Source organism: Haloferula rosea (assembly GCF_016595525.1).
In the GTDB taxonomy this organism is placed as follows: Bacteria; Verrucomicrobiota; Verrucomicrobiia; order Verrucomicrobiales; family Akkermansiaceae; genus Haloferula; species Haloferula rosea.
Window position 1 is genome coordinate 344,157 of sequence record NZ_JAENII010000002.1, and the last position, 112,971, is coordinate 457,127.

Sequence of the window (112,971 nt, forward strand, 5' to 3'; positions counted from 1 at the left end):
ATGGGGGACGTGCACCTGATGGGCGTGGTTGGCGCGTTTTTCGGGTGGTTCGGCGTGTTCTTCGCGCTGCTGGCCGGTTCGCTCTATGCGATCCTGGCCGCCGTGCTTGGACGAATCGGCTTCGGCATGCGCCTGCCGTTCGGCCCCTTCATCGTTCTTGGCGCCCTGACCTGGTTGTTCGGCGGCTGGAAGCTGGCGGTTTGGTATCTGGATAGTCTGTTCTGACGGGAATTTGCCCCGGCGGAGGTGTCTCGAATGGCTTGATCCGCGGGCCTTGGCATGCCTAGACCGGGGCCGCCATGAAAGACGTCGTATTGCTGTTCTCCGGTCAGGGTGCTCAGAAGGTGGGCATGGGTCAGGATTTTTTCGAGTCGTCCGAGACGGCTCGCTCCATGTTTGCCGCGGCCGATGAGAGCCTCGGGATGAAGCTCAGCGAAGTGATGTTCGAAGGGCCCGCTGACGAACTCACGAGGACTTCCCGCTGCCAGCCAGCGCTCTATTTGCATGGACTCGTGGCCCTTGAGCTGTTGCGGGAGAAGGTGCCGGGGCTGAATCCTGTGGCTGCTGCCGGCCTTTCGCTCGGAGAATTCACCGCTCACGCCGCTGCCGGGAGTTTCTCGCTTGCCGACGGACTCGATCTTGTCGCCAAGCGAGGTGGATTCATGGAAGAGGCCTGCGAGGCGACGACCGGCGCGATGGCGGCCATGATCGGGGGTGACGAGGATGCGGTCAAAGCGCTTGCTGAAGCGTGCGGCGTGGATGTGGCGAACTTCAATGCACCGGGGCAGATCGTATTGTCGGGTGCGGTGGAAGGCATCGACCAGGCCGTCGCTGCGGCGAAAGAAAAGGGGATCCGCAAGGCGGTGAAACTGAAGGTCGCTGGGGCTTACCACAGTCGTTTGATGCAGTCCGCGCAAGACCAACTGTCCTCCGAGTTGGCCAAGGTCGATATTTCCAAACCCGGCATTCCCGTGGTGTGCAACTTCGGAGCTTCGGTCGCGGATGACCCTGCCGTCATTCGTGAGATGCTTGAGAAGCAGGTGACCGGATCGGTTCGCTGGACGGAGTCGATCGAGTTGCTGGTCGAGCAGGGGCACACGACATTCATCGAACTCGGGCCGGGCAAGGTGCTTGCCGGGTTGGTCGGCAAGATCGCCAAGGGTGTGACCCTTCTCAGTGTCGAGGATCTCCCTTCATTGGAGGCTGCCGCCGAGTCCTTGAGCTGAGGCGTTTGGCACCGTGCGGTGCCGACTAGCGGTTTCGATACTTGGGCACGAAGCGGGTCTCCACCTGGGTGGCGACGTCTTCCAACAGGACATCCACGGCTTTCTCAAGCTGGGTGTCCTTGCCTTGGATCAAATCGTTCGGGTCGGGCCAGACGACGATATCGGGCACGGCACCGTTCATTTCCATGTCTTCGCCGGTGTCGGGGAGGAACCAGCCACGGAAGGGAACACGCAGGGTGCCGGCATCGAGGATGCGGTCCTTGGCTGCGGAGATGACGCCGCCTGCAGTGGGGACGCCAACCAGTTTGCCACGCTTCAAGGTTTTGATGGCGTGCGCGAAAATTTCGGCGTTTGAGTAGGAGTTCTCGTTGCAGAGGACGACGAGTGGCTTGTGCCAGGATGCATAGACCTTCCGGTCCTGCGGATAGCCCGGGTTGCCATTGCGGGGGATCGTCACCGCATGGCGCGGCTGACAAAGAACGGTCAGCAGGTGGTCGGTGATGAATCCGCCACCATTGTCCCGAATGTCGATGATGAGTCCGCTCTTACCGTGACCGGCAGCATAGATCTGACGCTCGAATTGCTCGAACTCGTCCCAGAACATTCGGGCGATGTGGACGTAGCCCAATTGTCCGTTGGAGAGTTCCTCGACCTTGCGCCGGTTTTCCGCGACGACTTCGGCTTCGGCGAGGAGGGTGGCCTTTTCGTATGAGATCGGCTCGATTTCGTGGACGTGCTCCACCCCATCGGCGTCGCGGACGGCGAGCTCGATGCGTCGATCCATCCTCCCATTCATGAAGCGGTGGACGGGGACGCTGCTGTCGACGCGGTGGCCGTTGACGCGAAGGATGGTGTCCCCGACCTCGATACGGGGACTGCAGTTGGCCGCCGGGCTGTCGGCGATCACGTGACCGACGGTCATGGGTGATCCGGCACTGTGACGCTGGAAGCGGATGCCGATGTGTCGGGTGGTCTGGAACTCGGCACCTTCGTTTTCCCATGGCTCAGGCCAATCTTCGGAGATGAAGGTCAGGTGTGAGGCATTCAGCTCGCCGAGCAGCTGGGCAACGACGCGGTCGAAGGTCCGGGAGTCCGGGGCGTCTGCGGCAGCCTGCTCGTATTTCAGGCGGGTGGCATCCCAGTCGAGCCCGTTCATTTCCGGGTCGTAGAAGCGGTCGCGCAGAGTACGCCAGATGGTACGGAAGCACAGTCGTTGATGGGCAGTCCGGTCGCGGACCATCCTCGATGAAATGGGGTAGCGCTTGAGCTTGCCCTTCTTCAGCACCGCGGGGGCGCGATCGACGATCCAATACAACGCTTCGTCGGTGTCACGAATCGGCAAGCCACGGTGGTCATCGTAGCTCTCCATTTTCGCGGACGGGGTGGCTTCCATCCGGTAGAGGGTGTCATTGGTGCTGTTCTTCGACTGGAAAAGGAGGTGCTCCGAGTCGTGGGACCAGAGGACGCGCTCGGGTTCAATGCCGCGGGTGTTCAAGCGGACGACACGGTCGCTCAGCCCCTCGAAGTCAATTCGAAGTCGGTTCTTGGTCACCTGATCCTCTTCGGGGCGCCTTTTCGTCCGAGGATCGTCCATGACTTCGGCTGCTGGCTCATCGTCTTCCGATTCGCTGTCCTGCTGTTGGTAGGACGGGTCCTCGCGCATGATTTCCTCCGCTTCGAGTTCCTTCCGAACCCGGGTGCTGCGGACGGCCTCATCAAGTCGGAGGTCGACGTAGAACAAGCCCATCTCGTTGTTGAGGCGACGACCGGTAAAGGCGATCTTCCGACCGTCCGGTGACCAGCGCGGGGAACCTTCGAAGTCGGGGTGGCGGGAGACATTGAAGGGCTCCTCGGAACCGTCCGTGGGAACGATGTAGATGTCCCTGTTGAAGTTCTGGTCCTGGGCTGCGAAGGCGATCCACTGGCCATCAGGCGACCATGAGAAGGTCGGGGGATCCCAGCATGAGAAGAGGACACGGGGGTCGGAACCGTCCGCCTTGGCAATGACGAGATCCCCACTACCGGCGATCCATGCGAGTTGCTTGCCGTCGGGGCTGAGAGAGAATCGGCGCTTTTGTCGCGGACCGTGGGTGATCTGCTCGGTCTTGAAGGACTCGGCACGCCACCAGAATTCGTCCGGATCGCTGCGGGAAAGGCGCCACAGATTGGCGTCGATTCCGTCGTCGTACTGGTAGTAGATGAATTCTCCGTCGGGCGAGAAGAGGGGGTCGTCCTCAACGCCGGGTGTGCGGGTAATTCGGTTCGGCTCACGGAGCACGGTATCCATCGCCCAGAGCTCGCCCTCGGCCTTGTAAACAATCTCCAGCCCACTGGGTGAGAAGTCGGCGTCAACGGTCCCGGTGATCTTGCGGACCTCGCTGGTCGTGTCGGGAAGGTCTTCCGACTGCCAGACGTCGAGACGGGTGGGCTCCTTGTCCTTGCCGGGTCTGAAGGTCCAGAGGTCGAATCCGCGCCTGAAGACGATGGTCGAACCGTCCCCGGACAGGGATGGAAGCATGATGCCGTCGTCCTTGAAGTGGGTGAGTTGCTCGTCGTTGCCACCATCCATCGTCCGACTGAACAGGTTGAAGCAGCCATCGCGCTCGGACAGATAGTAAAAGCCTTTGGAGTCCGGCCAAGGCATCGGCGAACGGGCTTCGAACTCTTCCTTGATCAGTTGGGTGAATCTTCCGCTTTCGATGTGGTAGTGCCAGATCGATGAAGCGCGTGGGCCGCGGTAGCCCTTGCGGTAGAGTTGCTCGCCTTCGCGGCAGAACAGGACACCGGACCCGTCCGGGAGCCAGCGTGCGGAGGTTCCCTTCTCGTTGAAAAGGTAGCGTTCGGGGGCGTCCTTACGGAGGTTGACCTGAATGAGTCGGGTCGGGCGGAAACCGGGTTCGTCGCGCAGACCTCGGAGAAGGGCGGTGCGTCCATCCGGGGCGACGCTCTCGAGCGTTCCGCCTTCGGAGTGATAGGTGTGCTGCGTCGCGGGCCCACCCTCGGCGGGCATCGAGAAAAGCTGGAGGGCTCCTGAGCGAGATGAGCAGAAAAAGAGCGTTTCGCCGTCCGGGGAATACTGCGGGTAACTGTCTCTTGCGGGGTGCGCTGTAAGTCGCACGGCACGTCCGCCTCCGACCGCGACTTCCCAGATGTCATCGCGCCACTCGAACACAATTTTGTCGGCCCCAGGCGACAGGCACGGCCAGCTTGGCATTTGAACGGAACCCGCTCCATCCGGGCGCTCTGATCCGGCTGCGATGCAGCTACCGAACAAAAGGAGGGTGAGGGGTAACCGGACGAGGCCGTGGATCATAGGATGGCGGGGATACGCACGGGACCCGGAAGTCTTACGCTAGAAACTTAAGATTTCCAAACCAAAAATGTGCGGAGAGCTGGCGTGGGTCACGCAGCGCTTCCACTCGGGGAAACCGAGTCGGTGGTCAAACGTGAAATGCGCTTGGCCATCCGCAATTTCCGACCACGGAGTGGCCGGAGATCCGAGGCGGTCGATTCAGGCGCTGACGAATTGCTCCTTCAGCATCGCCACTCCGTAGTCGCGATTCAGGCGGGCAATGTGATCGACGCTGATTTCCTTCGGGCATGCGGCTTCGCACTCGTATTGATTGGTGCATCCGCCAAACCCTTCTTCATCCATTTGCCTGACCATGGCCAGAGCTCTCTTTTCGCGCTCCGGCTGACCTTGTGGCAGGTGACCGAGGTGGGAGGCCTTGGCGGCGACGAACAGCATGGCGGAAGCATTCTTGCAGGCGGCGACACAGGCGCCGCAGCCGATGCACGCCGCTGCGGAGAACGCGGCATCCGCGGCTGCTTTGGCGATGGGTGCGGCATGGGCATCCGGAGCACCACCGGTCCGAACGGAGATGAATCCTCCGGCTTGCTGGATGCGGTCGAATGCCTCGCGGTCGGTCACCAAGTCCTTGATGACCGGGAACGCCCGGGAGCGGAATGGCTCGATCCAGATGGTATCGCCATCCTTGAATTTCCGCATGTGCACCTGGCAGGTGGTGATTCCCCGGTCCTTGCCGTGGGGAATGCCATTGATGGTGAGCGAACAGGTGCCGCAAATGCCTTCGCGGCAGTCGTGATCGAAGTGAATCGGCTCAGTGCCTTCGTCGATCAATCGTTCGTTGACGATGTCGAGCATCTCGAGAAACGAAGCTTCCTCGGGGATGTCTTTGGCTTCGTAGGTTTCCAGTCGACCTTGGTCGTTCGGACCTGACTGGCGCCAGACTTTGAGAGTGAGTTGCAGCTTGGACATTGGAACTTGGGGCCAATGTATCCTTCGGGCCCGTTGCCGCTAGTAAAAATCGCTCAGGAACAACGCATGAATTGTGATCGGCGGAAATCGTCGGGGCTGCATGCGGCGTCATGGCTCGAGTGCGTCCAGCATGAACGCGCAGATGGCGGGGTAGAGATTCACCGAGTCCTTTGCGAGAACCCGTCCGTGGTTGCCGCCGGCCACGGTGTAGAATTGCTTCTTTTCGGACGGGATCCGTTCAAAGATGGCGAGCCCCTGTTCGAGCGGGATGTAGTGGTCTGAGTCACCATGGACGATCATCGAGGGGAGTGTGAGACGTGAGGCGGCGTTCACCGGGCGGATCGCTGCTGGGTTCAGTCCGACGCGAAGGCGGGAGACGGTGGCGACCGAGTGGTAGAGCAGGGGGCTCAGTTGATCCGCGACCGGGTGCAGGGAGCGCGCGGAATCCAGCACGACACGATCGAGTGAGGAGAATGCGGCCACGCTGACAACGCCTGCCCAGCGGTCCGGGTCGCGGGCTGCGGTGAGAATGGCGATTGCACCGCCTTGGGAGATGCCGAACAGGAACATGGGGGAATGGGGTTCATTTCTTTGAACTTCTTCAGTGAGTTCCTCGATGAGTCCGACTTCCCGAGCACCGAAGGTGGCGGACGCGAGCGGGCTTTCTCCATGGCCGGGGAGGTCCGGAAGGATGCAGCGAAAGCCAGCGGCGCAGAAGCGTTCAGAGATGGGAAGGTGATCCTCCTTTCTGCTTCCGTGACCATGCAGGAGGATCACCGTGCCGAAGGTTTGACCCCATGGGGGAAGTGAGATGGACGAGTGTGACAAGGCGGTGCGCAGCGCTCGGGATTTCCGCGCGCGGCCGGGATGGCTTGCGGGCATGACCTCGAGGTAGGGGGTGCCTGACCGGGCTGCGTGCCGGGTGACCTCGACACCGAAATCCGCCGGGGCACCCAGGATTTCCTCGTGGTAGTCCTGAAGCTGGCGACGCTCCGGCGTGAGGAGACGACTGGAGCCGATCCATCCGACCAGTCCGATGGCGAGCAGGGAGACGATGGCCAGAGTGACGAGGCCGCGTTTGATGAAGAGGAGAGCAAGCTTCATGGGTGAGTGCCCACATGGATGGTCGGTTCGGAGGATCCTCGTGCGAAGCGTTGATGAATTCCGCGTGCAGCGTCGGGTCGGATGCCTGGCGGGCGTGGGAATGAGGGGAATGAGTGGAATCGGGTTTGCATTGGTGAGTCCGGGGTCTTAGGGGAAGGGCATGTCGATGCTCGCAGATGACTCCGCCGTAATGACCAAAGCCCGCGAATTGTGCGCGGAAATCGCCAATGACAGCCGCTTTGCCGAACTTCAGAAGGACGTCGAAGCCTTCATGAATAACGATGAAGCGAAGCTGATGTATCAGAGCGTTCACGAACGGGGCAGTGAGCTGCACCAGAAGCAACACGCCGGTGTGGAGCTTGGTGCTGCGGAAATCCGTGAGTTCGAGGAGGCTCGCGACGAGCTGATGAACAATGGAGTGGCCAAGTCTTTCATGGATGCCCAGGGCGAACTTGAAACCCTGCAGAAGGCGATCGGCCAGTATGTCGGACTGACGCTCGAGCTGGGTCGCGTTCCTACTGCCGACGATCTCGCCGAGGCTCAAGGCGGTGGTTGTTGCGGTGGCGGAGGTGGCGGTGGCTGCGGCTGCTGATCGCTATTCACAAACTCTCTCTCAGACGCTCCGTCCGGCATGGGTGGAGCGTCTTTCTTTTCCATGGAAGCCGTCATTCAGATCGTGATCGCCGCAGTGATCGTCTTCGGCTCGATCCTGCTCTACGCGAACCGCAACTAGGGGTCGCGTGGATCGGCTTCACTGCGGGACGAGTTCGGCGCTCAGTCCCTCGGGTGTGTGCTCGAGGAGGAAGGTCGAGCGCACGATTTGCTCGTCCGCATCCTCGTATTCCACTTCGGCCCGCAGCATCCCACGACGGTTCTCCAGCTTCGTCAGGCGGAAGACCGGTTTCTGGCGGAGCCGGAAGAAGCAGTGCAATGGCACGTCGGCATGGAGCGCCTGCCAGAGGAAGCGTGCCGGCTCGAAGCCGGGAACGCGGGCCAGCGCGGCGAGCACGTGCCGGATGCGCCAGATCCCGTGGCGGCTGGCCCAACGGTCTGCCGTGCGTTTCGCGAGCATGGTATCCCACCAGGCGGCGATGGGGTTCTCGTGGACTTCGATGATTTCCTCGACCAACTCACGGGCGTGCCACTGGAGTCCCGCATGGAGCTGTGCCCGGGTGATATTTCCGGATTCGAATTCGTCGAAGAGCTGGGGCGGTGTCGGTTGCACGGGCATGGAACTTCCTCAACCCACTCAAGCCCAAATGGAGGTCGACGCACGCGAAATCCTCGCGTCAGGCGTCGGCCTTGATCGCTTCGAGGGTCGTCCGGATGTGCTCGTTGACCTTGTGATCCACGCTTTCGACGCCGGCGCGGATCGCATTCTGGATCGCAAGTGCGGAGGACCCGCCATGGGCAATGATGACGACGCCGTTGACGCCCAGCAGTGGGCTTCCTCCGTAGGCTTCAGCGCTGCTGCGTGCCTTGAGCTCGGCGAAGGCACCCTTCGATAGGGCGGCGCCAAGTTTGCGGACCGGAGAGGCCATGAGGCTTTCCTTGAGCCATTTTCCCATGGCCTTGGCCGTGGCCTCGCAGGACTTGAGCACAATGTTCCCGGTGAAGCCGTCGCAGAGACACACATCGAGCGGGCTGTCGAACAGGTCGTGACCTTCGACATTGCCGACGAATTCGAATGGGGCCTTGCCGGTGTCGACAAGCGCGGAGACGAGCGTGAAGACTTCCTTGGTGAAAGCGGTGCCCTTCTCGTCCTCTTCGCCATTGGACATGATACCGATCTTGGGCCGTTGGACGCCGTAAACGCCGGTCGCGTAGGCTGCGCCCATGATGGCGTAGCCAAGGAGATGGGAAGGTTTGGCTTCAGGGTTGGCGCCCGCGTCGAGCAGGTGGCAGGGGCCATGCTCGTTGGGCAGGCCGGATGCGATGCCCGGGCGTTCGACTCCGGGAATGAGACGAAGCTTCAGCTGGCCAGCGGCCACGCAGGCCCCCGTGTTGCCAGCGGAGACGAAAGCGTCGGCATCCCCGGATTTCACCAGATCCATGGCCACTGCCACGGATGACTGCTTTTTCCGTCGGACCGCCTTGGCGCCGGGTTCGCACATGCCGATGACCTCGGGTGCATGGACGATCTCGATGCGCGGGTCACCGAGGTCGAGATGGCACTCCGGAGCAAGGGCTTCGATGGCGCCTCGATCCCCGACGAGGATCAACTTCTTGAGGGTGGGGTAGTTGGCAAGGGCTCCAGCGGCTCCCTCGAGATTGACGCGAGGGGCCTTGTCGCCCCCCATGGCATCCAGTGCTACTTTCATCGTTCTGCGTGCGCGATACCCGGATATAAGAAATCACCGTTCCGGAACATCCAGAACGGCGACAGAATCAAGTGGGAGATGGGACGGCTCAGAGAGCGTCCACCTCAAGAACCTTGCGGTCGCGATAGTATCCGCAGGATGGGCAAGCGATGTGCGAGGGCACACGGCTGTCACATTCGGGACAAGTCTTGAAGATCGGTGCGCGCCAGCGATTTGCGCCACGGCGCATTTTCTGACGGCTCTTGGATTGACGACGCTTTGGTACTGCCATGACGAAAAAGGGTTATCGGTCTGAATCGGTGTTCTTGAGGGCGTCGAGGGCAGACCAGCGGTCGTCCCCTTCGGCGTGGGGCGGGGTCTCTACCGCATCCTCACCCGGTTTGTCCACCGCCAAATAGCGAGGATCGATTTCACATTGCTGTGGTTCGTCCGCATCGTCGCATCTGGGATCGGTCGGAAAGTGAATCAGAACCTCTTCGCGGACGGCGTCCGTGGCGTCAATTGATCCGGATTCCTTGATTTCTAGGGAGATTGCGGCGCTCGGGACCTCGATGGTCTGAACGAAGGGATGGAGGGTCCGGACGCAGGTGAACTCAAAGGGGGCGGAGAGTGATCCGGTAAAAAGTAATTCGGATCCAAATCGCTGAACGTGCAATTCGAAGCTCAAGGGACCGGCGGGTTGGGCGTCGTCCTTGGGCAAATCGAAGATTTCCGGTGGTAGTTCTCCTTCGATCTGCTTGCCCTCATCCGGCAGGTTGGCCAGATCAATCGTGAGTCGTTTCATGAGGGGATTCTAGTGTTCGTTCCATGGGTTGGCCACCGAGAATGGGGGTGTCGCGTGAATCTTGTCGGGAGGAAGGTTCTCGCTGATCTCAGGCGGTGCTTGTGGTTTCGAAAGCGTTCACCATGGTGGCACCTGATGTCTGCTGTCCGTCTCATTCATCGGATCGTCTCCGCGCTGTTCGCGGTCATGGCTGTGGTGCTGGTTCTGTTCTTCGCTTCCAAGGCTTTCCGCTCCGTTCCCGAGGTCGAAGGTGTGAACTATGGCTGGGGCGATGTGGTAGAATCCGTCCCTGAGGCAACCGAGCCTGCGGAGTATGCCGATGTGGACTACACCGAAGCTGGGGAGGAGATGCTCGGCGAATTCGTCGCCGACAATGGATTCGTGGCCAGCACCGGCGTGCAGATGCTCGTCGGCCTGTTGGGGCTCGGCTTGATGTATACCGCGCTTGCCCGGAGAGAAAGTGGGCGATGGGCCCTGCTGCATCTTTTGGCGATGTCAGGAGTGGTGATCTTCGCGTTCTGGCTGTTTGGCTTCAATGTCGCCTACCCGGGGGACTTCATGTTTGGTGGATTGCTTCCAGCGGGCCCTGTGGGTCCCCTGATGGATGACCTGGCTGAGGATCCGTTCAGCTATGGCATGAGCTTCACCATCTGGACCGACTTTTTTTATCAGAGCCTCTATGCCGTGTTGGCCGGAGCACTGGTGCTGAGCCTGTGTGCAGGTCGCTACCGGACGCCCACCATCATGCTGGCCTCCATCGTGGTGGCGGCATTCGGCTTTCCCCTGACGACTTCGTGGTTGTGGGGTGGCGGATGGCTTTCCTCGATCGACGCGCGGGACTTCGCGGGCAGCGCGATGGTGCATCTCCTCGCCGGCGGGGCGGCCTTTGCCCTCGTTGTGCTCGCGAGGGTGTGCCCTCCTGCAGGCCCCGGATTCCACCCTCTACCTGGATCACGAAGGGCGATCACCGGAGTCTGGAAGTTTTCAAACATGGAGTTGGCGCTCTACCTCGTCGGTGCCTTGCTCTTCCTCGTCCTGATCGTCGGCGTGAATGCCGGGTCGGTCTTGTCGAACGATGCGCCGGTGGTGGCGGCGGTGCTGAATTCCACGGTCTGTGCGGTCGGGGGTGGTGCGCTTACTGCTGGACTGGTGTCGCTGGTGCTGGCGGCGCGCCCACGGGTCGTGATTCTGGTGATCGGCGCTCTGTCGGGCTGGGCGGCGGTTTGTGCGCCTGCGGATTCGATCGACGCCGGACAAGCCCTCCTTCTTGGGGCGGTGGCCGGCGGGTTGGGTGCCTCTCTTTTGTATGCGATGGATCGCCTTGGAATGGATGATCCGTTTGGCGTGGTCGCAATCTCCTTCGTGGGTGGAGGCGTCGGCATGATCTCCCTCGGAGTCTTCGCTGACGATGCGACGGTCATCGCCCAACTGCTCGCGGCTGGTAGTATCAGCTCGATGGGGGTTGCACTGGGGGGCAGCATCGGGTTGATCGCTTGGCTTGCCCGTGTGCTGTGTGAGCCGCCCGAGATGGAACTGCCCGACGTGACCGTGCCATCGGGTCAGCCGAGCGGTGAGGCGGGCAGCATTTGAAGGACTTCCGGCGCCGTCATGCCTTGGGCTCGCAACTCTTGAATCGAGCGCGGTTGGTCGCGTTTGGCCAAGCGCTTGCCGTCCGGGCCAAGGACCAAGGGGTGGTGGAGGTAGGCCGGGGCGGGCAGGTCGAGCAGGACTTGGAGAGTCCGGTGGATGTGTGTGGCCTGGAGGAGGTCCTCGCCGCGGGTGACGTGAGTGATTTCGTCACGGGCGTCGTCGAGCGTCACCGCGAGGTGATAGGAAGTGCCGATGTCCTTCCGTGCGAGGATGACATCGCCGTGGAGCAGCGGGTCGACGTGAAATGAACCATGGATGAAGTCATCGAAGTGGGCCGCGCCTACAAGCTCTGCCGCCTTTTCGCAATCGAGTCGCCACGCGGGGGTGGCTCCGGAGGCAAGTCTTTCGTTCCGCTGAGCTTCGCTCAAGCCTTTGCAAGTGCCGGGGTAAAGCGCTCCATCCGGCCCGTGGGGCGCCGAAGTGAGTTGGGCAAGTTCGGCTTCGATTTCCCGCCTGGTGCAGAAGCACGGATAGATCAGGTGGCGTGACTCGAGCTCCTCGAGTGCCCGGCGGTAGGCTGGGGTACGTTCCAGCTGCGCGGGCAATTCTCCGGCTGGAAGCAGCCCGAGGAAGCGGAGGTCATCCCGGCAGGCATCGTAATAGTGAGGTCGGACGCGGGTATGATCGATGTCCTCGAATCGGAGGAGAAAGTCGCCGGAATGGCGCTTCGCCAGATCGAAAGCGACTTTTGCGGCGTAGGCGTGGCCGAGGTGGAGGTAACCGGTCGGGCTGGGTGCGAAGCGGGTGCGAATCACTGTGATTGTTCGGGAATCGCAAATTTTGTTTAGCGCTACAAGCGACTTGGTCTAAGAATGAGGCAAAGGAACAGCATGAAATCGAAACGAGTGGTGATTGTAGGGGCTGGGCCCGGTGGTTTAACGGCGGGAATGATTCTCGCCAGTCGGGGTCTGGACGTGACGATCGTCGAGAAGCAGGACCGCGTCGGAGGACGGAACGCAGAACTCAAGGTTGGCGACTTCTCGTTTGATACGGGACCGACCTTTCTGCACCAGAAATTCACCCTCGACGAGGTGTTTGCGGAGGCCGGCCGCAAGCCCGAGGACTACATGGAACTCGTCCAGCTTGATCCGATGACTCGGCTCACCTGGGGGGATGTGTCGATGGAGACCACGTGCGACCTCGAAAAGATGGCGTCCAACATGGAGGCCGCGTTCCCGGGCAGCAGCGAGGGTTACAGGCGCTTCATGGACGACCACGCGTCGAAGCTGAAGGCGATCTTCCCGTGCCTGCAGCGGCCCTATCACAAGCTCGGTTCCTTCCTCAGCAGCAGCCTCGTGAAGGCCGTGCCGTATGTGGCGACCGCCAAGTCCGTCGTGGACGTGCTGGAGGACTATTTTCCGGATGATCGGCTCAAGCTGGCATTCACCTTCCAAGCGAAATATCTCGGCATGTCCCCGTGGAAGTGCCCGGCTCTCTTCAGCATTCTGTCTTACTTGGAGTATCGCTACGGCATCTACCACGTGCAGGGTGGTCTGTGCAAAATCTCCGACGGCATGGCCGAGGTCTTCAAGGAGCATGGCGGAACGCTGAGGTTGAATTGCCCGGTGAAGGAACTGCGCTTCGACGGCTCGCGGGTCTCCGGCGTCCTGTTGGAAGATGGCGAGTTGCTTGAGTGCGACGATGCGATCGTGAATGCCGACTATGCCCATGCCATGAGCAACATGATGAATGGCAGGTCCCAACCCGCCGCCCAGTTGGGCAAGAAGAAGTATTCCTGCTCCACCTTCATGCTCTACCTCGGTCTGGACAAGATCTACGAGGACGAGGCGCACCACCACATCATCTTCGCGGATGACTACCACCAGAATGTGGCCGACATCCAGGGTGAGCGGGTGGTTTCCGACGACATGTCGGTTTACATCCGGAACTCAAGCATCACGGATCCGCTGGTGGCCCCGGAGGGCCAATCCGGCCTCTACATTCTGGTTCCCACCATCAATTGTCGCCATGGACACGACTGGGAGGAAACCAAGCAGATTTACCGCGACAAGGTCCTGGACCGGATCGAGGCGCGGACCGGGATGAAGGATCTGCGCGAGCACATCATCGAAGAGCGGATCATCACGCCGGATGGGTGGAGGGATCAACTCGATGTCTTCATGGGAGCGACCTTCAACCTCGCCCACACGCTCGATCAGATGCTCTACCTGCGCCCTCACAACCGGATGAAGGGCTACGAGAACCTTTACCTTGTGGGTGGTGGCACGCATCCGGGAAGTGGCCTCCCAACGATCTACGAGAGTGGTCGTATTTCTTCCAATCTCCTGTGTGACAGCCGTAGAGTTGCCTACGACCGGGTGGATCTGGCGTCCGAATACCTTTAATGGGTTCGGCGCCGTCCTACTTCAGGAATTTTCTCAGAGTATTGAGGATATCTCCGTAGGGAGGTCGGGCCTCAAACGGGTCAGGAAATGAGAATCGGCGGGTTACCGGGCGTTCCGCGGTGAATGTCTCGAAGCTGGCTCGTCCGCGGTATCGACCGTGCCCGCTGGCGCCCACGCCACCGAATGGGAGGTCCAGATTGATGGCCTGTTTCATGACGTCATTGACGCACACCGATCCGGATGGGATCCGATCAATCGCCTCCTGAATGAACTTTTCACTGTCGGAGAACAAATAGAGAGCGAGTGGGGAGGGCAATTGGCGGAGCTGCTCGAGGCATGCCGACCGGTCCGGGTAGGGAACGATGGGGAGGAGCGGGCCGAAGACTTCCTCCTTCATGCAGGGTGCTTCCCAATCGACGACTGCCCAACGGGGAGCCATCCGAAGTTGGTCGGGGTCATCCTCGCCAATCTGTCTGGCGTCATGGGGAATGAGCCCCTGGAGGCGGTCCCAATGCGAGGCATTCGGCAGGTTGGCCAACTCGGGTGGACCGCTGCCATAGGATTGGTCGATCGCACTCTCGAGCTTCGATGAGAATTCGTGGAGAAGGAAGTCCGGGACCATGACGAAGTCGGGGGCCACACAGGTCTGGCCGGCATTGAAAAACTTGGCCGCCACGATGCGCTTCACCGCCAGATCGAGGTCGCAACTCCAGTCGATGAAAGCCGGGCATTTCCCGCCGAGCTCGAGGACGCAGGGAGCGAGTTCGCGGGCTGCCGCTTGTGCCACCAAGCGCCCGACCTTCTCGCCGCCGGTGTAGAAGTAGTGGTCGAATTTCTGTTCGAGCAGGGCCTGCCCGGTATCCGCGCCCCCGGTCACCACCGTGGCCAAGCTGGGGCTGACCGCCTCGGCGATCAGTTCGGCGAGGAGCTTGGAGGTGGCAGGTGAGGCCTCGGCAGGTTTAATGACGACACAGTTGCCTGCCGCGATAGCACCAATGGCCGGACTGAGGGCGAGTTGGAGCGGGTAGTTCCATGGCGCGACGACCAGGACCACGCCCAAGGGATCCCGCCGGACTTCGCTTCGGGCGGGGAGCAGGAAGATGGGGTGTTTGGCCCGCCGGGGTTTCATCCAGCCGGAGAGCTTGCGAAGCAACAGTCGGAGTTCCTGCTTCACGAAATAGATTTCAGACAACCACCCTTCGACGTGCGGTTTCCCGAGGTCCTCGGCCAAGGCCGCGATAAATTCGTCCTCCCGTCGCTCCAGACCGCTCAAAATCGCCTTCAGGGCATCCTTTCTTGCGGCGAGTGGATTGGTTTCTCCTTTCTCAAAGTGCCGACGCTGTGCATGAATGATTTCCTGAATTTGCGACGTCGAGAAAGGGTCGGTGATCTCATCTCCTCGTTTGCAAAGTTCGGACATGGGTCGACTCTAGCACATCAATGATTTTTGGCACCACCAGGTGCCCCCATATTATGGACACTTCGAAAGGCAAGGTAGTGGTGGTTGGCAGCGGACTGGGAGGATTGTCGGCAGCGATTTCGCTCCGGGCCGAAGGCTACGAAGTCGAAATCCTCGAGAAAAACGAGCGGATCGGGGGAAAGCTCAACGTTCGGGAGATGGAAGGATTCTCGTTCGATCTTGGACCCTCGATCTTCACGCTTCCCCAGATTTTCCGGGATTTGTTCGAGAGGGCTGGCAAGAGGATGGAGGACTACCTTGAGCTCCAACCCGTCACGCCCCATTGGCGGAACGTGTTCGAGGACGGCAAGGTGATCGATCTCTATCAGGAGCCGGACCGGATGCGGGCAGAGCTCGACAAGTTGGATGGAGATGCCGAGGACCATTGGAAGGACTTCCAAGGGTTTCTGGACTACGCCCGTGGCCAGTATGAAATGGTCGACCGGGGCTACTTTGCCGAGGGTCTCGACAACACCTGGGAGATGATCCGGTTCTATGGGTTCTTCGGTCTCGGCCGCGGGATGGACTGGAAGAATACGATGTCCGGGTCGATCGAGCAGCATTTCCGGAGTGAGCACATGCGGCGGATCTTCGAGTATTTCATCAAGTATGTGGGGTCATCGGCGCTCGATGCGCCGGGCTACATGAACATGATGCCGATCATCCAGTTCGACTACGGACTGTGGTATGTGAGAGACGGCATGTACAACCTGGCGAAAGGCCTCGGAAAGCTTCTCGATGACCTTGGAATCCCGGTGCGTCTCGACACCCACGTCCGTGAGATCTCCAAAGAAGGAAGCAAGGTGACCGGCGTGGTTCTGGATGGAGGTGTCCGGGTTCCTGCGGATTTCGTGGTTTGCAACATGGAGGTGATTCCCGCTTATAAGCATCTGCTGAACGAGTCACCGCGTTTTCTGAAGAAGCTCGAGCGCTTCAAGCCTGCCTGCTCGGGTCTGGTCATTCACCTTGGAACTGACCGGGTGTATCCGGAATTGGCCCACCACAATTTCTTCTTCTCGAAGGATCAGAAGAAGCACTTCAACACCGTGTTCCAGAAAGGACAGCTGCCTGATGATCCGACGATCTACCTCGTGGCCCCGACCCGGACGGATCCCTCCAAGGCTCCCGAGGGATGCGACAACATCAAGATCCTGCCCCACATCCCGCCGATCGATCCCGAGAACCCCCTGACTCACGAGGACTATCTGGGTCTCCGGGAGCGGGTTCTCGACAAGTTGGAGCGGATGGGGCTCACCGATTTGCGCAAGCATACCGTGGTGGAGGACATGCTCACCCCGCTCGACATCGAGAGCATGTATCTCTCCAACCAAGGGTCGATCTACGGGGTGGTCAGCGACTGGAAGCGGAACCGCGCCTTCAAGGCACCCAAGCAGAGCAAGAAGTACCGCAACCTGTTCTTCACTGGAGGGAGCGTGAATCCCGGCGGTGGAATGCCGATGGCGGTGCTTTGCGGTCAGAAGGTGAGTGACCGGCTGGTCAAATACGCGGGTAGTGTGCGGTGACGGACGCAACGGGCATTGTGGCATGGATCGGGGCGGCGCTCGCAGTCGTTTCGATGGCCTTGCTTTTCGCCAGATTGCGTCGTTTGCCGCGGCAAGACACAGCGTCGGGTGAACTGCCGCGTGTCTCGATTGTCATTCCCGCACGGGACGAGGAGCAGAACCTGTCCCGGCTTCTGCCATCCCTCGGGCGGCAGACGGTGCCGCCCCATGAGGTGATCGTGGTGGATGACCAGTCCTCGGACGGGACGGCCGAAATGGTCCAGACTCATGGCGCGCGATTGATCCGGGGGCGAGAGCTGCGATCAGGGTGGTATGGGAAGCCCTGGGCTTGTCATCAGGGGGTCGAAGCTTCGACCGGGGACTGGCTGTTGTTCCTCGACGCGGATGTGGAACTGGAGGCCGACGCCCTCGAGCGGCTTCTTTCGGCCGCAGCAGCAGAGCCCGGTGCGGTATTTTCGGTCTGCCCGTGGCATCGTATCGAGCGTGCTTATGAAGAGCTGTCGGTATTCTTCAATCTTCTCATGGTTGGTGGGATCGGTGCCTTCACGTGGCGTGGTGATCAGGCGACGGGGATCGGTCTGTTTGGTCAGACATTTCTGGTTTCAAGGAAACGCTATGGTGAACTGGGTGGCCATGAGGCGGTGAAGCAGACGGTTCTGGAGAACCTGAAGTTGGCCAAGAAGTGTGAGGAACTGGGTATTCCCCGGAGATGTTTCGTCGGACGCGGGAGCATCTCGATGCGGATGTTTCCCGGCGGATACCGTGAAATGGTGGAGAGCTGGGCGAAGGGCTTCAGTTCCGGCGCGGCTCTGGCATCGCCTGCAGCCCTGCTGCTGGCCTCCCTGTGGTTGACGGGATTGATGATGGTGACCGTGTGCGTGTTCCTTCTGGTGGTCTGGGACGCTCGCGTGATGGTGGGGGCGGCCTATCTCGCGGTGGCCATCCCAACGGCCATTCTCTTCCGGCAGGTCGGACGTTTCTCGGTCGTGAACGCGTTGTTGTTCCCGGTCAGTCTGCTGTTCTATCAGGGCCTGTTTGCCGTTGCTGTGATGAGGAAACGCAAGAAGGTGTCAACTTCGTGGAAGGGCCGCCATGTGGATTGATCTCCCCATGCTCTGGATCGGGCTGCTGAACGGCTTGGGAATCCCTGCTGCCCATCTCGGAGTGTCATGGATCTTCACGCGCATGCCCTTGGCGTGGTTCCATCCCTCATGGTTTCCCTTCGCGGCTTTTCCCGGAGAGACTCGGGGACTCTATGATCGTCTTTTCCGGGTCAAATCGTGGAAAGGCGCCATCCCGGATGCTGGTCCATGGTTCGGGGGATTTGCGAAGAAGCGGCTGCGCAGCTCGGACCGGGAATTTACCGAGCGATTTGTTGCGGAGACTTGCCGCAGTGAAGCTGCCCACTGGGTCCAGTGCCTGGTGATCATTGGGTTTGTCGTGTGGACACCGATGCCATGGGCATGGGTGATCCTTGCCTATGCGCCACTGTCCAACCTCCCGTGCATTGTCCTTCAGCGGCAGAATCGGCTCCGGCTCGCCGGGATTCTGAGGCGGCTGGAAGGGGACAAAGCATCCTCTTGATCAATTCGAGATTCATGGGAAGCTTGGCTGTGATTTTCAAGTGGATGGTCATTTTCCTGCTCGCTGCAGGTGGATTGCGGGCCGACGACGTGTCGGACTACCGCGAGTGGCATGAGAAGTGTCTGGCCACCGATGATGCGAAGGTCATCGACGGCTACATCGGGAGATTTCAGGCCAGATTCGATGCTGACCCGTCAGACCAGCTGGCCAAAGTCTATCTGGGGTCGGCCTATACCCTGCGATCAGCGGCCAGCGGTTGGGGACCGAAGAAGCTGGAGTATCTGAAGAAGGGCGGACGCCTGATGGATGAGGCCGCCGGTGCCGCCTGGCACAACCCGAGGGTGAGGTTCCTTCGCGGTGCGAATGGCTACAAGGTGCCGAAGCGCTTCAACCGTCGGCCGGTCGCGGTCGAGGACTTCACCTACCTGATGCCCATCGCCATCAAGGGGGGGCATGGCTTGAAGCTCCGTGAGCGACAGGCGATGCTCTATTACGCATGGAGGACTTTTGATGAAGAAGGGCACAAGGAAATGGCGACTCAAGCCCGGACTCATTGCCACCAGCTCGATCCTTCATCGTGGTATGGGAAAGAGGCAGGCAAGTAGTTGATGCTGAATTCCCACACGAGCCCAGTCGTCCTGAATCACCATGAGTGAGACCACCAAGCGGCGTGGCCTTTCCCAGTGGCTCGGCATCGTGGTGGTGCTGGGCCTGCTTGCCCTGCTATTGCGGCATGTGGAGTGGGATGCTGTCCGGGCCAGCTTCTCCAAGGTCGATCTGAGGTTCATCCCGGTTCTGGTTTTCCTGGTGGCCCTCAATTTTCTGATCAGGAGCTGGCGTTGGAGGTATCTGCTCGTCGGAGGTGAATCGATGTCGTTCCGGTCTCTGGTGGATGCCACCACGGCGGGTTTCATGGCGTCCTTTCTTCTACCGTTTCGTGCCGGGGAAGTCGCCCGTCCGTGGGTGCTCACCCGCTGGGAGTCGATCAGTTTTGGCTCGGCGGCCGCAAGCATCGTGGTTGAGCGGGTCATCGATGCCCTCGTCATCATCGGGGTCCTGTCGATTGCGGCTGAGTGGATCGTCGATGCCCCCGACTGGCTTGGTGCCGGGACCAGGGTTCTGGGTCTGATTGCCTTGGTCGGTTTGGCGATGATGCTGATGGCCTACTTCTTCAGTCGGACCTTTTCGAAGCTGGGGCGGAGGATGATTCGGGTGTTCTTGTTTCCCCGGTTCCTGTCGGGACTGCGGAATGCGCTCTATCAACTGATGGATGGGTTCCTCGACGGGCTGAAGGCCATCTCAAGCGGTCGGCAGTTGTGGATCGTGATGATCACCTCGCTGGCCTTGTGGCTGGAAATGGCCGTTTTCTATCAGGTGTGTCTGTGGACCCTCGGCCTCCAGCTCAGCCCGCTGGCGGGTATCATGGTGATGGTGTTGGTTGCCCTTGCGATTGCGGCCCCAGGACCGCCGGGTTTCCTCGGGACGTTTCAGATCGGGTGTCTGGCTGCCCTCGGACTGTTTGGGGTAAACCGTGAGATGGGCCTTTCGTATGCCGTGGTTGCCCACGTGGTCCAAGCCGCCTGCATCATTCCTGCAGGTCTATGGATTCTGCATGCCCGTGGCCTGAAGCTTCGCGACTCGGTTCGATCGGCCCGTATGGCTCAGTCGGATCCTGGAGATGCTTGAAGAGCCAGGGCCTCAATCAGAATGCGGCGATTCACTCATTGCCCGACCTCGGACCAGGCCCTGATTCCTGCGGCATCCTCGACGTAAAGGGAATCGGGCTGATCGTTGCCCAGTTCCCGAATCTGTTCGGGAGTCATCAGCATGATCGCGGTTGACCAGGCGTCGGCAGCCGTCGCCGATGGGTCGATCAGCCAAACACGGGTGAACGGCCACGCTTCATCGGTGCGGAGGTCTCCGTCGGGGTGGACGATGTGGCTTCCCTGAATCCCGATGCCTGACGCACTCAGGGCGGCTTGTTTCAATCCGATCCGGATCGATGCGTGGTCACCGGTGAGATCGACAGGCCAAGCGACCGGTCCGTGTGCGAGTTGGGTGCTGGCACCTGCCGAGATCAATGCCGATTCGATTTCCCAGTCGATCAGGATCCGATGAAGGCGATCGAGTGCGAATCCCTTTCCGATCCCTCCAAAGTCGATCTGTCGCCCCGGTGACTGGCATTCGATGAAGGGTCGATCGGGCGCGATGATCAGGCTTCCTTCGATCGGCGGTGCGGCTCCTTCTTCACCCGACTTCACGTGCTCGATCTGAGCTCCGAGTGTGATGTCGAAAAGGCCGCCCGTCTGCTGGTGGAGTTCGAGAGATCGGCGCAGACATTCGTAGCAGGCTTCCGAAACAAAGAGCGAGTCACCGGACCTCATCGAGTTGATGCGCGAGACATCGCTATCTTCGACGAATCGGCTCAGCTGCGATTCCAGCCGATCGAGTTCCTCGAAACAGAAGCGAGAGACGTCGTGAAGATGTTTCGCGTCCTGCCCGGGGAAACGAAGGTGGTAGGTCGTGTTCATCGCCTCATGGGAGAAGTGAACACACTTGGGAAGAGGAGGGAGTTCGCTCATGCTCAATCGGTCGATAGGGCCGCTTCCCAGAAGTCCTCACGGACCCAGACCGTCATCGGGGTGTCCGTGCGCAGTCCCCTGGGGATCGGGACATGGCTTTCGCTCAAGTCGGCGGTCAGATCACCGGTTGAAAAGACAAGCGGAAGCCGTTCCAGACTCGGGGGAGCTTCCGCCCAGTATCCGACTTTTTCATACCGACGCAGATACCACGGCAGAGGCCAGTATTCCGAGCCGATCACCCCGACAGGCTCCAGAGTCAATTCGGGGACGGCGGCGTCGAGTGAATCCAACCATGGCTTGAGGGTTTCGATGTCGTCGCTGGTGGGAACGTAGGCGTATGGATTCCGCTCGTCGGATGCGAGACGGCCGGTGGCTTGTCGGGATTGGATGAACTGGATGCTCATGACCGTCGCGAGCACGACGAGGATGATGGCTTTCTGTCGCTTCGACCGGGTGGCGAGCGTCGTGCCGAGAAAGCCTGCCAGAAGACAAACATGCACCCATGGAACGACCATGAGCCACGGTGTCTTGTAAGCGATGAGGCTGTAGATCAGGAAGTGGAAGAGCGCCGAGAGGGCAAGGAACTGGATCGCAAGCCGGCTTGGTCGGTTCAGGGTCGTAGAGATGCAGCTCACAACGAGGGCGGCCCCGGCGAGAAGCAGCAGTGAGGTTTCAAACCACCATGTTCCCGCCAGCTCGCGGGGTTGAAGCATGAGCTGGAAGTAGTAGGCGAATGGCTTGTCGTGCCCTTCCACCACTTCGTAGATGAAGTAGGTGCGTACCGAATCCACAGCACCCTTCCAGTAGGTGAACCCGTTGGTGTAGAAAATGAGTGCGACGAGGATGCCCAGACCCATCGCGATCAGGGCCGGGCGCGCTTGCTGCTTGATCATCTCGAGAGGGAGGATGCGGTCAGCCCGGCGCAAGCTGAGAAGGTAGAGAAGTCCTCCGACTGCGCCCCAGGCAAGGAGGCTGATCACGAAGGTCTCCTTGGTCGCGAACATCAGGCCGATCCAGATTCCCGCCGGCCACCACCGTTTCGCGGAGGCGACCTGGAACAAGGCAAGTGCTCCGAAGAGGGCGAGGATCATCTCATGGATGAACATCCGGCTGTAGTAGACGAGAAGCGGCGAGCTTGCCAAAGCCAGTCCTGCCAACAGCATGGCGGGATCTCCGAAGCGTTTTCGGCCAAGAATGGGAATGAGGACGAGAAGACAGCCGGCCAAGGCGGGGACGAGTCGCAGCGCGGCTTTTTCCAATTCCGCCCAGCGTGACATGCCATGGAGTCTGGCGCTCACCATCGCGGCCCCGCTGAGTGTCGGACCATGATAGTGAACGGGGTCGAATACGTAGTTGTTGGACTCTAGACGCTGTGCGGTGATGCGTGCGCCCGTGGCTTCGTCCGCGTGGAATGGGCGGGACCCGAGGTCGTCGAAACGCAGGAAGACGCCGGTGAGAAGAACCCCCAGCCAGCAGATGATCAGGATTGATCTTTTCATCGGTGGAATCCCTGTTTGGTTGAAAGCCTCAATTGATGGCGCACGTTCGAGCAACCATGGGCAATGAGCTGGAGGAGGCAACCACGATTCTGGTCACTCCAGTTTGGAAGGACTCGGCGCGGTTGGCGCGCTTCGGTCGTGAACTTGCCGAAGCGCTTGCGGAGCGTCGGTCGGATGTGGCGTGGATCATCGCCGACGATGGTTCGGGAGATGCGGAAGTCGCGAGGCTGGGGGAATTGCGGGATGAGTTCGCCAGGGTTTACCCGGCGGTGACGGTCCACGCTGCTGCGGCGCATTACGGAAAAGGTTCGGTGGTCAAGGAGGCGTGGGGGCTGAAGAATGAAGCGGATTGGCTCGCCTTCGTCGATGCCGACGGGAGTGTCGGGGCGGATGACATGCTGGACTTGATTGAAAAGGCGCGTCGATCCGGTCGCTCGACGATTGCGATTCGAAAGAATACCGAAGAGACGCGCGTGGAGGAGGATGTCTTGCGGTGGATCCGGCACCATGGCTTCCTGCTGGCTTGTCGATTGATTCTGGGCGTTCGTTCGGAGGATACCCAGTGTGGAGCGAAGGTTCTGCGGGGGGAAGACTTTCGGGAGATCCGTGATCGACTGGTCGAGCCGGGCTTGGCGTTTGATGCCGAACTCCTGGCTGAGATGACGGCAGCGGGGCTGTCGTGGGATGAATGCCCGGTGAACTGGGTGCGGAAAGGAGGCAGTCGGGTCACCGCATTTGCTGATGCGTGGCAGATGCTTCGGGCCCTATTCAGGATCCGGTCGCGATTGGGCCTGCCGGGATAGTGGTGTGCATGGCAGTCGGGGGGGCCTTTCGGCGGTGTTGGAACGAAAAAGGCCGAATCCCGTTGGGGATCCGGCCAGATGGATGGATTCGGTGACCGGGAAGGATCAGCCGGCCTTTCCGTAGACTTCCACTTCGATGTAGTGGTTCATGTCGTTGGAGGTGTTGCCGTTGCTGTAGAGGCGAACGTAGCGGCCCTTGGCGGACTTGCCATCGATGATCTTACCGTAGCGGGTCTCGACGTAGGGCTGGTCGGAACCTTTGCCCATCTTGGCGGAGTCATCGTAATCGTTGTTGAAGACGGTGGTGACCCCTTCCTTGAATTCAGCGTCGTCCGAAATCTGGATGATCACGTCGTGGTAGGCACGCTTTTGGGAGTGGAAGTGCCACAGCCAGATGGCATTGATCTCAGCACTCTTTTCCAGGTCGATCTGCACCCACTGGAGTCCGTCGAGAAGCTCGACGAAGTAGCCTTCACCGGCTTCCTTGTCACCGTCGGTAAGGAGGGTGAGGTCGCCGATGATCGGGTAGTCGTCCGAGCTGGTGGCCGGCTTGCCGGCAGACAGCAGCTCGGTGCCTTCAGGAACGAGGAACTCGGGGGCCTTCTTCGGCTCGGGTTCGAGGTTCGGCACTTTCATGGGCTTCGGAGTTCCCTCAATGAGTTCAGGAGGCAGCTCACTCATGAGCGGAACACCGCCAGGAGTGCCGCCCGAAGCAGGCGCGGTGGAGGTGGTTCCTTCTTCTTTCTTCCCGCAACTGGCGAGTGCCAGAGACAGGCCGAGCAGGCTGAGCATGGTTGTGTTCTTCATACGGAGAGTTGTTCTTTGGTGAATTCGATTCTTTCTTTCTGCAAGGCAGAGGGGTTGACGTAGAAAATCGGGGCTTCGCTTTCGAAGGCGTGACGTGCGTCGCAGTTCAAGCTCGCTTCGCCACGGACCGCGGCGAAGAAGTTCTCGAGGTGCGGCTGGTGGGCCGGCTTGTTGAATCCGCCTGGAAGGTCGTATTCCTCCGGTGCAGCCGATTCATAGGCTGCCACGGCATCGGCGGAGGGAGCGGGCTTCGGTGGGGCCGGCTTGCGCTTGAGGTAGCCCTTGTCGACGAGTCCGTCCCATGATGGGGCTCCATCTTCCCGATAGATGGCGGAAGTCGATGCGATTTCCGAGGTTTTGATGGTGGCCTCGGTTCCCATGAAGCTTTCCCAGAATCCGCCGCCGCTGCTGGTGGTGGTGAGCACCTGATAGAAGGCCCGGACTCCACCTTGCGGGGTGTCGTAGTCGAAGATGGCCATCACGTTGTCGAAGTGCTCGCGCTCGGTGAAGTAGTCATTGCCCCCCGACGCGAAGACCGAGGTGGGCTGGACGCCGAGGAACCAGTTGAAGATGTCGATCTGGTGGGCACCGAGGTCGGAGATGGGCCCGCCGGAGAGATCACGGTAGAGGCGCCAGTTGAGATACTCGTGCATGTCCTTGAAGCCATAGCGGTTCAAGGTTTCGTCCGGGACGATGATGCTCTTTGCGAGTTTCTTGCCACCGATGTCCTGGGAAGCACCCAGTGAGCGGTTCCACTGGGCGTTGGCGTTGACGATCTGACCGCAGATCTTCTTGCCATTGATGAGTTGCTCATAGGTGTAGCGGTAGCGCGGGTTGCTACGACGCTGGTGGCCGATCTGGCAAAGCTTGCCGGATTTCTCTGCCGCCACGACCATGGCGCGGGCGCCTTCGATCGTGTTCGACATCATTTTCTCGCAGTAGACGTGGAGGCCGGCTTCGAGACACTTCACGGTGTGGGGTGAGTGCCAGAAATCCGGGGTGGCGATGACGGCGGCATCGAGGCCCTTTTCCGTGGCAAGCATTTCGTCGATGTCCTCGTAGCCTTTCGGCAACTCGCCCTGCACGGCACGGACCTGGCCCATGCCCTTCTTGCGGCTGTAGTTCGAGATGTCGCAGACGGCCTGGAAATGGAGGCCGGGAATGTTCTTGAGGCAGTTGAAGAGGACTTCGCCTTGCTTGCCGAAACCGACGAGGGCGATGTGGATGGCGTCCCTCTTGTCGGCATTGTTCGCCGAGAGAATGCTGGGCGCGCCGAGAACCAGTCCTGCGCCGGCGGCACCGGTCGTCCGCGTGAGGAAGCTCCGACGATTGAGGGGTGTGGGTAAATCGCTCATGACAGAATCAATTTGGTATGGATTACCATTTTTTCAACAGGCAGAGCTTGTTGTGGCGGGAAAGCTGCAGGGCGAACACGATGAGGATCATGTGGGCTGCGAGCCAAGCGACGCCGGCGTTTCCGGGCTCACCCAGCAGGATGAGACCCCAGGTGAGGCTGACGTAAAGGGCACCAAGGAGGAAGAGTGCGGTGCGGCTGGCGATACCCAGAAGGATGGCGAAGCCGAGGATCAGCAGGGCGGGGCCGAGGATCATGTCGTAGAACTTGAGGAAGAACCCTGGAATCAGTGGTTCGCCTGCGAACTTCTCGTAGAGGGCGGCGGGGACTCCGTGGTAGTTGCTCAGCGAGTAGGCCTTCTCGGCGGAGCTGGCAGTGAGATCGTAGTCGTTGGGAGCTCCGTCGATATTGACGACCTGTTCTGAGCTGACTTTCCCGGCGAACTTCTCGACACCGGTCTGGATGGCCCGGACGGCAAGCCAGAGACGGGTCAACCAGGCAGCGTAGGTGAGGGCGAGGGTGTCAGGTTTTGAGTCGGTGTCTGAGTTCATGGAAGTGGCGTTCTAGTGAAGCAAGATGGCCCGAATGACAAGGGATTCCGCGTTCGTCCCGGTCATGGAACCTTCGCTGAATCTCGTCAGATCGTGGCAATTTGAAGTGCGGGGGAGCTACGCCTGACAAGGCAGACGACTTTCACTGGTGTCGAAGCGTATTTGCGTGACACATGAACGTGCCGATGAAACCCAAGGCATTCATGGCGAATGACTTGGGTGGATTTCGGAAATCAGGCGGGCTTGAGCAATGATGATTTTCGCCAAGCCTGTGAGAGCAAAAGCGAAGAAATCACCGGGCTCCGGGCCACTGGGACCACCAGTCTCGGAACAAGCGCCACTGGCTGTGGAGGTGCGATTTCTGGCTCGGAGAGAGTGTGTCAGTCGAGTTGATCTGGTGCTCGTACCCCGGCTTCCCTTCGAGGGTCATGAGTTCCTTGTAGTAGAGCACGAGGTCCGGGCCTTCGTCGAACGTCGAGAGGGTGGAAAGGGCTTCTTCCAACTGTGCCGCATAGATGCGCGCCTGTGGGTCGCCTGCCGCAGCGGCCTGGCAAAGCTCGACGTAGCGGAGGATCTCGGTGGGCAGGGCGTTGCCGACGCCGGTGATGGCACCGCCTGCGCCACAGAAGAGGAAGCCGTGATACACCTGGGTATCCACGCCGACCATGAGGGTCAGGTCCGGGTCGCCACTGGTGATGTGCTCGGCGGCGTAGCTGAGTGAGTCCGCGCCACCGAATTCCTTGAATCCGATCAGGGATGGGAACTCCGAGCGCAGGTCGAAGAACAGGTCGGCCTTGGTTTCGAAACCGTAGTAAGGGCTGTTGTAAATCACGGCAGGGAGATCGCCTCCGGCTTCGAGAATGGCGGCGAAGTGGTTGCGCTGGGCCGCCGGGGATGATCCGCGGGAGAGGACGCGGGGGATGACCATGAGGCCATCGGCTCCGACTTCCTTGGCGTGGGCGGCGTGGGCCGCGGCGATCTTGGTATTCTGGGCACCGGTGCCGACTACGACGGGCACTCCGGCCTCGACCAAGCGACGGACGCCTTCCATGCGCTGTTCGTCGGTCAGGAGCGGCCAGTCTCCCATGGATCCGCAATAGACGACGGCACGCATGCCGGCCTCGATGAGTTCCTTGCCGGTGGCGACGAGGGTGTCGTAGTCGATTTCGCCGTCGGCGCTGCAGGGCGTCATGAGGGCGGGGATGCACCCTTGGAAGATGTTGTCGGCTTTGGATGGAGCGGTCATATGGAGAAGTCGATGAAGATGGGTCAGGGGGTTCGGGCCGAGGATGCGACCCGAACGTGAGTCTCGGGGAGTCTACACAGCTTGGGGTCGGCGTATTGCCGAATCCGAAAGCGCAGGGTTTCGGATTCGCACACCCAGGAAAGCTCTAAACCGTGGCGGCCGGAGTGCCATTGTCTAACCAGAATGACCCGAATTATGGCTGCCGGAATGCGTGACGGTGTGCCATGCTGCGTGGTCCATCACTGAGAACCCATGAATCAAAAACCGCAGCTTTCGTTTTGGCAGATATGGAACATGTCGTTCGGATTCCTCGGGATCCAGTTCGGGATGGGCCTGCAGATGGCGAACATGTCCGCCATTTTTTCGTTTCTCGACGCCAAGGAGGAGGACTTGTCCCTGCTGTGGATCGCCGCTCCACTGACGGGGCTGATCGTCCAGCCGATCGTCGGCTACATGAGTGACCGGACGTGGACGGGGCTCGGGCGGCGGCGACCGTATTTCCTCGTCGGGGCGATTCTCGCCAGTCTGGCCCTGGTGGCGATGCCGCATTCATCCGCGTTGTGGATGGCGGTCGGATTGCTTTGGGTGCTGGATGCGTCGCTGAATATCACGATGGAGCCGTTTCGCGCTTTCGTGGCTGACAAGCTTCCTGAATCCCAAAGGTCCACCGGATTCTCGGTGCAGAGTCTGCTGATCGGGCTTGGTGCGGTGGTTGCCTCGGCGCTGCCATGGATGCTCACGAACTGGTTCGGCGTGGCAGGAGGAAGCACGGATGGCGGAGCCATCCCCCAGGCGGTGATGATTTCCTTCCACGTCGGAGCGGTGGCTCTGTTCGTGGCGGTGGTCTACACGATCCTGACGACCAAGGAGTATCCGCCGGAGGACATGGAGGAGTTCCGCAGGATGAAGCAGGAGAGCCGGGGAATCGGTGGCTTTTTTGTCGAATTGGTCAGCGGTTTGAAATCCATGCCTCCGACGATGAAGCAGCTGGCTCTGGTGCAGTTCTTCAGCTGGATCGCGCTCTTCTGCATGTGGGTGTTCTGGGCGCCGGCGATTGGACGTCACGTCTTTGGGGGTGATCCTTCCGATGAAGGGGCATGGAAAGTCGTCATGGAGGAGGCCGGCGCGTGGACCGGTGTGTGTTTCGCGGTCTACAATCTCGTCTGCGTGGTGTTTTCATTCGTGCTGCTCGGGCTCTCGCGAAAGGTTTCGCCGCGGATGATCCACCTTGGCTGTCTGTTGGTGGGGGCGGTCGGCTTGTTTGCCGCGAAGATCATCGACGACCAGAACATGCTGCTTCTGAGCATGGTGGGTGTCGGGATCGCCTGGGCTTCGATCCTATCCATGCCCTACGCGATCCTTTCCTCGGCCCTGCCAGCCGGCAAAATGGGCTTCTACATGGGGGTGTTCAATTTCTTCATCGTCATCCCTCAGGTGCTGGTTTCGCTGACGATGGGAAAGCTGGTCGGCACCTTGTTCGGTGGAGATTCGATGATGGCGATCATGGTGGCCGGAGCGTGCTGGGTGCTGGCGGCTCTCGCGATGCTGCGCGTCGACAAACCCGGGGCCATCGCAGCTCCCATCGCTCCCGGCGGCCACTGAGCCATCTGCTGATGAAAAAGATGAATTGGCAATTCCCGCTCGTGGCCGCATGGATGGCCGCAATGAGTCTAGCTGAGACAGTTGCTGCGGCACCAAGACCCGTCGTCTATCAGGTCCTTCCTCGCTTGTTCGGGAATGCCAATGAGACGCGGAAGCTCAATGGCTCGATCGAGGAGAATGGCTGCGGCAAGTTCTCCGATTTCAACGAACGGTCTCTGAAGGAGATCGGAGCGATGGGCTTCACGCACCTCTGGTTGACCGGAGTGCTGGAGCAGGCCAGTGCGACGGCGTATCCGGGACGCCCGGCCGACCCCGCGGACATCCTGAAGGGCAAGGCGGGAAGCCCTTACGCAATCCGGGATTACTTCGATGTGTGTCCCGATTACGCGGATGATCCAGCGAAACGTCTCGAGGAGTTCCAGACGCTGCTCAAGCGGTGTAAGGAGCACGGCATCAAGGTGGTGATCGATTTCGTGCCCAATCACGTGGCGCGCAGCTACGCGTCGGATGTGCGGCCGGAGATGAGCTTCGGGAATGACGACCGGACCGACGTGTTCTTCGCGCCGGACAACAACTTCTTCTACGTCCAGTCGGGGCAGGCGGCGGGATCTCGTCCTCTCACGCTGCCCACCGCGGGGATGCCGGGGTGCACCGGCCGCTTCGCCCCCGAGACGGATTTCGTCCGTGTGACAGGGAACAACGCGATCACATTCTCGCCGGGCTTGGGGGACTGGTATGAGACAGTGAAGCTGAACTACGGCCACGATTTCACCCAAGGAAGGGACACGAGCCACTTGCCGGGCATCGAGGCCCGGGCGGAGGAGGTTCCGGATACCTGGCGGAAGATGGATGCGGTTTTCGCCCATTGGCAAGGGATGGGCGTGGCGGGGTTCCGGGTGGACATGGCGCACATGGTGCCGATGGAATTCTGGAAGTGGATGATCTCCCGGGCTCGTGAGCGTGATGAGGGTGTCTTCATCTTCGGTGAGGCCTACGACAATGACCCGGCGAAGCTGACCGACGGCAATGTGCTCGATGCCCTGCTTGATGCCGGGTTCGACGCGGTTTACGACGATCCGGTCTACGACATCTGCATGGGCCTCTACGACGATTTCGCCGGTGGCTACAAGTGGGCGAACGATCTGGATGAACTGACGTTCACCGGCCGTCGTTTCCACCAATCGCTGCGCTACGCGGAGAATCACGATGAAGTCCGGCTGGCGACGACCCATGAATGGGGCGGACTGGGGATGGATGTCGGTCGCCCGGTCACCGCGGTGATGTTTGGCATGGGGCGCGGACCGCTGATGATCTACCACGGGCAGGAAGTCGGTGAACCCGCGCTCGGGCCGGAAGGGTTCGGAGGCGACGATGGCCGGACTTCGATCTTCGACTACTGGAGCATGCCGGAGTTCCAGAAATGGACGAATGATGGGCGCTACGACGGAGGTGGATTGTCTGCCGAGCAAAAAGCATTACGGGCCTGGTATGCCCGCTTGCTGCGCGTGGTGCAGGAGCCAGCCTTCACCAAGGGCGAGTTCTACGGCTTGAATCATGCGAACAAGGAGAACCCGGATTTCGGACGCATGGATGGCGAGGAGGTCAGCGGCCACTGGTTGTATGCCTTCATGAGGCGGGACGAGGCCTCCGGTCAGGCTTTCCTGGTGGTCGCGAATTTCCATGCGCAAGCCACTCTCGACGGGGTGGGCATTCGTTTGCCCAAGCATGCGCAGGAGTGGCTGGGCGGAGGTTCAACCGAGCTTCATTTCCGCGACCAGCTGGGTTCCGGCTGGCAGGGGAAGGCCGTGTGCAAGGACCTTCACGAAGAAGGAATCAAGCTGCCGCCGATGGCGCCACTGAGTGCACTGATGCTTGAGATCCGCTGACCTGTGCCCGGAGTGGGCCGATCACTTCAGCACGAAGAGCAGGGCTCGGTGGTCGCTTCCGGTCAGGGTTTCGGGATCATCCAGCACGCGGCAGGAATCCCAATCCACCAGATCAAGGACCGGCTGGCTGAAGAAGACGTAGTCAAAGCGCGAGTAGACGTCCTGATACTCCCAGTTGTGGGTCCAGGTTTCACCGCGTGAGTCGCGCAGGAACGCCATGCCGAGCGAAAGCGGGGTCTTTCTCGGCCCGCGGATGGTGCGGATGGAGGAGGACTGCCGGGTGTCGTTGAAGTCCCCGTAGACAATGAGCTGGGTGGCCGGATCCTCCTCGAGGATGGAGGTGGCGTGTTCACGGAGGAGGTGGGCCTCGGAACGTCGCATCATCTCCTGGTCCGCCTCGGGAACCTCGCGCTTGGACTTGAGATGGACGCCGAGAAGGCGCACCGGACCGACGGGGGTCTTCACGGTGGCATCGAGGATGCCCCGGCTCATGCCCATGGTCTTCCCTTCGAGCTCATACTCGAGTTCCTCGCGGAGTTCGGTGGAGACGATGGGGAGGCGAGAAAGGATGGCCAGACGCCTGACCGGATCAAACCCGCCGGTGTGATGGGAATGGGGAAGGTCGAGGCCGGCCTCCTTCAGACGGGATTGCAGATCGGCGAGGTCTTCCGTGCTGCCGATTTCACACAGACCGATGACATCGGGTTGGTGGCGGACGAGAATTGCGACGATGGCCTCCTTCTCCTCGTCGGGCTTGGCCTTCGACTTCTGCCGCTTGCCGTCGATGTAGCGGTCCATGGTCAGCCAATTCTCCACGTTGTAGGCGATGAAGCGGAGACTGCTTGGTGACGGTTCCTGTGAATCGCCAGTTGCCGCCGGAGCTTGAGGCTTCGGTTGGGAAGATGGGGGCGGGGTGGAATTTTCGCCGGATTGATGAGCGGCGGTTTCCTCCGCAACACCTTCACCGGGGAAGGCGGCTTGCTCGGTCTTCTCGCAGCTACCGAGAGTCAGCAGCAAAAGAAACGCCCCGAGAACTCTCGAGGCGCACTTGGAAAGGGGGTTGAAAAACATCGTTCAGATCTCGCGGGGTTCCTTGCCGGCGACTTCCTTCACCTTGACCTCATCTTCCTCTCGGGAGGCGTCAGCTTCAGCGGATTTGATCTCGCGCTCGAAATCCTCACGGGCCTTCTTGAATTCGCCCATGCTCTTGCCGAGTCCACGTGCGAGTTCGGGGATCTTCTTGGCACCGAAGAGCAGGAGCACGACGACGAAGATGATGATCCATTCAGGGCCTTGCGGCAGACCAAAGGCGAGCGGTGAGTTCATGACGGCAGGTTACGGGTGATGCGATGGCTTAGCAAGGGGGATAACGGCCCGAATGTGACCAGACTTTCGGCGAATTCGAGGATACTTGGAATCCCCTTGCCGTTGCTTGGGTGCCGTGGGATTGGATGGGCGTGCGGTTGCCGGTGCATGAGATCGAGGAGGGGCTGAAAAGTGCCATGAGGACCGACGAGGGGGCTCGGGTGTTGCTTAAGGCCCCCACGGGGTCGGGCAAATCAACGGCCGTTCCGGGGATGCTCGCCGATCTGGAACTTGGAGGCAGGATTCTGGTGATCGAGCCCCGGAGGATGGCCGCCCGCATGCTGGCCCGTTGGGTTGCCAAGTTGCGGGGGACCCGGGTCGGTGGTGAGGTGGGGCACGCCGTGCGTTTCGACACCCAGTATGGGCGGGACACGAAGATCATTTACCTGACGGATGGGGTTTTCCAGCGATGGCTCCAGGACGACCCGGAACTCCGTGGGGTGTCGGCCGTGGTATTTGACGAGTTCCATGAGCGGCGGCTGGCAGTCGATGTGGCCCTCGGGCGATGCCTGGATCTGCAGGAAGGTCCGCGGGCCGACCTGCGCTTGTTGGTGATGTCAGCCACTCTGGAGACCGCGGGGCTTGCGGAGTTCCTTGAGCCGGTCATTCGGTTGGAGGCGGGGGGTAGGACGTTTCCGGTGGAGATTCACTACCGCGGAGCTGCCACGGCGGCGACTCGCGGGGGGAACCGGCGCGGAGGCCCGGTCAGGGAGATTCCGGTGTGGGATCGAGTGGCGAAGGCGTGTCAGGAAGCACTGGATGATGCAGAGTGCGGCGACATCCTGTGTTTCCTGCCTGGGATGTACGAGATTCGTCGTACTGTGGAGCTGTTGTCGCAGGTGGCGTGGGCGAGGGGATGTGCGGTGTTGCCATTGCACGGCGGGCTGAAGCCTGAAGCCCAGGAGGAAGCAGTGGGCCCGAACCCCAGAAGGAAGATCATCGTTTCCACCAATGTGGCCGAGACCTCGCTGACCATCGATGGAGTGAGGACCGTGATCGACGCGGGCCTGGCGCGGGTCGCCAGTTTCGACCCGCGACGGGGCATTGCGACGTTGCTGGTGCAGAAGATTTCGCGGGCTGCGGCGGAGCAGCGGGCGGGGCGTGCCGGGCGCACCGCTCCAGGGCGGTGTTTCAGGCTGTGGAGTGAGGTGGATCACGGTCGAAGAGATGCTTTCGAGATTCCGGAGGTGCATCGGGTCGATCTCGCGGAGGCGGCTTTGCTTCTGATGGCTTCGGGGGTCGAGGACGTCGGCGGCTTTCGCTGGTTGGAATCGCCCCAACCGGAGGGTTTGGCGAAGGCGATGTCGCTGTTGCATGACCTGGGGGCGACGGATGTGGAGGGCCGATTGACGGATGAGGGCCACGCGATGGCGGCCCTTCCCTTGGAGCCTCGCTTTGCGAGGTTGATGCTGGCCGGGGTCGAGGAGGGGTGCGTGGCGGAGATGGCCTTCGTCAGTGCGGCGGTGCAGGGCGAGGGGGTGTGGTTCGGAAAGAAATCTGGGATGGACGACTTCGTCATGGCGGAGGATTACTCGGACTTTCAAGCGGAGTGGCGCGGCTTTGAATCGGCGGTTGCGATGCGGTTCGATCCCCAGCGCGTGTCGCAGATCGGGGTGAGTGGTCGTGGCTGCCGCGAGATCCAGCAGAGTTTCGAACGTCTCAAACGTCTGGCTCAGCAGCGCGGGTGGCCGTGGGAAGGGATCGACTTTGAGGGGCGACAAGCGGCGGTTTCACGGGCGATGCTTGCGGGATTCAGCGATCAGCTCGGCGTGCAGCGTGCGGGCTCGACCTTGGCTTGTCGGCTGGTCGGGAAACGCAAGGGTCGCCTGGACGAGAAGAGCGCGGCGAGGCAAGCCGTGGCCTTCGTCGCGGCGGAGATCACGGAGGTGCAGGGAAAGGAACTGGTGGTGCATCTTCGACGCGCGACCAAGGTGGATTTGGAGTCGTTGCGCAGCCTGTTTCCGGAGGACTTGAATGAAGGAGAGGGAGCGGTCTGGGATGAGACGAGAAGGCGGGTCGTCGCCCGACAAGAACGTCGTTTCCGGGACTTGGTGCTGGAGTCCAAGGACAGCGATCAGGGGGCCGATCTCGATGCGGCGGCCGGGTTGCTGGCCGAGCGGGTGATCAGCGGGGAGTTGGTGTTGAAGCGGTGGGATGATGCGGTCGAGCAATGGTGTGCCCGCCTTGCCGGGCTGAGTGCCTGGATGCCTGAGCTGGAGTTGCCCGGTTGGTCGGAGGAGGATCGTGAGATGGCCGTGGCGCAGATTTGCCATGGCGCGGTGAGCTACAAGGAGATCAAGGATGCGCCGGTGTGGCCGGTGTTGAAAGACTGGCTGAGTGCGGCGCAGCGTGCCGCCTTGGATGCCTATGCTCCGGAGAGGATCAAGCTGCCCACGGGGCGCGAGGCAAAGGTGCGTTACGGATTCGGCAAGGAGCCGGTGATTGGTTTGATGGTGCGCGATTTGTTCGGCGTCTGGCAGACCCCGACGATTGCCGGCGGGAAGGTTCTGGTTCTCGTCGAGGTGCAGGCACCCAACCGGCGGGCGTGGCAGGTGACCAAGGATTTGGAGAGCTTTTGGGAAAGTGGATACCGCCAGATGAGAAAGGATCTCGCCGGCAGGTATCCGAAGCATCCCTGGCCCGAAGATCCGAAGGCCGGGTAGAGGATCTCGCCTTGCGAAGGCAGCCGCCATGGTGTGGTTTGGGGCGTGGGTCCGGTCTTTCGCCTCGTTATCATTCTCTCTGGCCTCCTGATCATCGCGGTCTGCATCGCCCGCTGGTGGTTCTGGGGGCGGGTTCAGATGCGCGGTCGTCGGATCGAGTGCTCGATGAGTGTCGCCGAAATGTATGAGAGGCTCGGGGTGACCAAGGGGAAGCCCAGCGAGTTGAGGGACGCGACGGCACTGGGTATCACCTTGAGGGATGCCGGCCTCCATCTGCTGGAGGCGGACGGAAACATCATCGCGCGGAAGCGTCGTCGTGGCTGGTGGAACCTACGGGTGCTCCCGGCGCTCATCCTGGTCATCCTCGTGTTTTCGTTCTTCAACCGCAGCTTCTCCTCGATGTGGGTGGTCGCGATCGGATGCCTGCTGATCGCCGCCCAGGTGGCCATCCGGGTGGCGGGCATCAGTGTCGAACTGATGGCGGTGAAGCGGGGATGGAAAGAGTTGGAAAAGAAGGGGGGCTTCCGCCGGATGGATGAGGAAGAGGCGGTCCTTCGCTGCGCCCGCGCCAGCGTGTGGGATACGGTGCTGCCGTGGTAAGGAGATATTGAGCAGCAGGCTGGTCGCCGGTTGGTGGATGCTAGCGTGAGCCTCCATTGATGCTCATCCGCGGGGTTGCCAGACTGAGGAGCTTCAAGTATTCCATCGGGCGTGCTGCTCGGGTTGGAGATCGCGGCGACAATTTTCGGCCTGCTTTGCGTTTGGCTGACGGTGCGCCAAAACATCTGGTGCTGGCCTACGGGCTTGGTGCAGGTGTTGCTGTTCATCGTCATCTTCTTTCAGGTGAAGCTGTACTCGGATCTCATTCTTCATGTCGTTTACATTGGTATGCAGATCTTCGGGTGGTGGTTCTGGCTTCACGGAGGAAAGGATCGCCAAGAGGCTGAGATCACGACCCAGCGGGAGACTGTGAGGATCGCTTGGCTGCTTGCCACAATCGTCGGGGCAGCTTTGTGGGGGGCGGGGATGGCTCACTGGACGGATGCAGCGGCGCCTTACGGCGATGCATTTACAACGGTTGCGAGCCTTTGTGCCCAGTGGATGTTGGCTCGGAAACAACTGGAGTCGTGGTACTATTGGATTGCTGTCGATATCGCAGCGATCGGGATCTACTTTTCCAAAGGGCTCTACGTCACCACTGGTCTCTATGCGGTGTTTCTGGTGCTTGCAATCTGTGGGCTGCATGCTTGGAAACGAATCAGGAGCGAAACGATGCAGGAAACCAGGTCCGAAGGATGAGTGTTGGGCTGACGTTGGGCAAGTTCGCGCCATTGCATCGCGGTCATCAACTGCTGATCGAAAGGGCGCTTTTGGAGAACGAGAAAGTGATTGTGATGATCTATGATTGCCCGGAGATCACCCCGATTCCTCTGCAAATTCGTGCTAAGTGGATTAGGGAACTCTATCCACAGGTTGAGGTTCTCGAGGCGTGGGATGGTCCGCAGGAGGTCGGTGATTCTCCCGAGATCATGCGGCAGCATGAAGACTATCTTCTCCAAATGCTGGCAGGGCGGAAGGTGGATGCCTTCTACTCAAGCGAGTTCTATGGCGATCATGTCAGTCGTGCCCTTGGTGCAGAGGATCGACAGGTAGATGTCGGGCGCATTGCTTTCCCGGTCTCGGGGACCGCGGTCCGGGAGGATCCCTACGCTCACCGCCACTTCGTCGATCCGTTGGTTTACCGGGATCTGATCGTCAAAGTGTTGTTTCTCGGCGCTCCCTCGACGGGGAAAACTACCCTCGCAGATCGAATGGCAGAGGAGTTGTCGACGGTCTGGATGCCGGAGTATGGACGAGAATATTGGGAGGCGTACCAAGTCGAGAGGCGACTCACTCAGGAGCAGTTGGTCGAGATCGCCGAAGGGCACATTGAGCGCGAAGACGTCCTGATGCTGCAGGCGGATCGGTTTCTGTTCGTTGACACTGACGCAAGAACGACCCGAATCTTCTCACGGTACTACCATCAGAGCGTCCACCCTCGTCTTGAGGATCTGGCCGGCAAGGCGACGGAACGCTACGATTTGGTCTTCCTCTGTGGAGACGATATCCCATACCGTGACAGTTGGGATCGATCGGGGGAAATAAACCGGAAGTGGATGCAGGAGCAGATCCGTGAGGATCTGATCATGCGGGGTAACGCGTTCATTGAGCTACGAGGGGATCTGGATGAACGTGTAGCGCGAGTTCGCCAGGAGCTGTCATTGATGAGCTAGACTGCAGGGTTGGCTTAGATGCAGGGGAGGGATTTTTGCGAGGGTCGGTATGGTGTCGTTCTGGGTGGCAGTTCTTGAGGTCTGTATTGGATAGATCGAGTTGGGGAGGCTTCGGTCGGATCACCAAGATCCGAATCCGCACCGGCCATGCGATCAATTCCAATTTCAACATCCACGGGCTGACTCCATCGAAGAGGTTTGTATAGGGTTTTTGATGGCGGCTCCAATCACCACACTATCAACGCAATGCGCTCCAAACAGATGTCTCGTGTGGATGCCCATTGATGGGTGTGGCAGGAATCGGGTACCACCCGCCCAGCGAGAAGCAGCGCAGTTTGACAGGGAAATGTCTTATTGCTTAAAGCCCAATCTGCCTTATATGGCCCCCAGTGAAAGCTCTTCTTGTTCTAGCTCTTGTCTCGCTTCCGGGCGTCTCACTTTCCGCCGTCACTTTCTCGGTAGACTCGACGAGTTCTTTGATCGGTAGTTTTACCTTTGATCTCGTCAACGACGGTGGGGGAGTAGGGCAAACCATTGCTAACTTCCCTCACTTCTACGCGGACTTCTCCAACAATGGTTTTTACCCCAGCGGTCAGTCGGAGTTCGAGGTGAACGATATTGCTGCGCCAACCATTGTCCTGCGTGGCGAAGACATCGAGTTTGGAGGCATCTTTACCGCCAGCGCTTCCCTTGACTCCACCGGGTTGCCCGCGAGTTACCCGGATGTGACTTCGACCTTCACTTCGCCTTTCGACGGGCAAACCATCGAATACACTTATTCGAATCTGGGCTTCACCGGGCCCGTTCTGAGTGGGGATTTCTCCTTCAATGTCGTGCCGGAACCAAGCGCCGCTCTTTTGTCGGCACTCGCCTTGTCGGTTAGTTTGAGGAGAAAGCGGTCCTAGGCATTACTCCCATTCGGCGCTTGGTCTTCGTATCCCTCTTCAACCAAGTCCGGAGGTGAGGTTCCTCTATTCTGTGGTCATTGTAAACTGGAGGATCTGGCTCGGGACGAACGAATCGAGACCATGATGAAGCGCAAACTCACAGAGAGCCGGATGGTGGCGGTTTTCTCGGGAAACGACGCCGGATGGATGAGGAAGAGGCGGTCCTTCGCTGCGCCCGCGCCAGCGTGTGGGATACGGTGCTGCCGTGGTAGGGAGATAGTGTGCAGCAGGCTGGTCGCCAGCTGGGGGATGGGACAGTGCGTGGGTTCTTCGGGCAGGCGGAGTGATGGGAGGGAACGGGGGGTGTCCGTTGTTCTGCGGGCAGGATTGCCCGCACTCCCTACCCATCCGGTTAGGGGGCGTCCCGAGGTGAGTTCTCGGGTGTGCGCTTGCAGATGGATTGGGAGGCTGTTGGGGCTTGCTGTCGGGCGTCCTAACGGCTGGACTTGGGGAGTGCGAGGAAGGCTTCGACCTCCTCGAGGTTCATCGTGTTGATGACGTCCTGTTTCCGCAGCCAGCCCTTGCGGGCGACGTCGGCGCCGAAGCGAAGATACTGAAATTGTTCGGTTCGGTGGGCATCCGGATTGATGGAGCAACGAACGCCTTTGTCGCGGGCCTTCTTCCACCATCTCCAGTCCATGTCGAGGCGACGTGGATTGCAGTTGAGTTCGACGATGGTCCGGGTTTCCGCGGCACAGTCGATGATCTTGTCGTGATTGACGGCGTATTCGTCCCGTTTCAAGAGGAGCCTTCCGGTCAGGTGGCCGAGCATCGTGACATGCTCGTTCTCCATCGCACGGATGATGCGCTGGGTCATCGTTTTCTCGTCGAGGGTGAAGGCATTGTGGACGGAGGCCACGCAGTAGTCGAGCTGGGCGAGCAGGGAGTCATCAAAGTCGAGGGATCCATCCTTGAGGATGTCGACCTCCGAGCCGGCGAAGATCCGAAGGCTCTCACCATGTTCGGAATTCCAAGCGGAGATCTCTTCGATCTGCGTGAGCAGGCGCTCTTCATCAAGTCCTCGGGCCTGAAAGGACGACTTCGAGTGGTCGGCGATGCCGAGGTAGGTCAGCCCGAGGTCGATGGCGGCCTCGGCCATCTCATGGAGGGTGTCACGCCCGTCCGAGGCGGTCGTGTGGTTGTGGAAGGTTCCGCAGAGTTGCTCCCATGAGACAAGCTCGGGGAGTGTGCCGGCCTCGGCGGCTTCGATCTCGCCGCGATTCTCACGGAGGGCGGGGTCAACGTAGTCGAGGCCAAGGGCGCTGTAGATGTCGCGCTCTTCGTGGACCTCGGGAATCTCGCTGCTGCCGCTGAATCCGTATTCGTTGAGGGAGAGCCCTTGCTTGAGAGCCCTCGAACGCAGGGCGACGTTGTGCTCCTTGGACCCGGTGAAGTATTGAAGGGCGAAGGGATACTCGTCGTTCGAGACGGCGCGCAGGTCGCACTGCAAACCGTTCTCGAGGTGGATGGAGCATTTCGTGTCGCCGTGGACGATGACGTGGTCGGTCAGGTCCATCTCGGCGAAATACCTGGTGAGTTCCGCGGGTTTCGAGGTGGCGACGATGAAGTCGAGGTCGCCGACCGTTTCCTTCGAGCGGCGCAGGGATCCCGCATACTGCGCACGTAGTACGTCCGGGTGTTCCTTCAGTCGGGCAAGAATCACGCTCGCCGCGTGGGCGGCGGCATCGAGGTGAAATCGATCCGCGAACTGCTCGCGGCGGGCGATGGCTTCGAGGATCTTCTGTTCGGTCTTCTTGCCGAATCCGGACAGGGCGGCGAGTTCACTGGCTTCGCAGGCCTTGCGCAGGCCGTCGATGGAGTCGATGCCGAGTTTCTTGTGCACCGCCGCGACCTTCTTGGGGCCGAGTCCGTCGATTTCAAACAACTCGAAGAAGGTCTCGGGGTAGTTGCCTCTCAGGTTCTGGTGAAACCCTAGCGTGCCGGTGGTGGCCAGTTCATGGAGCTTGTCCTGCAGGGCCTTGCCGATGCCCTTGATGCCCTCGAGTTCCCCTTCGCGCGCCATGGCGACGATGTCACCATCGTAGGAGCGTACGGTTTCGGCTCCCTGGCGGTAGGCTCGGATCTTGAAGGGATTCTCGCCCTCGATTTCGAGCAGGAGCGCGATCTCGTCGAGGACGGAGGCGAGGGTTTCGCGGGAGACGTTGGAAGACATGATGAAGGACGGTGTTCAGTCGAGAAGGAGGTCGGCAACCACCATGCGGTGGTCGGAGTGGCGAGTGGTCACGGCACGGCAACGAACGGGGGTGAAATGCCGTGTCGTGTGGATCTGGTCGATACGTAGCACGGGAATGCGGCGCTGGTAGGTATTTCCCCATCCGGTGCCAGCGACGGTGAAGGCGTCGTCGAAATCGCGGTGGAGCTGGCGCTGGATCGGATCGGTCGCGGGCGCATTGAAATCACCCCCGAGAATAATGGGCTGGGCTCCGGGGAAGGCGCAGGTGTCCTCGAGAATGCGGAGTGCCACGGCCGTCTCGACCTGACGTTGACGCCGGTTGTTGCGATGGTCCCGCCAGCAGGAGGGCTTCCAGAGGCTCATGTTGGTGGCTGCCTCCGAGAGGTGCAGGTTGGCGACCTCGATGGCTCCATGCTCCGGGGATTCGACGGTGACGTTGTGATTGAAGAAGCGGAACTTGGGATTCGGGTTCCGGACTTCCCGGGTGATCTTCCACCGGGATGCCACGCCATTCAGCGCGTAGCCGCGGAAGTCGCCGCTCCCTTGATAGAGTCGGTCTGCGATCGTCTTGACCTGATTGGTGCGGACTTCCTGAAGGAGCACGATGTCCGGTTCCCATGCGGCGATGTCCTCGGTGGGGTCGCCGTAGCGGAACTGGGCGACGTTCAGGGTCAGCACCCGGATCGGGCGCTTGCCATCGACGGGGACGGGGATGCCCTTTTCGGGGGCTTCCGCGCCGATGTTGGCGATGACTTTGGCCTCATCCGCGCCGAGTAGCACGGTGAACACCCAGACTCCCGTGATGACGAGGGAGAGCGGGGCACGAAGGAAATAGAAGGCGAAGCTCGAGCAGAGGATGCCGATGCCACCCCAGACCCAGATGGGCAGGACGGTGAAGGCCGCCAACAGGTCGGGCTGCCTGGCGTAGGCGACGACCGTGATGAAATGGAGCACCAAGGATGCGCCGACGAGGAGCCAGCCGGAGCGACGGGTCAGGTTTGAGGTCGGGCGCATGGGATGGAGCGGGGCGAGTGGGCCCGGCTCACATGCCAGGGATGCCGAGGCCGCCGGTCAGCTTCTTCATCTCAGCAGCTGTGGCTTCCTTGCCTTTGGTGATGGCTTCCTGCACGCCCTTGAGGACGAGTTCCTGGAGGAATTCCACGTCGTCCGGGTCGACCACGGCGGGATCGATGGTGATGGACTTCACGTCGCCGCCGCCGTTGGCGACCACGGTGACCTTGCCGCCACCCACGCTCGCTTCAAAATCCATGGCGGCGAGTTCTTCCTGCTTGGCCAGCATGCCGGATTGCATCTGCTGGGCCTGCTTCATCATTTTCGCAATATTCATCGTTCTGGTGGGGTTCTAACTTTTGATCTTTGCCTCAAACATGCTGAGGGCTTTCTGAATCAGGGGGTCCTGATAGAAATCGTCCTTGGCGGTTTCCGCCGCGGCGGGTTCTTCCTTGGCTGGCTCCGGGGCCGAGGGTTCCGGCTGGGGTTGGGGAGCAGGTGGTGGGTCGTCCGGACGGGAGTCGGGGGCGGTTTCCGCCATGGCGCTCAATGCTTCAAGCGGGTCGACCTTGGCCGATGATGGTGCGGGTGCCGGTTTGGGCGGCTCCACGGGCTGTGGTTCGGGCGCTGGCTCCGGTTTGGCTTCAGGTGTCGGGTCGGAGCTCGGAGCGGGTTTCGCGGGTGCGGCTGGCGTGGCCACTGCGCTGACGGGCGACGGGGCGGGTCCGGCAGGGAGTTGATCGGCGGCACCGGCAACGACGCGGATGACGTCGCTGATGCGGACTTCCCCGAGCCGTTGGATGGCCTTGATGAGGCCGAGTTCGAGATGAAGCCGCTTGTTACTCGACCACCGCATCCGCCCTTCCGTTTCGGCGAACACATCGATGGTCGAGAGCATGCGCTCCGGTGGGAACTGCTTGGCGGTGTCGACCAGCTTCGCCCAGATGTCGGCGTGGATTCCCTCGCTGGCATCGCCGGCATCGAGGCAGGAAATGAGGAGTGCGCGCAGGCCGCCAATCAGCTCGCCGAGAAGCTGGGTCAGCTCGCGTCCGGCGTCGGATTCACGTTGCACGATCGCCAGCGCCGAAGGGGTGTCCTGATTGAACAGGGCGAAGGCCAACTCGGCGAGGGTTTCGCGGGAGGTGAACCCGAAGACGTCGAGGACGTCGGCCTCATGGATGGTGTCACCACAGAATGCGACGAGCTGGTCGAGCATGGATTGGGCGTCCCGCATGCCTCCATCGGCGCCCTTGGCAATTGCCCATGCGGCAGCTTCGTCGAGCGCGATTTTCTCCTCACCTGCAATGTGTAGCAGGTGTTTGGCGATGGTTTCCGTCGGGATCGGGCGCAGGTCGAAGCGCTGGCAGCGCGACAGGATGGTCGCGAGAATCTTGTGCGGCTCGGTCGTCGCGAAGATGAATTTCACATGCGGAGGTGGCTCCTCAAGCGTCTTCAACAGGGCGTTGAAGGCGTTGGTGGTGAGCATGTGCACTTCGTCGATGTAGTAGATCTTGAACTGGCCGGATGCGGGGGCGAATCGCACCGTGTCGCGGAGTTGGCGGACTTCTTCGACTCCGTTGTTCGAGGCACCGTCGATTTCGAGCACGTCGAGCGATCGTCCCTCCGCGATTTCGACGCAGATCTCGTCATCCGGGTCGAAGTCGGCCTTGGGGCCGCCCGGGCAGTTCAGCGCCTTGGCGAGGATGCGGGCGGTGGAGGTCTTGCCGGTTCCGCGTGGACCCACGAACAGGTAGGCGTGGGCGAGGCGGTCCTGCTCGATGGCATTCCGCAGCGTCTGGACGACATGGTCCTGACCAAGGACATCCTCGAAGGTTCTTGGACGATATTTGCGGGCGAATACCTGGTAGCTCACGCGGCGGACGGTAGCAGGCCGGGGAATCGATCCGCAATGACGGGAGTCGATTTTTTCCGGATTCCGTCATCGGGGCTTCAAAGGGGTGGTCGACAGGTCTATGCATCGGCCGTGATTCCGACGCGGGACGAGAAAGAGAAGCTCTACGCGGATGCGGCCATGCGCATCCAGGGTCTGTTGTCAGGGGAGACGGATCTGGTGGCCAGGATGGCGGGCATGGTTTCGATCCTCCACGGGGCGATGCCGCATTTCTTCTGGACGGGCTTTTACCGGGTGGTGGGAGATGAGCTGGTGATCGGTCCCTATCAGGGGACGCCCGGGTGTTCCCGGATCGCACGGGGCCGTGGTGTCTGTGGCACGGCGTGGGAGCAGGGGGCGATCCAGGTCGTGGCGGACGTGCATGCCTTTCCCGGGCACATCGCCTGTGATCCGCGCTCCGAGAGTGAGATCGTGGTGCCGGTTCGCGACTGTCGAGGTGAGGTGATCGCGGTTCTTGACGTGGATTCCGCCGAGAAGGCTGCCTTCGACGAGACCGACCAGCGCTGGTTGGAGCAAATTCTCTGCTTCTAGGGAAACGACGAATCATTCCGCCCGGCGGGATGTGTTTTCTGCCTCCGGGATGAAGTAAGCTCGCGTTGCTCGCCAGTGAGAGGGACTGCAGCCAAAATAGCGCTGGTTGCGGATCACTGGTGGTCGATGCTTTGCCGTCGGTCGAAGGCTGTGCTAGGACCATGAGCATGAGCAGCAGTGATCCTCATCAGATCGATGGCCTTTCCCGGCCCGCCGGTGGAAGACGTGGCTTCCCTTGGTTTCGTGCGACCCTCTTTGTGGTGGTCGTGGCCGGGGTGGTGGCTCCTTTCACCGACCCGGGAAGGAAGATCCTGCGAGAGGGGAAGCGGTGGCTTGAGGCAAGGAACGCGACTCCGGCTTCGTCCGAAGCCGATGACATCCTGCGTCAGGCCGAAGCTCAATTGCGTGAGGAATATGAGACCAAGCTGGAAGCGCTGCGTCGCGAAGCCGAAGAGGCGAAGAAGGCGAGGATGACGGCCGAACAGGCTGCGAAGAATGCGACGCCCGCCGAGCCTGAGGCCCTGCCTCCGATTCGGGCGCATACGGCGTCGACCGGCGGGGATGTGCGTAAATTGCGGTCCGAGATCACGCTCGAAACGAAGGTGGAGGTCGAGGAGGGAGGATTGGCCTCGGTCGAAAGGAAGGACGACTCTGCCTATGCCGCAAAATACACGCTCAGCGTGCGTGTGCCGAAGCCCTCGAAGACGCTTGCCGAACTTCAGACGGTGAACCCGCACCTTGGCAAGCTGCTGCCGGGACTGGAACCGATGTTGGAGGATGCGGAGGTCTCGCGGTGGTTCTACAAGCTGTATGAAAACAAGACGAAGCGGTTGAAGGCGAATGCCACCAACCTGAGTGAGTTGCTGACGCGTCACAATTTCTATGACTGCGAGACCATCCTGAACCTGCGGCATCCAGAGACGAAGCGGCGGGTCTTCCTGATGCAGGCGGAGATGGATGTGGTGTCCGATGGTTCGGACGGTGACCGGTTGGCGACGATGCCCGACGAGATCGTCAATTCCACCCACTACCAGCCGTTTACCAGCTATGGCTGGCCGAAGCAGACGAAGACGCCGAATCCCATGGTCGCAGGGTGGGAGAAGCGGATCGGGAATGCCAAGGCCGAGCTCGCGGACCCGAAGACCACCGCGGCACGCAAGGCGTGGTTGAAGGATCGCATGGCCTACCTGAAGCGGGGAATCGAGGACATGAAGTACCGGAGTTTCCTGATCGCCGAGTATGACCCCTTCATTGTGATTTCGGTGGACTTGCTCACTGCCAGTGGCGACCCCTTTGCGCCGCGGGCCGGTGACTACGCGGTCGTGGTTCACGAGGATGTGCTCTATCCGGCGATTGTCGGTGATGGTGGTCCCACCTTCAAGGTCGGGGAAGCCTCACTGCGCATGGCAAAGCAGCTGAACGAGCGGGCGTCGCCCTACAGCCGCCCGGTATCGGACCTCACGGTGACCTACGTGGTGTTCCCGAACAGTCGGGAAAAGAAGAAACAGCCTCCGAACTACGAGGCCTGGCGTAGCAAGTGCCGGGAACTGCTCGGGGAAGTCGGAGGAATCGGAGAGGGAGCCGAGCTCTTCGAATGGGAGAACCTGCTTCCCGACAAGGCGCCTGAAATGGCCGAGCCCGAGTCGGACGACTCCGAGTGACTCGCCGGACTACTCGGCGAGTTGTTTCCCCAGCTTTTCCAACAGGGAGTTGAGTGCCTTGTCGGTGGTGATCCGAGCGGGTTCGTCGTATCCGATCCAGATCGCGGTGGCGCCGGAAGGCCCAATGCGAAGGAGCCAGGCATCGCGGTCGGAGCCAGTGGTGCCGTAGTAGTAGCGGGAGCTGCCGACGTTGGTGAACAACTCGCATGCCTTGCGTGCCGCGTTGGCACTAATGGCTTGGGAGGGTTCGCCGTTGCGGGAATAAAGGACCTCACCCTTGGAATTGGTCAGTTTGGTGATCAGGTGGGGATTCGGACGTTTGCCGTCGCTGGCCAGGGTCGCGAGGGCGGTCGCGCACTCCTCGGGTGTGGTGGCGGCGCTACCCCTGAACAGGTCTTCGGTTTCGAGGAACGGACCTCCGAGGCCACATCGTTTTGCCAACCTCGCGGTTTCGAGTGGGCCAAGCTGTCGACCGGTCATGACGGCCTTGCCGGGGAGAATCCGTTTTCCCCGTTCCGCGGCGGCGGCAGCGATGAAGGGCTCGAAGGTGGTGCCGAGGTCACGGCGTGCTCCGGTGGCGCGGTCGTAGCGGGAGTCGAGGAAGTCCCGTCCGCCGATCCAGGCGAGCGCCTGACCGGTGCGGGAGTCCAGCGTGACGGCGGCGCACTGGAGGTAGGCCGGGATCTCGCCGGCCTGGTGATCGAGATGTTTCGGGGCCTTCCAGCCACTCGACGATTCGAGTGCGTTGAGCGCGTTGGTGATGTCGGTTTCGAGACGAAGCTGCCAATCGGTATCCAGCGTGGTGTGGACGATCAGGCCATCCAGTCGGATGTCGCCCGCTTCAAGGATGGTCGCCAGCTCGCTGCGTACGGCCTGCAGGGCGAAGGATCGTTCCGAGCTCCGTTGTTCCTCGGGCACGAGGGTGATGGGGATGTTCCGGATGCGGTTCTTCCCGGCCTCGGTGAGCCATCCCATGCTGATCATCCGGTCGAGCACTTCGTTCTGCTGGTCCTTGGCCCCATCGAAATTCCGGATGGGTGAGAAGATGTGGGGGCCCCGGATGATGCCGATGAGCATGGAGGACTCGGCTTCGTTGAGCTCGGAAACGGACTTGCCGAAGTAGGTGCGGCTGGCCTCTTCGATGCCGTGGCATCCGGCTCCGAAGTAGATTCGATTCAGGTAGTGGGTGAGGATTTCGTCTTTCGTGTATCGATGCTCGATCCGGAGGGTGAGCGCGATCTCCAACAGCTTGCGGTGGATCGACTTCGCCCGCATGTCGTAGGTGTTCCGCGCGAGCTGCATGGTCAGGGTGGACGCCCCTTGTGTGAAATCTCCGTCCTTCACATTCCTCAACGTCGCCCGGAGCAAGCCACGGAAGTCGACTCCCGGGTGGCTGTAAAAGCGGGCGTCCTCGCGGGCCTGAATGCACTGGATCAGGAACTCCGGAAGGTCCTTTCGCTGAGCGAGGTGACGGGAGGTGCCCCAGCTGACGTCAATCGGATGGCCATCGCGATCGAGAAGCGTGGTTTGAGCGGGGAGTTGGGAGACCTTGTCGAGGTCGAAGCTGGAAGCCTTGACGAGGTAGAAGGTGGCAATTGCAGCCAGCAGGATGAGGCCGACGAGCAGCCCACGAAGCGACCACCGGATGGGGGCGTGGGCCCAGTCGGGCAGCCACGCGAGCCAGCGGGGGAGTCTCGAAACCGGACGCCAGGTCGACATGTGCGGGCAGTCTTGAGGTTCGGGGTGGTTGGCTCAAGCCTTACGCTCAATTACTCAACCGGGATGGCTCGTGGTGCGGGCTCACCTACCGGAAGCGCTCGTGGGGCCGGTTCGTCCAAAGGGACCGCCCGTGGGATGCCTTCATCCACCGGGGTCGCTCGCGGGACGGTGTTGCCCACCGGGATGGCTCTCGGGGCTTGCTCAATGGGGATGTCTTCCTCGACCGGTTTGGCTTTCGGAGGGTTACGCGGTGCTCCGGAAGGCATGCCCATGTGCTGCGGACAGAGTTCATCCGGAGCCGGCACGAGGTCAGGCGGGACGCTGTCCGTGTAGGCACTTCCTGCGGCTTCACAAGCATCGGTCGCTCGCTTGCCCGTCGCGCGGCACAGGCGGCATTCGGTGAACGATTGGGTCGACCGCAATCCGTCGGCTCGGTAGCCGAGACGTTCCGAGGTCTTCATCACCTGAGCCCACACCGGCAGGGCAAGAACGGAACCGTAGCCGCGGTTGATGATGGTCTTGGGTTGGTCGAAGCCCACCCAGACCGAGCAGGTCAGGCTGGAGGTGAATCCAACGAACCAGGCGTCCTTGTAGTCATTGGTGGTGCCCGTTTTCCCTCCGCAGGGTTTGGTGAATCCCTGGCGTTTGACGGAAGCTCCGGTGCCGCGTTCCACGACTTCGTGGAGGATCTTGGATGTGGTCCATGCGGCACCCGACCTCACGGCTTGGTAGGAGATTTGCGGGTTGCTGTATTTGATTTCGCCATTGCGGTCTCGGATCTCGGTGATGATCCGGGGCGGCAGGCGTTTCCCTCCATTCGGGAACACGGTGAAGGCGGAGGTGAGTTCTTCGGGGGATGCCTCGAGGGTTCCAAGGTAGGCGGATGGATCCTTGCGCATGGGTTGGCTGAAGCCGACCTGGGTGGCGACTTCGCCGACGTGGTCGATCCCCGCGATGTTTCCAACTCGGACAGACATCGTATTTCGCGAGCGGATCAGGCCGTAGGAGACCGGTTGGAATCCGTTGAACTTGCCGTCCGAGTTCTGGGGCGACCAGCGGCCGGCTCCCTGGACTTCGCCGCGATTGAGCGGGTCGTCACTGATCATGGTGTCGGGTCGTAGGCCCTTCTCGAAGGCAGCGAGGTAGACGAAGGGCTTGAAGGTGGATCCGAGTTGGCGACGGGCTTGCGTGGCACGGTTGTATTTTGATTCGTCCGCGCTACGACCCCCGACGGTGGCAATAATGGCTCCGGTGAGGTTCTCGATGACCACCACACTACCTTGAAGGTATTTGGGGTTTGGCCGGGGTTCCGGGAGGGCCTGCCATTGCGATCGGGTCTGGTGCGGGTAACCGCTGGCGCGTTCGAAACTGCGCAGGTGGCTGTTGAGGGCTTCCTCGGCCTTTTTCTGAACGAGGTGATCGATCGTCGTGGTGATCTGCAGGCCGCCGAACTCGATGTCTTCTTCTTCGAGAACCCGTTCGAGCTCACGGCGCACGGCGTCCATGGCCCAACTGTCGTGGAAGACGCGTCGCCATTCGGGGCGGACCTTGATTTCCTCGCTCTTGGCGGCGTCGGCCTCGGCCTGGTCAATCAGGCCCGCCTTGACCATCCGGTCCAGTGTCGTGTCGCGCTCGCGTTGGGCATCGGCCAGGTCGCGGAAGGGGGAGAACGCATTGGGCCCCCGAACGATGCCGGCAAGCAGCGCCGACTCCGAGAGGGTGAGATCCTTGGCGCTTTTCTCGAAATAAGTGCGGGATGCTTCTTCGATCCCGCGGATGGTGTGTCCCCAGAAAATCCGGTTCACGTAGTGCTGCAGGATCTCGTCCTTCGAGTAGTTGCCTTCGATGCGGTAGGAGACGGCGATCTCAAGGAACTTGCGGTCGAGTTCCTGGATGGTTCGATTGAAGGACAACCAGTTGGCGTGGAGATCGTAACTGTTGCGGGCGAGCTGCATGGTCAGCGTCGATGCTCCCTGCGTCATCGAGCCATCGGTGACATTTCGAAGGGTGGCTCGTCCGAAGCCGATCCAGTCGACTCCGCCATGGCGGTAAAACCGTTCATCCTCCCGGGCGAGGATGGCTTGAAGGAAGGTCGTCGCGATCTGGTCGGTAGTGATGATGTCGCGCTTCTCGCCGTGGATGCGCCCGAGTTCCTCGCCGCGTCGGTCGAGCACGATCGTGCGTTCCGGCATCTCCTGGACCTTTCCCATGTCGAAGGTTTTCGCCCGGGCATAGTAGAACAGCGCGGCCGGGATGAAGCAGTAGAGCGCCAACAGGGCCGGGTGGCCGATGATGCGGGCGAGCCAGCGCGCCGCGCCAGGGAGGGGGGACGTGAGGCTCTGCAGAAGCAGGAAGGGCCAAAACAGCAGGATGGTGCCGAGGCCGCGGCGCTTCCGCTTGGGTTTCTGACGACGGCGATTCGATGACGAGGATTTCTCGTTGGAGTGGCCCTTCGGTTTGCTTTTCGGCATGGGTGGTGCGAGAGGTTAGCGGCGTGGCGCGGGGATGGCCACGGCAACTTTGGATGAAGACAAATTCAGGAAAATGCGTCGCTATGACGTGTGACTAAGCGATGAAGATCTCAGGAATTTTGCAGACGATCGGAATTTTCGCCGTTCTGGGGACCGTCGTGGTTTCCGGACAGGCGGTGGATTCCCTTGCCGACTTGAAGGCCATCGAGACCAAGACCGCGGCATTGGGAGAGAAGGTGATGCCGTGCACCGTGGCCTTGATTTCCGCACGGACCGGTGCTTCTGGCTCTGGAGTCATCGTGACGAAGGAGGGATTGATTCTGACCGCGGCTCACGTGACTGACGGAGCGGAGGAAGTCGAGGTGGTATTCCCGAATGGGCGTCAGGAAAAGGCCAAGGTGCTGGGATCAAACTATTCGAAGGACATTGGGATGGCTCAGATGCAGGGTGAGGGGCCCTGGCCATTCACGGGTCTGGGGACCTCTGAGGATCTTAAGGCCGGCGACTGGGTCGTGGCCATGGGGCACAGCGAGGGATACGATCCGGCGCGGACGCCTCCGATGCGATTCGGCAGGGTGGTATCCACGGGGCCCGGCAATTTCCTGACCACTGACTGCACCCTGATCGGGGGGGACTCCGGCGGGCCGTTGTTTGACCTGGACGGGAAGGTGATCGGCATCAACTCGTCGATCGGCGAGAGCCTGGACAACAACAATCATGCGGGTATCGACGGCTTCCGGGAGGATTGGGAGCGGTTGATGGCAGGGGAAAGCTGGGGAGAACTTCAGCTCAACCCCTTGGCGAATCCCGAGCGTCCGGTGATCGGAATCATGATGGGGTATGAGCTCCGGGACGGTGGGGTTCCTGTCGAGCAGGTGACACCGAGGTCACCCGCGGCGAAGGCGGGCATCCGGCCGGGCGACGTTGTTCGTTCTGTCGACGGGGTCCGGGTCCGTGGTGGACGGAGCCTCGGCATGCTGCTGGCGAAATACAAGGCAGGGGACGAAGTGAAGATCGGGCTCCAGCGTGGCCGACAGATGCTCGAAATGAGACTCGTGCTCGCCCGTCAGGATCAACTTTTCAAGGAACTGGGACGATGAGGTTTTACACGATTTGGATGGCATTGACGGTCGCCGTATTGGCTCAGGATGTGCCGCTGCAGCGGCCCGAGGAGCGCATGGTGACGAGGAAACAGTCGGAGTCCGTCTACGATGCGATCCGGCCGGTGGCGAGGCAGGCCTCGGGCTCGACGGTCTGGGTCTGGGCGAACCGCAAGCAGGTGGCCATGGGGACGGTCGTCGGGGATGGAAGCCAGATCCTGACGAAGTGGAGCGAGATCGCATTCTCCCGCGTGCCGGTCCAGGTGGTCGGTGGGGACGGTCGAACTGCGACAGCCACCGTACTTGGGATCTATCAGGAGGAAGACCTTGCCCTGCTGCAACTCGACGGTGCGAGGTTCACGCCCATCAAGTGGAGTGAGGAACCCACGCCGTCGGTGGGAAGGTTTCTTGTTGCCTCTGGTCCGGACGACAACCCGCTGAGTGTGGGTGTGGTGGCGGTGGCTGAGAGGACGCTGCGGGAATCGGACCAGGCATTCATCGGGATCAGCCTGGATCCCGCTTTCGAGGGCGAAGGCGTGCGGGTTCGTGAGGTTGATGAGCGTGGCGGGGCTGATGAGGCGGGTGTTCAGCCCGGCGATGTGCTGATTGCGATCAATGGAGAAGGCGTGGCGAGCGCCTTTGAGCTCCGCAATGCCCTGTTGGAGTTTTCGCCGGGGGATACGATCAAGGCTTCGATCTCGCGGGATGGGCAGGCGCTTGAGATCGACATCAACCTGGGTGGTCGCCCCGAATTCCAAGGAGTCCCAGAAGGGCGGCTGAGAACGATGAGGCAGATGGGTGGGCCGCTGAGTCTGGTCAGCAACAACTTTCCTGTGGTGATTCAGACCGACATGCAGCTCAAGCCCCAGCAGTGCGGTGGACCCGTGCTTGATCTGGATGGTCGTGCGATCGGCCTGTCGATTTCGCGCACCGACAGGACGCGCAGCTTCATTATCCCGGCTTCCCGGGTGATGGAGGTCTTGGGCAAGAAACCGGTCGACCCGGCCTTGGCGACCTTGCCCCAGCAAGCGGGCCCTCAGGCGCGCCAACGTGTGGTTCGGCCTCAGCAGGCTCCGCGGCCGCGTGCCGTGCCCATGAATCCCGGTTCCGTGGATCGCCTGCGCCGCCATCTCGAGGAGATGGGCGAGTTGCTTGAGCGGCTTGACCGTGAGGTCGAGGAACTCCGGGAGTAGTGGGCGGGCGTCGGGGTTGAGTCACAGACAGACCCGCTCGAACAATTGGTCGAGTGGCAGCTGCATGCCGATGTAGAAGTCCCCGAATTCGGCGTATCGCGCCGAAACCTCGTCGAAGCGCATTTCGTAGACAATGGCCTTGATGTCGATGGTGTCCTTGGCAAGCAGGGTGACTCCCCATTCATGCTCATCGAAGCCCGTCGAGCCGGTGATGAGCTGGAGGATTCGCCCTGAGTAGCTGCGTCCGGTGCGGGCGTGGCCCCCCATGAGTTTTTTGCGCTCCTCGAAGGTCAGCGAGTACCAGTTGTCCTCGCCCATCCGACGTTTGGACATCGGGTAGAAGCACATCACCGGCCAGTCCGGAAGGACCGGATAGAGACGATGATGCAGGTAGTGCTTCATGCGTTCTTCGAACTCCTTCATGGCGGCCTCAAACTCCGGGGTCCCTTCGCTGAGCCCTTTTTCGCCCTTCAAGGTGTTCTCGGCATACTGCTCGGAAGTGGTCGTGTATTCCGAACTCTCGGTCTGAGACAGGTAGGAGTAAACCGGGCTCAGCACGTCCGGGCCGAGTGAAAGCGTCAGTCGCTTTTCCCACGCGTTGGCTTGCTGAAGATCGGGTGTCAGGAGCATGAAGCCGACATCTGCCTTCGGTGTCGCGACGGCAAAGGTCAGCAAGTGGGTATCCTCTTGGCTGCGGATTTCCTGCACCAGCGTGCTCAGCCGTGTTTTCGCGGCGCGCTGTTCGTCGGCGCTGAGCATCGACCACTGGGAGTGGTCGAGGTGATAGAAGAGATGCATGACGTGCCACCCTTCGCGGGGCACGAGTGGAGTTACGGAAGTCTCGTCGGACATGGAATCAACGTCTTAGGGATGAGATCGGGGCTTTGAACAGAAGTTTGAATTCGCTGCCCGGGGCGTTGTCGGACGGTCCTTCAAAGACCTCAACAGTCCATCGGTTGCCGCCCACACGATACGCATTGAATGCCGCATCCTCAGTGAACCCTGAAGTCGCGGGGAACTGCGCGGTGGGGGACCCGGTCAAATCGAAATGCCCCGAAGTGAAGGAGCGCGTGATGCTGTCACCGACGAACTCGCCCTGATCATCACGAAAGATGGCACGCAGCACGCCGTTGCCTTGGCCTTCCAAGGTGACTTCGGCGACGGGGATCTGGACGACGTCGGCACGCGCCACATCGGCGTTTTCACCTCCACGGATCGGCTTGCGCCAGAAGCTATCGGCGGTTCGGACCTGGATGAGCCCACCTTTCACGGGGAAATCCGGTTCATCGTCGCCCATCCGGGTGGTGGTGATGCTGGAGAAGAGGCCGGCGATCCACCAAATGGCGACACCGAGGCAGACCACACCGAGCAGGGCCAGGCCGATCCACTCCTTGCGGTCCGGCTGGATGGCGGGTGCGGATTTCCGTGAAGGTTCGGACGGGGGTTCAGGCGTGTTCTTGGCCTCCTCGGCCGGTGCCGGTGCCGGTGCCGAAACCGGTTCAGTCTCGGGCTCGGATGGGATTTCCAGATCGCTTTCGGTCGTGGGCTCTGCCTTCGGCGCGGGCCGGGGCTCAAGGGGCGGCTTGGTCGACTTCGGCACCTCGAGCGTGGGTTCGACCCTATCGGTCTGCTCCGGGGATTCTTCGTCATCTTCCTCCTTCGCCGGGCGGCGGGGCTCCACGATCGGCTTTTGAGTGATCTGAGCCGGCGTTTCCACAGGCTCGTCATCATCCAGCACCCACAGATCGTCCTCGGTGGTCTCTTTGGCGAGCTCGGTGAGGCGTGGACGGTGTCGACGCGGTGTGTTCGAAGGGGGTTTTGAGTCCTCGGGCATGGGTGGAGGCGGATGTCATAGGAATCCGCCGTTGTCTTGACCAGTGGAATCCGTGGTCAGATGGTGGCGGAAAAGGGTTGCATGCCGGGCCTGTCGGCGCGATTCAGACGAGGAACACCTGAACGACCATGGCTGACCCTGAAGATAAGAACGAAGAGAACGTTGATGGCAAATTCTACGTCGATAGCCAGTGCATCGACTGTGACCTCTGTCGCGAGACGGCGCCCAACAATTTCACCCGCTCCGATGACGAGGGCTACTCCTACCTGTTCAAGCAGCCGGAGAACGAGGAGGAGACCGCCCAGTGTCTCGAGGCCATGGAGGGCTGCCCGGTCGAAGCCATTGGCGACGACGGCGATACCTGACGCCAGACAAGCCCGCTTTCAGGGGCTTCAACCCGCCTTTCATCATGGCTCGCAAGAATCGGATCGAATGGATTCGCCGAGCCGTGCTCAGGGAGTGGCGGGGTGGTGATGAACCGATGGCCGACAACGCATCGATTCATCGCCCTGACCGTTTCATCCAGGCGGCTCTGAAGAGCGCGGGCGCCGCGGACGGGATGGACGAGGAGCGCCTGAAAGAGGCGTGGAGGGAAATCGCGGGGGATCTCGTGGCACGACATGCATCTCCGGACTCCCTGAAAAAGGGGTGTCTGACCCTCAAGGTCCTGCAGCCGGCAATGCGCTTCCAACTGGAGCAGATGAAACCACGTTTGCTCGCCAATCTGAAAAAAGAACTCGGGAGCGGGGTGGTGAAGAGCGTTCGGTTCACCTTGGGATAACGATCATGTTCCGCAATTTGATTTTCGACTGGTCAGGGACCTTGGTGGATGACCTTCCGCCCGTCCTGGATGCGACCAACCATGTGCTTGCCAACTATGGGAAGCCGACGATGGACCGGGAGGAATTCCGTCGCCGCTTCAGGCTGCCTTACCGCGAATTCTACGAGGAACTCCTGCCGGGCGTACCGCTGGAGGAACTGGAGGATCACTTCCGCTTGGGCTTCGCTGAGTCATCCGGGAAGGTGACGCCCCTGCCGCATTCGCGCGAGAAGCTCGAGTGGTGTCGGGCCCACGGTATCCGCGCGTTCGTCCTCACCAGCATGGATGCACCCTCCTTTTACTCGCAACTGAAGGAATTCGGGTTCGAGCCATTCTTCGAGGAGACCTACGCCGGCGTGCTCGACAAACGAGAGTTGATTCTGAACCTCGTCTCCGATCACGGACTGGATCCCGGTGAGACCGCATTCGTGGGGGACATGACGCATGATATCGACACAGCCCACCATGCCGGTTTGACCTCGGTGGCCGTGTTGAGTGGCTACACCCATGCCGGACCCTTGTCCGAGGCCCGGCCTCACATCACCGTGCAGGATCTGGAAGGGCTCCGCCGGGTGATGGAGCGCCCCTTGAGGTCGGTGCGACCGATTGCCACGGTCGGTGCGTTGATCGAGAATGAAGAAGGCGAGGTGCTGATGGTCCGCACCCACAAGTGGGGGCATCGCTGGGGGATTCCGGGCGGGAAGATCGAGCGGGGTGAGCCATCGGAAGAGGCGCTGAGGCGGGAGATTCGTGAGGAAACGGGACTGGAGGTGGGCGAAGTTCGATTCGTGATGGTGCAGGATTGCATCGACTCCGCGGAGTTCCACCAACCGCAGCACTTTCTCCTGCTCAACTACGTCGCCCGACGTATTTCAGGCGACGTCGTGCTGAATGACGAGGCTCAGGAGTTCAACTGGGTCTCCCTGGAGGATGCGCTTGCGATGAACTTGAATGAGCCCACGCGTCAATTGATCGAAACCCAACTGAAGGATCCACGGTGAACGACTCCCTGATCAAGATCCGCGGCCTCCGTCTTCAGACACGGATCGGAGTTCCCGACGAGGAACGAGCCGACGAGCAGGAATTGCGGGTGAATGTCGACATGGTGCCGTCGACCACCTTTTCGGAGATGGGTGACCGAATTGATGCCACCATTGACTACCACGCCGTCTGTCTGGAGCTCGCGGAGCTGGCGCGCCGCGGCGAACGTCGGCTGATTGAAACTCTGGCTGACGAGATGGCCGACCACGTGATGACGAACCACGACGCGGTGGAAGTCCGCGTGGAGATCGAAAAGTTCATCCTCCCGCAAACCGACTGGGTCGGAGTGCAGGTGGTGAAGCGGAAGTGATCGGGCGGTCAGCCCGCGGTGTTAGCCAAGGGCTTGATCGAGGTCGGCGAGGATGTCGTCGATGTGTTCGATGCCGATGGACAGCCGCACCATCTCGGGTGGGATTCCGGCGGAGACCTGCTGTTCCGAGTTGAGCTGGCTGTGGGTGGTGGTGGCGGGGTGGATCGCGAGTGTCTTGGCATCGCCGACGTTGGCGAGGTGAGAGACGAGTTGAAGCGAATCGATGAATGCCGACCCAGCCTCGGCTCCGCCCTTGATGCCGAAGACGACCATGCCGCCGCCCTTGCCATCGAGGTATTTCTGGTTCTTGGCAAACTCAGGGTCGTCCTCGAGGCCGGGGAAGCGGACCCACTCGACTTTCGGATGCTGTTTGAGGTGCTTGGCGACCGCGAGGGCGTTCTCGCAATGGCGCTCCATGCGAAGCGGCAGGGTTTCGATGCCTTGGAGGAACATCCATGAGTGATCCGGCGAGATGCAGGCGCCGAGATTGCGAAGGGGCACGGTGCGCATGCGCAGGATGAAGGCAAGGGAGGCGAGGGGGGCGGGCAGGTCGTGACCCCAGCGCAAGCCGTGGTAGGAGTGATCGGGCTGATCGTACAGGGGGTGTTTGCCACCCGCCCAGTTGAACTTGCCGGAGTCCACCACGATGCCTCCGATTCCGGTGCCGTGTCCGCCAAACCATTTCGTGAGCGAGTGGATGACGATGTCTGCGCCGTGTTCGAGTGGGCGGGTCAGGAAGGGGGTGGAGAAGGTGGAGTCGACGATCAGCGGAAGGCCGTGCGCATGAGCGACATCGGCGACGGTCTGGAGGTCGGTCACCTCGAGTGCCGGGTTCGATACGCTTTCGCAGAAGTATCCGCGGGTGTTCTCGTCGGTGGCCTTCGCGAAGTTGTCCGGATCGTTGGAATCGACGAAGCGGACCTCGATCCCGAGAGCGGGAAGGATGTCATTGAATTGCGTGTAGGAACCGCCGTAGAGGTTTCGGGCGGACACGATGTTGTCGCCTTTGGAGGCGATGTTGATGATCGTATTGAAGATCGCGGCAGTGCCGGACGCATGACCGAGACCCCCCATTTCCGGGGCTCCCTCGAGCAGGCAAACGCGCTTCTCGAGGATGTCGGTCGTGGGGTTCATCAGGCGGGAGTAGATGTTCCCGAGTTCCTTGAGTGCGAAAAGGTTGGCGGCGTGCTCCGTATTGTCGAAGACGAAGGAAGCCGTCCGATAAATCGGCACGGCTCGCGAGTGGGTTTCGGCGTCAGGAGTATGACCGCCGTGAAGGCAGAGGGTTTCCAGTTTCATGGTGAGGATGACCAAACCCGGAGGGCGCATCCGGGGGAAGCCAAAAGGTCGTCAGAGAGGCGGTTTTGAACGGTCGGGTCGCGCAAGGGATCATCGATCTGCTGCGTCGGGGCCCGGAGACGTGACAAGTGGGATTGCAGGGCACAAGGTGGAGACTCCGATGCGAAATCATCTCCTGCTCAGCCTGGCTCCCGTTGTGCTTCTCTTGGCTTCATGTCATACCAAACCGGTCGCTCAGTGGCTCCTGCCGACGCCGGTGATGTATCTGGAAGGGCAGGTCCGGCCCTTCGATCATTTGCCGGCCAGCCAGCAATCTCCCGAGACCGAGGTCTTCTATGCCACGAATCGAAAGCGTGCCGGGCTCAGCTATGGGGCCGGCATGACCGAGGAGATGCGACTCGGTGTTGCTCGGATGCGCTTGGGAAACGAGGATGAAACCTGGTCCACTCTCGTCGATGCTTCAACCGAGCATCCGCGGCCCGAACCCTTGTCGGTCAAGGTGGATACCGCCACCGAGGTGGCCACCGAATCGGGGCCTGGCGTCAGTGAATGGGTTCGTCGGGTCGACCGGGCGGTGATGAAGAGTTCGACGAGGGATCTCGTCGTTTACGTCCACGGTGCCAAGGTTGGATTCGAGCACTCGTGTGCCTTTGCCGCCGAGTTGCAGCATTTCAGCGGTCGTGATGTCGTCGCGGTGGCGTTCGACTGGCCGACCCATCGTGAACTGGTCTCTTACGTGGATGGGGTGGATCTGGGACATGCGCGGAAATCCTCGGAGAAGTTGGCAGTGCTGCTCCAGTTGCTTTCCACGGGCACCCGCGCGCGGAAAATCCACATCGTTTCCTGGAGTGCGGGTGCGCGGGTGCTGTCGCGGGCACTCGACGAACTTGGCCGTGATCGGTCCGCTGGGAAGGGAAAGAAGCTACGAATCGGGGCGGCGGTTTTTGCGGCGGGGGACGTGCCGGAGCGGGATTTTGAAGCACGGCTTGGCGCCATGGAGCGAGTGGCCGAGCGGGTCATTGTGTATGTGTCGGACGATGACTTCGCGCTGAAGTGGAGTTCGCGGTTGATGGGTGGTGGGCGTCGACTAGGAATGGAATGGGATGACTTCGGCCCCGAGCGCATGGCGTTTCTCAACAGCCATCCGAGCCTGGAGATTGTCGATACGTCCTATGGAAAGGAAGTAAGGGGCTTCGATATCCGGGGGCACCGGTACTGGTTCCAGAATCCGTGGGTGAACAGCGACTTGATTCTGGCCTTGAGGACCGATCAACCGGCGGCGAAGCGCGGCCTGAGCCGGGGTGAGATCGATGGGCTTTATTACTTTGCTTCCGACTACGACAAGAAGATCGGCGGGGTGGCGAAGTCACTCACCGGAGGGTCATGGTGAAAGTTTCACGCACTGGGTGGACAAGGTCGGTTTTCCTGCTCCAATAGGAACCCATGAAGGACATGAAGATTGGCGTGGTCGGGTTGGGGCGCATGGGGGCCAATATGGCGCGAAGGTTGAAGGATTGCGGATACCAGGTATCGGTGGTGTTCGATGTGGCCGAGACTCTGACCAAGGAACTGGCCGCAGAGCTTGGAGCCATCCCGGCGGAGAAGCTCGCAACGGTCACGGAGCGGGCCGACGTGATCCTCACCGTGGTGACCGATGATGCGGCCATGCTCGAAGTGTTCTCGCCGGACGGACTGCTCGCTGGTGCGGAAGGCCGTGTCTTCGTGAATTGCGCAACCGTCCGACCCGAGACCCACGAGTTGGTCGATGAGCTGTGCCGGGCGGCGGGTGCAAGTGCCTTGGAGGCGTGCATGGCGTCGAGTATCCCGCAGGCGCGCGAAGGCACACTGTATCTCATGACGGCCGGGGATGAGTCGGTTTTCAAGAAATTGGAGCCGATGTTGAAGGATCTTTCGAAATCGCTTCGCTATGTCGGCACCACGGGCCAGGCGGCCAAGGTGAAGGCCCTTGTCAACATGGTGATGAACGTCAATACGGCGGCACTGGCGGAGGGCTTGGGCCTGGGGCAGGCACTTGGCCTCGATCTCGCGATGCTCAAGGAGGTCTTTTCCCAGACCGGGGCGAATTCCCGCGTGTTGGAAACGGATGCCGACGACATGATCGACCGCGACCACGACTGCTACTTCTCCGCGGCCCACGCCGCCAAGGACAGCGGGATCGCCAACGAACTTGCGGCGGCTTCCGGAGTCGAGGTGCCACTCTCCCAGGCGACCGAGGCCCAATACCGGCGATTGATTGAATTGGGGCGGGGAGAGCTGGACAAGTCGGCGGTGGCTGAGTTGACATTCCAAGGAAGAATCGATGAGTGAGCTACCAACCGAATTTCGAAATCGCTGCGGCGAGATGCTGGATGTCGCTTTCCATCCGGGGACACGCGAAAAGCGTCTGCTGGTCCTTGGTCACGGCGTCACCGGAGACATGGATCGTCCGCTGATGGTGGCGGTGGCTGAGGCGCTCTCGGCGCGCGGATGGCCGTGCCTGCGCATGTCATTTTCCGGCAATGGTAGCTCGGACGGGGATTTCGAGGAGGCGACCATCACCAAGGAGAGCGAGGACCTTCAGGATCTGATCGAGGAAATTCCGGCGGACGTCCGGATTGCCTACTGTGGGCATAGTATGGGCGGAGCCGTCGGGCTCACCGCGGCATCCCTTGATCAACGGATCGAGGTGCTGATCACTTTGGCGGGAATGGTCTTCACCGAGGAGTTCCTCGAGCGTGAGTTCGGAGATGTGGTTCCCGACAAGGGGCTGATGTGGGATGAGGACGATTGCCCGCTTTCGCAGAACTTCGTGGATGACATGGAGTCGATCGGGGATCTCCTCGATGAAGCCGGCGAGTTGGGTCGTCCCTATCTGCTGATTCACGGAACCGATGACGATGTCGTGCCGCCCGAGGACAGCGAGCAGGCGTTCGAGCATGCGGCCGAACCCAAGAAACTCGTGATGGTCGATGGAGCCGGGCACTCGTTCGAGGAGACGGGGTACGGCGACGTGAACGACGCCATCGGGTCGTGGCTTGAGGAGCACTTGTCTTGATCTGGAAGCTGCCGCACCGAGAGGTTCGATTTCCCCGCCGCGCTCTGGTGATGGGGATCGTGAACGTGAATGATGACTCTTTCTCCGGCGATGGAACGCTGGATGTGGAAGAGGCGATTCACCTGGCGCTGCATCAGGCGCAGAGTGGGGCCGATGTGATCGACGTGGGCGCCGAGAGTGCCCGCACGAATCGCGCTGCGATCTGCATCGATGAGGAAGTGAAGCGCTTCCAAGGGTTTCTTGAGCGGTGGCGTGTCGAGGTTCAATCCGCCGAACCGCGGGATTCGGCGCAGGTGTGGCCACCGGTGCTTTCCGCCAACTCATGGCGACCGGAGGTGGTGGAGGCGGTGCTGGAGATGGGGGTGGAACTGGTCAACGACATGGGTGGCTTGCCCGACCATCGGAATGCACGGGCCTGTGCCGGAGCCGGAGCTTCGCTGCTGATCATGCACTCGGTGGGCGAACCCAAGGTGCCCCATCTTCATCAGCAGTGGGATGATGTGATGGGGGAAATGGAGCGGTTTTTCGCCGAGAAGATCCAGATGGCGATCGAAGCAGGTTTGAATCGAAATTCGCTCATCCTTGATCCAGGGATCGATTTTGCGAAGCAACGTGATGACAACCTGCTTGTGTTCCGCGAGATGGAGCGGTTGGTTGCTTTCGGTCGACCGGTGCTCGTGCCGGTCAGCCGGAAAACGGTGATCGGTGATGTCTTGCAATTGGAGGTTCCGGCCGAGCGGGATGCCGGGACGATCGCTTGCATGGCCTCTACCTTGCGGCGTGGTGCCCATATGCTGCGGGTCCATGATGTGGATGCGGCATGGCAGGCGCTGCGTGTGTTGGATCCCTTGGTCGGTCAATAGGCTGGGCTGGCGCTGGACGTGGATTCTGCAATGAACACGTTCACCAGGATTTTGAATTCGCTGTCTCCGTGTTGTCATCCGGGTTCGGGAGTAGCTGGTCCATGGATTCGGCCCAGTGTTGGAGGAAGAACTTCTTCTCGTCGGTGAGGAACCGTTCGGAGCGGCCGAGGATGGGACGCAAGGATGTGGTGAGTTGCAGGCTCACCAGAAGAAAGATGGTGCACCAGATCAGGATGGGGCCCGTTTGTCTCGCGCCGTGGGCTTTGAGTGATGTGATTACGAAGCGGAACCCGAAGAACAGGGCGATCAACCAAGATCCGATTGCCAGGGCTCCCATGAAACCGAAGGAGAGGGTTCCCTGAGTGAAGATCCAAACAGCGGGTGCGAAGCCGAGGAGAAGCAACCCAGCGAGGGCGAGCATGCCGCCGAGGGTGGCGGCGAGATGATTCGCTGAGGCATCGGACCCGGACAGGCAGGAGAAGATGTAGAAGCTGGGGAAGCAGATCAGGCCGGCGAAGATCAGGCCGCCTCCGAGCTTCAGTGGCGCTGCCCAGAGTTGTTCGTGATAGGCGAAAGTCCCGAGAACCAAGCCGAAGACAAACATCGACGTGGCGGCAATGATGCCGAAGTTGCGGAGTGCTGCGGCCCCATTTCCGCCTTCGTGCCTTGCGAGGTCGGTCGGTCGACGCAAGAGCGCCTCGAAGAAGTCCCTGAGGCTGAGGGCATCAGGAAGAGAAGTCGGGTGGTCGGTTTCAGGGAGTGCGGGTGGAGTGCTGGTCGGGTCGGTCATGGTGTCTTGTGTTTGATGGATTGAGTCTGGAGCTGACGAATGAGGATGAAGGCGGTGAGGCTGAGGCCAAGGATGCCCACGGCGATGGCGATCCTGTCGGTCCCGCCAAGCGTATGTCGTAGGGACCGGAAGACCGCTTCGTAGAAGCTCCCCTTCATGGGATCGTCACGGAGGAATGCGACATCGAGTCGGGGCGAACCGAAGAATGGGCGCAGAATCCATGAGAACTGGGCTCCAAGAAATGCATTGCCCGCCACCCAAGCCGTCACGGTGGAGCGAGCGATCACGCGCGATCTGCAATGCCTCCGAAGCAACTCGCCGAGTCGGAGCACGCCGATCAATCCGGCGATTGCGATCAGGGCGGTGTGGGTCAGAAGGTAGGCAGCGTGGGCCGATGCTGCTTGAGGCGAGTCAGGCGGCGGTGCGTTCCATGCAAGGAAGAAGGTCACGGGAGCCAGTGACCCAAGAATCAACGCGGAAATGGCAAAGGCGCTGAGTAGTGCATGAAGTGACTGGCGAAAGCCGAGATTACTTCCGAGCAGCATCCCGAGCAATCCGTTGAGCACGCCGTTGCATCCCAGCGTGCACGCGATCAGCAGTGGCATCTTCAGGGCGACGTAGGCACCCATGACGGGAGATCTCCAGTAGCCAACGGTGAAGCCGTAGACCGCGAAGCCGACGGTCGTGGTCAGGGCCGCACGTCCGAGCCCTCCGGAACCCGGCAAGCTCAGGGAGTCGGGTCGTGGGTGGATCTGAGTTCGGAACATGTGGTTCCAGAAGCGCCGGATGGATCCGTGGGGCGGGAAGTTCAGCGGCGTGGTGACTAGAGACCTAGTTCTTCCCGGAGGTCATCGAACAAGGTGTCCGAGGTCGGGCGGGGCGGTGGAGTAGGCCGGGGTGATTCACGTTTCATGAGTTGGATCACAACGTGGTTTTGTGAACCCCTGATCCCGGTCGTCTGAGAAACGTGTGAATTGTCAGCTTTCTAGACGGGGAGCGTCAGCGTCGCCACCGTTCCGGAAGGTTCCGCAGCATCGAGGGTGATGCTGCCGTGGTGAAGATCCACGGCCTCCTTCACGAGGGTGAGTCCGAGTCCGGTGCCCTTGCGGCCGGCTTCGAGATGTCGCAGGGAGAAGAACCTCTCGAAGATGCGAGACTTTGCATAGTCGGGGACTCCGGGCCCTCGGTCTTCGATGGTGAGGATCAGGTCGTCTACCTCGGTTCGCAGTTCGACGAGGATCGAGTCGCCGGCGGGTGAGAAGTCGATGGCGTTCTCGAGGAGGTTGGTGACAGCAGCCCGCAGGATGAAGGCATCGCCCCGGACCGGCTCGACCGACGCGGGCAGTTTGGTGATGATTTCGACGGACGCGAGCTCGGCCATCGGTTGGGCCTGGGCGAGCGCCCGTTTGGTGATCTCGAGGAAATCGACGTCCTCCGGATTGTCGAGTTGGCTGCGACCCTCAAGCGCGGAGAGTTCCAGGAGACGATTGAGGAGCCGTTCGGCACGGCTGGACTCCGCCCGGATGTTTGCCATGAAGCGATGCCGGTCCTCCGTGGGCATGTCCTCATGAAGGAGCTCGGCGGCACCGCGGATGGCGGCCAGGGGGCTCTTCATCTCATGGGTGAGGGTCTGCACGTAGCGCTCCGCATAGCGTCGGCCCTCGAGGGACTCCCGCATGGACTGAAGGGCGTGGGCAAGGGTGTTGACCTCCCGGCCTGCCCCCAGCTTCGGCATGTCCGGGCGCGCGCCCTGTTCAATCGCCCGGGCGTATTCGGTAAGGAGGCCGATCGGGCGGTATTGCCAGACGAATACCGCTGCGACAAGGAAGAGGATGCCCCCACCGATGAGCCCGGTTCCCCACCAGATCTCGGATCGGCGCTTGCGCACGATGGGCAGGACGTCGGACTGGGGTTTGGAAACACTGAGGACGCCCCATGGAGACGAGGGGTCGCCAATGGGGGCGGCAACGTAGAGCACCGAGGATGACGGGTTGTTCTCGTCGTCCCGACTACTGCGGGCGCCGTATTTCCCCTGGAGGCAGAGGTGGACGTCACGGGCTTTGGACATGTCGGTGCCGACCAAGCTTCCGTTGTTTGAATCAAAGATGACGATCCCCTTGGAATCGGTGATGTAGGCGCCAAGACCGACATTCTGTTTGAGGTGTCGGTAGATTCTGGCCTTGAACACCCGGCTTTTCGCGCCCTGGAAGGCAGCATCGAAACGATCCGGGTCGAATCCCTCGCTCTCCAGATCCGCCTCGACGAAGGAAGCGAGCAAGTGGGCGGTGTCGACGAGCGTTTCCTCGGTGGCCTGGAAGGTCTGAGGCTCGACTTCATCGAGTTGTCGGCGAACCAGCAGGTAGAACCCCGAGCCGATGATCAGCGCGATGATGAGTAGGGTCAGTCGGGTGAGGCGCACGGTATGGGGAGGATGACCTGAACGGGCAAGGACATCAAGGCACGTAGGCGTAGCCCAGCCCGCGTCTCGTTTGAATGAATTCCTCAGCTCCCGCCGCCGCGCCCCGCAGTTTGGCGCGGATGGTTTTGATGTGGGCGTCGATGGTCCGGTCGGTCACCGCTCCCGGATCTTCCCAGGCATGATCAAGGAGTTGATCCCTGGTGTAGACGCGGTTTGGTTGGCGGATGAAGACCAGCAGAAGCTTGTATTCGTGGGCGGTCAGGTCGAGGGGAGTGCCCTCGCAGAGGATGCGCATGGATGACTCGTCGTGGGTCAGTGGCGTTCCATGCCCGGCGGGCTGACCATTGGTGGATGAGGACTCCGGGGATGGGCCTCCATCGTTCTCGGTGCGGCGCATGATGGCCCGGACCCGTGCGACGATCTCGCGCGGGCTGAAGGGTTTGGTCACGTAGTCGTCGCCACCCAGTTCCAACCCGAGAATCCGGTCGAGTTCTCCATCGCGTGCGGTCAGGAAGAGGATCGGAACTTTCGACTGGGTCCGAAGCTGTTTGCAGACTTCGAGACCGGTCATATCGGGCAGGCCGATGTCGAGAATCACGAAATCAAACGGGTTCTCCGCATGCTGATCGAGAGCGGTTTCACCCGTCAGCGCGTGGCTGACTTCAAAGCGCTCGGTCTTCAGCGCATACACGAGGGCGTCTGCGATGGCGGGTTCGTCTTCTACGAGTAGCAAGCGGGGCATGATGAATATCGTGCGGTGGGAAAGATGAAGACTGGATGAAGGCGTGCGGAAGATTCGATGTTAGTCGGACGGGATGGCCATGACCTTGCGGATGCATTCCGCACTTGCGGTCTTGAATTCATACTCTCCGGGGACCTCCGTGGCTCCCATCGGCAGGTCGGGATTGCGATGAATCATGGGGCTTTCATGAGTGCGACGTGCGGTCAGATGAAGCTGCGCGGCCTCGGCCTGCTGCGCGACGATCGCGGCGTTTTCCGGGGTGATGCCCCCACCGGGAAGGATCTCGATCCGCCCTTTGGCTTGCTTTCCCAGATCTCGGAGTGCCGGGGCTCCTTCGAGGGCATTGGGGTGGCCACCGCTACTGAGGACCCGCTTGAAGCCGAGCTCGATCAGTGTTTCCAGGCTCTCGGAGAGGCTGCGGGTTACATCGAAGGCCCGGTGAAAAACGCATGGATGCCCGTTGCATGCCTTGATGAGGGTTTCATTGGCATGGCGATCGACGGAGCCGTCGAGGAACAGGCACCCGAAAATGATCTCGTCGGCGCCATGCTCGATCGCGCGCTGGATGTCCGTGGCCATGGCCTCCAGCTCCAGCGTGTTGTAGTGGAAGTCGCCGCGGCGTGGGCGGATCATGTGGACGATGACTCCGGGGAAAATCCGGCGTGCTTCGATGAGTGTCCCGAGGGTGGGGGTCAGGCCGCCTTCCGTGAGTGCGGAGCAAAGTTCGATCCGATCGGCCCCTGCATCGGCAGCAGCGGCGACCGACTCCAAGGAATCCAAGCAGACTTCAACAATCATTCGCAAAAGGTGACGCATGCGGGCCATGTGGCAAGTGCAGCGTTGCAGAGTGGCAGCGACTCCGTAGATTCATGACATGAGCATTGACGCATTCCGAACGGATCTGGCGTGCGGCTTGCCGGTGACCGTGCGGCCCTTGACCCAGCGCGACCGTGGTGCCTTGGCGGAGGGCTATAGACGTCTCTCGCCGGACTCCCGATATCAGCGATTCTGGGTGCACACCGGGGAGGTCATGGGGGAGAAGATGCTCGATCGGATCCTCAGGCAGGACCCGGAGAATCATGCGGTGTGGGCGGTTTTGGATCCAACCCGTGAGTTTCCCGGAATCGGTGCGGCGAGTTTCTGGCGCTCGGAGAATGACCCGGAAGAGGCTGAGTTCTCGTGCACCGTGTTGGATGGGGATCAGAGACGTGGCATCGGGACTTTGTTGTTGGCCACCGTCTGGCTGGCTGCATTCCGGGTGGGCATCCGACGATTCACCGGCTACACGATGCCGGAGAACGTATCGGCCATCCGCTGGATGCGCGATACTGGAGCGGAAGCGGAGTGGGATGGCTACAAGGTGATCTTCCGCTGGCGCCTGGACGACCTTCAGCCGATTCCGGCGACCCCCGCCGGGGCCGCATTGGCTGAGAGACTTTCCGAGCTCGCACCCAAGTTGTTGCCCGATTAGGCGGATGTTTGGGTTCAGCCCTTGGCCGGAATCCCGCGTTCCCCGAGGATCGTTTTCGGCTGAGGCAGGAATTTCTTCCTCAGATTGAACTGGCGCACGGCATGACGCTGCAGGTGCGCGACTGCTTCCTGGATGTCATCGGTGAAGAAGATCAGCTCGGGGTCGTCCGGGCTGATCGTGCCCTCTTCCGCCATCCGGTAGACGAAGTCCATCAGCGGTTGCCAGTAGTCCTTGCCCATCAGGATGATGGGGAAGTTCCGGATCTTCCGGGTCTGGATGAGGGTCATCGTTTCGAACATCTCGTCGAGCGTGCCTGCTCCGCCGGGCATTACGATGAAGGCGTAGGAATACTTCACCAGGATGGTCTTGCGGGTGAAGAAGTAGTACATGTTGACCGATCGATCCACATATGGGTTCTCGTGCTGTTCAAAGGGGAGTTCGATGTTGATGCCGATCGAACGGCCTCCGGCCTCGTAGGCGCCACGGTTGCCGGCCTCCATGATGCCCGGGCCTCCTCCGGTGATCACGGTGAAACCCAGCTTCGCACACTCAGCTCCCATCTCACGCGCCATCTCGTAGTAGGTGGTGCCGGGCTTCGTGCGTGCGGACCCGAAGATCGTCACGGCTGGTCCCGCGAAATGGAGGGCGCGGAAGGCTTTGACGAAGTCCACGGCGACCCGCCAGATCGTCCCGAGTTCTCGCCAGCGTGAACCCGGTCCGGAGAGCATGGATCGTTCAGGATGCTCAAGCTCGAAGGCGAGTTCCTGATTGATGGCCTCTTGGTCGATGGCGTGCTCGGGCTTCTCTTCCGGCTGATCTGGGCAATGGGGAGCGGTCATGGATGGGAAGACCACTAACATCCATCCTTAGGTTTTGCATATGGTTACTTCACTGACGATGCTCCTTTCCGAGCTTGATCAGGAAGGGCTCTTCAGGTGGGATCATGCCATGATGATCTCCAAAACACTCGGTCTCGGATCCTTCGCCGCCCTGGCAATCTCGATGGGCAGCCTTCAGGCGGCGGAAAGCTATGTGCTCAAGGAGCCGGATCCCGAAGTGGGCCTGGCCGTGGAGACGCTGATTGTGGTGAAGGGCGGCGTGACCGAGAGCAGCGTGGGGGGAGCGACCAAGACCATGCGCACCGACGTTGTCCGACGCCGCGCCTGGCAGCGGACCTTTCACAAGGATGCCCTCGGTGGGAAGGTCAGCTATCGCATGGTGCGTGACGAGGTCGGCTCGAAGTTGGATGGCCAGGAGAACCTGCGCCCCGGTCCGCTCGCCGGCAAGGTTGCCATCGGTCGGAAGAACGGGGCGGGGAACTGGGCATTCATGCTCGAAACCGGAACCGCTGTCGGGGATCAGGTCGACGAGCTGAAGAAGATGGAGGAGATTGAAAACCGTCGCTGGTTGCCGAATCGGATGGTCGAGATCGGCGAGACCTGGGAGTTCGTTCCGCAGTTCATTCGCGGCTCCCTTCGCAAGGACATCCCCGATTCGGTTGCGGTGGGCCTCATGGAATTGATGAGCGTCGAGAAGAAGGCCGACGGAAGCCGGGAAGCGCTGATCAAGGTGGTGGTTCGCGCCGGTGGCGAAAGTGTCAAGGGTGTCGGCAATGTGGTCGGAGCGGAAGGTGCGCTCGCAGGCAATCTTGTCGTGAATCTCGACAAGCCAGGAACGATGACTCTGCGTCTGAATGGAACCGTGGTTACCGCAGCGAAGGTCGGGTCGGCCGATAGTGTTGCGAAGTTGCCTGTGACGATGCGCTTCGAGGCGAAGCCGATGCCTTGAGGAGTCGAGGTGGAGCTTCAAGCGTGCTGACACCTACTCGGGGCACTGCAATCGCAAGATATCTCCAAAGAGAATTGATGTCCGGGTGAATGCGGGGATGCTTTTCCGCGTTTCATGAATCCGTAGTTTCCTCATTTCTACGGCGCTCAACCTGTGCTAATGATTACGCTCATGAAATGGCCGCTCCTTATCTCCGCTTCGGTCCTTCTCATTTGTCTGCTGCAATGCACGCAGATGGAGCCGGTTGGAGGACACAGCGATCGACCTGTGGGAATTTGGGGAGGTGACATCCCCGTGGTGAACGCCGGCAACTCCCAGACCACGGTCAGCGCGGCCTCGAGCCTGTCCCGGCTGCGGTCCTCCGCGAACGTGAAATCGGACATGGTGCCCCGCGGAACGCATGGACGGAAGGTCGTGCGGCCGATGAAGGCCCGCTACATCACGATTCACTCGACCCAGAACTACACCGCGGACGCGGAACGCCACTCGCTGGCCCTGAAACGGGGTGCCCTGAGGGCACCGAAGCGTCGGGGAGGAAACCGGATCGGCTACCTGATCTGGCATTTCACCGTCGATGAAGATGCGGCGGTGCAGCACATGCCCACCAACGAGCAGGGCGAGCACGCGGATTTCGATGGCCCGGGGAACCGCTACTCGATCGGCATCGAAATGTGTGAGAACCGAGGCGCCGACCTGAGTCAGACGATCGATCGAACGGCGCGCTTGACGGCCTATTTGATGCACAAGGAGGGGATTCCTCTGAGCAATGTGGTGCCGCACTACCACTGGGAACGCAGGGGGACCAGCAAGCCCCACAAGAACTGCCCCCATTTCCTCATGGATAATGGTAGGCCGGGGCGGAAGTGGAAGGCTTTCCAATCCCAGGTGAATCGCTATTACCGATCGGTCCAGTCACAGTCGCTGGTGAATCGTTGAACGATGAGCGAGCTGCACGGGAGTCCGGGGAATCGAGAGGTCTTTCTCGATCCAGATACCTACTACGTTTGTCAGCGGTGCACGGCTTGTTGTCGCTGGCCGGGTGATGTGAGGTTGGAGGAGGACGAAATCCCTCGCATTGCCGAGTTCCTGGGGTTGTCGGAGGAGGGGTTCCTCGCGCGCTTTACGCGACTGCGAACCAACCGGCAGGGGCTTTCTTTGATCGAGAAGGAGAATCATGAATGCATCATGCTCGAAGATGGAGGGTGCCGGATCCACGCGGTGAAGCCGGGACAGTGCGCCGGGTTTCCCAATCGTTGGAATTTTGACGGGTGGAGAAAGGTCTGCGAGGCCAAGCCGATGCCGATGGAGGAGGCGATCGAGCAGGGGTTGGTGAGGGTGGAGCACTAAGGTCAAGGGTTCGGGCGGGATCAAGGATGGGGGTGGGCCGTGCATTGCCGCTTGAGTTTCGGCCAGAGGCGGCGCAGCCTCCCGCCGTCCATGAAGTCACTCTCGATCGTCGCCGCCTCCGTCATGATGTCAGTCGCCTACGCCGCTGAGGTTCCGGAGGTGCTCAACTACCTGCCCCAGAACCAGTTCGTGAAGGGGGCGACCACCGTCGTCGTGCCACCCAAGGAGTTGGACAAGTATGTGGCCATCGTCGAAAAGGCGGCTCAGAAGGACCCGGAGTGGTTCAAGGAGCACTCCAAGAAGTCGGCTCCGGGAATTCCACTCCCATACGATCCCAAGCTCGGCCTGACCGAGGAGCAGTACAAGGAGTATCTTGCCCTGTGGGAGAAGCGGGAGTTCAAGGCGGTGGAACCCGTGGTTCTCCAGCTCAAGGAAGCGGGCAAAGGGTTCTGGTCGATCGTGACGGTTGGTGGGGCCCACCCGATCACGACCCTGAAGTATGATGCGGCCAAGGACGTGTTCGTGTCGCCCAATGGGACGCTGGAGCGCCTTGAAGATGTGGATGCGGACAAGCACAGCATTCTCGGCGCCTGGACCGGCCACGAATGGAAGTTCAGCGAGGAAACCAGTCTCGGTAGCACGAAGGAAAACTTCGCAATCGGCAAAACGGGCGACGGAAAGTTCGGACTTTTGGTCTATCGGATGCAGGAAGTTTCCTCCGAGGGAACCCGCCTCTACGATAAGAGCCTTGTGATCCGGTTCCCCATGGGAGCCGCAGGTATCTTGAAGCCGGAGGAACTCCAGCTTCAGCAGCCACGGAGGTAGTCGCGTGGTGGAGGAGCGTCGTCCACGGCGATGGGTGCGACGCATCAAGCGCCTCCTGCGGTTTTCAGCGGGTGGGGCGCTGCTGCTTTTTCTCGCCCTCCAAGTCCTCTTGGCGACGCCATGGTTGCGTGAACGGGTCACGAAAGAACTGAGCCGGCGTGCTGGGCTCGATGTGCAGATCGGTGGTCTCGGATGGACCCCCTGGGGTGGTGCATCGGTGCAGGAGTTGGTGGTTCTGCAGCCAAGCGCAGTACGGGAGCATACCGACGAGCCCCTCCTTCGCATTGCGGAGATCAGGGCGAGTCCACACTACCAGTCCTGTTTGAGGGGGGACTTGTGGTTGGATCGCATCGAGGTGCGTGACCCAGTACTGAGCGTGAGCGCGGAAATGCTGATCTCGTTGGCGGCCGCTGGTCTTCCGAGCCAGGAGCCGCCACCCGTAATTGCTGCGGTGGATCCTTCGAAAGGGCGTCCGCAGGAGCCGAGCCCTGAGCCTCCATCCATCGTCGATGGTCCGCAGTCCGGGCGTGATGGCGGTGGGGAGGTCGTAGGTGATGGGGGAACTCCCGCAGTGCCGACCAAGCCGCCCGTCTCAACAAAGAAACGACCGTTGCAAATGGAGGTAGTAAACGGAAGATTCCGCATGTTTTCGATCGGCCAAATGGGTGAGCTTATGGCTTTGGATGATCTCGATTTGGTCTTTGCCGGAAGCGATGAAGCCGGGAGTGGGAATGCAAGGTTGGCGGCGCTGAAGGTGCTAAAACAAACGATGGAAACGGATATTGGAGTAGAGCTTCAGTTGGCTGCCAGAATCCTGAATCTTAAGGTTATTGAAGAGCCGGAAAAACCCATGCAACTTACTGGTAATGGGAGAATAAGCATAAATCCAGCACTCCCATTCGAAGCGACTGTTGGCTATAGGTCGACTGAGTCGAGCTGCTTCCGGTTTCCAGCGCTTGAAGAGCTCGAAATTGCCCAGAATCAAACGTTCGTTCAGTGCGCGGGATTTGCGCGGGTTCCGATGAGTTGGAGGGCCTTGGTGCGGTCGGGGGGCGAAGGTTTGGTGATGAAGGGTGCGGGCTTGGAGTTTGATCGATATGGGGCGGCGATGGTGCTCCAGAACGGGGTCTTCCAAGTGCCCGACTTCCGGCTTCTTGGTGATCAGGCGTCGCTCCTCGGAAATGGCTGGGTCAACCGGGAGTCCGGATCGGGAGTGATTCGTCTGGTGGTTTCGAGCGCGGCCGCTGAGTGGGTGAAAGCGCGACTTGGGGTGGAGAGGATGGATTCGCTGGATCCGGGAAATCGCCAGTTTCTCGATGTCGACTTCTGGCGTAACCCAACGGGTTGGATGGCCGATCTGGATGGTCGGACGGTTCCGCTCAGTGAGATCGGGTTGTCCGGGAGGTGACTGGGGGTGAGCAGATGAGCGCAACGGCGATCTGCCGGGGCTTGTCCTTTCCGAGTCGTGCTGGCATGGGAGGGGGTGTGAGAATTATTGCTGGAACGGCAGGACGGGTGGCGATCCGGGTGCCGAAAGGGGAAACGCGACCGACCACGGACTTCGTCCGTCAGGCGGTGTTTTCCCGCTTGGGTGAAGTGGTCGAGGGAGCGCGGGTTTTGGATCTGTTTGCCGGGTCCGGGGCACTCGGCCTGGAGGCACTGAGTCGGGGGGGCAAGGAGTGCGTGTTTGTGGATGAGGGTCGTGCCTCCGAGCAGGCGATCCGGGCCAATCTGCAGAAGAGCCGGCTCTCGGGAGGACGGGTGGTGCGGGCGGACGTGCATGGATGGCTACGCCGTGAGAGGAGTTCATTTGATCTCGTTTTTGCAGATCCTCCCTACTGTCACTCGGCTCTCGACCGCGACCATCTCGGGGCGATGTTCGCGCTGGAAGGTTTCGCTGATCGGGTCGCGCCCGATGGGTTCCTGATCGCGGAGCAGTCCGCCCGGGAAGTTACGCGTGAGGCGGTGGGCTTCGAACTCGTGGACCGACGCGAGTATGGCAGCAGTGCCATCCTTCTTTACGCTCGGCGCAGCGATTCCTAGTCTCTGCCATGCCGTCCGTCCTGTTGCTCTACCGGCTTCTCCTTCCGCTTTATGTGTTGGTGGCGCTGCCGTCGTGGTTGGGAAAAATGGCACGTCGGGGAGGATTCGGATCCGGCTTGTTGGAGCGGGCGGGTCGCTATGCCGAGGAGTTGGAGTTCGAGCCGGCGGGTGCCGTGCACGTTCATGCGGTCAGCGTGGGTGAAACCTTGTTGGCCTTGAAGTTGATTCGGGTCTGGCGTGAGCGTTGTCCGGATCAGGATTTTGTCTTGGCGGTGGGCACGGCCACGGGAAAAGCGGTGGCGATGGAGAAGCCGGGCCCCGGAGTTCGGGTGGTGTATCAGCCAGTGGATTTTGGATTCATGGTCCGTACGTATCTGAACCGCTTCGAGCCGTCGCAGATCGTACTGGTGGAAGGGGAGATGTGGCCGAATCTGCTAATTGAGTGTGAAAGGCGCGCGATCCCTGTCCGCCTGGTGAATGCGCGGATGTCACCTCGTTCGAGGCGGCGGTATGAGAAATTTGCCCACTTGATCCGTCCGGTGTTTTCAAAACTGGACGCCGTGGCGGTGCAGGAGGAGGCGAGCGTTGGAATTTGGGAGACCTTGGGTGTCGAAGCTGATCGGATCAAGGTGACTGGAAGTTTGAAGTTTGATCCGGGGAGTGGATCGCTTCCGACCCGGCGTGCGGAGTTTGACTCGATGCTGAAGCCGTGTGCGATCGATCGTCCGGTGGTTCTGGCGGCGAGCACCCATGTGGGTGAAGAAGCGCTCATCGGGCGGGCCGTGCGTCGGGCAGGTGGCTTCTTTCTATGTGTGCCACGGCATGCTGAGCGTCGGGCCGAGGTGAAAGTTTCCCTTGAAGAAGAAGGTTTTTTTGTGGTGCTGCGATCGGCCTTCCAGCCTCCTTCTGATCCGGAGACCTGCTGTCTGGTGGTCGACTCGACCGGGGAGCTTTGCGATTGGACGGCGCACGCCGACGTCGTGGTGATTGGGAAGAGTTTTCTCGGCGAGGGTGGGCAGAACCCCGCGGAGGCGATACAGGCGGGGAAGCATCTCGTTTTTGGACCCCACATGGAGAACTTCGAGCCCTTGGCGTCCGAGTTGGTCGAAGTGGGGGGCGCGCGTCGTGTGGCGGGCGAATCGGAGTTGGAGGAGGTCCTCGCCGGAATGGGCGATGGAGAGGAAGCGTCAACGGACTCGGCGAAGCTGGTGCTCGCGAAGCATGATGGAGCGGTTTCGAGGACGCTGGAGCTGTTGAGCGCCTCCTGAAGCCTCCGGGAAGGTGCCGAAATTTTGTGGAGAATGATGCAAGCTGGTGTTTGTCATTCCGATCCGGACCGCTAGGGTTTTCCCCGTGAGCGACCCATCGAAAAAGCAGGATGACCTGCTGTCAGCGTTTGATCTTGGCCCGGCTTGGGCCCGGAGCGACGCGCCGGAGAAAAAGTACAAGGACCACAAGGGCGACGGCGGTGAACGTCGTGGACGCCGACAGGGTGGTGGGGGTGGCCCGGGCGGTGGGCGCGGTGAACGCCGCGGCGGCGGTGGCTACGGAGGTGGCGGAGGAGGAGCGCGCCGCTCGGATGGTGGTGGCCGAGGACGCGGAGGACAAGGTGGAGGCGGTCGAGGTCGTCGCGACGGAGGAAAATTTCAGCGGGATGGTGATCGTCGAAGGGAGCTCCCTCAGCCGGCTCCGGGTCTGAAGGCAACGATCTCGCCATCGGTCGAAGCGATTCATTTGCTGGTGAAGGAGATCCATCACCGGGCGCGGGTGTATTCCTTGTTTGACGTGGCGCAGTTGTTTTTGAGTTCGCGCGGGAGCTGCCGGCTGCACTTCGTGGTCGAGGACTCCAAGCCGCCTCTTTATCGGGGTAGGAAGGACGACTGCCTGTTCGTGACCAAGGAGGAGGCGGTTGCTCACTTCATGCAGTCCGAGGCGTTCGGGAAGCTGTACGAAACCGATGAGGTCGAAGCTGATCCGCCGAAGGGGAATTTCCAAGTGGTGGCGAAATGCGGCATTTCGGGGGAGTGGCTCGGGCCTCCCAATTTCCACAGTTATCAATCCAACCTTCGCCGTCTCCACCGTGAGAGGTTTTCGAACATGCCTTTCGAGCGTTATGCCTCGAAGGTGAGGACCGAGCGGGGTGAGGAAGCGGTCAATGCATGGATGGAATCGATGAAGAAGCGGGTGCGCTGGCGTCCGGTGGGTGGTTCCGACGACGACTGGACCTTCGAGCGCTCCGAGATCGAACATGACTTTCTCTCCCGGGCCTTCAGTGATGCCTATGAGGAGACTCGCAAGACCGAGTTGCCCGGCGACACCGATGCTCGTGCGATGTCCGAAGGAGTGTTGGCGGCTGCCAGCATCGCGGGGTCGCACACGCGTCGACATCCGGCGATGTTGATTCCGACGATCTGCCGGATGCTGGAGTCCGATCACCTCGCAATCTTCAAGACGAAGGGGAAACTGTACTGTGGTCCAGCGCGTCCGCATCCATTGCAGGATGTTGATTCCCTGTCCGAGCGGCCTGCCGCCATCGTAAAGTGGCTGGATGACAAGGAGCGTCCGAAGCTTGGAGAACTATGGACAGCGTTGCTTCCCGAAGGAACGGAAGAACCTCCGAAGGAGTGGTTGGTCGACCTGTTCTGGCTGCTTACCCAAGGCCACGTGCTGCTGTTCGCTGATGATAGCATGGTGCTGCCGAAGCGAAGCAAGCAGGGTGGAAGTCCGCAGCCGCCGGCGGAAGGGGCCAAGAAGCCGAAGAAGCGGAAACGCAAGAAGCGCAAGCGCACTTCCTTCAAGGCGAGACGCCCGAGTCATGCGAAGTTGATCAGTCAGATCTCGCGAATGAATCACGGTCGACTGCTGGCCCTGCGCGGAAAGTCACGCCTATGGGGGCGCCGTCTATCGCGTCGCGACAAGATCCGCTGCCTTCAAGAAGACTGATCAAGGAGCGGGGTTGGCCTGGATCCTGAAGAAGCTTCGCTCAAGGGCGGGCGGTGTGGCTGTCGCCGTGCCGCCTGTCAGGATGAGTCGACTCATGGGGACATCGGTCCATGAATCGAGGTCGGGGGATTCTTCCGCGCTCCACTGGATATAACGCGAGGCATCCTCGTTGATATTCCAAGTCAGTCCACCACCGGGCTCCCACCTTCCGGTCGGGGAGTTCGTGGAGGTGACCGGAGATGTACCGAAGAGCATTTCCACTCCGTTGGGCAGGCCATCGCCATCGGAATCCAAATCGAAGGAGTCCGGTGCCAGACTGTACGCCGCGGCCCAGTCGATAAACGGTTGATCGGGATCCAAGGCAAGAACCGAGCCGAGGATCTCACGATGGCTGAATGGAGTCATGGCGCCGGGAATCCGGGTGTTGATGGCGAGCATGATTTCGTTGGCGATCAGTGCCTGCGCGGCAGTGCCCGGGTGGAAGTTGTCCTTGCAGAAGAGGTGGTCGGGTGGGTTGTAGGGGTCGCCCTCGATGGTGAATTCCGTGCCATTCAGGTGGAAGGGGTCGAGGTCGAATGCAAGGTCGGTGAGTCGATCCACGCGTGCCACCGAGGTGTTCGGCTTGGCTTCAAAAGTGGTGATGATCGCCTGATTCATCGCGGCGATGTGCGCCCGCGTCGTGGCTTGAAGTGCGGGGGTGTTGTAGATCTGATAGATGTTTGGTGTAGCTCCTACGTCAGGAACCGTAGCGACGACGATCGGCACACTGGCATTCTCGGCGCGCACGGCCGCGTGGATCGTTTCAAGCCGGGTCCTCACCGGATCGAGGAATGGGCTGGGATCCGCGGCATTGAAGATGTCGGAGTAGGCGTTCTTCAGGTCGTTGCCTCCGAGCATGATGACAACGACATCCGCTGTGGCGAGTTGGGTGAGGAGGCTGCTCTTCGTGGCATCATAGAAGAGGTTGAGCGGGAAGGATCCATCGTCGACGGGGTTGGAGGTCAGCAGGCTCGTCCAGTTCAGGGTGGTGGTGCCGACGACGGCGAAATTTTTCTGGAATCCACGGAAGCGCAGGTCGCCGCTCGGCAGGGGAAAGAAAAAAGTGTCATCGATGTCGCCCCATTCGCCGGTGGGCCCGAAGTCCGCTTCATTGGGTCGGAAAATGGCGAGGAGTTCGGGCCAGTTGAAGGCGCGGACGTTTCCATCGGGATTGGGTGAATCCGGCTCCGGATAAACGCGATCGCCGACGACCGCTCCGAGCAGTGGCACTTCGGCCAAGCGCGCGACTTCGCTGTAGCCATCGGTGAGGCTGTCACCGATGGTGACGATTTTCAGCGGAGTGGCGGAGGTATAGCAGATGCTGAGGGTGAGGAGCAGCAGGAGGCGCGGCATGGCGCAACTTACCCACTTCCTCTCCGTTGGCTACCTGGAATTGCCTCGCAGGGCTACGGGGAATCCCGTGTGGAGCTTGGTGTGATCAGTCGGACGGGGCCGAGAAGACCAGCCGGGAGGTCGTGGTCGGCGAGACTGGTGACTTCAATCTCAAGTTGGTTTCGGCCCTTCTTGATCAGGGAGGCGGCGTTCAGTCGATGGGGCGGGGCGAAGCTGGTTCCGAGCTGCTGTCCATTGACTCGAACGCGGGCGGTGTGGGCCACCGTTCCGAGGTCGATGACGCCGACGCCAGGCTCAGTCGCTTCGAACTCGATCGTGTAAGTGGCAGTCTGTGAGTGGCTCCCCGACGGAGCGGAGGAAAGGGTGCGCCATGATCCCAAAATGGGGCTTTCGATGGGTGGCAGGTCGTTTAACTGGATGCGCCAGGTGCCACCCATGAGGCGCTCGTGGGTCGCTGGGCCCGGGCCCGCCCATTCCGGACCGGTGGCGGTCCGCTCACGGAAAGTGCGGAGGACGATTGATTCGCCGGGCTCGAGGTGCAAGTGGATGAGCGCTCCGTCGTCGGAGGCTCCCCGAGGGGCGATGCCGGACGTCTGGTGGTCGCGCGGGTCGAGTTTGACGACGGATTCGGCGGGGCGCGACAGGCGGACCGGGGAGTCGACGGTCGTGGTCCCCGTATTCACGATGAAATAGTGGCTGCCTTCCGGGTGGCTTCGGCGGATGTGTCTAAGTCCGAGCTTGGCCATCGGCTCGGGCTGGATCCTCAGGTGGTCGATCAGTTCATCGAGGTCATCGGATTCCAGCGTGCTCGCGTCTGGAAGTTGCTGGAAGGCTTGGATGAGTGTACCGCGGCGGATGTCCGGGTTGGGAAAGCCGGGGACATCCTGGGGGAGCTCGCCAAGGGCACTGATCCGCGCGCCGCGTCGGGCGAGTTCGAGGAGTTTGACTGCGGTTTGCTCGGGGAGGCGTCGTACTTCAGGAAGGATCAATCCTTTGTAAGTCAGCCCGGCGATGAGGATGAGGCCGTCTCCGATGACTTCGGCTTGCTCGAGCAGTCGGTCGCTCGTGGTGTCGAAGGTGACACCTCGTTCGCTCAGGCCTTCGAAGGCCCGCTGGTATCCGGTGGGTCGGAGCCACTCTCGACGGGCGGCAGGTTCCGAAGGGATGCCACCGCGTTCTGACCAGAAGTCGTGAGCTGGATAGTAGAGAAGGAGATCGGGATCGGGCGCCCCAAGTTGGAGGATGCTTTGGCAGCGTGTGATGTAGTCGCTCAGCGGTTGGAGGTTTCCCCAGAGACCGCCCGGGTCGTCGAGAAGCAGCTCGCCTTGTGACGGATCGAGTAGGGATGAACGGCCGTCGAGCATGATGTGGTTGGCTCCTTGAAGCCAAAGGTCGTCGAGGTGTCGTTTGATGTCCGCCGGCGTCGTGGTGCTCGATGGATCCGGAGTGTAGGTGGCGACGACGAGTGGCTTCATCGTCAGGTGGGCGGCGGATGCCGCGAGGTGGAGCTCGGGATCGAGGACGGGGATCCCAGCCACACCTGGAAAGTCGGCAACGCCGTGGAGCTCGAGGGGATGACCGGGCTGCGCATGGAGGAGGGTGCGTGTCAGTGAACCCTGATTGCGGGTGTGGTCCTGCCATGTTTCCAAGCTCACTCGGTAGAGGTCCGACAAGGTTTCCCGGTAGTCGCAGCGAACCCGCTGAATGACGCCGCCCGGTCCGTCGCCGAGGAGGGCCGGGAGTTGCTCCCTGAGGTCGTATCCCCTGAGGGCGAGGAAACGTTCGAAGAATTGATGGGTCCAGTCAGAGTATTCCGCTCCGGTTCGCTCCAGCGGTCGACTCCGTGGAAACGGGCCTTCGTAGTCGGCGAGAGAGAGATCGAATGAAGCGAGCGCGTCCTTGATGGCCACTGGAGAAAATGGGTCCAGTGCAGGGGAGGCGGGTTCATCGAAAAGTCCGTAGATTCGCCAGCTGCCGGCTGGGGCATCCCAGACGAGTTCTTTGGTCTCCGGGTCGATCGCTTCGAGCAGGTCGATGGGCTGCCCTTGGGGCGGCCATGCGGCGAGGCAATGGGCGATGCCCTCCGGGAGCTCGAGGCGCAGCGGGCCCCCGCGTGCGGTGGCGGCATACGGGAACCATTGGCGTCCGGCGTCCTCGGCACCGAAGGCGAGGGGGCGACGACCGGCGAAGGTGGCGAGGTCGAACCCAAGTCCGAGCTCTTCGGCGAGTGAGGCTGTGGCGGAGGCTCGAGGTGCCCAGCCGGGGCCGGGCCAAAGCGTGTCGCCTTCCGCTCCGAGCGGCAGGACTTCGACTCCGCCGAATCCGTGGGCGGCGATTTCCTTGAGCTCATCGTCGGGCTCCTCCGGACAGCTCAAGTCCGATGGCCACCACCAACGCAGCCATGGGCGGCTGTCGGCGTCGGGTTCCGGCCACTTGGTGTCATCCCCGGCCGCGGGAGTGACCGAGGCGAGGCAGCCGATGAGAAGGATCAGGTGGAGGAGACGTGCCATGGAGGAAATGCCGGTCACTTGCGCTGGCCGGATGCGACTCATCCGAGCAGGATCGGGGCAGCCATCCAACCCAGAAGCGAACCTTGAGCGCTTGAGGCTTGCCCAATGCTTAAGAAACCTGAAGCATTTGCCCGACAATGACCCCTGACCCCGACCAGCACGTCTCCCTCGGGGAGATGTATTCGGACTACTTTCTCGATTACGCCTCATACGTGATTCTCGAGCGTGCGGTCCCGCACCTCGGTGATGGATTAAAACCCGTCCAGCGCCGGATTCTTCACTCGATGAAGGAATTGGATGACGGGCGCTACAATAAGGTGGCGAATCTGATCGGCAACACGATGAAGTATCACCCCCATGGTGACGCGGCGATCGGAGATGCGACGGTCAATCTCGGGCAGAAGGATCTTCTTATCGACACCCAGGGTAACTGGGGCAACACCCTGACCGGGGATGGGGCGGCCGCTCCGCGCTACATCGAGGCGCGTCTGACCAAGTTCGCGCTTGAGGTGCTCTTCAATCCGAAGACCACCGAGTGGACGCCAAGCTATGACGGTCGGAACAAGGAACCGATCACGCTCCCATCAAAATTTCCTGTGCTCCTCGCGCAGGGGGTCGAGGGCATCGCGGTCGGCCTTGCGTGCAAGATGCTGCCGCACAACTTCATTGAGATCATCGACGGTTGCATTGCGGTCCTGCGAAAGCAGCCGTTCGAGTTGCTTCCCGATTTCCCGACCGGCGGCATCATGGATGCGAGCGATTATCGGGACGGTCTGCGTGGCGGCAAAGTCCGGGTGCGGGCCCGCATCTCGATCGAGAAAAAGAACCTGCTTCGCATCAGCGAGATTCCCTTCGGCACGACGACCGGCAACTTGATGGACTCCATCGTCAATGCCGGTGAGAAGGGAAAGATGAAGGTTTCGAAGATCGAGGACAACACGGCGGAGCATGCCGACATCCTCGTGTATCTGCCTGCCGGAGTGGACGCGGATACGAGTCGTGATGCGCTCTACGCCTTCACGGACTGCGAGATGAGCCTTTCGCCGAATGGGTGTGTGATCACCGACGGCAAGCCGAAGTTCCTGGGGGTCACGGAGATCCTCAAGGCCAGTGCCAATCAGACACGGGAGCTGCTCGGCGTCGAACTGGAGATCAAGCTTCGCGAACTTCAGGAGAAGTGGCATTTCAGCTCACTGGAGAAGATCTTCATCGAGAATCGGATTTATCGCGACATCGAGGAGTGCGAAACGTGGGAAGCGGTGTTGAAGGCGATCGATGACGGTCTGGAGCCGTTCAAGAAGTTGCTTCATCGCGAGGTGACGGAGGACGATTTGATCCGGTTGACCGAGATCAAGATCAAGCGGATTTCGAAGTATGATTCCTTCAAGGCCGACGAGCTGATCAATGGGCTCGAGGATGCAATCGCCGAGACGGAGAAGAACATCCGTAACCTGACCCGGTTCACGATCCGCTGGTTCGAGAACCTGAAGAAGAACTTCGGCAAGGGTCGGGAGCGGAAGACCGAAATTTCGACCTTCGACCGGGTGGTGCGCACCCAGGTGGTGGCGGCGACGGAGACCCTGTATCTCGATGAGAAGAACGGCTTTGCCGGATACGGCCTGAAGAAGGAGAAGCCAATCGAGAAGTGTTCGACGATCGACGACATCATCGCCTTCACGGCGGATGGCAAGATGAAGGTCACCAAGGTGGCACCCAAGGTGTTTGTCGGTCAGCGTCCGATGCGGGTCGCCGTTTTCCGCAAGGATGAGGATCTGATCTATTCCATGCTCTATCGGGATGGACGTGACGGTCCGGTGCTGGCGAAGCGCTTCCGTGTCGGTGGCGTCACGCGTGACAAGGAGTACGACCTGACCCCGGGCAAGAAGGGTTCGCGGGTATTCTACTTTGCGGTTCACCGGACTGAGGCGGAGAGCGAGGCGCAGATGCTCATCGTCCACCTAAAACCGGCACTGAGGTTGCGAAATGTCAGCCGCCCGTTCCACTTCGCGGAAGTCGGTATCAAGGGGCGGGGGAGTCGGGGGAACATCGTCACCAAGCTCACGGTGGACCGGGTCGCTCGCGCACCGAAGGATTTTGATCCTGAAGTGGGAGCCTGATCCGGGCTCCGGGCGCATGACGTTGACAAGGGGTGGGCTGCGGCCGAAAGTGCGGGCAATCCCATGTGGAGCCCGCCTGACACCTATGCGATCGCCCGAATCGACCTGCCCGGAGCCAGCACTCACGGTTGGCAGGTCCGGATGCAGCGGCGGGGCAAGAAGTATGGAAAGTACTTTGCCGACCGGCAGTGGGGTGGGCCGAAGCAGGCCTATTTGAAGGCGCGTTCGTGGCGGGATGCCTTGATGGAACGTCTCGAAGACGAAGCGGCTGGCGCTCGCATCTGCGAGAAGTCGGCGAGGAATTCCTCGGGGGTGGTGGGAGTCTCGAAGGTCGCAGTGGCGGCGTCGAACGGATCGATGTACTACTTCTGGCAGGCCACATGGTGTCCCGAACCCGGCCAGCGGCGATGTGTGAAGTTTTCCGTTCGCCGGCATGGGGACCGGCAGGCTTTTCGGCTCGCGGTGGAGGCACGTCGGCAGGGTGTCGAATCGTGAAATTCGGCGAGTGGGGCATTTGGACTTGGATTGTGGGCTGGGGGCGTCTGAATCGGCCCGATGTTCAGTGCCAGCCAACTCTCCGATGATCAGAAGGACTCACTCCGCCAATGGGCCGCCGAAGGCGCTTCGATCGCGGATCTGCAGAAGCGGATGAAGGAGGAGATGGATATCGGGATCACCTACATGGATGCCCGATTCCTCGTCCTTGATCTCAAGATCGAGATCGTCGATGAGAAGGCAGAGGCAGCCAAGGAGGAAGCTGCGAAGGCGGAGGCGCAGTCGGGTCCCGGCGAGGTGAAGGAAGCCGAGGTGGAAGTAGAGCCCCCGTTGGCCGCCGGTGGTGTGTCGGTGACGATGGATCAGGTCGCCATGCCGGGTGCTCTCGTGAGTGGCAAAGTGACTTTCAGTGATGGAGAGAAGGCCGTTTGGATGCTGGACGAATATGGTCGCCCCGGGCTTGATCCGGATACCCCGGGCTATCGTCCGGCGAAAGAGGACATCGAGGATTTTCAGAAGCAACTGACGACGCTGGTCCGGGACGCCGGCATGTGAACTCCAAGGCGTCAGCGCTCACGCCAAGCCTCTTCGCTCTTCTATTGCTTCAGTTCAGCTGCGACGTAGGGGCGACCTGATCGATCGGTGGTGGCGGCACGCCAGCGGGTGATTGCCTCCGGTGCTACCATGCCTGCCGTATTGGACCATTCGTGGCGGATGTAGCTTGCGAGATCCGCAAGCCGCTGATCCGTCATGGCGGGATTGAATGACATGCCGGGCATGGCGGCAGGAGGGGCGTATGTTTCCCCGGCCACCTCGACCGGGCCGGTCATGCCGTGGAGAAGAATCTTTGCGAGCACCTCGACCTTGCCGGTCACCCACTCCGAGCCGTCGAGCGGTGGTCCGAGATCCGGAAGCCCCCCGCCATCGGCCCCGTGGCAGGCAACGCATGCCGCTTCACCGTGGTAGAGCGCCTTGCCCCGCTTGAAGGCGATCGCGTCGGCACCTGTCAGACCCCCATTGATCTTCGCCTTGGCGGGAGCCTTCGAAGCATTCTCGAGCCAGGCGATCAGGGTCTTGTCTTTCGAGTCTTCGAGGTGGCTTGCGAGAAATTCCTGCTCCCGTCCACGCAGGCCGGCGACGGCAGCTTCCCGAACGAATGGGATCTTCTGGTGTTTTTCCATGATCGTGGCGAGTGCCTTGTCCGAGGTCTCGTGGTTGCAGGTTGCGAGTGCCTTCGCCAGGTAGGGAATGGACTCAGTGGAGACCTCAAGCTTCGAGAGTCCCGGGGCGAGGAGTTGTCGTTGAGGACTTGAAAGTCGGGTGACTGCCCACAGGGCCGAATTTCTCAAGTTCGGATCCTTGCTTACCAAGGCCGACTTCAGATGATCCGAAGTGAGCATACCCATGCCTTCCAGAGTCCAGATGGCGTGCATGGCGGTTCGCGCGTCCTGGTTCTTGGTCAGCAAGGCGAGATCGGGAACCCATGATGGATCCTTGCGGGCGGTCATCACGCGCTGCGCGGTCTCCCGGTGCCAGGCATTCGCATGGGCCAGCATTGCGACCAGTTGGCGACCTTGAAGGCTGGCCATGTCGATGGGTTGTTCGAGTTGTCCAGCTGAATGGCGGATTCGATAGATGCGGCCGAGTCCGTGACCGGGCTTGTCGAGGCCCCGTGACAGAGTTTGCTCGCGGAGGTAGCTCGTCATGTAGGTCTTGTGCTGGATGATGCCGTGGTAGAAATCGATGACATACAGGGAGCCGTCGGGGGCATTGTAGGCATTGACCGGGCGGAACCGTTCGTCGGTGGATGCAATGAATTCCTTTTCACCCAGTGGGTGGGAACCGGTCATCTTTCCGTTCGATTCATCGATGGCGATCGCCTTGACGAGTTGGACTGTGGACTCGGTCACGATTCCCCGGCCGAGCCATGTTTTGGGGAAATTCGTGCCTCGATAGATAGCCATGCCTGCCGCGGCGGTCGCGTTGATTAGCTTGTAGGTCTCGGGGTCCAGGGTCTGGCTGTCGTAGCCATTGGATTTGGCGATGTATCCTCGATTGACTCCGGGCGTGACGCGAATCGGCCAGACGCGGTTGTTGCCGAGTTGGGTCGTGCTTCGGACGCGCATTTTTGCCGCCGGGTTTCCGTCCAGCAGATCGGGGGCCGTCCGATCGGCGTTCAGCAGGGTGGAGTTGCTGTTGTGGTAGAGGCGGCCATGGTCATCGCGGGCGATGCCCCACTGGCCACGGAACGATGTCTTCTCGATCAACCACTCACCTGCAACCCGACGGATCCTTTTGTCGGATTTCGCGAGGTAAAGCCAGTTGTCGAGGTTGGGGAGGAGTCCATTGGGCTTGTGCTCGGCATTTCCGCCGGCAGCGAACTTCGGATCGAGAACCACAGGGTCTCCCGAAGCTTGCAATCCGTCCCGCTTAATCCAGCAAAGTTGGTTCTGGTCAATGAAGAGGACGCCGTCAGGGAAAACGGCCAGCGCGCGAGGAAGCAGGATCTTGTCGAGAAACACGGTGCGCTTGTCGACCGATCCGTCATGGTCGGTGTCTTCGAGAACCACGATGCGCCCCTGGGGGATATCCTCTCCCTTGCCATCGATGTCGGGCATGTAACCGTTCATTTCGCATACCCACATGCGTCCCGCGGGATCAAAGTCGATGCAGACCGGTCGATCCACCAAGGGCTCTGCCGCGACGGGTTCGATGATGAAACCGGGAGCAAGTTCAAAGGTCTTCAGCGCCTGGTCGACAGGCAGGACCGGGGCCGCTGGGACTTCGTCAGCAGGCACGATGGACTTCATGTTTTCGTGCCCTTTTCGATTGCCCTGCTGGCTCCACACGGGAGCAGCTGCAAGCAGCAGGAAGAGGACGGAGCGACCAGTGATGAACATGCGCCCTTCTACGTGCATGATGGCGAAATTTTCAGCCCGAATCTGAGTTTCTTCGAAAATTGTCGGGTTCCCCGCGGGGGTGTCGCGTGTTCCCGTGACATGCAGCGCTGGAGGGGGTGATTCGTGACTTGGGTAGGGTCCATCTCCGGGGTGCTCCGGTCGCCTCATCGTGTTGGTTTCCTGCGCGCCCCGCCGACCCATCTGGTTGCGATCCATGAGCGTTGGTGTTTTCAGGCCCGCATTCGGTGAAGCTCTTCAACTGCTTCTTCGGTCCTTGGGAAACGCGTCGTTCCGATCCCTGAGAACAGGGTTGCAGGCGTGGCGGACCGGGCGGGGTTGACTTCGCTTCGCTCAGTCCAAGCCTGTCAGGCTCGCTGTGCTCGCAAAGCGACGACGCCGATACGATCGGCTTCTCGTTTTCAAACCCGATTCGCTTCACTCACCAGTGCTCTCCGCCCGGCCCAGAACGCCATCACCCGACCCCAGCAAGCTGGAGTCGGGTGATGGCGGACCGCATGGGAGCGTATTACGAACTTTTGCGCCGATCACCTGCATTGCAGGCGTGAGGCGGGATGCTTGGAAGGACGGAGCCGAGCTGGTTCATCCGGTCCGTAGTCACTGGCGGGACAATCCTCCATCCATGGAGTTGCTGCACCGCTGCCCGCCGGACAAGCCCATGCGGTATTTGGCCGAGAACTGGAAGCTGGCGCTGGATACCGGCCTCGTAGCCTCCAGCACCAAAATTGCCGACCAAGTCGGCCTCAGCGATAGTCGTGTGCGACAGATTGTGCGCCAAGCTCCGTGACGCAGCCCTCCAATTGACTGATCCAAGAATCGCCACTCTGACAATCCCTCAGTCTAATGCCCAAGTGCCGACAAGCTCCTTCCGGTCGGCGGCAGCATCCTGCAGCCGCTCCATGACTCTCTCCTTGTCGATTTCGCCCTGAGACCGGTGTCTACCCAAAACGCGTTTCATACGATTACCGCGCAATTGTTCGGTCGATAGCTTCGCCGCACATTCTGCAACAGTTGTTGTCAAAGCGTTGCTGACGCGAGCTTCACTTTCTGGAAGATTTGCTAAATCTGAACGGTCGCGGCTAAGCATCGCCTCAATGCTTACAACTTCCGCTGCATCGAGGAGATATTTTGCCTCACATGATTCAACTGCTGTACGGAAAGCAGCTTCCGCGGACTGTAGCCCAGAAGCATCGGCCTTTAGCAAGAGCGCCAGAGCTGCTTCAACTCGTAGCGAGGTTCCAGGCGTGTTTGTCGATCTCAAAACAGAATCGTCATCCCCAAGGATGATCTTAACGTCTGAGAGCAGAGCTTCATCGAGCAAATAAATGGCTCCGTCCGGGTTTTGGATCCCTCCTACGCCCCGACTCTTCAATGATGTTACAAGATACTTTTCCCCTTTCTCATACGTGAAAAAATCGAGCTTCCCATGACCTCTTAAGCCCCATGATGAAGAGCCTTCGGCTGGAGGTATTGATCGTGAAATTTCATTTTTACGAGCTGTCTGGCTTCCATGAATCCTAATAAGATCGCCAACGTCCACGCTTCCCGTTAGGCACTCCTCAACCTTCACAACTAAAGTGAATTCACGGATTCGGTTTCCGCCTGTTGCTTTGATTGGGTCTGAAGCAGCAAAGCTCTCGACGCTAACGGAGTATACCCCCTTCGCGCTCTCAACCGAAAACACGCGAGGCAAGGCTGCTTCGGCAACCAAGAAGGCTGAGGCAAATAGAATAGTTAGTCTAGTGAGCATCGTAGTGGATAGTTGTTCCGCTAAGCGGAGGACGCGTTTCATGATCGACCCCCGGAGGGGATTTCACAGGAGAGAACTCTTCTTCGGTAGGAGCTTGAATCGCCCCAGTGATTGAAGCGTTTGAATTAAGGACCGCATACACACCAATGGTCTGCCAATCGACGCGATACGCTGTTTGATAGGTTCGTTCTCCTGCACCCCCTCTGGCCGAAACTGATTGACCGTCGATGTCGGCAAAAGACTCAGGGCTGGACCAGAACGTGAGGAATGCCGAAAAGGCAGTGGCCGAGTCATAGCCTTTCAGGTCAAACCCAGCATGATTTGGATGTCCATCTGGCCATGCGCTGGTTGGGCTATCCCAAGCCATAATCCGGACTTTCCTGCCAAGAGGTGCTGTGCCGGTTGTCTGAAAACTCCCTGTGACCAAGCACACAGAATTCATTCCGTTGATCGCGGCATTAAGATCAAATCTGTCGAGAATTGGTTCTTCGTAGAGAAGCGGAGAAGGATCGGCCGGATTGAACATAGGAACATCAGCGACGGCATCCCATCCGCTGGCACTCGCAACATTCGAGGCAAATCCAATATTTACAAACTGGTCATCCTCATTGTTTTTTTTGTAAGTGCCCGTCTCTTGATTCACGACAATGTTATTTGACCACCCGCCCATTACCCTATCGGTTCCACGCATTCCATCTTTGCCGCCCACAAAAGTTGCAAATGCATCCAAACCAATACCTGCAACCTCATATAGATCAGCAGTTGTGGCACCGGGATCCACGTCCTGTTCGTTCTGCCCAAAACGCACGTATTGATAGGCAGGTTCAAATCCGGAAGCTGCTATCTCGCCAAAAATCGGGTCGCCCTCGTGATGCTCGACAGCGTTGATGTCGATATCGACCACAATCAAGGGGCAAACAAACGCAGATTCACCGTTGCTGATTTCTCCATTGGTATCACTATCCACCCAGCCCACTATGTAGAAGGAGCCTCTATCGTCTGTCGTAACCTCGGCAGTGTTTTGAGCTCCTACAGGGAGCAATGAAAGCGGGCCAGATCCAACTGCGGAAACATCTGCTGGATCTCGAACGACTTTCAGCGTTACCGGATCACTACTCGGACAGCTTGCTGAAATTTGGATTTCCTGAAGATTGTTTTTTATTAGGACCAATGCATGTCCTCCGGAGAAATGCCAATCCGGAAATGACGTCGCGAGAACTGATGGCGCAACGAATGTATTTCGAAAAACAAGGTCGCTAGGCAAGACGGGCCATACGCTCTCCGGGCGCACGGTATTTGGGAGTGTGGACGGGACGGTAACTTCAATAGAAACTTGATGCGGCAAAGTATTCGGAGGAAGTTGTTGGTGGGAGAGGTCCGCAACTTGCTCAATATTTGACAGAGAGATGTCCGTGAGTTGTGTGATCCCATAGGATCCGTGAAGTTCGGCAATAGCATTCGCCTCCCATCCATCGGGTATTCCATCACCATCGGAGTCTTCATCCCAATCCGAAATTTCATTTAGGTTTGAGTCCCCGGAAAGAGGATCTGTGCCAAGAGCCAATCCTTCTCCAAGATTTGAGACAAGATCACCGTCGAAATCACTGAATTCGGCACTTGCCAGATCGAAAACACTTTCATCATCAACGTATGCCAGCCTCAGAAAGGTCTTCTCGGCACCATTCGTGTCTACGCCGTATTGAGATGGATTGCTGCCAAAGTCCACGACTGGGGCATACAACCATGTCACAAGGTCGATGCTGCATTGGAGGAAGTAGGTTCGACCGGCTACGCCATCCCAATCTGTGTTCCAAGTGGTTCCAACTCCCTTCGTCAGCACGAGTTGCGGCTGGGGCGGAGGCTCAGAGGCTTCCGCAAGCCCGAACAACAACAGCGAGCCGGACACGATTTTTGCGATTGATGCGTTCATCGCCCCTCATCCTTGTCCGCTTGAGGCTTGTCTCGACGCCAGAAACTAATCGTCACGTCGTCTGGCCGGGGAGGATTCGCTAAAAAGAAATCTATCCGCTCTTTTCTAATTCGCGTACGTTCGACTTGGGCCTCCTGCATTCGGTCGCCCTCATTACGGTATAAGTCGTGAAGATTCTTGAGAGTATCCATCCCCATGCCTTCGGCATTCCCTCCGACAACGACGAAGGCCGGACCTGCATCGACAAGATCCGGGAGTTCGGGGATGGTTGGCCCGTCGTATTCCAACCCATGGAGTTCCATGGCTTCCCGCATGCGACCGGTATCAATGATACCCAGACCCATGAGCATGCCGTAGTCGGTGAATTCCCCATCCTGCCCGGTGACCCGGAACGTTGAAAAGCCACTGAAGCAGGTGAAATCGAGATTAGACCACGCGGTAATCTGATGCTTGGCATCGCCGCTGGGGTGAATCCTCAGAAGAGTGGCGGTCTTGTCGTAAACAGTCGCCGAAACAAAAAGCATTTCGGTTCGCTTGTAATGCCTGGCCAGCTCGTCAAGCGCAGCGACGACCTCGGGATCGTCTGGAGGAAGCGCAGGAAGTCGCGGAGGAGGATCTGGGAGTTTTGGATCTTCAACAAGCCGTATGGTGAAATCAATCGCGCCTTCGACCGGAGGAAGCCCCGTCATCGGTGGTGCGTCGGCAACATCCATTCGAGTGGTTCTTGTGGTAAGAACGGTAAAGTCAACGGGTTCCGACTCTGGCACAGGCTCTGCGGGGGCGGGATTCAAGATCGGCTCGGGAATCGATACCTCACCTTGCGTCACGATGTCTTCTTGTCCGTTGGCAACGGAAACGTGCAGAAGCACACAAACCATCATCGCTTTGAGTCCCCTCATATGGTGCATAGAAGTGGGGCTCATGTGACCAGAGAGCAAGCATCAAGGCAACAAGCTCCCGTGAAGGTTTCGTGAAGGTTTCGTGAAGGAGGACCCAAGGTTTCGTGCTCCGCACGAAACTCTATCGGCAGAATCAAACCGGAGGTAGCAACTACAACCGGAATCGACGGAATGGTGCGGGCGAAGCGCAGCGAGCCACGGTCCCGGCGATTGGGGTTGCGGGCGCGAGAGGCCGAGGCTTCTTAGCCCGGAGGAGGTTTCTTCCGCCGCCGAATCCCGCCGCAGGCGGGTTTCGGTGTCTCTTGTGGTGGGGCGGAGGCAGCACGGCTTGACCGTCCGGCGCGGGAGCGAGGCACGAGCGAGGGAGCGGCGGACCGGGAGGGATTGGGGAGGGGTTGACTTCGCTTCGCTCAGTCCAAACCAGTCAGGCTCGCTGTACTCGCAAAGCGACGACGCCGATACGATCGGCTTCCCGTTTTCAAACCCAGTTCGCTTCACTCACCAGTGCTCTCCGCCCCGCCCAGAACGCCATCACCCGACCCCAGCAAGCTGGAGTCGGGTGATGGCGGACCGGGAGGGATTCGAACCCTCGATACCGTTTCCGGTATACTCCCTTAGCAGGGGAGCGCTTTCGACCACTCAGCCACCGGTCCGGGTAGCGGGTCGCGCGGAGATTGTACAGGCGAAGCGGATTGGTCAACCACCCGAAACAAAAATTCTGCATTGTGGATTTGGTGGATCCTTCCGGTTGCTAGGGGTTGGAATGGCAGGGAGAGCGTCAGCGGGCAGGGTACTGCGGCCGATGGTTGGGCCATGACCCGAATGGCCGTTGTCGTGTCAGAGTGGTGTGAACCGGCATGACCTCGATCGTGAAGAGGGCTTGCACCAAAACGAGGGGCTGATTCGCTTCCTTGGTAATGAAACTTTGGTTGAGCAGGTGGATCCCGGTGTTGGTGGCATTTTCAATGGGTGCGTGTGGATGGTTCGGTGAGGAAGAAGAAGAGAAAGAGGTGTCGAAGACCGCCCCACGATTGGTCGGGCGCGTGGCGTCGATCCATGAATCGGAGGGCTTCGTACTGATCGAGAATTTCCGCAGCCTGACTCTGGGCGAGGGACTGCTACTGTCGACACGGGGGGAGGAGGGTCGTGCATCGACGCTCGTGGTGAGTGGCGAGAAGATGGGGCGCTACGCGGCTGCCGACCTGAAGTCAGGCACGCTTGAGGTGGGTGATGAGGTGTATGCACGACCACTTCTTGCAGAAGAGCCATCGACGGACCTCGAATGGCAGAATTCGACGCCAAGCACGGAAAGTCCGGATGAACCGGGCAGTCCAAGCCCCTGAATTTTAAAGGAATCCCGACAGGGTTGATAAATTTTATAATTTATACTTGCGAAAGGTCAGGGGAGCTTGCTAGCTTCCTCCTCGTAATGGCTGTGCTCCCCTTACATGTCCCAACATTGAACACTACAACCAGCCATGAAATTGAGCACCTCGGACCCCCAGGGTCCTACATTGACAGCTGACGCGAACCGCCTTGCTGACTTCGTCCTGTTCACGCAGCGCAGCTGCATCCTGAACCTCTCGACGAAACTCAACAAGGGCAACGTCTCGTTTCCCCAGTTCTTCCTACTCGCCTACCTTTCGAGCGAAGAATATCTGACCATGTCAGATATCGCGAAAAAGATGGGTCACTCGACCGCTGCGGCCACTGGCCTCGTCGATCGTTTGGAAAAACTTGGATACGTCGAGCGGGTTCACGCTGCGGAAGATCGCCGCAAGATTATGGTTCGAATCACCCAGAAGGGCGTCGAACTCGTATCAAAAATGCGGAAGGAAATCGCAACTGACCTTGCCGGAATCTTGTCCGAAATGGATGAGGATCAGGCAGAAGCAGTCGAGCACACGAAGCGCGCGCTGAAGAGCCGCGAAATTGCGTGAGCATCGATCGCCGCTAAAGTCCCCCCAAATTATTGGCGGATCGCATGCGCCTCCGTTACGCTTCCAAGCGTGACGGAGGCGCTCTCGTTTTTAGACCCCTTGAAGGAAATCTCCGGAGTCCGGGTCGATTTCGTGGAACGCATTGACGGGATCAATGTGAATGGTGAGCGGGACGAAGTTTTGGAACGCTTGGATCCAGCGCATCGATTGCGGGCAAGGAGCCTTTCGGGATCGGAGCATTGGTGGAAAGCCGAGCAGGTGCACGGAGGGGATGTCGCCGTGGTTGAAGACACCGGGGCAAGCCGCATGATTCCCGGGGTTGATGGTTTGGTCACCCGTCTTCGTGGAGAGACCTTGGGGATTTATGTGGCGGATTGTGGTGCCATCTGGATGGCGGACCGACGGACGGGAGCGGTGGGGCTCCTGCATTCGGGCAAGAAGGGAACGGAAGCCAATATCCTAAAGCGTGGAGTGGAGGCGCTGACCGGGATCTCGGGATCCGCTCCAGGGGATCTTGTCGTGGTGCTCGGACCGTGCATCCGCCCACCCCACTATGAGGTCGATTTCGCTGCCACGATCCGCAATCAGGCATCCGACCTCGGCGTGGGAGGGTATCATGATTGCGGGATCGATACGGCGGGTGATCCCGACCGCTACTACAGCTATCGTATGGAGCGGGGGCGGACGGGGAGGATGTTGGCATTGATTGTCGGCGGAGCGGAAGCATGATCCGGGCATGATCGTCGAAGCGCCAGCCAAGTTGAATTTGTCCCTGCGCGTGCTCAGGCGGCGGGGGGACGGATTCCATGATATCGAGTCCATCATGGTCCGGCTCCCCGGCCTGCATGACGAGTTGGAGATTCAAGCGGCTGAGAATGACGGTTTTTCCTGCGATGCGCCGGGCGTGCCGACGGATGGGTCCAATCTGGTCGTCAAGGCATTGAATCTCTTTCGGCGGGAGACCGGAAGCACGGACAGTTGGAACATCCGATTGACCAAGCGGGTGCCACACGGGGCTGGTCTTGGCGGGGGAAGCAGTGATGCGGCCTTCACGCTGCAAGCACTCAACGAGCTCTCCGGAAACCCTGTCGAGAATGAGCGGTTGTTGGAGATCGCGGGGGCTTTGGGATCTGACGTGCCCTTTTTCCTGGGCGAAGAGGTGGCGAAGGTGAGTGGCCGCGGTGAGAAGCTCGCAGTTTGCGAGCCTGTGCCTGCCATGCCGGTGGTTCTGCTGAAGCCATCTTTCGGTGTGTCGACGCCCGGAGCCTACAAGGCGTGGAAAGACAGCACCGAGATTCCGGGAATTGCCTATGGTTCCCAAGCCATGCCTTGGGGTGACTTGGTCAACGACTTGGAGCGACCCGTGTTCGCCAAGCACCGGATGCTTGCGGAAATGAAGATGTGGCTGCTCGAACGTCCTGAGGTGAACGCGGCCATCATGAGTGGATCAGGTTCCACGATGTTTGCGGTGCTTGAGTCGCCCGACGATGCATCGACCGTTGTCGGTGGCGCGCTGCGCGAGGTGGACCCGACCCTCTGGTCGTGGAGTGGCTGGACGGCGGGTGTCCGCTAGGGATACCCGTGGGGATTGGGTGGATCACCACCAGGATTCCATCTGCACGCCCCAGCTGAAGCCCTCGGTTTCTAGGGCGTAGTCGGTGCCGCCGACCTGACCTCGCTGGCCATCATTCCAGAAAGCATAGGTGAGGAATGCCCGCAAGACGGGGCGGGAGTAGAACTCGTCTCCGAGGGAGACCTGCGGAGCGATGGTGAATTTCCCCAATGACCCGCTGCTCCCGTTCGGGGAATTCGAGATCCAGTCAAAGCCACCTTCAAATGCGATCGAGGCCCATTCGTTCAAATGCCAGATCGGGCGCAGACCGGCGGAAACCCAGTGTTGCTCCGGCAAATTGGAGCCAAAATCGGTGTACTGATAGACCAAGGCCGTTCCAAGCGAGACGCACTCCCATGGTTTGACCACCACGTGGTCGGTTGCCCGGAAACGCCACGATTCGTCCGGGTCGGGGCGGATGAAGGTGCCGTTCGGGTCGGTGAAGGTATCAAAGCCGGAGGTGAAGGTTTTTGCTGGCCCGGTGCCGATGGCAATGGAGGTCTTGTGGACGCTGTTCTCATCGAGGAATCCCTCTGTAGTCCTGAGAAGGGTGAGGGCAACGCCATCGGAGTCTTCCGCCTTGCGGCCGCTGGCGTCGAAGCCGGAGTTGGCCTTTGAGTAGGTGAATCCAAGTTCGCCCTTGCCGCCGAAAAACGGCCAGTCGTAGTAGCGGACATCGATGTTTGTTTTGCTGAAGCCTGCGAGGTTCGTTGGATCCGGAGTGCCGGGAATGTCATAGATCCCGCTCTCCGTGCTGCCGCCGATCCAAGCGAGGGCGAACTTGCCGGGACCCATGCTCACGTCCTCGATGCCGGCTCCACCTCCGCTCATGTTCCAGAAATAGAAATCGTTGATGTGAATGTCGTGACGTCGGTAGAAACGATTTCCTGCCCAGATCTTGGCCTCCGGATCTCCAGGGATGATGTTGGCGAACGAGGCCCAGATCTCGGGCACAGCGAACGTGGTGCTCGTGCCAGAGCCGTAGTCTGAGTAGGGATTGACGTAGGAAAGTCTCAGATTCCACTGGGAGACCACACCTTGGATGGCTTTTTCGCTGGGGTCGTAGAGTGCGAAACTTCCAGGGGTGAAGAAGGTTTTCGAGAAGAGCAATTCACCGTAGTTCTCGGCCTCGTTGCCGAGGCGGTACTTTGAAACTCCGGGAAGTCCAAAGGCTCGCAAGGGGCCACCCGCGTCGCTGCGGCCGTATCCGGCCCGGAAGTATCCACTGATGTCCAGATACCCTTCCAAGACCTGCTCGATCCGGTCGGCCAGGGCTTCCTGCTCGGCGCTCTGAGGGCGGTAATTCCGGGACTCGGTGTCGCCTCGGAAGCTCTCTTTGACCTCGTCGTAGGCCTCAAGGGCATGGTCTTCCGGCATCATTTCCTCCTCGCCCATCACGGTCTCCCGGGGTTCGACGTCCGCGGGGACGCTTCGACGCGGCGCACTGGATGGAGCAGGGGGGACTGGATTCGGCTCGTCCCGAGCCTCAAGCTCCTTGATCCGGGCTTCCAGTTGGTTGATGCGGCCCTCGTAGTCCTGACGGATGGCGTCGAGTTCCTTGCGGAGAGCGGCAGCAATGGCTGGATCAAGTTCGTCTTCTGCGGATGCGGTGGCGAGACATCCCAGGATCGCCGCGGTGAGGACAAATGGGTTTTTGTTCACTGCCTGCAACCATGCTCCGGCGCAGCATGTTAGGTCAAGGCACAAGCCGGGGAGTTCCCGGATCAGGCGTGGTGGAGGATGATTGAGTTGGCAGCGATGTGGTTCGAAAGAATGTCCGAGACGATGACCAACGGAGTGCCGGGTTTGAGGTTCTCGGACTCGATCAGGAAATTCGCCGCCCGCTGGACGGTCTCGTCGATGCTCGCCGCAAAGGGAAGTTTGAAGGCGGTGACATTCCGCGTGAGGGCGAGCTGCCGACAGACCAGATTCTTCGGGGTGAATGCGTAGAACTCCGAGGTGCGTGGACGAAGCATCGCGGTGTGGTTGGCAAGCACACCACGGCGTGTCAGGACCACCAAGCGCGCATCCGGCAATGAGTCAGCGAGGGTGACCGCGGCACGGGCGGTCTTCTGCCTTTCGTCTCTCAGAAGGACGTCCTGCCCATAGCCCAAGCCGCCGGATCGTTCGATGCGTGAGGTGATCTTGACGAGCACTTCGAGGCAGCGCAGCGGGTGTTTGCCGATACTCGTTTCACCGGACAGCATCAGCGCGTCCGCCTCTTCATAAGCGGCATTCGAGCAGTCGGTGACTTCCGCGCGGGTCGGGGTCGGGTTCTGAATCATGGATTCCAGAAGCTGGGTGGCCACGATGACGCGACGCCCCAGTTCGTGGCAGCGCTTGATGATGCGACGCTGCAGAATGGGGAGTTCCTCGAAAGCGACCTCGATGCCAAGGTCCCCACGAGCAATCATGATGGCATCCGATGCCTGAATGATGGCATCGATGTTCCTGACCGCCTCCTGGTCCTCGATCTTTGCGATGATCTGAGCGGTTCCTTCAAGCGCCTGCACGGCATCACGCAATTCATGGACGTGGGCCGCATCCCGGACGAAAGAACCCGCGACGTAGTCGGCTTCGCATTCAATCGCGAGAGCCAGGTCCTTGTGGTCCTTCTCGGTCATCGCCGGCAGGTTGAGTCGCGTGCCCGGAAGATTGATGTGACGGCGGGATCCGAGGGTTCCGGCGTTCTTCACTTCGCAGAGGATACGGTCGTCCTTACGAGTGCGGATTTCCATCAGGAGGGTGCCATTGTCGACCACGAGAGTGCGTCCCTCGGCGACATCATCCATCATTCCTCCGTAGTTGACGGTAGTGGAAAGGGGCACCGTGGGTTCGGTTCCTTCGCGGCGGAATTCAACGAGATCGCCAATCTTCAGCTCGTAGGGAGTTTCGACATCCCCTGTCCGGATGGAAGGTCCTGTTAGATCGAAGAGCAGGGCTACATGGGCCATGCGTGCGTTGGCCTGCTGACGGATCTTCCGTGACATGTCACGTGCCCACTCATGCTTGGCGTGGCTCATGTTGAGCCGGAACACGTTCGCTCCGATGTCGATCAACTGGCCGATGATCTCGGCGGACTCGGTGGCTGGACCGAGGGTGGCGATGAGCTTGGTTCTGCGTGACATGAGATTCGGGGTCAGGAGGTGAGTGAGCCTGCGATTTTTTGAGCCGCGTCGCGAAGCGCTTCGGCAGCGGCACTCGGAGCATCGGGCGTGCCGACAATGGGACGACCTTGGTCACCGGATTCCCGGACGGGGAGTTCGATCGGGATCTGGGCGAGAAGCGGGACCTTCAGGTGCTCTGCTTCCCGCTTGCCGCCTCCTTCACCGAAGATCGGGTAGCGGGTTCCGTGATCGCATTCGAACCATGCCATGTTCTCGATGAGTCCGAGGATCCGTACATTAACCTTGGCAAACATGGAGACCGCCTTGCGGGCATCGATGAGCGCGACTTCCTGCGGGGTGGTGACGATGACGGCGCCATCGACGGCCACGGTCTGCACGATCGTCAGTTGGATGTCGCCGGTGCCAGGAGGCAGGTCGAGGATGAGGTAGTCGAGTTCGCCCCATTCGACCTGGCGGAGGAATTGCTGGGTGTATCGGGTGGCCATGGGGCCGCGAACGATGACCGGAGAGCGTTCTTCAAGGAGGAAGCCCATCGACATCAGTTTGATGCCATCCACTTCAATCGGGATGATCTCGTCGCGGTCGTTGGCCATCGGGCGCTCGTCTGAGCCAAACATCATCGCGACCGAGGGGCCGTAGAGGTCGCAATCGCACAGGCCGACCTTGGCGCCGGTCTTGGCGAGTGCGACAGCCAGGTTGGCTGCCACGGTGGACTTTCCGACCCCTCCCTTGCCGGAGCCAACGGCGATGATTTTCTTCACTCCGGGAATCGACGAGGTGCCCGTGGTGTCTGCGGGACCGGCGCTCTGTCCCGGTGGGTCCTTGATTTCGATATCGACGGTGATTTCTCCGAGGTCCGGGATCTCGGCCAAGGCGGCATGGCAGTCCTTGAAGATTTTCTCAGGGACGTCGGGATCCTTCGTCTGGACTTCGATCAGGACCCTGGTGTGCCCGGAGCTGATCTGAATGTCCTTGAGGAGACCGAATGAGACGATGTCGCGAGAGAAGCCCGGATAGCGAACGTTGCTGAGGGCTTGCTTGATGAGGTCGGCTGTCATGGATGCGAAGCTTCAGTATCACAATTTGGCGAATAGCAAACTCCCGCTTGGTGTTGGCTTCATCATGAGAAGGTCCGGCGGAGATGCGAGGGGAGGATGCCGAGTTGGTCGCGATACTTGGCTACGGTTCGGCGGGCGACGGGAATGCCTTGGGCTTTCAATGCCTTGGCGAGGCCCTCATCCGAGAGCGGCTTCTTCGGGTCCTCCTTGGCGATCAGTTCCTGCATGGCTTCGCGAACTCCAGCATTCGAGACCTCCTTGCCGTCAGCGGTCTGGTATCCTGCTGCAAAGAACGCGCGCATTTCCATCAATCCGTGGGGCGTAAGAACGTACTTTCCGGCCACCGCGCGAGAGACGGTTGTCGCGTGAAGTTCCAGTTCATCCGCCACCACATTCATGGTCAGGGGTCGAAGGAAGCGGGGACCCTTTTCGAAGAATTCCGGCTGGTGCTCGATGAGTTTGTCCGCGATCGCCAGGATGGTCTCCTGGCGGAGAGACAGGGAGCGGATCAGCGTGCGGCCTTCGCGGATATTTTCCCGGAGGAACTGACGGGCTTTCGTGTCATTGCCGGTCTTGCCGAGCAGGTCCTTGTAGAAATCACTGATCTGGAGGCGGGGCAGATACTCATTGGTGAGTCGTGCGTGCCAGCCGGCATCTTCGCGCTCGATGATGACGTCGGCACGGATGATCGGGTTCCCGGTTGGATCAAATTCGCCGCCGGGGTTGGGTGTCAGACGACTGATGGCGATGGCTGCCTCCGAAACCCGCTCGACACTGGTTCCCAGCGAGCGGGCAATCTGGGGGAAGCGCTTGCGCGCCAGATCTTCGAGGTGGTCGCGAACAATCCGATATTCGAGGGAGTCAATCTGCTGCTGGCGCTCGAGCTGGAGGAGCAGGGAGTCACGGAGGTCGATGGCACCGATGCCTGCGGGATCGAAGCTGCGAATCAAGGCGGTGGCTTCATCGATCGCCTCACGTCCGAGGCCGAGGCGAATGCCAAGATCCTCCGGTTTCATGTCGAAGAACCCGCGTGCGTCGAGGTTGCCCAAGAGGGCCTCGGCGGCGACCCGGACATCGGGTTCGATGAGCGCCAACTTGAGTTGTGAGGCGAGGTGCTGCTGGAGGGTTTCCGGGGCGACCAAGGAGTTGTAAAGGTGCTCGCGACGCTCCTCGTCATCGGAGGTCCAGGACTGATTCCTGCGCTCCATGATCTCGAGGTCGCGCCAGTCGTCATCCGTCTCGTTCAAATGATCGAGTGAATCCGCGGTGTCTTCGGCGGGCGCTTCGGCATCCAGCGACACCGATTCCGTCGTGTCTTCCAGCACTGGGTTGGTCTCTAGAGCGGTCCGAACCATCTGGGTGAGCTCCATGGAATTCGCCTGCAGGATCTCCAGGCTGCGCCGCATCTGCGGGGCGAGGGACTGCTGTTGCGAAAGGGATTGGTGGAGCGAGTGCTCGGCCATGATGAGGTCGGGGATTACCGCGAAGTGCCGACACTCAAGAGATTTGCGGAGCGCTTATGAAGCACAAAATATGCCAAACGAAATATTTATTTCTTGCGAAATGGAAAATGTCGTTTGTGACCTTTGAACGTGACCTTTGGTCATGCTTGCACTCCCCTTCCGGCGACCACTTTTTCCAGAAAATCATGAGCACCCCAGATTTCGAGCCATTTCGCAACAAGATGACGTCAGCAAATGTGATGGAGCCGGCCATCATGGCGTTTCAGCAGAGCTACGAGGCACTGTGCCGCAATGAAACGGGGATGATCGACGAGTCGTCCCTCGATCCGGTTGGTGGCCTGCCGGAACATGTTGAGACCGGTGAATCCTTCGATCCGGAGCTCCTCGCCAAGACCGTTGTGATCAAGTTGAATGGAGGGCTTGGCACAAGCATGGGCTTGGAGAAGGTGAAAAGCCTCCTCGAGGTGAGGAAAGGCACCACCTTCCTCGATCTGATCGTGCGTCAGATCCAGTCGCTCCGCGAGTCGACCGGGGCGCCGGTCAGGCTGCTGCTGATGAATAGCTTCAGTTCCAGTTCGGACACGCTCGGACACCTTGCTGAACATGCGCCGGATGGTTTGCGGGAGGCGGGCGAGGTTGAATTGATGCAGAATCAGGTTCCGAAAATCGACGCGGCGACGCTTCAGCCGGTGGCGTGGCCGAATCAGCCTGATCTGGAATGGTGTCCACCCGGCCATGGGGACCTTTATCCGGCGCTTGTGGGTAGTGGTTGGTTGGACCGGCTTCTGGCAGACGGCGTGCGGTATGCGTTCGTTTCAAATTCCGACAACCTCGGCGCGGTGCTGTCTCCGGAGTTGTTGCGTTGGTTTGCGGCCTCGGACGCACCCTTCCTGATGGAGGTGACCCGAAGGACGGCAGCTGACCGGAAGGGAGGGCATCTCGCGGTAAGGAAGGCGGACGGTCAGCTGTTGCTGCGTGAAGTCGCCCAGTGCCCGGACAGCGACCTGGATTCATTCCAAGACATCACGCGGCACCAATTCTTCAATACGAATTCGATCTGGCTGCGTCTGGATCTTCTGAAGAAGAAATTGGACGAGTGTGGTGGGGTGATCCCCCTGCCGATGATCCGCAACAGGAAGACCGTGGACCCGAGGGACCCGGAGTCGACACCGGTCATTCAACTTGAAGTGGCGATGGGTGCGGCGATCGAGAGTTTCGAAGGGGCTCAGGCCATCGAAGTGCCACGCTCGAGGTTCGCGCCGGTGAAGACGACGGCTGACCTTTTTGCGCTGCGTTCGGATGCCTACCACGTCAGCGAAGCGGGGTGTGTGTCATTGATTCCTGAACGCGAGGGGCGACCTCCGGTCGTGTCCTTGGACAGTCGCTACAAATTCGTGGATTCCCTGGATGCCCTCGGCATGCCGTCGCTCGCTGAGTGCGACTCCTTGACGGTGAAGGGGGAAGTCAGGTTTGAAGACGGGGCGGTGATTCGTGGGGAGGCTTCGTTTGAAGATGAGACGGTGCCGCCCGGGGTTCACGGTTGACCGGGGGTGTGGCAAATTTGCTCGTTTTGAGTCCTTGCCATCTCCGTCCTGAGTGATACGCCCTCCGCGCAATGGCAACTGTTGGTGCTTTGGAACTACCGGCCGATGGCTTCGACGCCGTCGTTTTCGACTGTGATGGAACGTTGGTGAATTCGATGCCTGCCCATTTCGAGGCGTGGTGCGAAGCCCTGACCTACTATGGCGCGGCAAACGTGTTCCAAGAGGACGTTTTCTATGCGATGGGGGGGCGCCCAACCACGGACATCGTCGTCGAATTGAACTCCGAGTATGGGTTGAAATTGGACCCTGCAGCCGTGGCGATGAAGAAGCGCGAGGCGTTTCTCAATCGGCTGGGAAGCATCGAGTTGATCGATGAGGTGGTGGATTTCGCGCGTTCATGCCGGGGTCGTCTCCCGATGGCGATTGCGACCGGAGGTACCCGCCTGGTGATCGAGAAGACGCTGCAGGCGGTCGGGATCTCGGACCTTTTCGACGATGTGATTTCTGCGGATGACGTGCAGGTCGGAAAGCCGGATCCGGAGGTGTTCCTGAAGGCTGCTGCCATTCTCGGGGTTGAACCGGGGCGTTGTCTTGCGCTTGAGGATGCACCGGCGGGCATCATGTCGGCCCAGCGGGCGGGCATGCAGGTGGTTGCCGTGCCTGCGCCATTGAATGTCCTCCAGCCCTAGTTCGGTCTCTGCTTCGGTGCTCAACTGTCGCGTGGCGGTAGTGGGGGAGCGAGGACGGTCAAAATTTGAATCGATTGTCGATTCAGGCTTGATTCCCGGGCCGCTCCTCCATTGACTCCGCCATGGCGGACATCACCCTTGGGTTATCTTTCGACGACGTCCTTTTGCAGCCGCGTTTGAGTGCTGTATTGCCTTCGACCGTGGATCTTTCCACGCATGTCACGGACTCGATTGCGTTGCGTATTCCCGTGGTCTCTGCGGCCATGGACACGGTTTCCGAATCCGAGTTGGCCATCGCCTTGGCCCGTGAAGGGGGCATGGGGGTGATTCACCGGGCCTGCTCGATCGAGCAGCAAGCTTCGATGGTCTCCCGGGTGAAGCGCTCGGAGAATGCGGTGATTCTCAAGCCTCTGACGGTTGAGAAGCATCAGAAGGTCCACGAAGTCATGGACATCATGGCGGAGCATGGGTTCTCCGGCTTTCCCGTGGTGGATGAAAACTACATCCTCGAAGGGATGATCACGGGTCGGGATATCCGATATCTCGACAAGGAGGATGCCACGGTCGAAGAGGTGATGACTCCACTTGACCGCTTGGTCACCGCTCCGCCGTCCACTGAGTTGGAGGAGGCGCGCCGGATTCTCTATCAGAACCGTATCGAGAAGCTTCCATTGGTCGATGCCAACGGGCGATTGGCGGGTCTGATCACAGGTGCCGACCTCGAGAAACGTGCGGCATTTACCGACGCTGCCAAGGATCCGAGCGGGCGGCTCCGCTGCGGAGCTGCAGTCGGCGTGGGCCCTGATGCGGTTCAGCGTGCCGAGGCCGTTCTCGAGGCGGGTGCGGACGGTTTGTTCATCGATGCGGCGACCGGCCATACAGCGCGGGTGATGGAAGTGATCGAGCAACTTCGCAACCTCTCGGATCGCCCCGTCGTCGCAGGCAATGTCGTCACGGAGCAAGGGGCGATCGACTTGGTGAATGCGGGTGCGAGCGCGGTGAAAGTGGGCGTAGGTCCTGGCTCGATCTGTACCACCCGGGTGATTGCCGGAGTGGGCATGCCTCAATTCACTGCCATTCAGAACGTGGCTCCGCATTGCCGCAAACACGGGGTGAAAGTCATTGCTGACGGGGGAATCCGTTACTCGGGCGATGTGGTGAAGGCGATTGCTGCCGGAGCCGACCTCGTCATGCTGGGTTCGATTCTCGCGGGAACTCGCGAGAGTCCCGGTCAAACGGTCTACTCTCAGGGTCGTCGTTTCAAAACCTACCGAGGAATGGGATCGATCGGCGCCATGAAAAAAGGGGCAGGTGACCGCTACAGCCAGAATTCGTCGGGCAAGCTGGTCGCCGAGGGGGTTGAGGGGCGGGTGCCTTACAAGGGGCCGCTGGCCGATGTGATCTTCCAGTTGATGGGAGGGCTTCGATCCGGCATGGGCTATGTCGGTGCATCGTCTCTGGAGGAACTCCGCGAACGTGCCACCTTCACACGGATCACTCCCGGCGGACTTCGGGAAAGCCACGTGCACGATATCGTGATCACCGAGGAGCCTACCAACTATCAGCCGATCAGCTGACCATTCCAAGAACGCCATGCAGGAAAAACAACACGTTGCCGTTCTCGATTTCGGCTCCCAGTATACCCAGTTGATCGTCCGCCGAGTGCGGGAACTCGGTTATTTTGCGAAACTCTACACCCTTGAGGATTTTCCTAACATCGGGGAACCGGGTGCCATCATTCTTTCCGGCGGTCCGAAGAGCACGAGTGAGCCTGATGCTCCCGACCTCGACTTCGAGCAACTTGATGCCTTCGGCGTTCCGGTTCTCGGGGTTTGCTACGGGATGCAACTGCTGAACATCAAGTTCGGAGGGAGCGTGGAGGCCAGCGACCGACGGGAATACGGGCCGGCCAAGCTTTTCCCCGTGGAGCCCGCCGGTCTCTACGAGGGGCTGGCGCATGACTCCCAGGTGTGGATGAGTCACTCCGATACGGTGCAGGATCTCGCGGACAATTGCACGGTGTTGGCGCGCAACCAGCACGGGACTCCGGTTTCTTTGAAGTGGGGGGAGCGCTACTTCGGGATTCAATTCCACCCTGAAGTGACGCACAGCCATGAAGGCACGCGGATCCTCCACAATTTCCTTCTTCAAGCCGAGGCGCTTGAGCCGTTCAGGATCGAGGACTTCAAGGAAGAGGTAATTCAGGGGATCCGTGAAAAAGTCGGCAACAAGCAGGTTGTTTGCGGTGTATCCGGGGGAGTGGATAGTACGGTGCTTGCCGTATTATTGCACGAGGCCGGTGCGAATGTCCGGGCGATCTTTGTCGATCACGGGCTGATGAGGAAGGACGAGGGCGAGGAGGTCCGCAACAACTTCCATCGCATGGGTGTTCCGATTGAAACGGTTGACGCTTCGGAAATGTTCCTGCGGGAGCTTGCCGGTCAGAAGGAGCCTGAGAAGAAGCGGGAGATCATCGGCAATCTGTTCATCGACGTTTTCTGGGATTCGGTGGGCGACGCGGAGCTCCTCGCGCAGGGAACGCTTTACCCGGATGTCATCGAAAGTGCCTCGAACGCGAATTCGAAGGCTTCGAAGATCAAGACGCACCACAACCGGGTCGATCGCATTCTTGAGCTTCAGGCCCAGGGCAAGGTGCTGGAGCCGCTGGCCGAACTGTTCAAGGACGAGGTTCGTGCTCTGGGCACTTCCCTCGGAATTCCTCAGGACATCCTCAACCGTCACCCCTTCCCAGGCCCTGGACTCGCGGTCCGCTGTCCCGGGGAGATCGACGAATACCGTTTGAAGATCATTCGTGAGTGCGATGCGATCTTCATCGGTCATCTCAAGGAACACGGATGGTATGACAAGGTCTGGCAAGCGTATGCCGCATTGGTGCCGGTGAAGACGGTGGGGGTGAAAGGGGATGAGCGCAGCTACGAGTGGGCGATTTCGCTGCGAGCTGTGATCAGTGAGGACGCGATGACCGCGGATTGGGTGGAACTGCCCTATTCGATCCTCAGGGAGACCAGCCACGACATTCTGAACGAAGTCGATGGGATCAATCGCGTCCTTTACGACGTCTCCACGAAGCCGCCGGCCAGTATCGAGTGGGAATGACCGTGCTCGGTCAGTCCTGATTCCATCGTTTCAGGATATCGCCATAGGCGTCGATCCTACGGTCTCGGAAGAAGGGCCAGATCCTGCGGAAATCCTCGACTTGCTTCAGGTTGATGTCGTGGAGGATGATCTCCTCCTGGTCCTCGGTGCCCTTGGCTTCAATCACGCCATAGGGATTGCAGACGAAGGACTGGCCCCAGAATTCCGTATCGGCTTCCTTGCCGATGCGATTCACGGCGGCAACATAGCATCCGTTGGCGACCGCATGCCCTCGCTGGACTGTCTCCCATGCACAGTGCTGGGCTGATCCGAGTTCATCCTTTTCCTCGGGAAGCCAACCAATCGCGGTTGGGTAGATCAGGATCTCGGCGCCGCCCAAGGCCATCAAGCGTGCCGCCTCCGGATACCATTGGTCCCAGCAGACAAGCACGCCCAAACGGCCGAACCTGGTGTTCCATACCGGCCAGGAAGTGTCTCCCGGCGTGAAGTAGAACTTCTCCTCAAATCCCGGATCCTGAGGAATGTGTGCCTTCCGGTAGATGCCAAGCATCGATCCATCCGCGTCGTGAACCACCGCCGTGTTGTGATACAGGCCGGGACCGCGCTTTTCGAAATGGGAGGATACAATGACGATCCCCAATTCTGTGGCCAGGTCGCCAAGTCTTTGTGTTGACGATCCGGGAATCTCCTCAGCCAGATCAAACTGGTCGGTGTCTTCGACGACGCAGAAATAGGGGGTCAGAAACAACTCTTGGGTGACGACAATCTGGGCGCCATCTTTCGCGCTCTGGCGTATCAGTTCCTCATGGTGGGTGAGGGCGGTCTCCTGATCCGGAAACGCGCGGGACTGAAGTAGGGCGATGCGAGGCATGCAGGAAAGCTAGGGTGGGGCCCGCCTCCGGGTCCAACCCTGAATGCGTGATCCGTCTCCTAGAGTCGGCTTACAGCCCGAGCCACCGCGATGCCCACGCCGCCAATATCTTCAGGAAGGGGTTCCTTGCTGATCAGTAGACCGGCCTCGTCGATACTCATGACTTCACCTTGCTCGAAATCCACGATCACCTTCGGTCCGTCGAACCGCAGTGCACTTTCCCGGCTTTCAGCGTTGATGATCGCATCGGGTTGGAAGTCGCCTGATGAGGCCAGGATTTCGGACATGTCCAGAGGTCCGCCGGTGACGTAGATGGGAATGGTCAGTTGGACCGCAGCGCTTTGGGTGCCACGGAAGGTCTCGGTGGTGTCCGAGGGGAGCATGGCGGGGATCGCGAAAGAAAGGACCCCGATGATGATGGCAGTGGCTCCAACGGCTGGAGTGGAGAAGAAACGCACGGCTCGCTGGAAGAAGTTTTCCACCGGTGCAGGTGGTTCGATCACCAATCGGCGAGTGGCTGGCGGCGCGGGTGCAAAGCGCTGCTGAAGATCGGCCAACAATCCGGCTGGGATGGCTGGAGCGACTTCATCGGGATGGAGGCGCAGGCTGCCTTGAAGGATCCGACGCGTGGTGTCGAGATGGTTTGGGAGGTTAACATCCATGGCTATATCATCAATCGCAGACCATCAGGTCTGATTTTCAATAAACGAAACTTTCTCTAATTTTTTCCAAGGCCTCTTGAATCCGCTCATTCAGAACTCTTCGGCGCGTGGAGGCCGATGCATTGGATTTGACCCCGTATCGGCTGCAAAAATCGCTCCGCTCAATGAGATCCTGAATCGTTGCCGATTGGGCGACAAACAGGGTGTAGATCAGATCCCATTCATCAGTGCTGAGGGCCTCGCGGCACTCGTGGTAAATGTGTTCGAAGTTGATGGTACCTGGCGCTGAACCACGATCTTCGAACTGCATCGGGCGGTCCGGGTCATCGTGAAGTGCGTCGAGGCTCTCCCCGCTGTTGGGTCGGTTCTTCAGGGTGGACTGACGCCGGTACCAGTCGATGGCGCGGAAGCCGACGATGCGGGTGTGAAGGGGGATCAGTTCCTCAAATACCACGGGATCAAGGATCGGAGCCTTTTTGTCGTGTTCGCGAACGCGGGTGAGTTCGACCAAGGTATCATTGAAAACCTCGTCGGCATCATGCCCCCGAATCCCTTTTCGTGCGAGAGTAGCGAGGGCGAGGGGGCGCAGGAGTTGAGGGAGACCATTCCATTCGCGGTCCTGAAAACCACGGTCAGCATCGAAACGCTGGAGCCGATCAAGATCCAGGTTCCTGTCGTAGCGGGAATCCTCCGGATCGTGGTGGACCTGGGGATCAGAAACCTTGCGTCGTTTCTCGGCAACAAGTTGCCGGGTCGCTCGGGCAGCTTCTTCCAAGGCCTTGGCCGTGAATTCAGCTTCCGAGGGGAACTCGTCGTAGTCGAGCGACACGTTGCGGATGCATTGCTCGGCAATATGCTCCGCTTCGTCCTCAGAAATGAGGACGCCTTCGATGGGGCGTCTGGCACGGGTCCAACAGGCCTGCCAACAGCGCTCCAACTGTGTGGGACATACAGTGGGGGACATGGCTGGTGTGCCGCGAATAAATCCAAAAAAAGAAGGATTCGCAAGCTTCTAATGCATCTTAATTTTCAAGATGTTGGCCGAAACGTGGAAAAGTGGAGCAGATTTTTATTTTTTGATGTCCTTCCGAGCGTGTCGGAGAAGACGCTTGGTGAGCCAGCGAGCAGCTACCGCCGCCACTATGACCAAGACCAGGAAAGGCCATGTCGGTCGATGTGATTTCAACGGCTCGAGATCGATTTTGTCCCCTCCTTGGAGCGGGCCGGTTTGGCTCAGGTTGAAGGGGGCATAGCGGAGGACCGAAGCTTCGAAACCAGCATCCGTCGCTTTGGGCAAATATTCAGACTGTGTTTGCCAGAGGGCCTGCCCAATGCGCTCTGAATGAAGGGCCAACTGGTAGAACCTCTCCATGAATGCTGGGGTCGATTGATCGGAAACCGGCCACAAGGCGACAGCGACTTCACTCGCACCTGCTTGAATGAAGGCGCGCTGGAGACCTAGCAGACCCTCACCGTTCACGGGCGTACCCGCCCCTGAGTCGCACGAGGAGAGAGTGACGAGTCGAGTGCCCTTGAGATCGAGTTCGGCGATCTCCTCTGGAAACAGCAGGTCATCGCCTGTTTCGGGCAGCTGCAGGTCCCATCGGGCGCCCCGGTAGAGGACGAGACCGCTCGAACGAAGGAGTTCAGCGCTTTCATCGAAATCCAATGCGGTGCTTGAGCTAGGAGCATCGGGCCCGGTGTAGAACGCGTGGCAACCGAGATGCAGCACGGAATTCGTATCCGGCAGCGAAGCCATCCTTTCCTCTGTTACTTCGCGACCTTGGAGGAAGAGTGAGTCTTTCGGAGCGAGTCGGCGAAGACTGTCCGCTTCGCGGGAAGTCCCTGGCATTGGCTCGAGATCCGAAAGAATTGCCTGCAGGGTGTGGGGTTCAGGAGGGCTCTCCGGCGACGGAAAGTCTGAGATGGTGAGGACCGTCCAAGGAGCTGAGTCCATTCGCTTCAATACCGAGGTGCGAGTGAGATCCCGTCCGCTGGCGACACGGGTGACTTGATGCAAGCGGTGACACAGTGGCTTGCCTTCTGAATCGAGCAGCGCGGCAAGGGGGAGGAAGTGGAGTGCCCCGTCGGGGCTGAATGCCACATGGTCGACCTCGGGCGAGAGGAGGCGCGCGACAGGTTCCCAAAATTCATTTTCCAGCCCTTTGAGGATGATTTGGAGCGTCAAGGCAGGAGCTTTCGCTTCTTGATCGCCCGCGATGACTGCCGATTGCCACACCAATCGTTCCCGCATGACTGACAGCCAATCAAGGAGCTGGGACTCAGAACCGAGTGGAATCCACTGAGGTAGGTCCGTCGGTGTCACGAGAATCGCTCCATATTGAGGGCCAAGCTCTGAATCCAAAGGTTGAAAACGGCACGCGTCGATGAACGCGCTGTTCGGAGGCAAGGCATTCTGGATCTGTGTCCAGTCCGGCAGAGGCTCTTGGGACAGGCCACCGAGCATGCTGTCCAAGAGTCGACCTTTTGATGCCAGAAGGACGTTCGCGATGGCAATCGCATCGCCTTCGATGCAAGGCAGGGAAACCAAATCGAAGCGCTCCAGAAAGTTCAGCCGGTCTCGCTCGCTGCCATGCAGCACAAGCTCTTCGAGGAGTTCGAGGCCGCTACGGGTGGCAGCGTCCACTCGCTCACGACTATCGTTCGATTCCATCAGGAGAGCGTTGCGTGCGAGATTGCGCAGGATCTCAGCGGTTCGCAGGTGGGCACCATCCCCATGGAGCTGCCGCTGGAGACGGAGAGCCCGCTGCAAGGCCTCATCCGCGGCGGGATAGTCGCCGAGCATCTGCTCTGCAGTTCCCAGATTATTGAAGTGGGTGATGAGTGCCGGGTGCTCAGGCCCCAATCGGGTAGTCGCGATCTCCAGAGCTTCCGAGAATGCCGCTTTGCCTTCCTCAGGATCGCCCTGTGAAAGGGCGAGAGTTCCCTGATTGTTGATGTATGGAAGTGCCTTGATCGGGTCCGAGTGGAACAATTCCCGTGCTTTATCGGCCACGGCCCGCGTCTCAGCCTCACCCTCGACGCTATGACCCAGGCGGAGGAGGGAGAGAGCCCGTTGACTTCGAATGGATAGCGAGAGCTCGGGATCCTCCCGGCCCAGTTCCTGCGCCGCAGAAAAATCTTCAATCGCCTTCGCATGGCTTCCCAAGGTGTGTCGTAGGCGGCCTCGGTGGCTTAGAATGCGGGCCCTGCGGACGAATTGATCGGCCGGAGTCGCATCGAGTGCCTGATCCAGCAAGGCGCCCACCTCGGTGTAGCGCCCTTGCTGGAGGAGGTTCAAGGCGAGGTGGTCGAGGCTGTCGATCAGGCTCAGGCTGTTTGAGCTTTGCTCTTCTCGAGCCTTGATCACATCTCTGAGAATTTCCTCGGATCGCTCAAGCTGGCCCAGATCCTGGAGGCATAGGGCCAGAGCTTCCCGGGCGTCGGGTAAGCCAGGATCACCCCGTAAGAGCTCGCAAGCTCGTGTCAGATGGCGGATCGCCTCGTTGGCTTTGCCAAGCTGGCGTTCAACGATACCAAGGGCCTGAAGACTACGGCCGAGGGAGATTCCTGCATCGGGAGACGGGTTTTCATCAATCGCAAGCTCCCATTCCTGCACCAAGGCCTGTAATTCCAGCTCTGCTGCCGCTGGGTCCCCCATGTCCAATGCCCGTGCGGGGATGGAGAGTTGGATGAGTAAAGCGATGCAGAGCCAATGGCTGGTCCGGAAGGGGCTTCCCACGATGGGTGAGCATAGCGATTCTCACTATTTTGGAAATCCTGAATTTCCTGTGCGATTGAAGACCTTACAGGATCGGTCGAACCCTCCGGCCAGTCCCCCAAATCGGGGTCGCCCGCGAATCCCGACTCAGCTGCATTCCGCAATTCCCCGTCCCTCAATAATCAATGAATATTAAAAAGTTCTTTGAGGGCAGAGCCATTCATTGTAAATATTCGCTAGCTCGCACCCACGAGTTTCCAAAATCTCCCTTGGATCATGAAAACTGTCCCACTCCCCTGGAGGGCGCTCACGGCGACCCTCTGCGTATCCTTTTTGCCTGCCCAAGGCCCCGTTCTCAGCACGCCTGGAAGCGCGACTTGGGAGACGATCGACACGCCCAGCGGTAGTCGGACGAATTTCACAATTTTTGACGACACGGTTTTTGACTGGGCGCATTTGAATCTGGCGGAAGGGAGCGAGCTGTATTTCGATTTTGTGGGTGGCAACAGCGTTCTGAACTATCTGACAGGTTCCGGGAGTCACACGATTGCGGGGCAGGTTGGATCAAATGGTTCGGTGGGCTTCTTTGCTCCGAATGCAGACTTGAACATTACCGGCAATATCGTGGCTGACAGTGTTACGATTGCGACGCTCGATGTGGCGCCAGGAGACGTTCAGGACGGTGGGGGATTTCGGCTTACTGGCCCAACCGGGTGGAATCGATTGAGGATTTCCGGCAATATCGAGGCGACCGGGGGCGATGTCGTCATTGCCGGCAGGGACGTGAGCATCATGGAATCTGCCCAGCTTTCTGCCGCTGGAGCGATCATGATCGGTGGAGGAACCGACGTGAGCATCGCGGGTTCGGGAGCGACTCGCTTGACCGAGGCGAGTGGTTCGGGATTTGTCCTTCACTTGGGCGAAACGCGGGCCAATCGGATCGAAGTTGCGGCCGGCAGTGAAATCATCAACCGTGGACGCTTGGGTGAGCAGGGCGCGAAGGTGTTCCTCTCGGTTGGCGAGGATGGCAAAATCACCAACGAAGGAACCGGGATCATCGTTCCGAACGCTGTGTTCGACGGGGCTTTTGATCCGAAGGGGACTCCAATTGATCCGAAGGATGGCGATGCAGCAGCGGCAATCAATGAGAGCAATCTGAAGGTGCCAGAGTTGCGACGCCCCAATGGTTCGCGCGTTGTCAGGGCAAAGTCGGTGAACTACACCACGACCATTTCCGCCTCAAGTGACGGCGCGCGCGACTCTTCTTCAAAGCCAAAGAGCACCGTGGCCAAAAACCGGAACAAACCGTCGCTCATGCGCCAGTCGTCATTTTTCAGCATGCGGGGTGGAAAGAAGGCGAAGCCTTAGGGAAAGGCAACCTCTCACCAGCACTTACTCTGCAGCCAAGCGTGCAGGGATCCACTCGAGCTTGTAGAAGCAACGAACACCTACTCTGGGTCGAGGCTGAACCTGGATGTTTGCAGTGCTCTCGGCTTCTTCATACTCGACGATGGGTTCACCTGTCAGGAGATCAAATCGGAGTGAATCAACGGGGCCACCTGAGACGGGAACCGGCGCGTCCTCAGTCAAGACCGCATCGTCCAAGATGGTGATGGCCACCCGGCCTTCTTGCTTCTGACCAATATGGACATACCTCTCGACCTCCATCCAATCCTTGAGGTTCGTGGAGCAAAGTAGTCTCCACGAACTTCCATCGCGAAGTGTTGAGGTCCCACTCGTATTGAGCAGGTCTTCACTGATGGTGAAATCGAGCATCGTGAAACCATTGGCACGCCGAACCGCAATGGCCGGGGGGGTGCTGGATGAATTCAGGGGGTCGTAGCCGAAGAATCGCTCCAGTTCATCGGGAGTGCCGTCCGAGTCGAAGTCGTTGTCGAGTTGGACAACTCGCACCTTGCTCTCGGAGTCGCTCGTATACGCCCGAGCCTTGAGAAGGTTCTCCACCTCGGATGGGTTGAGGCCCGGTTGTCTGCCGAGCTCTGCGAGGGCCGTGGCTGCGACAATCGCAGTTGCGGGACTCGTGCCCGTCATGGGAGTGGTCTGGCCGACTGAATGACTTTCAGGGTGGAAGGTTTGCACGTTGACACCCGGCGCGTGGACGTCCACCGCATCGCCCGAGTTTGAGCTCGCAAGAGGGGCATGGCCTTGGTCGGAAGCGCCAACGCAAATCACGCCATCCATGGTGCCATAAGCAGCTGGGATGTATGCTGAGGCATCCGAGCCTTCATTCCCCGCCGCAACCACGACGGTCATGCCGCGTCCGACTGCTTCGCTGATTCTCGCCTCAAGGAATGTGCTGGATGCCGGCTCGCTCGAACCATTGGCAATGCAGACCACCGAAGGTGTTCCTGGGTTATCAATGAAATGATTGATGGCCTCCCCGAGTGCGGTGACCAATAGCCCGACCGTCGAAGACGTCTCCTCACCGTCAGGGTAGATGTCAAAGCTGACGACTTCGATCTCGGTTCCTCTGGCAACCCCTGCCTCGGGACCGGCAATCACGGAGAGCACCTGAGTGCCATGGGTGAAGGCGCTTGAGCTCGTTGGGTCACCTTGGCCCCGGATGAGTTGCGAATCCTCCAAAGTGAGGATGTTGTTGGTGTCGAACCAACCCGACGCGTTGTCGACCGCAGTGTCGATCAAATAGAGTCGGACCTTGTGAGGTGTTTCCGGAAACACGTAGCTCAATTCCGGAGCTGCCGTGTCCGCGTCGTTGAGGGCCGAAAGCACCCAGTCCGTCGCCTCTTGTGAGGCGTGCGGCGTGATGGGAATGGGTTCTTTGCCTGCCAACGGCAGGATGCCTGCGCAGGCTGTGAAGAAACGGAGAAAACGTATCAGCATGAAAGTTGGCGGTCTTTAACGGGTTGATATAGGGGATTCGGAATGGTGGGTCGAGGATATACTAACATGATTGCTATATCTTAAAATATTGTAAAAAAGATATATCAGGCGGTCTTCAATTGATGAAAATACATAAAATAAACACATATTGAACATATTGAGAACTTGGTTGTCCGTGCCTACTGGATTTTGCCTTGGGTTGATCGATGCAAGGGGCTAAAAGTCGGGTGGTTCAAATCTCATCGCTGCGAACCCCTTGAATCATGGGCAGTCGAACTAAGAATAATGTGCTCCGAACCTTGTGTGGCTTGGGGATGGTCTGCATGGTGCAGGGGCAGCTCCTGCCCGGAGTGGATCCCCGACTACCTGCTCCTCAGCCTGTGGAATCGATCCCCGGGGTTGTCAGCGAAGAGGTGCAGGCGCTGGAGAACGATCCGATTCTTATCGAAGTTTTTTTGGGAATCCGGCTCGATACTTGGTCGCAAGAAGGAAATTTTGAGTCGGTTTCGTCCGGTTTGAAGGCAAGGGATGGTCTTCTGGTGCCATCCCCGAAGACCCTCGCTGCGCGACTCGAGACCTTTCTGGGGCATTCACTCAAGCAGTCGGATCTCTGGCGGATCGGTGATATTCTGCTCAGCCACTACGATATCGAGGGTTATCCCGTGGTGAACGTGGAGGCACCGGAGCAGAGCTTTGAAGGAGGTCAACTCGTGTTGATTGTTGAGCTGGGCCGATTTGCCAGGGTCGGAGTCACTCGTCCCATTTACGGGTGCCCCGAGGTCATTGAGGCGGGCCTTCACCTTCGTGAAGGAGAGGTCCTGCGTCGTTCGGAGATTGATGACCAACTCGGGTGGTATGGTCGGTCGATTTTCAGGCGGCCCCGATTGTTCGTGTCTCCCGGTGACGAGCCTGCAACCGCGGATGTTTTGATTGGTCTCGAGGAATCCAGGCCATGGAGGGTGACGACGGGCTACGACAACAGTGGTACTGACCTCCTTGGCAAGGACCGGTTTCAGCTTGGTGTTGCAGGCATGACGCCTGCCGAGCATGTGATTTCA

At 60.1% G+C, this 112,971-nt stretch carries 102 protein-coding genes and 1 tRNA gene (2 of these 103 running past the window's edge); 55 read left to right on the plus strand and 48 right to left on the minus strand.

Annotated features, from left to right (window positions below):
- Together JIN81_RS03510 and fabD are read left to right on the plus strand one after the other, a co-directional pair.
- Positions 1-225 carry the final stretch of a prepilin peptidase gene (locus JIN81_RS03510; protein ID WP_234044434.1) on the plus strand. Its footprint begins 909 nt before the window's first position, so 225 of the gene's 1,134 nt are visible here — the last part of the coding sequence; the start codon falls outside the window, past its left edge; the stop codon is at positions 223-225.
- Positions 226-299: 74 nt separating this feature from the next.
- Positions 300-1,226 (plus strand): ACP S-malonyltransferase, encoded by a 927-nt coding sequence (gene fabD, locus JIN81_RS03515; RefSeq protein ID WP_200276404.1) that lies wholly within the window; start codon positions 300-302, stop codon positions 1,224-1,226.
- 25 nt (positions 1,227-1,251) lie between these two features.
- On the opposite strand, the gene JIN81_RS03520 is transcribed toward fabD, so the two are convergent.
- The 3 genes from JIN81_RS03520 to JIN81_RS03530 all read right to left on the minus strand — a co-directional run bounded on the left by JIN81_RS03520 (position 1,252) and on the right by JIN81_RS03530 (position 6,609).
- Positions 1,252-4,539, minus strand: coding sequence for a S41 family peptidase (locus JIN81_RS03520; RefSeq protein WP_484494630.1), 3,288 nt, complete (start codon positions 4,537-4,539; stop codon positions 1,252-1,254).
- 198 nt (positions 4,540-4,737) lie between these two features.
- Positions 4,738-5,505, minus strand: coding sequence for a succinate dehydrogenase/fumarate reductase iron-sulfur subunit (locus tag JIN81_RS03525; protein ID WP_200276408.1), 768 nt, complete (start codon positions 5,503-5,505; stop codon positions 4,738-4,740).
- Positions 5,506-5,613: 108 nt separating this feature from the next.
- Positions 5,614-6,609, minus strand: a complete 996-nt coding sequence (locus tag JIN81_RS03530) for an alpha/beta hydrolase (protein WP_200276410.1) — start codon at positions 6,607-6,609, stop codon at positions 5,614-5,616.
- Between the two features lie 160 nt (positions 6,610-6,769).
- Between JIN81_RS03530 and JIN81_RS03535 the strand changes: the two genes are divergently transcribed.
- A complete protein-coding gene (locus JIN81_RS03535) occupies positions 6,770-7,201 on the plus strand; it encodes a YlbF/YmcA family competence regulator (RefSeq protein WP_200276412.1) in 432 nt (143 codons plus the stop codon).
- A gap of 159 nt (positions 7,202-7,360) precedes the next feature.
- Here the strand turns inward: JIN81_RS03535 and JIN81_RS03540 are convergent, their stop codons facing one another.
- The 4 genes from JIN81_RS03540 to JIN81_RS03555 all read right to left on the minus strand — a co-directional run bounded on the left by JIN81_RS03540 (position 7,361) and on the right by JIN81_RS03555 (position 9,714).
- A complete protein-coding gene (locus JIN81_RS03540; protein WP_200276414.1) occupies positions 7,361-7,840 on the minus strand; it encodes a hypothetical protein in 480 nt (159 codons plus the stop codon).
- 58 nt (positions 7,841-7,898) lie between these two features.
- Positions 7,899-8,930 (minus strand): phosphate acyltransferase PlsX, encoded by a 1,032-nt coding sequence (gene plsX / locus JIN81_RS03545; RefSeq protein WP_200276416.1) that lies wholly within the window; start codon positions 8,928-8,930, stop codon positions 7,899-7,901.
- Positions 8,931-9,018: 88 nt separating this feature from the next.
- Complete coding sequence (gene rpmF / locus JIN81_RS03550) at positions 9,019-9,201, minus strand: 50S ribosomal protein L32 (RefSeq protein WP_200276418.1); 183 nt, start codon at positions 9,199-9,201, stop codon at positions 9,019-9,021.
- Between the two features lie 12 nt (positions 9,202-9,213).
- The gene (locus JIN81_RS03555) at positions 9,214-9,714 is read right to left on the minus strand and encodes a YceD family protein (RefSeq protein ID WP_200276419.1); all 501 of its coding nucleotides are present in this window, start codon (positions 9,712-9,714) and stop codon (positions 9,214-9,216) included.
- A gap of 135 nt (positions 9,715-9,849) precedes the next feature.
- Here JIN81_RS03555 and JIN81_RS03560 point away from each other — a divergent pair, with 135 nt between their 5' ends.
- On the plus strand, positions 9,850-11,304 hold the full coding sequence (locus tag JIN81_RS03560) for an ammonium transporter (protein ID WP_200276421.1): 1,455 nt from the start codon (positions 9,850-9,852) through the stop codon (positions 11,302-11,304).
- On the opposite strand, the gene gluQRS is transcribed toward JIN81_RS03560, so the two are convergent.
- Complete coding sequence (gene gluQRS / locus JIN81_RS03565) at positions 11,274-12,119, minus strand: tRNA glutamyl-Q(34) synthetase GluQRS (RefSeq protein WP_325100839.1); 846 nt, start codon at positions 12,117-12,119, stop codon at positions 11,274-11,276. The genes JIN81_RS03560 and gluQRS overlap by 31 nt on opposite strands.
- 75 nt (positions 12,120-12,194) lie before the next feature.
- Between gluQRS and JIN81_RS03570 the strand changes: the two genes are divergently transcribed.
- Positions 12,195-13,709 (plus strand): phytoene desaturase family protein, encoded by a 1,515-nt coding sequence (locus tag JIN81_RS03570; protein WP_200276423.1) that lies wholly within the window; start codon positions 12,195-12,197, stop codon positions 13,707-13,709.
- A 16-nt stretch (positions 13,710-13,725) separates the two neighbouring features.
- Here JIN81_RS03570 and JIN81_RS03575 read toward each other — a convergent pair whose 3' ends face one another.
- Complete coding sequence (locus JIN81_RS03575) at positions 13,726-15,129, minus strand: aldehyde dehydrogenase family protein (RefSeq protein WP_200276425.1); 1,404 nt, start codon at positions 15,127-15,129, stop codon at positions 13,726-13,728.
- Positions 15,130-15,182: 53 nt separating this feature from the next.
- On the opposite strand from JIN81_RS03575, the gene JIN81_RS03580 reads away from it, so the two are divergent.
- Genes JIN81_RS03580 through JIN81_RS03600 form a run of 5 tightly spaced genes read left to right on the plus strand, consistent with a single transcriptional unit; the run spans position 15,183 to position 19,961 of the window.
- The gene (locus tag JIN81_RS03580) at positions 15,183-16,691 is read left to right on the plus strand and encodes a phytoene desaturase family protein (protein ID WP_200276427.1); all 1,509 of its coding nucleotides are present in this window, start codon (positions 15,183-15,185) and stop codon (positions 16,689-16,691) included.
- Positions 16,688-17,794, plus strand: a complete 1,107-nt coding sequence (locus JIN81_RS03585; RefSeq protein ID WP_200276430.1) for a glycosyltransferase family 2 protein — start codon at positions 16,688-16,690, stop codon at positions 17,792-17,794. The genes JIN81_RS03580 and JIN81_RS03585 overlap by 4 nt, the downstream gene beginning before the upstream one ends.
- On the plus strand, positions 17,784-18,275 hold the full coding sequence (locus JIN81_RS03590) for a glycosyl-4,4'-diaponeurosporenoate acyltransferase CrtO family protein (RefSeq protein ID WP_200276433.1): 492 nt from the start codon (positions 17,784-17,786) through the stop codon (positions 18,273-18,275). Before JIN81_RS03585 ends, JIN81_RS03590 begins: the two co-directional genes overlap by 11 nt.
- Before the next feature lie 14 nt (positions 18,276-18,289).
- Complete coding sequence (locus JIN81_RS03595; RefSeq protein ID WP_200276435.1) at positions 18,290-18,880, plus strand: hypothetical protein; 591 nt, start codon at positions 18,290-18,292, stop codon at positions 18,878-18,880.
- 43 nt (positions 18,881-18,923) lie between these two features.
- The gene (locus JIN81_RS03600; RefSeq protein WP_200276437.1) at positions 18,924-19,961 is read left to right on the plus strand and encodes a lysylphosphatidylglycerol synthase transmembrane domain-containing protein; all 1,038 of its coding nucleotides are present in this window, start codon (positions 18,924-18,926) and stop codon (positions 19,959-19,961) included.
- A 35-nt stretch (positions 19,962-19,996) separates the two neighbouring features.
- Here JIN81_RS03600 and JIN81_RS03605 read toward each other — a convergent pair whose 3' ends face one another.
- Complete coding sequence (locus JIN81_RS03605; RefSeq protein ID WP_200276439.1) at positions 19,997-20,857, minus strand: FAD:protein FMN transferase; 861 nt, start codon at positions 20,855-20,857, stop codon at positions 19,997-19,999.
- A gap of 2 nt (positions 20,858-20,859) precedes the next feature.
- Entirely contained in the window at positions 20,860-22,356 is a 1,497-nt protein-coding gene (locus tag JIN81_RS03610; protein WP_200276441.1) for a flippase activity-associated protein Agl23, read from the minus strand.
- 35 nt (positions 22,357-22,391) lie between these two features.
- Between JIN81_RS03610 and JIN81_RS03615 the strand changes: the two genes are divergently transcribed.
- Positions 22,392-23,159 (plus strand): glycosyltransferase family protein, encoded by a 768-nt coding sequence (locus tag JIN81_RS03615; RefSeq protein ID WP_234044436.1) that lies wholly within the window; start codon positions 22,392-22,394, stop codon positions 23,157-23,159.
- Between the two features lie 105 nt (positions 23,160-23,264).
- Here the strand turns inward: JIN81_RS03615 and JIN81_RS03620 are convergent, their stop codons facing one another.
- The 4 genes from JIN81_RS03620 to JIN81_RS03635 all read right to left on the minus strand — a co-directional run bounded on the left by JIN81_RS03620 (position 23,265) and on the right by JIN81_RS03635 (position 27,117).
- Positions 23,265-23,966 carry a discoidin/SUN/FTP domain-containing protein gene (locus JIN81_RS03620; protein ID WP_200276445.1) on the minus strand — a complete coding sequence of 234 codons (702 nt, stop codon included), beginning with the start codon at positions 23,964-23,966 and terminating at the stop codon, positions 23,265-23,267.
- Positions 23,963-25,321 (minus strand): Gfo/Idh/MocA family oxidoreductase, encoded by a 1,359-nt coding sequence (locus JIN81_RS03625; RefSeq protein ID WP_200276932.1) that lies wholly within the window; start codon positions 25,319-25,321, stop codon positions 23,963-23,965. Before JIN81_RS03625 ends, JIN81_RS03620 begins: the two co-directional genes overlap by 4 nt.
- A 22-nt stretch (positions 25,322-25,343) precedes the next feature.
- Positions 25,344-25,871, minus strand: a complete 528-nt coding sequence (locus tag JIN81_RS03630; protein ID WP_200276446.1) for a hypothetical protein — start codon at positions 25,869-25,871, stop codon at positions 25,344-25,346.
- Positions 25,872-26,163: 292 nt separating this feature from the next.
- Positions 26,164-27,117, minus strand: coding sequence for a dihydrodipicolinate synthase family protein (locus JIN81_RS03635; protein ID WP_200276447.1), 954 nt, complete (start codon positions 27,115-27,117; stop codon positions 26,164-26,166).
- A gap of 252 nt (positions 27,118-27,369) precedes the next feature.
- Here JIN81_RS03635 and JIN81_RS03640 point away from each other — a divergent pair, with 252 nt between their 5' ends.
- Together JIN81_RS03640 and JIN81_RS03645 are read left to right on the plus strand one after the other, a co-directional pair.
- Positions 27,370-28,719, plus strand: coding sequence for an MFS transporter (locus tag JIN81_RS03640; RefSeq protein WP_200276449.1), 1,350 nt, complete (start codon positions 27,370-27,372; stop codon positions 28,717-28,719).
- An 11-nt stretch (positions 28,720-28,730) separates the two neighbouring features.
- A complete protein-coding gene (locus JIN81_RS03645; protein WP_200276451.1) occupies positions 28,731-30,605 on the plus strand; it encodes an alpha-amylase family glycosyl hydrolase in 1,875 nt (624 codons plus the stop codon).
- Between the two features lie 21 nt (positions 30,606-30,626).
- On the opposite strand, the gene JIN81_RS03650 is transcribed toward JIN81_RS03645, so the two are convergent.
- Together JIN81_RS03650 and JIN81_RS03655 are read right to left on the minus strand one after the other, a co-directional pair.
- Complete coding sequence (locus JIN81_RS03650) at positions 30,627-31,676, minus strand: endonuclease/exonuclease/phosphatase family protein (RefSeq protein WP_200276453.1); 1,050 nt, start codon at positions 31,674-31,676, stop codon at positions 30,627-30,629.
- A gap of 3 nt (positions 31,677-31,679) precedes the next feature.
- Complete coding sequence (locus JIN81_RS03655; RefSeq protein ID WP_200276456.1) at positions 31,680-31,931, minus strand: Sec-independent protein translocase subunit TatA/TatB; 252 nt, start codon at positions 31,929-31,931, stop codon at positions 31,680-31,682.
- 125 nt (positions 31,932-32,056) lie between these two features.
- Between JIN81_RS03655 and hrpB the strand changes: the two genes are divergently transcribed.
- From hrpB to JIN81_RS03680, 5 genes are all read left to right on the plus strand, one after another.
- On the plus strand, positions 32,057-34,633 hold the full coding sequence (gene hrpB / locus JIN81_RS03660; RefSeq protein ID WP_267907948.1) for an ATP-dependent helicase HrpB: 2,577 nt from the start codon (positions 32,057-32,059) through the stop codon (positions 34,631-34,633).
- A 45-nt stretch (positions 34,634-34,678) separates the two neighbouring features.
- On the plus strand, positions 34,679-35,233 hold the full coding sequence (locus JIN81_RS03665; RefSeq protein ID WP_200276462.1) for a hypothetical protein: 555 nt from the start codon (positions 34,679-34,681) through the stop codon (positions 35,231-35,233).
- Between the two features lie 111 nt (positions 35,234-35,344).
- Complete coding sequence (gene pnuC, locus JIN81_RS03670; protein WP_200276464.1) at positions 35,345-35,932, plus strand: nicotinamide riboside transporter PnuC; 588 nt, start codon at positions 35,345-35,347, stop codon at positions 35,930-35,932.
- Positions 35,929-36,906 carry an AAA family ATPase gene (locus JIN81_RS03675; RefSeq protein WP_200276466.1) on the plus strand — a complete coding sequence of 326 codons (978 nt, stop codon included), beginning with the start codon at positions 35,929-35,931 and terminating at the stop codon, positions 36,904-36,906. The genes pnuC and JIN81_RS03675 overlap by 4 nt, the downstream gene beginning before the upstream one ends.
- Before the next feature lie 389 nt (positions 36,907-37,295).
- On the plus strand, positions 37,296-37,811 hold the full coding sequence (locus JIN81_RS03680) for a hypothetical protein (RefSeq protein ID WP_200276468.1): 516 nt from the start codon (positions 37,296-37,298) through the stop codon (positions 37,809-37,811).
- A 475-nt stretch (positions 37,812-38,286) separates the two neighbouring features.
- Here the strand turns inward: JIN81_RS03680 and polX are convergent, their stop codons facing one another.
- The 4 genes from polX to dnaX are packed head-to-tail and all read right to left on the minus strand — an operon-like array spanning position 38,287 to position 42,931.
- The gene (gene polX, locus JIN81_RS03685) at positions 38,287-40,026 is read right to left on the minus strand and encodes a DNA polymerase/3'-5' exonuclease PolX (protein WP_200276470.1); all 1,740 of its coding nucleotides are present in this window, start codon (positions 40,024-40,026) and stop codon (positions 38,287-38,289) included.
- A gap of 15 nt (positions 40,027-40,041) precedes the next feature.
- Positions 40,042-41,061, minus strand: a complete 1,020-nt coding sequence (locus JIN81_RS03690) for an endonuclease/exonuclease/phosphatase family protein (RefSeq protein ID WP_200276472.1) — start codon at positions 41,059-41,061, stop codon at positions 40,042-40,044.
- A 28-nt stretch (positions 41,062-41,089) separates the two neighbouring features.
- Complete coding sequence (locus tag JIN81_RS03695; protein WP_200276474.1) at positions 41,090-41,395, minus strand: YbaB/EbfC family nucleoid-associated protein; 306 nt, start codon at positions 41,393-41,395, stop codon at positions 41,090-41,092.
- Positions 41,396-41,410: 15 nt separating this feature from the next.
- Positions 41,411-42,931, minus strand: a complete 1,521-nt coding sequence (gene dnaX / locus JIN81_RS03700; protein WP_200276477.1) for a DNA polymerase III subunit gamma/tau — start codon at positions 42,929-42,931, stop codon at positions 41,411-41,413.
- Between the two features lie 159 nt (positions 42,932-43,090).
- On the opposite strand from dnaX, the gene JIN81_RS03705 reads away from it, so the two are divergent.
- Positions 43,091-43,501 (plus strand): GAF domain-containing protein, encoded by a 411-nt coding sequence (locus tag JIN81_RS03705; RefSeq protein WP_343217930.1) that lies wholly within the window; start codon positions 43,091-43,093, stop codon positions 43,499-43,501.
- 167 nt (positions 43,502-43,668) lie between these two features.
- Positions 43,669-45,162, plus strand: coding sequence for a glycoside hydrolase family 75 protein (locus JIN81_RS03710; protein WP_234044437.1), 1,494 nt, complete (start codon positions 43,669-43,671; stop codon positions 45,160-45,162).
- A gap of 9 nt (positions 45,163-45,171) precedes the next feature.
- On the opposite strand, the gene JIN81_RS03715 is transcribed toward JIN81_RS03710, so the two are convergent.
- On the minus strand, positions 45,172-46,881 hold the full coding sequence (locus JIN81_RS03715) for a transglycosylase domain-containing protein (RefSeq protein WP_200276486.1): 1,710 nt from the start codon (positions 46,879-46,881) through the stop codon (positions 45,172-45,174).
- A 50-nt stretch (positions 46,882-46,931) separates the two neighbouring features.
- Entirely contained in the window at positions 46,932-49,352 is a 2,421-nt protein-coding gene (locus JIN81_RS03720; protein ID WP_200276489.1) for a transglycosylase domain-containing protein, read from the minus strand.
- A gap of 101 nt (positions 49,353-49,453) precedes the next feature.
- Between JIN81_RS03720 and JIN81_RS03725 the strand changes: the two genes are divergently transcribed.
- Together JIN81_RS03725 and JIN81_RS03730 are read left to right on the plus strand one after the other, a co-directional pair.
- A complete protein-coding gene (locus JIN81_RS03725) occupies positions 49,454-50,452 on the plus strand; it encodes a S1C family serine protease (RefSeq protein ID WP_200276492.1) in 999 nt (332 codons plus the stop codon).
- Between the two features lie 17 nt (positions 50,453-50,469).
- Complete coding sequence (locus JIN81_RS03730) at positions 50,470-51,645, plus strand: S1C family serine protease (RefSeq protein WP_234044438.1); 1,176 nt, start codon at positions 50,470-50,472, stop codon at positions 51,643-51,645.
- Between the two features lie 21 nt (positions 51,646-51,666).
- Here the strand turns inward: JIN81_RS03730 and hemQ are convergent, their stop codons facing one another.
- Together hemQ and JIN81_RS03740 are read right to left on the minus strand one after the other, a co-directional pair.
- The gene (gene hemQ, locus JIN81_RS03735) at positions 51,667-52,497 is read right to left on the minus strand and encodes a hydrogen peroxide-dependent heme synthase (RefSeq protein WP_200276498.1); all 831 of its coding nucleotides are present in this window, start codon (positions 52,495-52,497) and stop codon (positions 51,667-51,669) included.
- Positions 52,498-52,501: 4 nt separating this feature from the next.
- Positions 52,502-53,479, minus strand: coding sequence for a hypothetical protein (locus JIN81_RS03740; RefSeq protein WP_200276500.1), 978 nt, complete (start codon positions 53,477-53,479; stop codon positions 52,502-52,504).
- A gap of 128 nt (positions 53,480-53,607) precedes the next feature.
- Between JIN81_RS03740 and JIN81_RS03745 the strand changes: the two genes are divergently transcribed.
- From JIN81_RS03745 to JIN81_RS03760, 4 genes are read left to right on the plus strand one after another with little or no spacing between them, the layout of a single operon-like run.
- Positions 53,608-53,844 carry a ferredoxin gene (locus JIN81_RS03745; protein ID WP_200276503.1) on the plus strand — a complete coding sequence of 79 codons (237 nt, stop codon included), beginning with the start codon at positions 53,608-53,610 and terminating at the stop codon, positions 53,842-53,844.
- Positions 53,845-53,888: 44 nt separating this feature from the next.
- Positions 53,889-54,260: a DciA family protein gene (locus tag JIN81_RS03750; RefSeq protein ID WP_200276506.1), complete on the plus strand. Its 372-nt coding sequence runs from the start codon at positions 53,889-53,891 to the stop codon at positions 54,258-54,260.
- 5 nt (positions 54,261-54,265) lie between these two features.
- The gene (locus tag JIN81_RS03755) at positions 54,266-55,300 is read left to right on the plus strand and encodes an NUDIX domain-containing protein (RefSeq protein WP_200276509.1); all 1,035 of its coding nucleotides are present in this window, start codon (positions 54,266-54,268) and stop codon (positions 55,298-55,300) included.
- Complete coding sequence (locus JIN81_RS03760; protein ID WP_200276511.1) at positions 55,297-55,650, plus strand: dihydroneopterin aldolase; 354 nt, start codon at positions 55,297-55,299, stop codon at positions 55,648-55,650. Before JIN81_RS03755 ends, JIN81_RS03760 begins: the two co-directional genes overlap by 4 nt.
- A 21-nt stretch (positions 55,651-55,671) precedes the next feature.
- Here JIN81_RS03760 and JIN81_RS03765 read toward each other — a convergent pair whose 3' ends face one another.
- A complete protein-coding gene (locus JIN81_RS03765; protein WP_200276514.1) occupies positions 55,672-56,949 on the minus strand; it encodes an O-acetylhomoserine aminocarboxypropyltransferase/cysteine synthase family protein in 1,278 nt (425 codons plus the stop codon).
- 160 nt (positions 56,950-57,109) lie between these two features.
- On the opposite strand from JIN81_RS03765, the gene JIN81_RS03770 reads away from it, so the two are divergent.
- The 4 genes from JIN81_RS03770 to folP are packed head-to-tail and all read left to right on the plus strand — an operon-like array spanning position 57,110 to position 60,867.
- Positions 57,110-58,339, plus strand: a complete 1,230-nt coding sequence (locus tag JIN81_RS03770; RefSeq protein ID WP_200276517.1) for an alpha/beta hydrolase — start codon at positions 57,110-57,112, stop codon at positions 58,337-58,339.
- Between the two features lie 53 nt (positions 58,340-58,392).
- On the plus strand, positions 58,393-59,277 hold the full coding sequence (locus JIN81_RS03775) for an NAD(P)-dependent oxidoreductase (RefSeq protein WP_200276520.1): 885 nt from the start codon (positions 58,393-58,395) through the stop codon (positions 59,275-59,277).
- A complete protein-coding gene (locus tag JIN81_RS03780) occupies positions 59,270-60,004 on the plus strand; it encodes an alpha/beta hydrolase (RefSeq protein ID WP_200276523.1) in 735 nt (244 codons plus the stop codon). Before JIN81_RS03775 ends, JIN81_RS03780 begins: the two co-directional genes overlap by 8 nt.
- A gap of 50 nt (positions 60,005-60,054) precedes the next feature.
- Complete coding sequence (gene folP, locus JIN81_RS03785; protein ID WP_200276935.1) at positions 60,055-60,867, plus strand: dihydropteroate synthase; 813 nt, start codon at positions 60,055-60,057, stop codon at positions 60,865-60,867.
- Between the two features lie 40 nt (positions 60,868-60,907).
- Here the strand turns inward: folP and JIN81_RS03790 are convergent, their stop codons facing one another.
- The 5 genes from JIN81_RS03790 to JIN81_RS03810 all read right to left on the minus strand — a co-directional run bounded on the left by JIN81_RS03790 (position 60,908) and on the right by JIN81_RS03810 (position 65,616).
- Positions 60,908-61,657 (minus strand): hypothetical protein, encoded by a 750-nt coding sequence (locus tag JIN81_RS03790; RefSeq protein WP_200276526.1) that lies wholly within the window; start codon positions 61,655-61,657, stop codon positions 60,908-60,910.
- The gene (locus tag JIN81_RS03795) at positions 61,654-62,424 is read right to left on the minus strand and encodes a hypothetical protein (protein ID WP_200276528.1); all 771 of its coding nucleotides are present in this window, start codon (positions 62,422-62,424) and stop codon (positions 61,654-61,656) included. Before JIN81_RS03795 ends, JIN81_RS03790 begins: the two co-directional genes overlap by 4 nt.
- Positions 62,425-62,642: 218 nt before the next feature.
- A complete protein-coding gene (creC, locus tag JIN81_RS03800) occupies positions 62,643-64,076 on the minus strand; it encodes a two-component system sensor histidine kinase CreC (protein ID WP_200276533.1) in 1,434 nt (477 codons plus the stop codon).
- A gap of 34 nt (positions 64,077-64,110) precedes the next feature.
- Positions 64,111-64,818 carry a two-component system response regulator CreB gene (gene creB, locus JIN81_RS03805; protein WP_200276536.1) on the minus strand — a complete coding sequence of 236 codons (708 nt, stop codon included), beginning with the start codon at positions 64,816-64,818 and terminating at the stop codon, positions 64,111-64,113.
- Positions 64,819-64,878: 60 nt separating this feature from the next.
- Positions 64,879-65,616 carry a copper homeostasis protein CutC gene (locus JIN81_RS03810; RefSeq protein ID WP_234044439.1) on the minus strand — a complete coding sequence of 246 codons (738 nt, stop codon included), beginning with the start codon at positions 65,614-65,616 and terminating at the stop codon, positions 64,879-64,881.
- A 76-nt stretch (positions 65,617-65,692) separates the two neighbouring features.
- Between JIN81_RS03810 and JIN81_RS03815 the strand changes: the two genes are divergently transcribed.
- Positions 65,693-66,289, plus strand: a complete 597-nt coding sequence (locus JIN81_RS03815; protein WP_200276541.1) for a GNAT family N-acetyltransferase — start codon at positions 65,693-65,695, stop codon at positions 66,287-66,289.
- 14 nt (positions 66,290-66,303) lie between these two features.
- On the opposite strand, the gene JIN81_RS03820 is transcribed toward JIN81_RS03815, so the two are convergent.
- A complete protein-coding gene (locus tag JIN81_RS03820) occupies positions 66,304-67,128 on the minus strand; it encodes an LOG family protein (protein ID WP_200276544.1) in 825 nt (274 codons plus the stop codon).
- A 109-nt stretch (positions 67,129-67,237) separates the two neighbouring features.
- Between JIN81_RS03820 and JIN81_RS03825 the strand changes: the two genes are divergently transcribed.
- The 9 genes from JIN81_RS03825 (at position 67,238) to JIN81_RS03865 (ending at position 75,235) form a co-directional block, all read left to right on the plus strand.
- Complete coding sequence (locus JIN81_RS03825) at positions 67,238-68,077, plus strand: hypothetical protein (RefSeq protein WP_234044440.1); 840 nt, start codon at positions 67,238-67,240, stop codon at positions 68,075-68,077.
- Positions 68,078-68,248: 171 nt separating this feature from the next.
- A complete protein-coding gene (locus JIN81_RS03830; protein WP_234044441.1) occupies positions 68,249-69,013 on the plus strand; it encodes a peptidoglycan recognition protein family protein in 765 nt (254 codons plus the stop codon).
- 3 nt (positions 69,014-69,016) lie between these two features.
- Positions 69,017-69,424, plus strand: a complete 408-nt coding sequence (locus tag JIN81_RS03835) for a YkgJ family cysteine cluster protein (protein WP_200276550.1) — start codon at positions 69,017-69,019, stop codon at positions 69,422-69,424.
- A 90-nt stretch (positions 69,425-69,514) separates the two neighbouring features.
- A complete protein-coding gene (locus JIN81_RS03840; protein ID WP_200276553.1) occupies positions 69,515-70,249 on the plus strand; it encodes a hypothetical protein in 735 nt (244 codons plus the stop codon).
- A 643-nt stretch (positions 70,250-70,892) separates the two neighbouring features.
- Entirely contained in the window at positions 70,893-71,657 is a 765-nt protein-coding gene (locus JIN81_RS03845) for an AsmA-like C-terminal region-containing protein (RefSeq protein ID WP_234044442.1), read from the plus strand.
- A gap of 77 nt (positions 71,658-71,734) precedes the next feature.
- Complete coding sequence (gene rsmD / locus JIN81_RS03850) at positions 71,735-72,292, plus strand: 16S rRNA (guanine(966)-N(2))-methyltransferase RsmD (protein WP_325100840.1); 558 nt, start codon at positions 71,735-71,737, stop codon at positions 72,290-72,292.
- Between the two features lie 8 nt (positions 72,293-72,300).
- Positions 72,301-73,560 carry a 3-deoxy-D-manno-octulosonic acid transferase gene (locus JIN81_RS03855; RefSeq protein WP_200276557.1) on the plus strand — a complete coding sequence of 420 codons (1,260 nt, stop codon included), beginning with the start codon at positions 72,301-72,303 and terminating at the stop codon, positions 73,558-73,560.
- A gap of 209 nt (positions 73,561-73,769) precedes the next feature.
- A complete protein-coding gene (locus JIN81_RS03860; protein ID WP_234044443.1) occupies positions 73,770-73,991 on the plus strand; it encodes a hypothetical protein in 222 nt (73 codons plus the stop codon).
- A gap of 41 nt (positions 73,992-74,032) precedes the next feature.
- The gene (locus tag JIN81_RS03865; RefSeq protein WP_200276560.1) at positions 74,033-75,235 is read left to right on the plus strand and encodes a hypothetical protein; all 1,203 of its coding nucleotides are present in this window, start codon (positions 74,033-74,035) and stop codon (positions 75,233-75,235) included.
- On the opposite strand, the gene JIN81_RS03870 is transcribed toward JIN81_RS03865, so the two are convergent.
- Both JIN81_RS03870 and JIN81_RS03875 read right to left on the minus strand, forming a co-directional pair.
- Positions 75,236-76,627 carry an SGNH/GDSL hydrolase family protein gene (locus tag JIN81_RS03870; RefSeq protein ID WP_200276562.1) on the minus strand — a complete coding sequence of 464 codons (1,392 nt, stop codon included), beginning with the start codon at positions 76,625-76,627 and terminating at the stop codon, positions 75,236-75,238.
- A gap of 53 nt (positions 76,628-76,680) precedes the next feature.
- Positions 76,681-79,137, minus strand: a complete 2,457-nt coding sequence (locus JIN81_RS03875; RefSeq protein WP_200276564.1) for a glycosyl hydrolase family 2 protein — start codon at positions 79,135-79,137, stop codon at positions 76,681-76,683.
- A 137-nt stretch (positions 79,138-79,274) separates the two neighbouring features.
- Between JIN81_RS03875 and JIN81_RS03880 the strand changes: the two genes are divergently transcribed.
- The 3 genes from JIN81_RS03880 to JIN81_RS03890 all read left to right on the plus strand — a co-directional run bounded on the left by JIN81_RS03880 (position 79,275) and on the right by JIN81_RS03890 (position 82,304).
- Entirely contained in the window at positions 79,275-81,254 is a 1,980-nt protein-coding gene (locus JIN81_RS03880; RefSeq protein WP_200276566.1) for a DNA gyrase/topoisomerase IV subunit A, read from the plus strand.
- Between the two features lie 63 nt (positions 81,255-81,317).
- Positions 81,318-81,749: a hypothetical protein gene (locus JIN81_RS03885; RefSeq protein ID WP_200276567.1), complete on the plus strand. Its 432-nt coding sequence runs from the start codon at positions 81,318-81,320 to the stop codon at positions 81,747-81,749.
- Positions 81,750-81,809: 60 nt separating this feature from the next.
- A complete protein-coding gene (locus tag JIN81_RS03890) occupies positions 81,810-82,304 on the plus strand; it encodes a hypothetical protein (protein WP_200276569.1) in 495 nt (164 codons plus the stop codon).
- Positions 82,305-82,345: 41 nt separating this feature from the next.
- On the opposite strand, the gene JIN81_RS03895 is transcribed toward JIN81_RS03890, so the two are convergent.
- On the minus strand, positions 82,346-84,667 hold the full coding sequence (locus tag JIN81_RS03895) for a DUF7133 domain-containing protein (RefSeq protein WP_200276571.1): 2,322 nt from the start codon (positions 84,665-84,667) through the stop codon (positions 82,346-82,348).
- 544 nt (positions 84,668-85,211) lie between these two features.
- Here JIN81_RS03895 and JIN81_RS03900 point away from each other — a divergent pair.
- Positions 85,212-85,454 carry a hypothetical protein gene (locus tag JIN81_RS03900; protein WP_200276573.1) on the plus strand — a complete coding sequence of 81 codons (243 nt, stop codon included), beginning with the start codon at positions 85,212-85,214 and terminating at the stop codon, positions 85,452-85,454.
- A gap of 48 nt (positions 85,455-85,502) precedes the next feature.
- On the opposite strand, the gene JIN81_RS03905 is transcribed toward JIN81_RS03900, so the two are convergent.
- From JIN81_RS03905 to JIN81_RS03920, 4 genes are all read right to left on the minus strand, one after another.
- A complete protein-coding gene (locus JIN81_RS03905) occupies positions 85,503-86,459 on the minus strand; it encodes a hypothetical protein (protein WP_200276575.1) in 957 nt (318 codons plus the stop codon).
- Positions 86,407-88,347, minus strand: a complete 1,941-nt coding sequence (locus JIN81_RS03910) for a hypothetical protein (protein ID WP_200276577.1) — start codon at positions 88,345-88,347, stop codon at positions 86,407-86,409. The genes JIN81_RS03905 and JIN81_RS03910 overlap by 53 nt, the downstream gene beginning before the upstream one ends.
- On the minus strand, positions 88,344-89,246 hold the full coding sequence (locus JIN81_RS03915; RefSeq protein WP_200276579.1) for a hypothetical protein: 903 nt from the start codon (positions 89,244-89,246) through the stop codon (positions 88,344-88,346). The genes JIN81_RS03910 and JIN81_RS03915 overlap by 4 nt, the downstream gene beginning before the upstream one ends.
- Positions 89,247-89,809: 563 nt before the next feature.
- Positions 89,810-89,899, minus strand: a tRNA-Ser gene (locus JIN81_RS03920).
- A gap of 264 nt (positions 89,900-90,163) precedes the next feature.
- Here JIN81_RS03920 and JIN81_RS03925 point away from each other — a divergent pair.
- The 4 genes from JIN81_RS03925 (at position 90,164) to ispE (ending at position 92,759) form a co-directional block, all read left to right on the plus strand.
- On the plus strand, positions 90,164-90,589 hold the full coding sequence (locus JIN81_RS03925; protein ID WP_200276581.1) for a hypothetical protein: 426 nt from the start codon (positions 90,164-90,166) through the stop codon (positions 90,587-90,589).
- Positions 90,590-90,724: 135 nt separating this feature from the next.
- Positions 90,725-91,186, plus strand: a complete 462-nt coding sequence (locus tag JIN81_RS03930; RefSeq protein WP_200276583.1) for a MarR family winged helix-turn-helix transcriptional regulator — start codon at positions 90,725-90,727, stop codon at positions 91,184-91,186.
- A gap of 99 nt (positions 91,187-91,285) precedes the next feature.
- The gene (locus JIN81_RS03935) at positions 91,286-91,915 is read left to right on the plus strand and encodes a purine nucleoside phosphorylase YfiH/LACC1 family protein (protein ID WP_234044444.1); all 630 of its coding nucleotides are present in this window, start codon (positions 91,286-91,288) and stop codon (positions 91,913-91,915) included.
- 7 nt (positions 91,916-91,922) lie between these two features.
- Positions 91,923-92,759 (plus strand): 4-(cytidine 5'-diphospho)-2-C-methyl-D-erythritol kinase, encoded by an 837-nt coding sequence (gene ispE, locus JIN81_RS03940; protein ID WP_200276587.1) that lies wholly within the window; start codon positions 91,923-91,925, stop codon positions 92,757-92,759.
- A gap of 24 nt (positions 92,760-92,783) precedes the next feature.
- On the opposite strand, the gene JIN81_RS03945 is transcribed toward ispE, so the two are convergent.
- From JIN81_RS03945 to rpoN, 4 genes are all read right to left on the minus strand, one after another.
- Positions 92,784-94,460, minus strand: a complete 1,677-nt coding sequence (locus JIN81_RS03945) for a carbohydrate porin (RefSeq protein ID WP_200276590.1) — start codon at positions 94,458-94,460, stop codon at positions 92,784-92,786.
- Between the two features lie 62 nt (positions 94,461-94,522).
- A complete protein-coding gene (pyk, locus tag JIN81_RS03950; protein ID WP_200276593.1) occupies positions 94,523-95,926 on the minus strand; it encodes a pyruvate kinase in 1,404 nt (467 codons plus the stop codon).
- A gap of 11 nt (positions 95,927-95,937) precedes the next feature.
- Complete coding sequence (locus tag JIN81_RS03955) at positions 95,938-96,984, minus strand: Mrp/NBP35 family ATP-binding protein (RefSeq protein WP_200276596.1); 1,047 nt, start codon at positions 96,982-96,984, stop codon at positions 95,938-95,940.
- A gap of 62 nt (positions 96,985-97,046) precedes the next feature.
- Positions 97,047-98,447: an RNA polymerase factor sigma-54 gene (rpoN, locus tag JIN81_RS03960; RefSeq protein ID WP_200276599.1), complete on the minus strand. Its 1,401-nt coding sequence runs from the start codon at positions 98,445-98,447 to the stop codon at positions 97,047-97,049.
- 185 nt (positions 98,448-98,632) lie between these two features.
- On the opposite strand from rpoN, the gene JIN81_RS03965 reads away from it, so the two are divergent.
- From JIN81_RS03965 to guaA, 4 genes are all read left to right on the plus strand, one after another.
- The gene (locus JIN81_RS03965) at positions 98,633-99,991 is read left to right on the plus strand and encodes a UTP--glucose-1-phosphate uridylyltransferase (RefSeq protein WP_200276602.1); all 1,359 of its coding nucleotides are present in this window, start codon (positions 98,633-98,635) and stop codon (positions 99,989-99,991) included.
- A gap of 71 nt (positions 99,992-100,062) precedes the next feature.
- Positions 100,063-100,680: an HAD family hydrolase gene (locus JIN81_RS03970; protein ID WP_200276605.1), complete on the plus strand. Its 618-nt coding sequence runs from the start codon at positions 100,063-100,065 to the stop codon at positions 100,678-100,680.
- 122 nt (positions 100,681-100,802) lie between these two features.
- Positions 100,803-102,257 (plus strand): IMP dehydrogenase, encoded by a 1,455-nt coding sequence (gene guaB / locus JIN81_RS03975; RefSeq protein WP_200276608.1) that lies wholly within the window; start codon positions 100,803-100,805, stop codon positions 102,255-102,257.
- Positions 102,258-102,273: 16 nt separating this feature from the next.
- Positions 102,274-103,797 (plus strand): glutamine-hydrolyzing GMP synthase, encoded by a 1,524-nt coding sequence (gene guaA / locus JIN81_RS03980; RefSeq protein ID WP_200276611.1) that lies wholly within the window; start codon positions 102,274-102,276, stop codon positions 103,795-103,797.
- Positions 103,798-103,807: 10 nt separating this feature from the next.
- Here guaA and JIN81_RS03985 read toward each other — a convergent pair whose 3' ends face one another.
- From JIN81_RS03985 to JIN81_RS04000, 4 genes are all read right to left on the minus strand, one after another.
- Positions 103,808-104,668, minus strand: coding sequence for a carbon-nitrogen hydrolase (locus JIN81_RS03985; RefSeq protein WP_200276613.1), 861 nt, complete (start codon positions 104,666-104,668; stop codon positions 103,808-103,810).
- Positions 104,669-104,727: 59 nt separating this feature from the next.
- On the minus strand, positions 104,728-105,330 hold the full coding sequence (locus JIN81_RS03990) for a hypothetical protein (protein ID WP_200276615.1): 603 nt from the start codon (positions 105,328-105,330) through the stop codon (positions 104,728-104,730).
- 37 nt (positions 105,331-105,367) lie between these two features.
- Complete coding sequence (locus JIN81_RS03995; protein ID WP_200276617.1) at positions 105,368-106,294, minus strand: hypothetical protein; 927 nt, start codon at positions 106,292-106,294, stop codon at positions 105,368-105,370.
- Positions 106,295-106,399: 105 nt separating this feature from the next.
- Entirely contained in the window at positions 106,400-108,700 is a 2,301-nt protein-coding gene (locus JIN81_RS04000) for a CHAT domain-containing protein (protein ID WP_325100841.1), read from the minus strand.
- A gap of 120 nt (positions 108,701-108,820) precedes the next feature.
- On the opposite strand from JIN81_RS04000, the gene JIN81_RS18900 reads away from it, so the two are divergent.
- Positions 108,821-108,961 carry a hypothetical protein gene (locus JIN81_RS18900; RefSeq protein ID WP_234044445.1) on the plus strand — a complete coding sequence of 47 codons (141 nt, stop codon included), beginning with the start codon at positions 108,821-108,823 and terminating at the stop codon, positions 108,959-108,961.
- 366 nt (positions 108,962-109,327) lie between these two features.
- Positions 109,328-110,419, plus strand: coding sequence for a hypothetical protein (locus JIN81_RS04005; RefSeq protein ID WP_200276620.1), 1,092 nt, complete (start codon positions 109,328-109,330; stop codon positions 110,417-110,419).
- Between the two features lie 24 nt (positions 110,420-110,443).
- On the opposite strand, the gene JIN81_RS04010 is transcribed toward JIN81_RS04005, so the two are convergent.
- Positions 110,444-111,913, minus strand: coding sequence for a S8 family peptidase (locus JIN81_RS04010; protein ID WP_200276622.1), 1,470 nt, complete (start codon positions 111,911-111,913; stop codon positions 110,444-110,446).
- Positions 111,914-112,452: 539 nt separating this feature from the next.
- Between JIN81_RS04010 and JIN81_RS19405 the strand changes: the two genes are divergently transcribed.
- On the plus strand, positions 112,453-112,971 hold the beginning of the coding sequence (locus tag JIN81_RS19405) for a ShlB/FhaC/HecB family hemolysin secretion/activation protein (protein WP_325100842.1). It continues 888 nt past the right edge of the window; the window shows 519 of its 1,407 coding nt (coding positions 1-519); it begins with the start codon at positions 112,453-112,455; its stop codon lies beyond the right edge, outside the window.

What these genes read in the sequence shown, in the direction of transcription:
- JIN81_RS03905 (WP_200276575.1), bottom strand. Translation starts at nt 86,459, where the DNA reads ATGAAACGCGTCCTCCGCTTAGCGGAACAACTATCCACTACGATGCTC.
- JIN81_RS03750 (WP_200276506.1), top strand. Translation starts at nt 53,889, where the DNA reads ATGGCTCGCAAGAATCGGATCGAATGGATTCGCCGAGCCGTGCTCAGG.
- JIN81_RS03775 (WP_200276520.1), top strand. Translation starts at nt 58,393, where the DNA reads ATGAAGGACATGAAGATTGGCGTGGTCGGGTTGGGGCGCATGGGGGCC.
- JIN81_RS03930 (WP_200276583.1), top strand. Translation starts at nt 90,725, where the DNA reads ATGAAATTGAGCACCTCGGACCCCCAGGGTCCTACATTGACAGCTGAC.
- JIN81_RS03720 (WP_200276489.1), bottom strand. Translation starts at nt 49,352, where the DNA reads ATGCCGAAAAGCAAACCGAAGGGCCACTCCAACGAGAAATCCTCGTCA.
- rpoN (WP_200276599.1), bottom strand. Translation starts at nt 98,447, where the DNA reads ATGGCCGAGCACTCGCTCCACCAATCCCTTTCGCAACAGCAGTCCCTC.
- JIN81_RS03615 (WP_234044436.1), top strand. Translation starts at nt 22,392, where the DNA reads ATGGCGCACGTTCGAGCAACCATGGGCAATGAGCTGGAGGAGGCAACC.
- pyk (WP_200276593.1), bottom strand. Translation starts at nt 95,926, where the DNA reads ATGTCACGCAGAACCAAGCTCATCGCCACCCTCGGTCCAGCCACCGAG.
- rpmF (WP_200276418.1), bottom strand. Translation starts at nt 9,201, where the DNA reads ATGGCAGTACCAAAGCGTCGTCAATCCAAGAGCCGTCAGAAAATGCGC.
- JIN81_RS03640 (WP_200276449.1), top strand. Translation starts at nt 27,370, where the DNA reads ATGAATCAAAAACCGCAGCTTTCGTTTTGGCAGATATGGAACATGTCG.
- JIN81_RS03645 (WP_200276451.1), top strand. Translation starts at nt 28,731, where the DNA reads ATGAAAAAGATGAATTGGCAATTCCCGCTCGTGGCCGCATGGATGGCC.
- guaA (WP_200276611.1), top strand. Translation starts at nt 102,274, where the DNA reads ATGCAGGAAAAACAACACGTTGCCGTTCTCGATTTCGGCTCCCAGTAT.
- JIN81_RS03890 (WP_200276569.1), top strand. Translation starts at nt 81,810, where the DNA reads ATGTTCAGTGCCAGCCAACTCTCCGATGATCAGAAGGACTCACTCCGC.
- JIN81_RS03880 (WP_200276566.1), top strand. Translation starts at nt 79,275, where the DNA reads ATGACCCCTGACCCCGACCAGCACGTCTCCCTCGGGGAGATGTATTCG.
- JIN81_RS03725 (WP_200276492.1), top strand. Translation starts at nt 49,454, where the DNA reads ATGAAGATCTCAGGAATTTTGCAGACGATCGGAATTTTCGCCGTTCTG.
- JIN81_RS03530 (WP_200276410.1), bottom strand. Translation starts at nt 6,609, where the DNA reads ATGAAGCTTGCTCTCCTCTTCATCAAACGCGGCCTCGTCACTCTGGCC.
- hemQ (WP_200276498.1), bottom strand. Translation starts at nt 52,497, where the DNA reads ATGTCCGACGAGACTTCCGTAACTCCACTCGTGCCCCGCGAAGGGTGG.
- JIN81_RS03995 (WP_200276617.1), bottom strand. Translation starts at nt 106,294, where the DNA reads ATGTCCCCCACTGTATGTCCCACACAGTTGGAGCGCTGTTGGCAGGCC.
- JIN81_RS03830 (WP_234044441.1), top strand. Translation starts at nt 68,249, where the DNA reads ATGAAATGGCCGCTCCTTATCTCCGCTTCGGTCCTTCTCATTTGTCTG.
- JIN81_RS03825 (WP_234044440.1), top strand. Translation starts at nt 67,238, where the DNA reads ATGATGATCTCCAAAACACTCGGTCTCGGATCCTTCGCCGCCCTGGCA.
- JIN81_RS03770 (WP_200276517.1), top strand. Translation starts at nt 57,110, where the DNA reads ATGCGAAATCATCTCCTGCTCAGCCTGGCTCCCGTTGTGCTTCTCTTG.
- guaB (WP_200276608.1), top strand. Translation starts at nt 100,803, where the DNA reads ATGGCGGACATCACCCTTGGGTTATCTTTCGACGACGTCCTTTTGCAG.
- JIN81_RS03595 (WP_200276435.1), top strand. Translation starts at nt 18,290, where the DNA reads ATGGGAAGCTTGGCTGTGATTTTCAAGTGGATGGTCATTTTCCTGCTC.
- JIN81_RS03600 (WP_200276437.1), top strand. Translation starts at nt 18,924, where the DNA reads ATGAGTGAGACCACCAAGCGGCGTGGCCTTTCCCAGTGGCTCGGCATC.
- JIN81_RS03845 (WP_234044442.1), top strand. Translation starts at nt 70,893, where the DNA reads ATGTTTTCGATCGGCCAAATGGGTGAGCTTATGGCTTTGGATGATCTC.
- JIN81_RS03655 (WP_200276456.1), bottom strand. Translation starts at nt 31,931, where the DNA reads ATGAACTCACCGCTCGCCTTTGGTCTGCCGCAAGGCCCTGAATGGATC.
- JIN81_RS03985 (WP_200276613.1), bottom strand. Translation starts at nt 104,668, where the DNA reads ATGCCTCGCATCGCCCTACTTCAGTCCCGCGCGTTTCCGGATCAGGAG.
- JIN81_RS03675 (WP_200276466.1), top strand. Translation starts at nt 35,929, where the DNA reads ATGAGTGTTGGGCTGACGTTGGGCAAGTTCGCGCCATTGCATCGCGGT.
- JIN81_RS03910 (WP_200276577.1), bottom strand. Translation starts at nt 88,347, where the DNA reads ATGAACGCATCAATCGCAAAAATCGTGTCCGGCTCGCTGTTGTTGTTC.
- JIN81_RS03535 (WP_200276412.1), top strand. Translation starts at nt 6,770, where the DNA reads ATGTCGATGCTCGCAGATGACTCCGCCGTAATGACCAAAGCCCGCGAA.
- JIN81_RS03635 (WP_200276447.1), bottom strand. Translation starts at nt 27,117, where the DNA reads ATGACCGCTCCATCCAAAGCCGACAACATCTTCCAAGGGTGCATCCCC.
- JIN81_RS03815 (WP_200276541.1), top strand. Translation starts at nt 65,693, where the DNA reads ATGAGCATTGACGCATTCCGAACGGATCTGGCGTGCGGCTTGCCGGTG.
- JIN81_RS03560 (WP_200276421.1), top strand. Translation starts at nt 9,850, where the DNA reads ATGTCTGCTGTCCGTCTCATTCATCGGATCGTCTCCGCGCTGTTCGCG.
- JIN81_RS03525 (WP_200276408.1), bottom strand. Translation starts at nt 5,505, where the DNA reads ATGTCCAAGCTGCAACTCACTCTCAAAGTCTGGCGCCAGTCAGGTCCG.
- JIN81_RS03710 (WP_234044437.1), top strand. Translation starts at nt 43,669, where the DNA reads ATGAGCAGCAGTGATCCTCATCAGATCGATGGCCTTTCCCGGCCCGCC.
- JIN81_RS03745 (WP_200276503.1), top strand. Translation starts at nt 53,608, where the DNA reads ATGGCTGACCCTGAAGATAAGAACGAAGAGAACGTTGATGGCAAATTC.
- polX (WP_200276470.1), bottom strand. Translation starts at nt 40,026, where the DNA reads ATGTCTTCCAACGTCTCCCGCGAAACCCTCGCCTCCGTCCTCGACGAG.
- JIN81_RS03575 (WP_200276425.1), bottom strand. Translation starts at nt 15,129, where the DNA reads ATGTCCGAACTTTGCAAACGAGGAGATGAGATCACCGACCCTTTCTCG.
- JIN81_RS03885 (WP_200276567.1), top strand. Translation starts at nt 81,318, where the DNA reads ATGTGGAGCCCGCCTGACACCTATGCGATCGCCCGAATCGACCTGCCC.
- JIN81_RS03650 (WP_200276453.1), bottom strand. Translation starts at nt 31,676, where the DNA reads ATGTTTTTCAACCCCCTTTCCAAGTGCGCCTCGAGAGTTCTCGGGGCG.
- JIN81_RS03790 (WP_200276526.1), bottom strand. Translation starts at nt 61,657, where the DNA reads ATGACCGACCCGACCAGCACTCCACCCGCACTCCCTGAAACCGACCAC.
- JIN81_RS03715 (WP_200276486.1), bottom strand. Translation starts at nt 46,881, where the DNA reads ATGTCGACCTGGCGTCCGGTTTCGAGACTCCCCCGCTGGCTCGCGTGG.
- JIN81_RS03855 (WP_200276557.1), top strand. Translation starts at nt 72,301, where the DNA reads ATGCCGTCCGTCCTGTTGCTCTACCGGCTTCTCCTTCCGCTTTATGTG.
- JIN81_RS03610 (WP_200276441.1), bottom strand. Translation starts at nt 22,356, where the DNA reads ATGAAAAGATCAATCCTGATCATCTGCTGGCTGGGGGTTCTTCTCACC.
- JIN81_RS03870 (WP_200276562.1), bottom strand. Translation starts at nt 76,627, where the DNA reads ATGCCGCGCCTCCTGCTGCTCCTCACCCTCAGCATCTGCTATACCTCC.
- JIN81_RS03620 (WP_200276445.1), bottom strand. Translation starts at nt 23,966, where the DNA reads ATGAAGAACACAACCATGCTCAGCCTGCTCGGCCTGTCTCTGGCACTC.
- folP (WP_200276935.1), top strand. Translation starts at nt 60,055, where the DNA reads ATGGGGATCGTGAACGTGAATGATGACTCTTTCTCCGGCGATGGAACG.
- JIN81_RS03755 (WP_200276509.1), top strand. Translation starts at nt 54,266, where the DNA reads ATGTTCCGCAATTTGATTTTCGACTGGTCAGGGACCTTGGTGGATGAC.
- JIN81_RS03705 (WP_343217930.1), top strand. Translation starts at nt 43,091, where the DNA reads ATGCGCATCCAGGGTCTGTTGTCAGGGGAGACGGATCTGGTGGCCAGG.
- JIN81_RS03730 (WP_234044438.1), top strand. Translation starts at nt 50,470, where the DNA reads ATGGCATTGACGGTCGCCGTATTGGCTCAGGATGTGCCGCTGCAGCGG.
- JIN81_RS03695 (WP_200276474.1), bottom strand. Translation starts at nt 41,395, where the DNA reads ATGAATATTGCGAAAATGATGAAGCAGGCCCAGCAGATGCAATCCGGC.
- JIN81_RS03895 (WP_200276571.1), bottom strand. Translation starts at nt 84,667, where the DNA reads ATGCACGTAGAAGGGCGCATGTTCATCACTGGTCGCTCCGTCCTCTTC.
- JIN81_RS03765 (WP_200276514.1), bottom strand. Translation starts at nt 56,949, where the DNA reads ATGAAACTGGAAACCCTCTGCCTTCACGGCGGTCATACTCCTGACGCC.
- ispE (WP_200276587.1), top strand. Translation starts at nt 91,923, where the DNA reads ATGATCGTCGAAGCGCCAGCCAAGTTGAATTTGTCCCTGCGCGTGCTC.
- JIN81_RS04005 (WP_200276620.1), top strand. Translation starts at nt 109,328, where the DNA reads ATGAAAACTGTCCCACTCCCCTGGAGGGCGCTCACGGCGACCCTCTGC.
- JIN81_RS03925 (WP_200276581.1), top strand. Translation starts at nt 90,164, where the DNA reads ATGAAACTTTGGTTGAGCAGGTGGATCCCGGTGTTGGTGGCATTTTCA.
- JIN81_RS03970 (WP_200276605.1), top strand. Translation starts at nt 100,063, where the DNA reads ATGGCAACTGTTGGTGCTTTGGAACTACCGGCCGATGGCTTCGACGCC.
- JIN81_RS03840 (WP_200276553.1), top strand. Translation starts at nt 69,515, where the DNA reads ATGAAGTCACTCTCGATCGTCGCCGCCTCCGTCATGATGTCAGTCGCC.
- creB (WP_200276536.1), bottom strand. Translation starts at nt 64,818, where the DNA reads ATGCCCCGCTTGCTACTCGTAGAAGACGAACCCGCCATCGCAGACGCC.
- JIN81_RS03835 (WP_200276550.1), top strand. Translation starts at nt 69,017, where the DNA reads ATGAGCGAGCTGCACGGGAGTCCGGGGAATCGAGAGGTCTTTCTCGAT.
- JIN81_RS03955 (WP_200276596.1), bottom strand. Translation starts at nt 96,984, where the DNA reads ATGACAGCCGACCTCATCAAGCAAGCCCTCAGCAACGTTCGCTATCCG.
- JIN81_RS03820 (WP_200276544.1), bottom strand. Translation starts at nt 67,128, where the DNA reads ATGACCGCTCCCCATTGCCCAGATCAGCCGGAAGAGAAGCCCGAGCAC.
- hrpB (WP_267907948.1), top strand. Translation starts at nt 32,057, where the DNA reads ATGGGCGTGCGGTTGCCGGTGCATGAGATCGAGGAGGGGCTGAAAAGT.
- JIN81_RS03690 (WP_200276472.1), bottom strand. Translation starts at nt 41,061, where the DNA reads ATGCGCCCGACCTCAAACCTGACCCGTCGCTCCGGCTGGCTCCTCGTC.
- JIN81_RS03965 (WP_200276602.1), top strand. Translation starts at nt 98,633, where the DNA reads ATGAGCACCCCAGATTTCGAGCCATTTCGCAACAAGATGACGTCAGCA.
- JIN81_RS03555 (WP_200276419.1), bottom strand. Translation starts at nt 9,714, where the DNA reads ATGAAACGACTCACGATTGATCTGGCCAACCTGCCGGATGAGGGCAAG.
- JIN81_RS03580 (WP_200276427.1), top strand. Translation starts at nt 15,183, where the DNA reads ATGGACACTTCGAAAGGCAAGGTAGTGGTGGTTGGCAGCGGACTGGGA.
- JIN81_RS18900 (WP_234044445.1), top strand. Translation starts at nt 108,821, where the DNA reads ATGGCGGATCGCCTCGTTGGCTTTGCCAAGCTGGCGTTCAACGATACC.
- JIN81_RS03625 (WP_200276932.1), bottom strand. Translation starts at nt 25,321, where the DNA reads ATGAGCGATTTACCCACACCCCTCAATCGTCGGAGCTTCCTCACGCGG.
- JIN81_RS03590 (WP_200276433.1), top strand. Translation starts at nt 17,784, where the DNA reads ATGTGGATTGATCTCCCCATGCTCTGGATCGGGCTGCTGAACGGCTTG.
- JIN81_RS04010 (WP_200276622.1), bottom strand. Translation starts at nt 111,913, where the DNA reads ATGCTGATACGTTTTCTCCGTTTCTTCACAGCCTGCGCAGGCATCCTG.
- JIN81_RS03780 (WP_200276523.1), top strand. Translation starts at nt 59,270, where the DNA reads ATGAGTGAGCTACCAACCGAATTTCGAAATCGCTGCGGCGAGATGCTG.
- JIN81_RS03605 (WP_200276439.1), bottom strand. Translation starts at nt 20,857, where the DNA reads ATGAGCGAACTCCCTCCTCTTCCCAAGTGTGTTCACTTCTCCCATGAG.
- fabD (WP_200276404.1), top strand. Translation starts at nt 300, where the DNA reads ATGAAAGACGTCGTATTGCTGTTCTCCGGTCAGGGTGCTCAGAAGGTG.
- JIN81_RS03915 (WP_200276579.1), bottom strand. Translation starts at nt 89,246, where the DNA reads ATGAGGGGACTCAAAGCGATGATGGTTTGTGTGCTTCTGCACGTTTCC.
- JIN81_RS03810 (WP_234044439.1), bottom strand. Translation starts at nt 65,616, where the DNA reads ATGATTGTTGAAGTCTGCTTGGATTCCTTGGAGTCGGTCGCCGCTGCT.
- JIN81_RS03875 (WP_200276564.1), bottom strand. Translation starts at nt 79,137, where the DNA reads ATGGCACGTCTCCTCCACCTGATCCTTCTCATCGGCTGCCTCGCCTCG.
- JIN81_RS03795 (WP_200276528.1), bottom strand. Translation starts at nt 62,424, where the DNA reads ATGTTCCGAACTCAGATCCACCCACGACCCGACTCCCTGAGCTTGCCG.
- JIN81_RS03630 (WP_200276446.1), bottom strand. Translation starts at nt 25,871, where the DNA reads ATGAACTCAGACACCGACTCAAAACCTGACACCCTCGCCCTCACCTAC.
- JIN81_RS03990 (WP_200276615.1), bottom strand. Translation starts at nt 105,330, where the DNA reads ATGGATGTTAACCTCCCAAACCATCTCGACACCACGCGTCGGATCCTT.
- JIN81_RS03520 (WP_484494630.1), bottom strand. Translation starts at nt 4,539, where the DNA reads ATGATCCACGGCCTCGTCCGGTTACCCCTCACCCTCCTTTTGTTCGGT.
- JIN81_RS03740 (WP_200276500.1), bottom strand. Translation starts at nt 53,479, where the DNA reads ATGCCCGAGGACTCAAAACCCCCTTCGAACACACCGCGTCGACACCGT.
- plsX (WP_200276416.1), bottom strand. Translation starts at nt 8,930, where the DNA reads ATGAAAGTAGCACTGGATGCCATGGGGGGCGACAAGGCCCCTCGCGTC.
- JIN81_RS03570 (WP_200276423.1), top strand. Translation starts at nt 12,195, where the DNA reads ATGAAATCGAAACGAGTGGTGATTGTAGGGGCTGGGCCCGGTGGTTTA.
- JIN81_RS03540 (WP_200276414.1), bottom strand. Translation starts at nt 7,840, where the DNA reads ATGCCCGTGCAACCGACACCGCCCCAGCTCTTCGACGAATTCGAATCC.